The sequence below is a fragment of the Musicola paradisiaca NCPPB 2511 genome (genome assembly GCF_000400505.1).
GTDB lineage: Bacteria > Pseudomonadota > Gammaproteobacteria > Enterobacterales > Enterobacteriaceae > Musicola > Musicola paradisiaca.
Genome location: NZ_CM001857.1, coordinates 4,088,374 through 4,203,716, shown reverse-complemented (window position 1 = coordinate 4,203,716; position 115,343 = coordinate 4,088,374). Strand labels below are relative to the sequence as shown.

Genomic DNA, 115,343 nt, shown 5'->3' with positions numbered 1-115,343 from the left:
GATCGAAAGTAATACGGTGATTTGCCATGGTGTTGAGCATCTGTCTGGCGCCCAGGTGATGGCAACCGATCTGCGGGCGTCCGCCAGTCTGGTTCTGGCTGGTTGTATTGCCGACGGCGTCACGCTGGTTGATCGTATCTACCATATCGATCGCGGTTATGACCGAATTGAAGACAAGTTGAGTGCTCTCGGCGCGAAGATTGAGCGCGTCAAAGAAAACGGCTGACGATGCGCCAGGCCGGGTGACGAGTGCTCCCGGCCTGGCCTGATGAAGGGGGCAACGTTTTCCCCACAGCGGGGGAAATCACAGCCGCTATTCGTTGGTCGGAAATTCCTGAATCGTGACGTTCAGCGTAATTTCTTTGTTGTCCCGATATACCACCACCGGAATGACTGAGCCTGGACGGATTTCCGCAACCTGATCCATGGTTTCAATCACAGATCTGGCGGGTTTCTGGTTAACCTCCATCAGTAGATCGCCTTCCTTGATCCCTGCTTTTGCCGCCGGCCCTCCGGTTTCCACCTTGTTGACGATAATGCCTTGCAGTCGATCAAGACCAGAAACCTGATTACCCAATCGCTCTCTCTGCGCACCGCTGATGCCGATGTATCCGCGAATGACGCGCCCATCCCGGATCAGTTTATTCATGATTTTGCTGGCCAGGGCGACAGGGATGGCAAAACCGATGCCTTCCGGTGTGCCGCCGTCGTTGCTTTTATCGAAAGACAACGTGTTGATGCCGACCAACTCCCCCAACGAATTGACCAGCGCACCGCCGGAGTTGCCGCGGTTGATGGAGGCGTCGGTCTGTAGAAAGTTCTGTCGGCCGGAAGAACTGAGCCCCACTCGTCCGGTGGCGCTGAGAATGCCTTGTGTGACGGTCTGCCCCAGATTGTAGGGGTTGCCGATTGCCAGTACGACATCGCCGACATGCGGGGGGCGTTTGGTGTTAATGGGGATTTCCGGCAGATTGGCGCCTTCGATTTTCAGTACGGCAAGGTCGGTTAATGTATCGGAACCGACCAGCAGTGCTTCAAAAATACGCCCATCCTGCAGTGTGACGACGATTTGCTCCGCGTTACTGATGACATGTTTGTTGGTCAGTATGTACCCTTTGCTGTTCATGATAACGCCGGAGCCAAGGTTGCGGATGTTCAGCTCATTCTGAGAACCTGGGCTGTTCGCTTGGTTATAAACGTTCACTACGGCAGGGGCTGCACGGCGTACCCCCAAATAATAACTGACCGGTGCTTCACTCTGACTGTCGTTCTCCGTCTTGAACGTCCCTTGACCGGAGCGCAATGCCGGAACGGCCAGCAAAAGAACGCCAGCCACGATGATACCGATGAGCATCGAACGTAACAGTTTGGTTAGCATGGGCTCAGGAGGTCAGAAAGAAGAATAAAACGCAGAATATCAGAGAAGGCGGAACGCCGCATCGCGCGACGTTCCCTTTTTCATATATCAACGTAACAACAGATAGATACTTTCTTCACCGCGGACGATATTCAGCGCCAGCACGGAGGGTTTGCTGTCAAGGATCTTGCGCAATTGCGAGATGCTTTCAACACGCTCGCGATTGACGCCCACGATAATATCGCCTTTCTGTAAGCCGACCTTGGCCGCCGCACTGTCCTTGGCGACATTCTCAATCAGTACGCCTTTGCTGCCGTCTTTCAACTGACCGTTGGTGAGTGAAGCGCCTTGCAGCGCAGGCGAAAGATTGTCGGCGTTGGTGGTTGCATTGGCGCTGTTGTCCAGCACGACGGAGACTTCTTGCTGTTTACCGTCACGTAACAGGCCGACACGAACTGTCTTGCCTGGCGCAGTAGTGCCGATTTTCGCTCGGAGTTCGGCAAAACTGTTAATCGGCTTGCCATCCAGCGAAATCAGCACATCCCCTGCTTTGATACCGGCCTTGGCGGCCGCAGATTTCGGAATGACCTCGCTGACGAATGCGCCGCGTTGCGCCTCAACCTTAAACGCTTTGGCGATTTCAGACGTCATCTCGCTGCCCTTGATGCCCAACAGACCGCGTTTGACTTCGCCAAATTCTACCAACTGCTGGGCCAGGTTTTGCGCCATGTTGCTGGGGATAGCGAAACCGATGCCGATGTTGCCGCCGCCCGGTGCGAGAATAGCGGTGTTGATGCCGATCAGCTCGCCTTTCAGGTTAACCAATGCTCCGCCGGAATTGCCCCGGTTGATGGAAGCATCAGTCTGAATAAAGTTTTCCAACCCTTCCAGATTCAGGCCGCTGCGGCCCAGCGCGGAAATAATTCCCGAGGTCGCGGTCTGGCCCAGACCGAATGGGTTGCCCACGGCAACAGCAAAGTCACCTACGCGCAACTGATCAGAGTCAGCCATTTTGATCTCAGTGAGGTTTTTAGCATCCACCAATTGCAAAAGGGCGATATCGGTCTGTTCGTCGCGGCCGATCAGTTTTGCGTCGTATTCCCGACCGTCGTTCAACTGAACACGAATTTTATCCGCGTTGTTGATGACGTGGTTGTTGGTCAGCACATAGGCTTTTTCCGCACTGATGATGACGCCGGAGCCCAGTCCTTCAAATGGGCGGCTGCTCTGCTTTTCCGAGGGGGTATTTGGGCCGAAGAAAAATTTGAATTCTTCGGGGATGCGTTGGCGCTGAATTTGTGTGCCTTCTACATGGACGCTCACGACGGCCGGAAGGACTTTTTCCAGCATTGGTGCCAGGCTGGGCAACGGTTGACCCGACACAACCGAAGGCAGCGCGGCGTTAGCCGTAGGAAGCGAGGACAAGGATAGACCTATGCTGAGTGCCAGCGCGCTATACAACAACGATGCTTTTTTCATTGATTGTTAACTCTCTCTCACGACCTGCGTATGAATAAAACGATGATATATAAACTCAAACTTACGGTGAAGAGTCAGACCTGGGGCAATGTGTAAAGTTCACTGCTATTTCGTCAGCAGAATGTAACCGCCATCTGACCCGAACGGCGATACTGAATAAAAGAAATTGTCCGGAGTGTTTGTTTTTTCTATAAAAACGGGATGCAACTTTGCATCCCGTTCATGTCTGGCATCGAATTACTTGCTGGCAGGCCGCGAACCTTGCAACAGGCCGGACGCACCATCCGAGTAATCACGCGGCGGCATATTCACCGGCGCCTGATCGTTGTCGGATTCTGCTTCAGTCAGCCGATAGCGGAAAGGGTTTTCGTGTACTGGCGTATCAGGCAACAGGTTATTGGAGCTCTTGGCCATATGCTGGTAGAGCTGGCGGTAATCGCGAGCCATGTTGTCGAGCAGCTCTGCACTGTGAGCAAAATGGGTCACTAACTCCTGACGATACTGTTCCAATTCCGTTTTGTTTTTCTCCAGTTCGCTTTGCAATACCTGTTGCTGACGCAGCTTACGATTACCGAAACGCATGGCGACAGCACCAATAATGACACCGATAACTAATCCAATCAGCGCGTACTCCCAGGCCATAATGACTCCTATTTGACTTCGTTGTTCCGTAGGGCTTTTCACTTAATAATAGCCACTATAACCGCTAACCTGACTGGAGTGGAGCCCCGAGGCATGATGTCGTATGGTATGGCGGAATGGCGTGTGGATGTGTGGTGGGGAATTGCCACGATTACCGGTCAAAGCGACGTCAACGAACGATAAATCATAACGAAATTTTTTCTCATGGATTTTGGCGCTATGCAAAGAATTACCCCTTTATCACTGTATCAACAGGCCCTCTCAGCGGAGGAGTATCAGCCGGATGAGGTGCAGCGGCAGACGATTATGCGACTCGATGAAATTCACCAGGCGTTGACGGAACAGGTATGGGTGAACGTTGAGCCTGCTACCGGGATGTGGTCGCGTTGGCGCTCTTTACTGGGAGGAAAACACGAGCCGCATCGGGAACCGGTAACGGGATTGTACATGTGGGGCGGTGTCGGGCGTGGAAAGACCTGGTTAATGGATATGTTTTTCCACAGTTTGCCCTCGGAGAGAAAATTACGGCTACATTTTCATCGCTTCATGCTACGGGTGCATGAGGAGTTGAATCAGTTGCAAGGGCAGGAAAATCCGCTGGAAAAAGTCGCCGATGGCTTTAAGGCGCAAACGGACGTTCTCTGCTTTGATGAGTTTTTTGTTTCTGATATCACCGATGCCATGCTACTGGCCGAGTTATTGAAAGCGCTGTTTGAACGCGGCATCGCCCTGGTAGCGACATCAAATATTCCGCCGGACGAACTGTATCGCAATGGGTTACAACGCTCGCGTTTCCTGCCGGCAATCGAATTGATAAAGCAATATTGCGAGGTGAGGAATGTCGATGCCGGCATTGATTACCGGTTGCGTACGTTGACTCAGGCCCACCTTTACCTGACACCGTTGAATGATGAGACCGATGCAGTCATGAGGACGATGTTCGGCCGATTATCCGGCCATGAATATCGTCACCCTGGACCGGTGTTGGAGATCAATCATCGCGCTATGCCTACGCTAAGTGCTGGCGATGGCGTGTTGTCGATCGATTTTCCGACGCTTTGCCTGGAGGCGCGTAGCCAGAATGACTATATTGCACTATCTCGTCTGTATCACACGGTGTTGTTGCACCATGTCACCGTGATGGGCGCAAAGGAAGAAAACGCCGCCCGGCGTTTTCTGGCGTTGGTTGACGAATTTTATGAACGTCGTGTGAAACTGGTGATTTCAGCGGAAAGTCCGATGTTTGAGATTTATCAGGGGCATCATCTGAAATTTGAGTATCAGCGCTGTTTGTCGCGTCTGCAGGAAATGCAAAGCGAAGAGTATCTGCGCCAACCTCATCTGCCTTGATTCGATGCGTTTGGGCACGGCCTTTTTTCCCTGGCATCCATTTGTATGATGCATAGCAGAAAAAAGGTCGACCTTTCCGATCGACTTCTCTATAATCTTGCGACCCCACGTTACAACAAAGTTTTTTCCCGAAACTTTAATCGCGCTGGCAATAGCTATTCGAAGGGGTAGGTTTGCTGGACTAGATAGCCGTGTGAACCTCAAAACACTATATTTATGAAGCGTTTGGGCGTTCACCAACGTGTAACTTAAATTGGGTAAGCTTTTAATGAAAACTTTTACAGCTAAACCAGAGACCGTAAAACGCGACTGGTACGTTGTTGACGCGAGCGGTAAAACTCTTGGCCGTCTGGCTACTGAATTGGCTCGTCGTCTGCGCGGTAAGCACAAAGCGGAATACACTCCGCACGTTGATACCGGTGATTACATCATCGTTCTGAACGCAGACAAAGTTGCTGTAACCGGCAACAAGCGTTCTGACAAGATGTACTACCACCACACTGGTCATATCGGCGGTATCAAAGAAGCGACCTTTGAAGAGATGATTGCCCGCCGTCCTGAGCGTGTGATTGAAATCGCGGTTAAAGGCATGCTGCCGAAGGGCCCGCTGGGTCGTGCTATGTACCGTAAACTGAAAGTTTACGCGGGTAACGAGCACAATCACGCGGCACAGCAACCGCAGGTTCTGGACATTTAATCGGGATTATAGGCAATGGCTGAAAATCAATATTACGGCACTGGTCGCCGCAAAAGCTCCGCCGCTCGTGTATTTATCAAACCGGGCAGTGGCAACATCGTTATCAACCAGCGTACTCTGGAACAATACTTTGGCCGCGAAACCGCGCGCATGGTAGTTCGTCAGCCGCTGGAACTGGTTGATATGATTGGTAAACTGGATCTTTTCATCACCGTTAAAGGTGGTGGTATCTCCGGTCAGGCCGGCGCGATCCGTCATGGTATCACCCGCGCTCTGATGGAGTACGATGAGTCTCTGCGTTCTGAACTGCGCAAAGCTGGCTTCGTTACTCGTGACGCTCGTCAGGTTGAACGTAAAAAAGTCGGTCTGCGCAAAGCACGTCGTCGTCCGCAGTACTCCAAACGTTGATTTCTTGCTGCTTGGCAGCCGAATCGACGAAAAACCCGGTGTTTCTCACCGGGTTTTTTTTTGTCAAAAATTCGATAGTGTTTAAAAAATATTATTAATTTACATATGGTTATTGATGGGGAAATGCTTATCTCCCCACAAAACAAACAGAATCTGGTACACTGTCGCCCAGTTTTGTGCCTGTTTGCCAGCTAGTAATGTTTACAGAACGACATGTGTCGTCAGGTTTCTTTCTCGTCAGTCAGAAACGCAAACACGGCAAGGTCTGCAGGATAGTATTCGGTCGGTAATTTGCCGTATTTTTTCGATAACTTGGAGGTTTTCATGGCTGTCGCTGCCAACAAACGTTCGGTAATGACGCTGTTTTCCGGTCCGTCCGACATTTTTAGCCATCAGGTTCGTATCGTGCTGGCTGAAAAAGGAGTGAGTGTCGAGATTGAGCAGGTAGACATGGATAATCTGCCGCAGGATCTTATTGACCTCAACCCTTACGGTTCTGTGCCTACGCTGGTTGATCGTGAACTGACTCTGTATGAATCACGCATCATCATGGAATATTTGGATGAGCGTTTCCCGCATCCACCGTTGATGCCGGTTTATCCGGTTGCCCGTGGCAACAGCCGCCTGATGATGCATCGCATCGAGCAGGACTGGTACTCGTTGCTGAAAACCATTCTGAACGGCAACGCCCAGGATGTAGAAGCAGCGCGCAAGCAACTGAGAGAAGAACTGCTGGCGATTGCCCCGGTGTTCAATGAAGCGCCTTATTTCATGAGTGAAGAATTCAGCTTGGTGGATTGCTATCTGGCGCCGTTGTTGTGGCGTTTGCCGCTGCTAGGCATTGAATTGAGCGGTTCTGGTGCGAAGGAACTAAAGGCGTATATGACCCGTGTATTCGAGCGTGACGCTTTCCTGGCTTCTCTGACCGAAGCCGAGCGCGAAATCCGCCTGCAGACCAGAGGCTAAGCAACATGACGTTGTCTCAGCTCTCGCCGCGTCGCCCGTATTTACTGCGCGCTTTTTATGATTGGCTGCTGGACAACCAGTTAACTCCCCATCTGGTTGTTGATGTGGCGGTGCCCGGTGTTCAGGTTCCGATGGAATTTGCCCGCGACGGGCAGATTGTCCTGAATATAGCGCCTCGTGCCGTGGGGAATCTCGAACTGGCTGACGATAGCGTGCGTTTCAATGCGCGTTTCGGCGGTGTTCCGCGTCAGGTCTTTGTGCCCATGGCTGCCGTGATGGCGATCTATGCCCGTGAAAACGGCGCCGGCACCATGTTTGAGCCTGAACCGGCTTATGAAATCGTTGAAGAGTTCGGTGAACAGGATCAGATTGAGAACGAACAGAAGCCAGCGCTAATGTCAGTGGTGGATAATGAGGAGTCGGTAAACGCCGGCGACGATCCCGAGAATGAACCACCACAGCCGCCAAGGGGAGGAAGACCTTCTCTACGGGTGGTCAAGTAGTTGTAAATAATAAAAAAAGGGCATGTGGAATGCCCTTTTTTATTGTCAGCCTTCATCCCCATCCTCCTCCCGAGATCTGGGGGTACTGGTCGAAAGTCGGAAAATCACGGTCATTTGCTGTTTATGTTGCGTTATCCATTGGGTCTTGATCCAAAGGAGGAAATGATGAAAACCAGTAAAGGGCGGTGCCTATGTGGAGCGGTAACAATAACCGCACCTGAACAATACCTTCATGATGTCACTCTGTGTCATTGCGGTACATGTCGTACATGGGGAAGTGGGCCATTAATGGCCGTTGAATGTCCAGACGGTGTGTTCCTCGAAGGCGTTGAGCATATTACCCGTTATCGCTCTTCCGATTGGGCGGAACGGGCATTTTGCCGTGTCTGCGGGACACATCTGTTTTATCGATTACTGGAGCCTGAAACCTACGAATTGTCGGCGGGGTTGTTTCCTGACGGTGAAAAGCGATTGGTTTCCCAGATCTATGTTGATAACAAGCCGAATTACTACGATTTCGCACAGCAGACGCCGATGCTGACTGAGCAGGACATCATCGATCGGTACCTGCCCCGGCAGGACGATCTTCGCTAAAAAAATGGGTGAGGTTTCAGGATGAAACCTCACCCTATCAAGGTGTTGCTGCCGGGAGCCCAGGCTCCTCTAATTACACTTCCAGATAGTTCAGGATGCCTTCGGCGGCTTTGCGGCCCTCGGCAATCGCCGTGACGACCAGATCGGAGCCGCGAACGGCGTCGCCGCCGGCGAAGATTTTTGGATTAGACGTCTGAAACGCATTGTCGCAGCCTTCCGGTGCGACGATCCGTCCCTGAGTATCCAACTCTACACTGTGCTCCGCCAGCCAGGCCATCTTGTGCGGGCGGAAACCAAAGGCCATGATGACGGCATCCGCTTCCAGCACATGTTCAGATCCTTCCACCGCTTCCGGACGACGACGACCGTTGGCATCGGGCATTCCCAATTCGGTGCGTACCATCCGAATACCGCAGACTTTCCCTGAATCGTTAATTTCAATACTGAGCGGCTGCAGATTGAAACGGAAGTCGACCCCTTCTTCACGCGCATTTTTCACTTCGCGTCTGGAGCCCGGCATGTTCTCTTCATCACGACGGTAGGCACAGGTGACGTGAGTCGCGCCGTGTCGGATGGAGGTACGCACACAGTCCATAGCAGTATCACCGCCGCCGAGCACCACGACTCGTTTACCCTGCATGGAAACATAGGGCTCCTGTTCGGATGTCTCGAAACCCATCAGGTGCTTGGTATTGGCGATCAGGAATGGCAGCGCATCATAGACGCCCTGCGCATCTTCATTGTCCAGGCCGCCGCGCATGGACTGATAAGTACCGACCCCAAGGAATACCGCGTCATATTCAGCCAGTAATGCGCTGAGCTGAATATCTTTACCTACTTCGGTGTTGAGGCGGAACTCAATGCCCATGTCGGTAAAAATCTCACGGCGTTTGACCATGACCTCTTTTTCCAGCTTGAAGGCCGGAATACCGAAGGTCAGCAGGCCGCCGATTTCGGGATGACGATCGTAAACTACGGCTTTCACGCCATTTCGGGTTAGCACATCGGCGCAAGCCAGGCCGGCAGGGCCGGCGCCAATAACGGCGACGCGCTTGCCGGAAGGCTGGACGGAAGACACATCCGGACGCCATCCCATCTCGATAGCTTTATCGTTGATATAGCGCTCGATGTTGCCGATGGTGACGGCGCCGAACTCATCGCTCAATGTGCAGGAACCCTCGCATAAACGATCCTGCGGACAGACGCGGCCGCAGACTTCCGGCAAGCTGTTGGTTTGATGCGACAACTCCGCCGCTTCGATGATCCGGCCTTCGTTGGCCAGTTTCAACCAGTTCGGAATGTAGTTATGAACCGGACATTTCCATTCACAGTAAGGGTTGCCGCATGCCAGGCAGCGATCTGCCTGGGCCTTGGACTGACTTTCCGAGAACGGCTCGTAAATTTCAACAAACTCAATTTTACGGATCTTCAGCGGTTTCTTGGGCGGATCAACGCGCTGTAAGTCGATAAATTGATAAACATTCTGACTCATGATGACCTCTTACTGCGCCTGTACCCGCAGCTCCGCTGCGGAACGACTACGATGACCCAACAATGCCTTCACATCGCTTGATTTCGGTTTGACCAGCGAGAACTTCGACGCCCATGCCGGCCAGTTGGCCAGCATCTCTTCGGCACGCTGGGAGCCGGTGTGCTGAGCGTGCTCGGTAATCAGACCGCGCAAGTGTTCTTCGTGGATCGCCAGATTTTCGACCTCCAGGACTTCCACCAGCTCCGCGTTGACGCGCTTGCGGAATTCGCCATCCTCGTCCAGCACATACGCGAAGCCGCCGGTCATCCCCGCACCGAAGTTGACGCCGGTGCGGCCAAGGATGCAGACGATGCCGCCGGTCATGTATTCGCACCCGTTATCGCCGATGCCTTCCACCACGGTAATAGCGCCGGAATTACGTACAGCAAAACGTTCTCCCGCACGTCCTGCGGCGAACAGCTTGCCGCCGGTAGCGCCGTACAGGCAGGTATTGCCAATAATACTGGCTTCGTGGCTGCGGAACGCCGAACCCACCGGAGGACGGATGGAAATGACCCCGCCTGCCATGCCTTTGCCGACATAGTCGTTAGCGTCGCCGGTCAGCGTCAGTTCTACGCCGCCAGCATTCCACACGCCGAAACTCTGGCCTGCGGTACCGGTGAAGTTGGCCTTGATCGGATCGCTCGCCAGCCCCTGGTCGCCATGCTTGGCCGCAATGATGCCGGACAGCGTCGCGCCAACCGAGCGGTCGGTATTGCGGATATCGAAATACAGCGTCTTGCTCTGTTTTGCATCCACATGGGCCTGCGCTTTTTCTAACAGCGCTTTATTGAGCAGACCGTGGTCGAACGGCGGATTGCTCTCGGTGCAGTACAACGCCTTGCCCGGCTGTGGGGCGACGGTATGCAGCAACGGCGACAGATCCAGTTTGTTCTGTTTGGCGGTGATGCCATCCAGCTCAAGTAACAGATCGGTACGGCCGATCAGATCGACCAGGCGATTGACGCCCAACTCCGCCATCAATTCGCGGGTCTCCCGCGCAATGAACGTGAAGTAATTGACCACGCGCTCCGGCAGACCGTGGTAGTGATCGCGCCGCAGTTTATCGTCCTGAGTCGCTACGCCGGTGGCGCAGTTGTTCAGATGGCAGATACGCAGATATTTACATCCGAGCGCCACCATTGGCCCGGTACCGAACCCAAAGCTTTCAGCACCCAGAATGGCGGCTTTGACGATGTCCTGACCGGTTTTCAGCCCGCCGTCCACCTGTAGACGGATTTTATGGCGCAGACCGTTGGCAACCAGTGATTGCTGGGTTTCCACCAGACCAAGCTCCCACGGGCTGCCGGCATATTTCACCGAGGTCAGCGGGCTGGCGCCGGTACCGCCGTCGTAGCCGGCGATGGTGATCAAATCGGCGTAAGCTTTGGCGACGCCGGTGGCGATGGTGCCGACGCCCGGTTCGGAGACCAGCTTGACTGAAATCATCGCTTTCGGGTTGATCTGTTTCAGGTCGAAAATCAACTGAGCCAGGTCTTCGATCGAGTAGATATCATGGTGCGGCGGCGGCGAAATCAGCGTCACGCCCGGCACGGAATAGCGCAGTCTGGCGATGTACGGCGTTACCTTGTCGCCCGGCAACTGGCCGCCTTCACCTGGTTTAGCGCCTTGCGCCACTTTGATCTGGATGACATCGGCGTTGATCAAATAAGCCGGAGTCACCCCGAAGCGACCGGAGGCGACTTGCTTGATACGGGAAACCTTGTTGGTGCCGTAACGCGCCGGATCCTCGCCGCCTTCGCCGGAGTTGGAGAAACCTCCCAGGCTGTTCATCGCTTCCGCCAGCGACTCGTGCGCTTCCGGGCTCAATGCGCCGATGGACATCGCCGCGGTGTCGAAGCGTTTGAACAGTTCGGTTGCCGGCTCTACCTCATCGATAGAAATGGCCGTGCCTTCCTGCGGCTGGATCGCCAGCAGATCACGCAGCGTCGCAACCGGACGCTCATTCACCAGTCGAGCGTATTTTTGGTAGTCGTTGTAGTCGCCGCTATGAACGGCGGTTTGCAGCGTTTTAACGACATCCGGATTGTAGGCGTGATATTCACCGCCGTAGACGAACTTCAACAGGCCGCCCTGTTCGAGCTTCTGACGCTTCAGCCAGGCGCGTTTGGACAGATTGCGCAGATCCTGTTCGAAATCGCTGAAATTGGCGCCGCCGATGCGGCTCACCGCGCCGTGGAAACAACGGGACGAGACGTCTTTATGCAGGCCGACGGCTTCAAACAGCTTAGAGCAGCGGTAAGAAGCGATGGTGGAAATGCCCATTTTGGACATGATCTTATACAGACCTTTGTTGATACCGTTGCGATAGTTCTGCATCACGGCACGGTAAGGTTTGTCGATGGTATTGCTGTCCACCAGACGAGCCAGTGTTTCGTAAGCCAGATAGGGGTAGACGGCGGTAGCGCCGAAACCGAGCAGCACCGCAAAGTGGTGCGGGTCGCGTGCGCTGCCGGTTTCCACGATAATGTTGGCGTCGCAGCGCAGGCTCTTTTCCACCAGACGAGTCTGGATGGCGCCTACCGCCATCGGCGCCGGAACCGGGAGACGATCCTGTGCGATACCGCGATCGGTTAATACCAGCAATACCGCACCGGCACGTACTTTGTATTCCGCTTCGTCACACAGTTTCTCGATGGTTTCCTGCAGTGATTGCTGCTGCGGGTCGAACGTCAGGTCGATCTTTTCCGCGCGATAATGCGCCGGATCCTGATTGATCAACTGGATGAAGTCGGAGTAGAGCAGGATGGGCGACTTGAAACTTAAACGGTGCGCCTGGCCTTCCGCTTCGCAGAATACGTTCATTTCGCGGCCGATACAGGTGGCGAGCGACATGACGTGCGCTTCGCGCAACGGGTCGATCGGTGGGTTCGTGACCTGTGCGAACTGTTGACGGAAATAGTCGTAAATGATGCGCGGGCGGCTGGACAGCACGGCGAATGGCGTATCGTCGCCCATGGAGCCGACGGCTTCCTGCCCGTTTTCCCCCAGCACGCGGATTATCTGATCCAACTCTTCATTCGAGTAGCCGAACTGCTTCTGGTATGTCTCCAGCAGCGCATCGTCGAATTCACGGTTGCCGACCTGATCGTCCGGCAGTTCTTCAAAGGGCACCAGACGTTTAACGTTTCTTTCCATCCATTCTTTGTACGGATGGCGGCTCTTCAGGTCGTCATCGGTTTCCGTGGAATGCAGGATGCGGCCGGTACGGGTGTCGATAACCATCAGCTCGCCCGGCCCAACGCGGCCTTTTTCCACCACTTCATCCGGTTGGTAATCCCAGATACCGACTTCAGAGGCGCAGGTGATCAGTTTGTCTTTGGTAATCACATAACGCGCCGGCCTCAGACCGTTACGGTCAAGGTTACAGGCCGCATAGCGACCGTCGGAGAGCACTAACCCTGCCGGGCCGTCCCATGGTTCCATATGCATGGAGTTGAAATCGAAGAAAGCGCGCAGTTCCGGATCCATATTCGGGTTGTTCTGCCATGCCGGTGGAACCAACAAACGCATGGCGCGCACGATATCCATCCCGCCCGCCAGAAACAGTTCCAGCATATTATCCAGCGACATGGAATCGGAGCCGGTTTCGTCCACAAACGGCGCGGCATCCAACAGATCCGGGATGAGCGGCGTCTTGAATTTATAAGCGCGGGCGCGAGCCCATTGACGGTTGCCGGTAATGGTGTTGATTTCGCCGTTGTGCGCCAGATAGCGGAACGGTTGCGCCAGACGCCAGCGTGGTACGGTATTGGTCGAGAAACGCTGGTGGAACAGACAAATAGCGGATTCCAGGCGCAAGTCTGCCAGATCAAGATAGAAACGTGACAGGTCGGCCGGCATACACAGGCCTTTGTAAATGTTCACCAGGTTGGAAAAGCTGCACACATAAAAATCTTTGTCCTGGATGCGTTTTTCGATACGGCGACGCGCCATGAACAGGCGGCGCTCCATATCTCGCGGACGCCAGCCGGCCGGAGCGTTGACAAAAATTTGCTCTATGCGCGGCAGGGAAGAGAGTGCGATTTCACCCAGAACATCGGGGTTGGTGGGCACTTCGCGCCAGCCAAGCACCGACAGCGTTTCGTTTTGCAGCTCTTCTTCCACAATGCGGCGGGTAGCGCGGGCTTTTTCTTCATCCTGGCTCAGAAACAGCATGCCGACGGCGTAATTGTTGGCCAGACGCCAGCCTCGTTCTTCCGCCACCAGACGGAAAAAACGATCGGGTTTTTGAAGCAGCAACCCGCAACCGTCGCCGGTCTTGCCATCTGCAAGGATTGCACCGCGGTGCTGCATGCGGGCGAGGGCGTGGATCGCCGTCCGTACAACCTTGTGGCTCGGTTCACCTTCTATATGGGCGATCAATCCGAAACCACAGTTGTCTCTTTCATGGGATGCATCGTACAACATATTTAAGTGAACCTCCCCAGGCTCTTATGACTCTCCCCACCGCACAATCTGCGGGCACTGAAACCGCGAGCGGCACCTCACCGAACTGACTTTGCAGCGTCGGTGGGTATTGCCGCTCTCTTTTCCGGCCTCTCGTAAGGTCTCACAAGTGGTATGACTTGCTTGATGAGGGAGTCTTCTTCTTACTGCATAAATATGACGAGACGTTTGCTCGTCGGGAAAGCTTCCAGCGGATTTCCAACTTAACGAGAAACCCTGTGCAGGTCAAATACCCGCACCGGAGTGGTGTTTTAGGGATAAATTTTGCTTATGTATATGAACTAAAAGGAATTTGTCATTAAAAATAAGGCGTTGGGCCAGCAAGGTGATTGGCTGAACTGTGAGCTGTATCACTATGGTAATATCCTGTTTTTACCGCCACATGCTGTATTACAGAAACTTGCTGGCATCTTATTCTGTCTGTGGGTTTTTTTTACGTTATGACACTGTTTTTCATTTCCCTGTCATCTTTTAATGAAATCCGCAGTGCGGATAAGAAAAATTAATCATGAATGACATGATTTTATTTTCAATAAAAGCGAATAAAAATGCACTCTTGTGGTTGTCGGGGGGATTGATCCGGGTCATCGCCGGAAAAAGGTGATAAAGGTAGGCTGTTGCTTCGCTAAATGAAGAATCAGCATATGCAACTGCAAAAATTAATCAATATGTTTGGCGGCGATCTGCAGCGCCGCTATGGAGAAAAGATCCATAAACTGACACTGCACGGCGGATTTAGCTGCCCAAACCGCGATGGAACGCTGGGCCGCGGCGGCTGTACGTTCTGTAATGTCGCGTCGTTCGCCGATGAACAGATGCAGCAGCGCAGCATCGCGGAACAACTCGCTAGCCAAGCGGGAAAAATCAACCGGGCCAACCGCTATCTCGCTTATTTTCAGGCCTACACCAGCACTTATGCCGAGGTTCAGGTACTGTCCTCCATGTACCAGCAGGCGTTGCAGCAGGCGGACATGGTGGGGTTGTGCGTAGGCACCCGTCCCGATTGCGTGCCAGATGCCGTATTGGACTTGCTGGAGAGCTACCGGGAGCAAGGGTATGAAGTCTGGCTGGAACTGGGTCTGCAAAGCGCGCATGACCGTACACTGCATCGCATCAATCGTGGGCATGATTTCGCGTGCTACCAGCAAACGGCCCGGCGGGCCAGAGCGCGGGGGCTTAAAGTCTGCTGCCATCTGATCGTTGGATTGCCCGGCGAAGACAAACGTGCCTGTCTGATGACGCTGGATCGTGTGGCGGATACAGGCGTAGAGGGGATCAAACTCCATCCGCTGCATGTCGTTGAAGGCAGCATCATGGCGAAAGCCTGGCGAGCCGGACGCCTCACTGCGCTGTCGCTGGATGAGTATGTCGGTATCGCCGGTGAGATGATCAGACATACGCCGCCGTCCATCGTCTACCATCGTATTTCCGCCAGCGCGCGTCGCCCCACGCTGTTGGCGCCCGTCTGGTGCGAGAATCGCTGGACGGGAATGGTCGCCATCCACGACTACCTGCTCTTGCATGGCGTGCAGGGTTCCGCTTTAGGGCAACCGTTTCATGCAATCTCACATTCGCCTTCGTAGCTGCTCGCAAATCAACCGCTAAGTTACCGCTCCGCCGATAGTTTTACGGTATGATTTGCGGATTCACAGAGGGGAACTATTCGTGATGAAGCAAATCCGGCTGTTGGCGCAATATTATGTTGATTTGATGGTGAAACTGGGGCTGGTGCGTTTTTCCCTGCTGCTGGCTTCCGCATTGGTGATGCTGGCTCTGGTGGTACAGCTGGCGGTGACTATGCTGTTTACCGGACAGGTGGAGCGAATCGACGTGGTGCGCTCCATTTTCTTCGGATTGTTGATTACGCCCTGGGCCGTCTATTTCCTTTCTGTGGTGGTTGAACAGCTGGAGGAGTCGCGCCAACGTCTATCCCGGCTAGTGGCCAAACTGGAGGAGATGCGTCAGCGCGACCAGGAGCTGAATGAGCAGTTGCAGGGCAATATCGGCCAACTGAATCAGGAAATCAGCGATCGCATCAAAGCGGAGGAAGCCCGCCTACTGATGGTGAGCAAATTGCGCGAGGAGATGGCGCGTCGCGAGCAGGCGCAGATTGAACTGGAACAGCAGTCGGCTCTATTGCGATCCTTCCTGGATGCTTCGCCGGATCTGGTCTATTACCGCAATGAAAACAAAGCCTTTTCCGGATGCAATCGGGCGATGGAGTTGTTGCTTGGTAAAAGCCAGAAACAGTTGATAGGGCTGACGCCGAAGGATGTTTACCCGCCGGAGGTGGCGGATAAGGTGATGGAAACCGACGAAAAAGTGTTTCGTCACAATGTGTCTCTGACCTATGAACAGTGGCTGGAGTACCCGGATGGGCGTAAATCCTGCTTCGAGATTCGCAAGGTGCCTTTCTATGACCGAATGGGCAAACGCCATGGGTTGATGGGGTTTGGGCGCGATATTACCGAGCGTAAGCGTTATCAGGATGCGCTGGAGAACGCCAGCCGCGAGAAGACGACTTTCATTTCAACCATTAGCCATGAATTGCGCACGCCATTGAATGGCATTGTGGGGTTGAGCCGTATTCTGCTGGATACCCACCTGGATGCCGAGCAACAAAAATACCTGAAAACCATTCACGTTAGCGCTATCACGTTAGGCAATATTTTCAATGACGTCATTGAGATGGATAAGCAGGAGCGCCGAAAAGTTCAACTAGACAATCAGCCGGTGGATTTTGTCGGTTTCACTGTCGATTTAGAAAATTTGGGAGGGCTGCTCGCGCAGCCCAAAGGGTTGCAGTTGGATGTGGAATTGCGCCAGCCGTTGCCCAAGACCGTCATGACGGATGGAACCCGCCTGAGGCAAATTCTGTGGAATCTGATCAGCAACGCGGTGAAGTTCACTCAGCAGGGGCGTATTGCTATTCGGGTTTCCCGTGAGCAGGGCGAGCGATTGCGTTTTGAAGTCGAGGATTCCGGAATGGGGATCCCGGCGGACGAGCTGGAAAAGATTTTTTCCATGTATTACCAGGTCAAGGATCAGCATGGCGGCAAACCGGCGACAGGAACCGGCATCGGTCTGGCGGTATCAAAACGTTTGGCGCAATCGATGGGTGGTGATATTCAAGTCACCAGCGAGCTGGGCAAGGGCTCCTGTTTTGTGCTGACGGTAGTGGCTCCCGCTGTGGATGACGAAACGCTTGATGGCGACGAGAGCGACGAACTGCCGCTGCCCGCGCTGCATGTCCTGCTGGTGGAGGATATCGAGCTTAACGTGGTGGTTGCTCGTTCGGTGCTTGAAAAACTCGGCAGCAGCGTTGAAGTCGCCATGACGGGGCAGGAAGCATTGGCGATGTTTGATCCCTATGAGTTCGATCTGGTGTTGCTGGATATTCAGCTTCCCGACATGACCGGCCTTGATGTTGCCCGGCAGATTCGTGAACGTTATGCCGGGCAGCATTTGCCGCCGTTGGTGGCGCTGACCGCTAACGTGCTCAAGGATAAAAAAGCGTATCTGGATGCGGGTATGGACGATGTGCTGAGTAAACCGTTGGCGGTTCCTGCGCTGACGTCAGTCATCAAACAGTATTGGGACGTTCATGTTGATGAACTGCCTCAAGACGACAATCCGGATGACGAATCGCTGTCGAATCGTGTGCTGGATGTCTCCATGCTGGAGCAATATCTGGATCTGGTAGGGCCTAGCTTAATTCATCAAAGCCTGGCTATGTTTGAGCAGATGATGCCCGGCTATCTGGCGGTGCTGGATTCCAATATGACGGCCCGAGATCAGAAGGGCATCGCGGACGAAGGGCATAAGATCAAAGGGGCTGCCGGTTCCGTGGGGCTTACGCATTTACAGCAGGTCGCACAGCAGATTCAGACCACGACATTACCCGCCTGGTGGGACAATGTGCAGGAGTGGATTGATGAACTGAAACACGACTGGCAACAGGATGTGCAGGTATTGAAAGATTGGGTAGCGAGAGCTGAAAAAAAATGACCCCGACCTAGGCCGGGGTGCGCGAATTATGCGCCAACACCAGGGAAACCGGTACACCTGCATGTGATCTCAGGTTAGTTGGTACGCAAGTGTTAAAAATCATTTCGTTGTTCTGGCAACACACACCATAGCAAATATGGCGTCGGTTGTTACAAGAATCATTAAAATGTGTGATGTAGATTAGTGTTTGTCAATCAAAAAATCAATTAGTTGATGTAATGAAATAGGACATAAACGATGAAAAAAGTAGGTGTCGTACTCAGCGGATGTGGAGTTTATGATGGTTCAGAGATTCACGAAGTTGTCTTGACTCTGCTTGCGATTGATCGTGCTGGCGCCGAAGCTGTCTGCTTTGCGCCGGATAAAGAACAGCGACATGTCATTAATCATCTAACCGGGGCTACAACCGGTGAAAAACGTAATGTATTAGAGGAATCCGCACGTATTGCACGGGGGAAAATCCAGCCGCTTTCAGTCGCCAGCGCCGACCAGCTTGATGCGCTTATTGTGCCTGGCGGCTTTGGAGCTGCAAAAAATTTGAGTGATTTTGCTTTCCGTGGAGCTGAGTGTCAGGTGGACGCCGAACTGAAAATGCTTACGAATAACATTCATAAGAAAAACAAACCAATTGGCTTCATTTGCATCGCTCCGGCTATGCTGCCAAAACTGCTGGATATTCCTGTTCACCTTACAATTGGTAATGATAGCGGCACGGCGGCGGCTATTGAGCAAATGGGGGGTATTCATGTCTCCTGCCCCGTCGATGAAGTGGTGGTCGATATGGGGCATAAAGTGGTGACGACGCCTGCGTATATGCTGGCGCAATCGATCAGTGAAGCCGCAGTAGGCATTGAAAAGTTGGTTGCGCGAGTGCTGGAATTGACTGAATGAAATCGACGCCTGTTTTGCGTCGAATGATCGCAGTCCTGAAACGCTTGATTACCTGTATTCTCCTTGCCGCCGGCGCATGCTGGCTGGCAGGGATCTTGTTGTTTGCTTTTCTGCCGGTGCCGTTTTCGGCGGTGATGATCGATCGGCAAATCAGCGCCTGGGCCAGCGGTGATTTCTCCTATGTCGCTCGTTCAAATTGGGTGTCGATGGATGAAATAGCCGCTGTAATGCCGCTGGCGGTTATTGCTGCGGAGGATCAAAAATTTCCGCAGCATTGGGGGTTTGACTTCAACGCCATCCAGGCCGCGCTTAGGCATAACGAGCGTCATGGCGGCAGTATTCGCGGCGCGTCGACGCTGTCTCAGCAAACGGTAAAAAACCTGTTGTTGTGGGATGGACGAAGCTGGGTGCGCAAAGGACTGGAAGCAGGGCTGACTGCGATTGTCGAACTGGTATGGACTAAACGTCGGATCCTGACGGTATATCTCAATATTGCGGAATTTGGGCCTGGTATTTTTGGTGTCGAAGCGGCTTCCCGACATTTTTTTAATAAACCGGCCAGTCGTCTGACGTCCGGCGAAGCGGCGATGTTGGCGTCGGTTTTGCCTAACCCGATTCGCTATCGTGTTGATAAGCCCTCTATCTATGTCGTCAGGCGTCAGCAGTGGATTCTCCGCCAGATGCGTCAGGTAGGTGGAGAGGGTTTTTTGATTGAAAACCATCTGCGTTAGCCGATAACCGATGTTTGTGGGCGTCGGCCATCTGCGATAGTTCCGCATCAATATAGTTCCGCGTCAATATAGGCGAGATACGTGAGGAGGAAGCGTGCGGCACTGTTCATTTCTTCGGGTTGGTATCTGGTTGTGTTTTTTTATGGTTGCGCTAGCGCACGCCAGCGATGGAAACGACAAAAACGACAGTAATGCTTATGTGTTTCTACAGTCAGACCAATTGGCAGTGGTAAAACAGCAACTACGGCAGAAGCGTGCGTTGCCACAGACTCAACTTGCGTATCAACAGCTTCTGCGTACTGCGGATAAGTCGCTGAAAATCCCGGATGCCTCGGTTACTCAAAAACTTTCAATATCGCCTGGGCGGGATCGTCATGATTATTTAAGCTTGGCGATCTATTGGTGGCCGGATCCGAAGAAAAAGGATGGCTTACCCTGGATAAGACGCGATGGTCATGTGAACCCGGGGACGAAAGACGAACATACCGATTTGATACGTCTGGATGGGTTTACCGAACGGTTACAGGTACTGGCGCTAGCGTGGTATTTCTCTGACCGGCAGGAGTACGCCGACAAAGCGATCTCGATGATCCGCACTTGGTTTATTCATCCTGAAACGCGCATGAACCCCAATCTTGACTATGCGCAGGCGATTCCTGGCCTTACTCAAGGGCGTGGTGCCGGTGTACTTGACGGTCGATATTTCTCGACCAGGGTTGTGGATTCCTTGATTCTGCTGAGCAAGTCCCCCGGCTGGAGACCTGACGATGAGCAGCAGGTAAGGACATGGATGTCGGATTACCTTAACTGGCTATTGGCGAGCCGTAACGGCAAACAGGAAGCGATGGCGAAAAACAACCATGGCAGCTGGTATGCCGTTCAGGTAGCCGGCATCGCCTGGTATTTACATATGCCTGAAAAGGTAAAGGCCATGATCGCCCTGCAACGACAAAAATTCGATCACCAGCTTGCAGTAGACGGCTCTCAGCCGGAGGAAATGCAGCGTACCCGCTCTTTCCATTACAGTTGTTTCAATCTGCAGGCTGCCAGTCTAATGGCGCATTTGGCCAGCAAAATGGGGGACAATCTGTGGTTATATCGTACTCCCAACGGCAGCAGCCTGTTGACTGCCCTGGATTTTATGGCCCCTTATCTGGATGAAGCGAAACCCTGGCCGCGGGAAACGTTGGATCGCAGCAGCAGTCGGTTGCTGCCGTTGTTACTGCAAGCGGAGCAAGCCACTGGCTCCAGACGTTATCGACAACGAATGCTCGATACGGGATATGGCGCGTTGTTGGCGGGGGATAACGTATCTGACGCCCGCCAGAACGTCAGTACGGACACTCGCAGGGATATCTGGTTGTTAAACCCACCGACCTTGACAGGCGCGCCGTAGCGCTCTTTTTGTCCATGGTGACGGAGGTGGTCTGTTGCAGATGGATAAGGTGTCTGACGGGGAGATAACAGGGGAGTGGTACTCCCCTGGGATTGCTGTGATGGGGGAGGGTTAGTCCAGATAGCTGAAGGCGGTGGTCACATGTTTGACACCACTGACTTTGCTGGCGATTTCAGCCGCGGACGTCGCTTCCTTACGGGTTAGCAGCCCTAGCAGGAACACCTCGCCGTTTTCAGTAGTCACCTTGACGTTGGACGACTTGACCGTATCGCTGGCCAGCAGTTGCGAGCGAATTTTGGTGGTGATCCAGGTATCCATGGATGCAGTGCCTAACGAGATTGGCGTGCCTTTGCGTATCTCGTTGTACACCTCGTTAGCGCCTTCTACGCCCATGGCTATTTGTTTGGCGCGCGTTGCCAGCTCTGTTGAGGGTGCCTGACCGGTCAGTAACACTTTGCCCTGATAGGCCGTCACGGAAATTCTGGCTTCTTTGTGTAGCTGGGTATCCTTGACCAGAGCATTGGATACCCTCAATTCCAGTGTCCCGTCATCGACTTGGGTACCCACCGATCTCGGGTCGGTGGCTGATTTAGTTGCCACTGCGCTACCGATAGCGACGGCCCCAATGCAACCTTGCAGCATCAGACAGGTGGACAGCACGGCAATGCAAGAAAATATCCTCATGGAGTGCTCCTTAATCGTTCTGGTGTGGGAAAAGCGTGTTATCAATCAGGTCGCACAGGCAATTGACGGTCAGCATGTGCATTTCCTGAATCCTGGCGCTTCGCTGTGAAGGAATCCGGATTTCTACATCCTGTGGCCCTAATAGACCCGCCAATTCACCGCCGTCATAACCCGTAAGCGCGACGATAGTCATGTCGCGGGTCACTGCCGCCTCGACGGCTTTGACAATATCGCGGCTATTGCCGCGGGTTGATATGGCCAGCAGTATGTCGCCGGTATGACCTAACGCGCGAACCTGCTTGGCATAGACCTCTCCATGCAGGCGATCGTTGGCGATAGCTGTTAAGACCACGTTATCGGCGTTAAGTGCCACCGCCGGGAGGCTGGGGCGTTCGGTTTCAAAACGATTAATCATGCTTGCAGCAAAATGCTGTGCGTTGGCGGCAGAGGTTCCGTTGCCACAACACAGGATTTTGTTACCGTTCAGAAGCGACTGCACCATACTTGTGGCCGCGCGCGATATGGCATCAGGTAATGCTTCCGCTGCCGCGATCTGGGTTTGGATGCTCTCGGTAAAACAGACTTTAATTCTATCCAGCACGTTCAATTGACCTATATTTTATTTTTAAATCAGATTGTTATTCCTGGAAGCCAAAGGCATTGGGAAACCATTCCACTTGCTTGCCCGTCATCGCCAGCACGTCAAAGCGGCAGTCGGCGTTTTCAAGGCTGCTTCCCTGACGCGCCAGCCAGACGGCGGCAGCGTGCAGAAGTCGTTGTCGTTTCTGCCGGGTCACGCTGGCAGCCGCTCCGCCGAAGCTGGCGTTGCGGCGATAACGCACCTCTGTAAAAACCCAGGTACTGCCATCCCGCATAATGAGATCCAGCTCGCCGCCACGACACGAAACGTTGGCGGCCACGAAAATCAATCCGGCGCGCTCAAGATAACTGCGCGCCTGTTGTTCGTGCCGGGCTCCCATTTCCCTCTGGTTCAGGATGCTGGCACCAGTTGCCCCTGACGAAATTGCAGCCAGGTTAGTTTGCGATTGATAACGCAGTCTGGCGTCGCGCTCAGTGTGCCGGTAGCGCCAGACAATGTGCTACCCGGCTGCTGACGCAGTTGGGAAAAGTTATTCGCCAGCTTCCAGGCATCCATTCCCATAGCAAACAAGCGCACCAGCGAGTAATCGTTACGGAACTGAGCGCTTGCCTGCTGCATCAGCGCAGGGTTCGCACCGGTAAGGAACGGAATATCGCTGAACTGCAACCCTTCCATTTCAAAGCGGAAATCCGGCCCCAGACCCGCCTGGAAACTGCGCGAACTGGCGTAAAGCGCCGGATGTTGCGCCTTGTTGCGCATATCGATCATGGGTTTTATCAATGCGAGCTCATCTGGTGTGGCGATAATGTAAACCGCGTCTATATTGCCATCGGTTGATACGCTCGGCGGTGGTGGCGCCTGTGTGGGGATGGTCAGCCCTCCAACCGTGGTTGACGGCAACGAGGGCGATTGAGATGCCATAACTACCGGCTGGCCGTTTAGCGCAATGCCCGCTCCGCTGTTGATGGCTTGTTTCAGGTCATACATACCGCCGGTACGCTGTTGCAGAACGATACCGCCGCCATTTTGTTGCCAGGCTTTGGCGAAAGCGTTCACCACGCGATCACCCAGATTGCCGCGTGGCGCCAGAATTAAGGGATGCTGCTTACCTTGCTTGCTGATGAACTGGGCGGCGTCTTGCGCTTCGTCTTCGGGGGAGAGCGCAAAATAGCAAATATTGGTATTTGGCTGGATATGCTCCGGCTGGTTAAGCGCAAGGACATTCAGGCTGGGATTCAAACTGGGAAGCTGCTCCACCTCGTTTTTGAGCAATGGCCCGACGATGGTGGTGGCTCCGTCTTTTTGTGCTTGAGCGATGACATTGGCCAGCGACTGATTGGACGTGTCGTAGACTTTGACCGGAATAGCATTGGCGCCGGAGACTGATGCCGGTGGGGGCGTCAGCGGCGTCGCTGCGGGCATTGCCGTTGCGTTATTGGCGAGAGTGGGCGTCGTGATGGATGGCGTAGCGGCAGGTGCACTGCTGGGTTGCGCTTCCGCAGTCGCCAACGATGGCACCGCTGGCGCGCCGGCGGCGGCGAAACCGCTTCGGGCGGCGCTGAAACCTTGTTGGATAGCGTTGGCGAATACCTGTGCCTGGCCGTTCAGGGGCAGCAACAATGCAATGCTATTACCTCCATCGGCCGCCGCTGTCGTTGACGGTATCGTTGCCGTCATTGATGCGGGCTGCATGACCTGCGTCGGCAGCTGTTTGGCGGCAGGATGGCGAGGATAGCGTTTTTGCCAGTCTTCTACCGCGGCTTTTCGATCATCGGTGGCTTGGGATTTCGATTGCCAAACGTTGAGCAAATCAAGCCAGCCTTGCAGTACATTCTCATTTGCATTGATGACCACGGCGTTGATGTCTTGCACGCTGAGTTTGTTTAACGCCGTCCAGGTCAAATCAATGTTGCGTTGATGTGCGTCGCCCTGCAGCAGCGGTTCCTGTGCGATATAGGCACGAATCAGCGTCAGCGATGGATGATCCTGATTGGCTTTGATCTGGACTTGATAATAGCGTTCCTGCTGTAGCGGCGAGAGGCGGCCGACATCCATTTGCGCCAGCGTAGTATTAGCGACAGTCATGTCGTTTTGGGCTGCGGCCAGTTCCGCAGTAAGCAGACGCTGTTCCTGCAGTTGGCGATCATTCAATTGCTCCGACAAGGCATTCAACTGGGCGTTAGCCTGCGGCAGCCTGCCTTCCTGAATCAGGGCATGAATCGCAAGTAATTGCCAATCAGTCTTGGTAGTATTGTCGCCGCTTTGCTGCAACTGTTGCAGATAGTAATCAGAGGAAGCTCCGGCTTTACCTTCCGCCTGCTGAGAAGCGGATTCTTGCGGCGCTTTGCCCGGACAGCCCGCGAGAAACAACACCGCCAACATGATAGAGATGATGCGGGCTGTATGGGTACGGACAGAATTTTCAGGAAGCATGCTGTATCCAGTGATGTTTTAGATATGCTCAATATTAAATCGCCAACCCGGATGAAACAATGAATCACGACCAACAAGCAGAGATTTCTGCCTCTACGCTTTACATTGTCCCCACGCCTATCGGTAATCTGGGCGATATCACCCGGCGGGCGTTGACGGTGTTGCAACAGGTTGATGTTATTGCGGCAGAAGATACCCGTCATACCGGTTTATTGTTACAACATTTCGCGATTAATGCGCGCCTGTTCGCACTCCATGATCACAATGAACAACAAAAGGCAGAGCAGTTGCTGGCGCGTTTGCAGGAAGGGATGAGTATTGCGTTGGTATCGGATGCGGGAACGCCATTGATCAACGATCCGGGGTATCATCTGGTGCGCCGATGCAGAGAGGCTGGGGTTCGCGTGGTGCCGTTGCCTGGGCCTTGCGCGGCGATTGCCGCGCTCAGTGCTGCCGGCTTACCTTCCGATCGCTTCTGCTATGAAGGATTTCTGCCGGCGAAAACCAAGGGGCGCAAGGATACGTTGCGGATGCTGGCGGAGGAGCCGCGGACGCTGATTTTTTATGAGTCGACTCATCGTCTGCTTGAGAGTCTGCAGGATATGGCCGAGGTATTGGGTCCGGCGCGTTATGTGGTGTTGGCCCGGGAGTTGACCAAAACCTGGGAGTCTATTCATGGTGCGCCGGTTGCCGATTTGCTGGCATGGGTACTGCAGGATGAGAATCGCCGTAAAGGCGAGATGGTATTGATTGTCGAAGGATTCCGTCCGGATGAGGAAAGTTTGCCTGCGGCGGCGTTGCATACTTTATCGCTGTTGCGGGCCGAGTTGCCGCTGAAAAAGGCGGCCCAGCTTGCCGCAGAGATCCATGGCGTGAAAAAAAATGCGCTCTATCGTTATGGTCTGGAGCTGGAAAACGACAGCGATAATCAGGGATGACAAGCCGGGTAATTTGCCCTATTATCCGCGCCGGAGTTAACCAGACAGTCGCCGCTTCACTGCCGTCCCTTTCGAGGGAGACAGGTGGAGGGGAGGAAAGTCCGGGCTCCACAGGGCAGGGTGCCAGGTAACGCCTGGGAGGCTAAAGCCTACGACCAGTGCAACAGAGAGCAAACCGCCGATGGCCCACGCAAGTGGGATCAGGTAAGGGTGAAAGGGTGCGGTAAGAGCGCACCGCGCGGCTGGTAACAGTCCGTGGCACGGTAAACTCCACCCGGAGCAAGGCCAAATAGGGGTTCACATGGTACGGCCCGTACTGAACCCGGGTAGGCTGCTTGAGCCAGTTCGCGAGGCCTGGCCTAGATGAATGACTGTCCACGACAGAACCCGGCTTATCGGTTAACTCCCTCGCATGATCACCGGCTCGCTGTAATCACAGCGAGCCGGTTTTTTTATGGCATCTTCTACTTCTATTCGCCCCTTACTGGCCGGTGTGAACGTTGTTGAAAACAGGCCCGGCGCGTCACCTTGCGGTTTGCAGTAAGCGTTGCTGAAAGCCGTTGTCACGTTTTTATGTCTCCCTGCGGTATCTGGCCGCAAGCCGCACTATTATCAAATTTATTGATGGTCTTCATCATGCTAATCCGACTGTTTCCCACACAGGATGGGCGTAGAGTAACCCCATCAAATTTGCCCCCTTTTTGAATACAGAGGATATCGCTATGAGCACTTCCCGGATGCCAGCACTGTTTCTGGGCCATGGTAGCCCGATGAATGCGTTGGAAAATAATGAATATACCCAGGCGTGGGCGCTGTTGGGGGAAACGCTGCCGCGTCCGAAAGCGATTATCGCAGTATCCGCACATTGGTATACGCGCGGTACAGCGGTGACGGCGATGGATAATCCCCGCACCATTCATGACTTCGGCGGTTTTCCCCAGGCGTTGTTCGATACGCAGTATCCGGCGCCGGGTTCACCGGAATTGGCGGCGCGGATCCAGCAGGCGCTGCCACCTGTCGCGGTTTATGCTGACGACAAAGAATGGGGGCTGGATCACGGTACCTGGGGGGTACTGATCAAGGTCTATCCCGATGCGGATATTCCGGTGGTGCAGCTCAGTATTGATGGCACCAAACCGCCGGCTTACCACTATGCGCTGGGCCGCAAATTGGCTGCGTTACGCGATGAGGGTTACATGATTGTCGCCAGCGGCAACGTGGTGCATAACTTGCGGATGATCAAGTGGAACGGCGATGGCGCCCCCTATGGCTGGGCGACCTCGTTCAACGATTTTGTGCGCAGCAACCTGACCTGGCTTGGCGATGCAGCGGAGCATCCGTTAGTGAACTTCATGCAGCATAACGATGCGGCGCTCTCTAACCCGACGCCAGATCATTTTCTGCCGCTGTTGTACGTGCTCGGTAGTTGGGATGGACAAGAGCCGGTATCCACCCCGACGGATGGTATTGTCATGGGGTCGCTCAGTATGATGTCGGTGCAGGTCGGGTGAGACGATTTCCGATGGTGAAATAAGACGGGTGGTCGGGCTGTGGGCCTGCCACCCGTTTTTTTGTGTATATTCCAGATACGTTTACGCCAGAATGATGTGCGGATAAAAGCGCGATAAATCCTGGGTAATCAATGCCCTATCTTCTCTCACGCCTATGCCGCAGGGCGTATCCCCCACCAGCCAACTGCCGATCAACGTATAGCTGTCGTTGAATTTGGGCAATGGATGGAACTGTTGAATGATGGTGCCTTCTGCGCCGTAAGGGCCGTCGGCCGCCGCGACCTGTTGCCCCTGACGATAGATTTGTATATTGGCGCCCTCGCGGGAAAACAACGGCTTTATCACGTAATCCGTCATCGCCGGCGGGTTGTCTTCCGTGAAGTAGGCCGGGAGCAGATTGGGATGGTTGGGGAACATTTGCCATAGCATGGGCAGTAACGCTTTGTTGGACAAAATGCTTTTCCAACCAGGTTCCAGCCAGCGTACACCGGCGTCGGCAAGCTTGGTGGAGAAGGTTTCCCTCAGCATAAATTCCCACGGATACAGTTTGAACAGGTTGCTGATGGTATTGTCCTGAAGGTCGGTAAACTGGCCGCGATTTCCCAGTCCAATCTCGTCGATGAACAGGAACTGGCTATTGACGCCGGCTTCTTGCGCGCAGTCCTGCAGATATTGCACGGTACCGCGGTCTTCCTCGGTGTCCTGACAGCAGGTGAAGTGCATGCTGCCGATGCCGTGGTGGGTTCGCAACTGACCGAAACGTTCGATCAGTTGTTCCTGAATGCTGTTGAACTGGTCGGCATGCTCCGGCAAGCGTCCGGCATTTATTTGATCTTCCAACCAAACCCATTGAAAGAATGCGGCTTCGTACAGCGACGTAGGCGTATCAGCGTTGTTTTCCAGTAATTTGGCCGGGCTGTTTCCATCGTAAGCCAGATCCAGCCGCGAGTAGAGGGAAGGCTGGCGCGTAATCCATGAGCTGCGTACAAAGTCCCAGGTATGTTTGGGGATGCGGAATTTTGTCAGCCATTCTTCGCTGTTAACCACCCTATCTACGACCTGCAGACACATTTGTTGCACGTCGGCGGTGGCGTCTTCCAATTCATCGATTTGTGCCGGCGTAAATTGGTAATAAGCGTCTTCGCACCAATACGGTTCGCCGTACATGGTGTGAAACCGGAAACCGTATTCAGCCGCCTTTTGCCGCCAGTCTGGGCGCTCTGTTATGACAATTCGTTTCATCTCGGTTCGGCCTTAACCGCCAAAGGAGCGACGAATCGGCGTTGAGCCAGAGCTGCTCCTGCCGCTTTCTGCACCTGAGGCTGAGGTCTTCTGATTGGCGCTGTTATAACCCGAGTTGGTGTTGCCCGCGTCCTGCTTTTGCGCACCGTTGAGTTTGGACACCGTTTCGCCAAAGCCGCCGCGCGTGGTGGTCGTACCGGATGTCACGGTGGATGTGGGTTTGGGCGACAGCGTATCTCTGGGAACGTTGATGGTGCGTCCGGTGGCGGCGCCATAGTTTTTGCCGCTGGCGTCGACGTAACCGCCCCCGTTGCGTTGGCTGAATAACGGCTGCTGCATGTAGCTTCCGCTATTGCCCATCATTCTCCCCAGCATAAAACCGGTCATCAGCGGCATCCAGAAACTGCTTTGCTGCGGCGCCGCAGCGTTGTTGGCAGTTGATGACGGCGTACACTGTGCGTCGCCAAAGGCTGATGCGCACTCTTCTCGGGTAGCGTACTTGGGCGCGGTTCTTTCCGCTTCCTTCAACGCATTGTTATAGGACGTAGCGCACTGCTCCTTCATGGATGGATTGGCTTTTGAGCAATCATCGGCATTTTGATACAGCGATACCGTCTCGTCGGACTGCTCGCAACCGCTGAGAACAAACGATACGCCCACAGCCAACGCGATGGGGGCAATCGAATAGCTCCAGCGTTTACGGAAGCGGGTATGGTTGATGTTTTGTGTTCTTTTCATTGTTTTTCCAGAGAAAAGGGCATCTTGCCCATTATGGTTAAAGCAGGAATAAGAATAGGAAAATGCAGTGCGGATGAAAAGCTGTTAGCTCGTTTTTACAGCAATCGGCGGCGAAAAAAACGGGGAACTGCGTTCCCCGTCATGGTTGTAATTAGCGTTTAGCCTTACTGGTTTTAGCCGCGCCTTGCGTAACTGGCGTCGGCACGCTGTCGTCGGTGATGGCTGGCGTGGTAGAGACTGCGCTGCCCAGCATACCGTTGAGCGATTTCAGATCATCTTCATTCAGCGTACCCAACGCCTGTTTCAGGTTCAGCTGGTTGACCAGGTAGTCATAGCGGGCGCCTGAAAGTTGCTGTTTGGCGTTATACAGGGTCGTCGTTGCGTCCAGAACATCCACGATGGTGCGGGTACCGACCTGATAACCGGCTTCCATCGCATCCAGCGAGCTTTGTGCGGAAATCACCGCCTGCTTGTAGGCGTTGATGCTGCTAATGGAGGCGGAAACGTTGTTGTGGGCGGAACGCAGCGTCTGAATCATGGAACGATGGGCGCTTTCCAGGTTCTCGCTGGCGGCAACATAGTTATATTGTGCTTGTTTCACCTGAGAGCTTGTGCCGCCGCCGCTGTAAAGCGGCAGAGAGAAGCTCAGCCCAACCTGATTTTGGCCGACATCGCTATCGCTGAAACTGCTGCCGACGGCTTTAGAGCCGGAGTAGCGGGTATTGGTGATGCCTGAGGATGCCGTCAGGGACAGCGTCGGCATATGGCCGGTTTCCGCGGAGCGAATCTGCTCGCGGGCCAAATCCTGGCTCAAGCGAGCGGACAACAGGCTGAGGTTACGATTTTCACCTTCTTTCAGCAGGTTATTAACGACATCCGGTTTTTGCGGATTCAGTCGATCAATGTTCAGCCCCGCCAGTTGCGGATAGAAATTGCCCGTCACCTGACGCAGGGTTTCCATCGCGTTATCCAGATTGTTGCGTGCGGTGACTTCGCTCGCCAGTACGCTGTCATATTGCGCCCGGGCGTTCTGAACATCGGTGATGGCAACCAGACCCACGTTAAAACGTTGGGTGGTTTGATCCAGTTCGCGGTAGATGGATTGCTTCTGCGCATTGACGTAAGAAAGATTATCGATGGCGCGCAGTACGTTGAAATAGGCGGTGGCGGTATTGAGCATCAGCGTCTGCTGCGACGTCTGATAAGTCACATCCTGAATACCTGCGGTTTTTTCCTGCAGGGTCAGCGCTTTCCACAATGACATGTTGAAAAGTGACTGAGTGAGTTGCAGTGACGCGCTTTTGACATTGCTGTTGACATTATTGCGGTCACGGTAGCCACTGTTATGCGTATAATCAGCGCCGAGACCCAACTGCGGCAGCAGAGAAGAACGTGCTTCGTTGATTCTTTCGAATGCTGCGTCACGGGTGGCTGCGGAACTGCGCAACTCCGGGTTGGTGGTTTTAGCCTGCTGATAAACCTGTAACAAATCCTCTGCCTGGCTGGCGATGCTGAAACCGCTCAGGCCCAGACCGATAAGAAGAGGGAGCAATTTTTTCATTTGCATTCCTTGTTGTGCAGCAAAGTGACTAGGTTAGCGCCTCTTAAGACGATTAGCCGTTGATTCTAACAGAATCTCTGAATGGGATTCGGTAGCTTAATGTGCCATCCTTCCCTGATTGCTATCCCAAAAGACTATTTTACTTAATGATTTGGGTTTGGGCACAATGCCCGGCAACCTGCCGGACGTCGTATACCCGCGTGTGGCGCTGGGAATGGCGCAAAGGCGATGATGACATCGCCCCTATTTTGTTCTGGCCGGTCTTCCGTTTCCTGGGGTACTGTTCAGAGCCGGTCGCGCAGACGTTGGCGGTTGCCTGTTTACTATCGCACAAAGTCGACCGCACAAAAAACCGTGAACGTCGGCATGGATTTTCGGTCATACAGGCGCTGTGCTGCGTGTCGGTCGTTGCGTTGTTTCGGACGCCCGTCATTGCCGTTTTTCGCGTCTGGTCGCAAGCCTTTTTGTCTACAACGGGAGTTGAGTGATGGCTTCTTCAGATGCGCATCCGGGTACTTTTACCAAAGATGATGTAGAAATTATTGCACGTGAAACGCTCTATAAAGGTTTTTTTTCACTGGAGCGCTACCGTTTTCGCCACCGGCTGTTCGATGGCGGCATGAGTGGGGAAGTCAGTCGTGAAATTCTGGAACGCGGACACGCCGTTGTACTGTTGCCCTATGATCCGGTGCGGGACGAAGTGGTGTTGATTGAGCAGATTCGTATCGCGGCTTACGATACCAGCGCTACGCCCTGGTTGTTTGAAATGGTGGCCGGCATGATCGAACCCGGCGAAAGCCTGGAGGACGTGGCGCGCCGCGAAGCGCTGGAGGAAGCCGGGCTGGCGGTGAAGCGCTGTCGCCCGGCGGTGAGTTATCTGGCGAGCCCTGGCGGTACCAGCGAAAGGCTGGCGATTCTGGTGGGTGAAGTGGATGCCGGCGCCGCAAACGGCATTCATGGCCTGGCGGAGGAGAATGAAGATATCCGCGTGCATGTGGTCAGCCGTGAGCAGAGTTATCGGTGGGTCGAAGAGGGGATTATTGATAACGCAGCCTCTGTCATTGCCTTGCAATGGTTGGCGTTGCACCATGAAGTATTGAAAAAAGCGTGGGTGGACGGATGATGAAGCGCTATACCCCCGATTTCCCGGCAATGATGCGGCTCAACGAGGTCAATTTCGCTCAGTTGCGTCGGTTGTTGCCCCGCAATGAAGAGGTAGGCGCGGCAGCGGCCTATCAGGTGAAAGACGCCTGTTATCGCTTAACGATCATTGAGTCCACGCGATACACCTCGCTGGTGGAAATTCAGCAGACGGCGCCGGCGGTGAGCTATTGGAGCCTGCCCACCATGATGGTGAGGCTGTATCATGATGCGATGGTTGCGGAAGTGTGTTCCAGTCAGCAGATCTTCCGATTTAAGGCACGTTATGATTATCCGAATAAAAAATTACACCAACGTGATGAAAAGCATCAAATTAATCAGTTTCTTGCAGATTGGCTGAGATACTGTTTGGCGTATGGTTCAATGTCGGTTCCCGTTTATTAGGCGGATTGCAGAAACCAAGGACACTATTTGGAAAGCCTGTTGACACTTCCTGTGGCGTGTGGGGCCAGGATCAGGATTTTACAGATAACAGACACCCACCTGTTTGCGGGCGAGCAGGGAACGCTGCTGGGCGTTGACACCTATCGCAGCTACTATGCCGTACTGGACGCCATCGCCGCCCAACGGCTTGATTTTGATTTGATTACTGCGACGGGCGACCTGGCGCAGGATCACACGCACGAGGCGTATCAGCATTTCGCCGGCGGGATTCGGCGCTTTCAGGTACCTTGCGTCTGGCTGCCGGGCAACCACGATTTCCAACCCGCTATGGTCGACGCGCTGGAGAAGGCGGGCATCGCCCCGTCCAAGCACGTATTACTGGGCGACGATTGGCAGGTGATTCTGTTGGACAGCCAGGTATTCGGCGTTCCGCACGGTGAACTGAGCGACTATCAGTTGGAATGGCTGGAGCGTCGGTTGTCGGCGCAACCGGGGCGTCATACGCTGTTGATGCTTCATCATCACCCACAGCCTTCCGGTTGTTCCTGGCTGGATCAACACAGTCTGCGTAATGCCCATAGCCTTGATGCGCTGCTTAGTCGTTTCCCGCAGGTGAAAACCGTGCTGTGTGGTCATATTCATCAGGAAATGGACATTGACTGGAACGGCCGCCGGTTGTTGGCGACGCCGTCGACCTGCGTTCAGTTCAAGCCGCATTGCACCAATTTCACTATCGATAATGTCGCCCCCGGCTGGCGCTATCTGGATCTGTTGCCGGACGGCAGCGTGGAAACCCGGGTTTGTCGTCTTGACGGATGCGAGTTTCTGCCTGACATGGATTCGGACGGTTACTGATGCCCACCTTGCTCTATCTTCACGGTTTCAACAGTTCCCCTCTTTCGGCGAAGGCGACGGCGCTTCGGCAATGGCTGGCTGAGCATCATCCGGCTATCGACATGATTTGTCCCCAGTTGCCGCCGTATCCGGCGCAGGCCGCAGAACTGATGGAGAATCTGGTGATGGAACGCGCCGGCAGGCCGCTCGGCATTGTAGGATCATCGCTGGGAGGGTATTACGCCACTTGGCTTTCCCAGTGTTTTATGCTGCCAGCCGTGGTAGTGAACCCCGCAGTACGGCCGTTTGAACTGTTGCAGGATTTTTTGGGCGCACAGCAGAACCCCTACACCGGCGAACAATATGTGTTAGAGTCACGGCACATTTATGATCTCAAGGTCATGCAGGTCGAACCGCTGGAATCCCCGGATTTGCTGTGGTGCCTGCTCCAGACCGGTGATGAAGTGCTGGATTACCGACAAGCGGTGGCCTATTACACCGCCTGCCGCCAGACAGTGGAGTCTGGCGGAAACCATGCTTTCATCGGATTTGAGCACTATTTCGCCCCAATCATCGATTTCCTCGGACTGGCGACTGACTGATCATCACAGCGTAAACCTCAATCTCGGTACCGGAACGGAAGCTCGGCATCGTCTGTCGTTTGCGCGTCGGTCATAACCTGTATATCAAACAACGACTGAATTCATTCAAACCATGACGCAATCAAGTTATAACGCTGATGCGATAGAAGTCCTCAGCGGGCTGGAGCCGGTTCGCCGCCGTCCAGGTATGTACACTGACACCACCCGTCCTAACCATCTGGGGCAGGAAGTGATCGACAACAGCGTCGACGAGGCGCTGGCGGGGCATGCCCGGCGTGTGGAGGTCATACTGCATCCTGATCAGTCACTGGAAGTGATCGACGACGGGCGCGGTATGCCGGTGGATATTCACCCGGAAGAAGGTGTCCCGGCCGTCGAGTTGATCCTCTGCCGACTGCACGCCGGGGGGAAATTTTCCAACAAAAACTATCAATTTTCCGGCGGTCTGCACGGCGTGGGGATCTCGGTGGTCAATGCATTGTCCCGCCGGGTCGAAGTCACGGTGCGCCGTGATGGTCAAGTTTACGACATCGCCTTCGAGCAAGGGGCGAAAGTGCAGGATTTGACGATAACCGGCACTTGCGGCCGCCGCAATACCGGCACCCGGGTCCGTTTCTGGCCGGAAGAATCCTTCTTCGATAGCCCACGTTTTTCCGTTTCCCGCCTGACTCACCTGCTGAAAGCCAAGGCGGTGTTGTGTCCGGGCGTGGAGATCCTGTTTGTCGACAAGGTGAACGAAACCGAACAACGTTGGTGCTACCAGGATGGTTTGAACGACTATCTGTGCGAAGCGGTGAATGGCCTGCCGACGCTGCCGGAGAAGCCGTTTACCGGCACGATCAGCGGCGATACCGAGGCGGTCGAGTGGGCGCTGTTATGGCTGCCGGAAGGCGGCGAACTGCTGACGGAAAGTTACGTTAACCTGATTCCGACGCCGCAGGGCGGGACGCACGTCAACGGTTTGCGCCAGGGGTTGCTGGATGCCATGCGCGAGTTCTGCGAATTCCGCAATATTTTGCCGCGCGGCGTCAAGCTCAGCGCCGAGGATATCTGGGAACGCTGCGCCTATGTGCTGTCGTTGAAGATGCAGGATCCACAGTTTGCCGGCCAGACTAAAGAGCGTCTCTCTTCCCGACAATCCGCCGCGTTCGTATCGGGGGTGGTGAAGGATGCATTCAGCCTGTGGCTGAATCAGAACGTGCAAGCGGCAGAGCAACTGGCGGAGCTGGCGATTTCCAGTGCCCAGCGACGGATGCGCGCGGCAAAGAAAGTGGTGCGTAAGAAGCTGACCAGCGGCCCGGCGTTGCCCGGCAAGCTGGCTGACTGCACATCGCAGGATCTGGGCAAAACCGAACTGTTCCTGGTGGAAGGGGATTCGGCGGGCGGTTCCGCCAAGCAGGCCCGCGACCGGGAATATCAGGCGATCATGCCGTTGAAGGGGAAAATTCTGAACACCTGGGAGGTCTCTTCCGACGAGGTGCTGGCGTCGCAGGAAGTTCACGACATTTCGGTTGCCATCGGTATCGATCCGGACAGCGACGATTTGACCCAATTGCGTTACGGTAAAATTTGCATTCTGGCGGACGCCGATTCCGACGGGTTGCATATCGCAACACTCTTGTGCGCGCTATTTGTCCGTCACTTCCGCCCGCTGGTGCGAGACGGTCATGTTTATGTGGCAATGCCGCCGTTGTACCGCATTGATCTGGGCAAAGAGGTTTACTACGCGCTGGATGAAGAAGAGAAAGCCGGCATTCTGGAACAGCTCAAACGCAAGAAGGGCAAACCCAACGTCCAACGCTTCAAAGGGTTGGGTGAAATGAACCCGATGCAATTGCGCGAAACCACGCTGGATCCGAATACTCGTCGGCTGGTGCAGTTGACCATCAGCGAAGAGGATGTGGAGCAGACACTGGCGACGATGGATATGTTGCTGGCGAAAAAGCGTTCGGAAGACCGCCGCAACTGGCTGCAGGAGAAAGGCGACCGGGCTGAGCTTGACGTCTGACGCCCAGAGACAATGAAAATCACGCTGGAAGAGATGCAGGCGTTCATTGCGGTGGTGGATTGCGGGTCCGTCACCGCCGCCGCCGGGCAGTTGGGACAGACCGCCTCCGGTATCAGCCGGGCGATCGGGCGTCTGGAAGGCAAGCTCGGCGTGACATTGCTGCATCGCACCACTCGCCGGTTGTCGCTTTCCGAAGAGGGGCAGATTTTTCTGTTGCAAGCCCGCGATGTGATCCAGTCCGTTGAGGCGGCGGAGGAGCAAATGGCGCTGCGCCGCGAACAGCCGAGCGGACGCCTGCGCATCAATGCGGCGTCCTCCTTCATGCAGCACGTCATCGTGCCTCTGATCCCTGAGTTTCGTCGCCGTTATCCGCAAATTATGCTGGAGCTCAATACGGATGATGTGTTCATCGATCTGCTGGAACAGCATACCGATGTGGCTATTCGTATCGGCGCGCTGCGTGACTCCTCCATCCATGCCCGACTATTGGGATGTACCCGGTTGCGCGTGCTGGCCAGCCCGGATTATTTGCGCCGGCGCGGCACGCCGCTGCGGGTAGAGGATTTGGCCAACCATACGCTGATGGGGTTTACCCAATCGGAATCGCTCAACCTTTGGCCGCTGCGCAGTGAAATGGGGGATTATTACCCGATCCAGCCTGCTGTTGCGGCGTCTAACGGTGAGATGCTGCGGTTGCTGGCATTACATGGCGAAGGGATCGCGCGCCTGTCGGATTTTATGACCCGGGAAGATGTAGCGGCCGGCCTGCTGGTGCAAATTCTGCCGGAGGATACGCTGGATGTGCGGTTGCCGGTCAACGCGGTTTACTACCGTAACACCGCGCTGGCCGGGCGCATCGTCAGCTTTCTGGATTTTCTGAGCGAGAAAATCGCGCTGCATCCGCTATAGCTGCTACATCGGAAGTTCAGGCGAAAAGTGTGTCCAGATGAGCGCGATAACGGATGAGATCGTTTTCCACGTCCGGCGCTTTAATGACGTCATTGCAGATGAACGTCGGCAGTGCCGACAGGCCGATAAACTGGTTGGCCTTGTGGAACGGCAGGTATACGCCGTCGACCCCCACGCCGTGGAAGAACTGATCCGGCTCGGTGAAGGCTTCCAGCGGGGCATTCCAGGTCAGGGACAACAGATATTTTTTCCCCTGTAGCAACCCGCCGGAGCCATATTTTTTGCCGGCGTCCTCACGGGAACGCCCATCGCTGGCATACAACGAGCCATGCCCCGCCGTGAACACTTCATCAACGTATTTTTTCAGGATCCAAGGCGCGCCCATCCACCAGCCGGGCATTTGATAGATAACGGCGTCGGCCCACAGGTAATGCTGTACTTCCTGGGCGATGTCATAACCGGCGTCCACATGCGTCACGCGGACATCGCGACTTTTGTCGCGCAGGAAAGAGGCCGCCGCGTCGGTGAGTGTCCGGTTGAGTTCGCCTTTGGAATGGCCGAAAGACTTGCCGGCATTGATAATGAGGATGTTATGCATGATGAGTCGCCTCGGATGGTGTGAGTAGAAAAAAGAGTGAGGGCCAGTCTATCTGGGCAATGCACGGAGAAAAACGTGCGATAACTCACAACACTATTGACTATGACGCAACAATCCACGCCAACACCGAAGTGGCAAACCCTATTGTGACGAGAGGGACAACTTGCGGTACTATCCGGGCTGCATCTGCCACTGCGCGTGTTGGTTGGTTTGGTCTGACATGGCAACGCCACGGTTTAAGGATTATTAATGAGCGATATGACTCATGACGGCGCGGAACGTCTCGCGCTACACACATTTACGGAAAACGCCTATCTCAACTATTCCATGTACGTCATCATGGATAGGGCGCTACCTTTCATCGGCGACGGTCTCAAGCCGGTTCAGCGTCGCATTGTTTATGCAATGTCGGAGCTGGGGCTGAGCGCCAGCGCCAAGTTCAAAAAATCCGCACGCACCGTCGGTGACGTGTTGGGTAAATACCATCCTCATGGCGATAGCGCCTGTTATGAAGCCATGGTGCTGATGGCTCAACCCTTTTCCTACCGTTATCCGCTGGTGGATGGCCAGGGCAACTGGGGGGCGCCGGACGATCCCAAGTCTTTCGCCGCCATGCGTTATACCGAGTCCCGTTTGTCGAAATACGCGGAAGTATTGCTGGGTGAACTGGGTCAGGGAACGGTGGATTACGTGCCGAACTTTGATGGCACCATGCAGGAGCCGAAGATGCTGCCTGCGCGTTTGCCGAACATCCTGTTGAATGGTACTACCGGCATTGCGGTAGGGATGGCTACCGATATACCGCCGCATAACGTGCGTGAAGTGGCCGCCGCCGCCGTGGCGTTGATCGACAACCCAGACGCCACGCTCGATGCGCTGTTACAGCATGTTCAGGCGCCGGATTTCCCCACCGAAGCAGAGATCATCACATCGCGCGACGAACTGCGCAAAATGTATGAAACCGGGCGCGGTTCGGTGCGTATGCGCGCCGTGTGGAAGAAAGAGGACGGCAGCGTGGTCATCACTGCGTTGCCGCACCAGGTTTCCGGCGCACGGGTGCTGGAGCAGATCGCCAGCCAGATGCGTGCCAAAAAGCTGCCGATGATCGACGATCTGCGGGACGAGTCCGACCACGAAAACCCGACCCGTCTGGTACTGGTGCCGCGCTCCAACCGTATCGATCTGGATATGGTGATGAACCATCTGTTCGCCACTACCGATCTGGAAAAAAGCTACCGCATCAATATGAACATGATCGGTCTGGACGGGCGCCCTGGCGTGAAGGGGTTGCAGGAGATCCTGACCGAATGGCTGGCGTTCCGTCGCGACACCGTGCGTCGCCGCCTCAGCTTCCGTCTGGACAAGGTGCTCAAACGCCTGCATGTGCTGGAAGGTTTGCTGGTCGCCTTTCTGAACATCGACGAGGTCATCCACATCATCCGTTCCGAGGATGAGCCCAAGCCGGTGCTGATGGCGCGATTCGGGCTGAGTGATACGCAGGCGGAAGCCATTCTGGAATTGAAGCTGCGTCATTTGGCCAAATTGGAAGAGGTGAAGATTCGCGGCGAACAGGACGAACTGGCCAAAGAACGCGATCAGATCCAGGACATCCTGGCGTCCGAACGCAAGATGAGCAGCCTGCTCAAGAAGGAAATTCAGGCGGACGCTAAAGCTTATGGCGACGATCGTCGCTCGCCGTTGCAGGAACGCGCTGAAGCGAAAGCCATGAGTGAGCATGACCTGTCTCCGTCGGAACCGGTGACTATCGTGTTGTCGGAAATGGGATGGGTGCGCAGCGCCAAGGGGCACGACATCGATCCGAGCGGCCTTAATTACAAAGCGGGTGACAACTATCGTGCGGCGGCTCGCGGCAAGAGCAACCAGCCGGTGGTGTTTATCGATTCCACCGGGCGCAGCTATGCGTTGGATCCGCTGACGTTGCCTTCCGCCCGTGGTCAGGGCGAACCCTTGACCGGCAAGCTGACATTGCCGCCGGGCGCAACGGTAGAGCAGGTGCTGATGACGGCGGATGAGCAGCGTCTGCTGCTGGCGTCCGACGCCGGTTACGGTTTCATCTGTACGTTTAGCGATCTGGTGGCGCGCAACCGTGTCGGCAAAGCGGTACTGGCCCTGCCGGATAACGCGAAAGTGCTGCCGCCGCTGGAGGTGTCGCACGATGACGATCTGCTGCTGACCATCACCGCTGCGGGCCGGATGTTGTTGTTCCCGGTGGCGGATTTGCCGCAGTTGTCGAAAGGCAAAGGCAATAAAATTGTCGCTATTCCGGCGGCGCAAGCGGCCAGCGGCGAAGACCGCATCCTGTGGCTGCAGGTGATTTCGCCGCGCGCCACGGTGACGCTGCACTCCGGTAAACGCAAGTATGCCCTGCGTCCGGAAGAACTGCAGAAATTCACCGCCAGCCGCGGCTGCAAAGGAACAACGTTGCCGCGCGGCCTGCAGCGTGTTGACCGGGTCGAAGTGGACAGCCCGGTAGTGGCGCAGGATGGCGGCAGCGAAGAGTAAATCTGCCGGCGAAGGCGCGCATGCTCGGTTCAGGCGGTACGCCCGATGGGGCGGTATGTCAGCCCCCGCCGGGAGTGGAACTGGCGTTACGGCATGGTGCATCCCACCTTGCTGTTACGCCGGCAGGGAAGCGTAGGTTTTGGGTGTCTTTCCCCGCGGTTATCCTTTCCCCCGCGCCGGCACATAGCGTGTCGGCGTGTGCTCCCGTTCCCGTCGTGATGTTTTCCCACTGTGGTGATTTCAGCCATCCGCGCTGTTGCCGGGCGCGCGTTGGCGCAAGGTTCGCCGTGTGTTTTATGACGAAGTGGTTATACTAGCGGCGGCAATAGGCTAATGAGGTAGCTATGTTATTAATTCTGCGGTTTTTAGTGGTCATTCTCTTTTCCATAGCGGTTTGTGTGCTGGGGTTGGTCTACTGCTCGTTCACCCCGCGCGACCCACGCCACGTATCCCGTTTCGGGCGTTTGTTTGCCAAATTATCGGTGGTTTTCGGCCTGAAAGTGCATCTCCGTCAGCCTGAAGGCGAAACCTATCCGGGATGCTATATCTACATCGCCAATCACCAAAATAACTACGACATGATTACCGCTGCCAACGTGGTGTTGCCGGGTACCGTGACGGTAGGAAAGAAAAGCCTGGTATGGATCCCATTCTTCGGGCCACTGTACTGGCTGACCGGCAACCTGTTGATCGATCGTGAAAACCGCGCCAAGGCGCACGGCACTATTGCGCAGGTGGTGAAGCATATTAAAGAGCGTCATATTTCTGTCTGGATGTTCCCGGAAGGGACTCGTAGCCGGGGGCGCGGTCTGATGCCGTTCAAAACCGGTGCTTTCCATGCCGCGATCTCCGCCGGGGTGCCGATCGTCCCCATCTGTGTTTCCACGACCCACGGTAAGATCAAACTGAATCGCTGGAACAACGGTCACGCCATTGTGGAGATGCTGCCGCCGATCGATACCAGCGCTTACGGCAAGGATCAGGTGCGGGAACTGGCCATTTACTGCCACGAAGTTATGGCGGCCAAAATCGCCGAACTGGATGAGGAAGTTGCACGGCTGAATGCAGCGCAGCACGGTTAATTATCTGAGAAATATCTGGGTTAACAGGTTGTTGGAGTCACTATGTCATTAAGCCGGCGTCAATTCCTGCAGGCAACCGGGGCGGCCGCATGTGCCGGCGCCGTTTCTCTGCCGGCTCGCGCCTCAGGGACGCAGAACCCGTTGCCGGTTCCTCCGCTGATGGAGTCGCGTCGCGGGCAGCCCGTCTTTTTGACGCTACAACGGGCAAACTGGTCATTCACCGGCGATCGCAAAGCATCGGTCTGGGGCTTCAATGGACGCTACCTGGGCCCGACCGTGCGGGTGAACAGCAATGATGACGTCAAAGTGATCTACAGCAATCGTCTGAACGAGCCGGTGTCAATGACGGTTAGCGGCCTGCAGGTACCGGGCTCATTGATGGGCGGCGCCGGGCGTATGATTCAGCCGAATATGGACTGGTCGCCGGTGCTGCCGATACGTCAGGCTGCGGCGACCTGCTGGTATCACGCCAATACGCCGAACCGTATGGCGCAGCACGTTTATAACGGTGTGGCCGGCCTGTGGCTGGTGGAGGACGCCGTCAGCAAAGCCTTGCCGATCCCCAATCATTACGGTGTGGATGACTTTCCGGTGGTGATTCAGGATAAGCGGCTGGATAATTTCGGCACGCCGCAATACAGCCAGCCCGGCAGCGGCGGCTTTATGGGCGATACGCTGGTGGTGAACGGCGTGCAGAACCCCTATGTGGAAGTGTCTCGCGGTTGGGTGCGGTTGCGTTTGCTGAACGCTTCCAACGCTCGCCGCTACGTGATGTACATGAGCGATGGCCGACCGATGTTTCTGATCGCCAGCGATCAGGGGTTCTTGCCGGTGCCGGTGGCGCTCAATCAGATGTCGCTGGCGCCGGGCGAGCGTCGCGAGGTGCTGGTCGATATGTCGCAAGGCAGTGAAGTGACGCTGACCGCCGGAAAATCCGCCACCTTCATGGAGCGAATCCGCGGCCTGTTCGAACCGTCCAATATCCTGATTTCCTCCCAGATCCTGACGCTGCGTCCCACCGGTATGCTGCCGTTGGCCACCGATGCGCTGCCGATGCAGCTGCTGGCGGATACCATGTTGAATGCCGGCGTCAGCCGCACGCGCGAATTCCGTCTGGGGGATAGCCTGCCGGGCATCAACGGCGCGATGTGGGATGCCAACCGCGTCGATGTGCAGACGCAGGTCGGGCGTTGCGAGCGCTGGATCGTCCACGCGGATAAGCCCCAGCCGTTCCATATTCAGGGCGCGTCGTTTCTGGTGCGCGGCGTCAACGGCAGCCCGGCGGCGTCGGAGGATTCTGGCTGGAAGGATACGGTATGGGTGGAAAACGATGTGGAACTGCTGGTCTACTTCGGCCAGTTTTCGACGCCGCAGTTCCCGTTCCTGTATTACAGCCACACGCTGGAGATGGCGGATCGTGGCTCGGACGGCCAACTGGTGGTACAGCCGAATTAGGCTGTCGTTCCGGATAACATGACCGCCGACGGCGGTCGTTTCCCTCTCTTGGCTTTCTTCTCCTGGTTTTCCTCTTCCCGGTTTTTGTCGCTTCGGCGGTGCCGTTTACCGGCACCGCCGTCCTGATGCGGGTTTAAGATGCGCTGTGGGTGACAGGAAAGCGCCGTTGTAGCTGTACCCAATCCGGTGCGCCGGCCGCCCCGGTGTTTTCGACCACAAAAGCCGCCACCCGATTGGCCAAATCTACCGCGCCATCCAACATCCAGCCTGCCGACAGCCCTGCCAGCAAGCCGCCGCAGTGGGCATCGCCCGCGCCGATGGTATCGGCCACTGTCGCGGGATAGGCCGCCAGGTGACGCGGCGCGCCGTCCGGCGGGCAAATCCATGCGCCTTCCTGATCCAGATGGCAAATCAAGGTCAATCCCCATTGTGCGGCATAACGAGCGGCCTGCGCGGCGGGTTCGCCGGCGCCGCACAGGTAGCGGGTTTCGTCCCGATTGAGCGTGAGCAGCGTATCACTGCCCTGCAAGGTGGGGATAAAGTCGGCGGGGATGTCTGCCAAACGGGGCCCAAGATCGATCAGCTTTTGCTGCGGATGCGCCAACAGCCAGCGACGCAGCGGAGCGCCAGCTTCGCCCACCAGCTCATAACCACTGGCATAAATCAGCGCATTGGCGGGAGGAACCACGTTTGCCAGCAGTTCATCGCTCCAGATACCTTCACAGCCGGGAACGGAGATGAACGTGCGCTCGCCGTTTTGTTCCGCCAGCGCCAGACACCAGCCGTTATCCATATGACGGTGCCGCAGCAGTACCGTCATATCCAGCGCCTGCATGGTTTCTTCCACCCGCTGGCCCCATACGCCGTTACCGACCGTCATACCGTTGATCACCGGAACCTCCAGACGGCGCAGCGCTCTGGCGACGTTGAACGCGCAACCGCCGATCTGGCTGCCGCGATCTTCCGCCTCCAGATCTTCGCCGCTATGGGGCAAGCGGGCCAACCCTAACACGATATCGCCGACCGCGGCACCGATGACGACGACGGGCCTTGTTGCGTGAAACGATGTCATGCGCGTTGCTCCTGCGGCGTCAGCCGCAAAAACAGGCCATAGGCGATCAGACTGATGCCGAAAGCGATAAAGATGCCGAGACTGGAGCTTTCAAAAATGCCCTTGGCAAGCGGCCCGTCGATAAAGCCGGTTTTGGTGACCATGAGTCCGCTGATCGCGCCGAGCAACCAGCAGCACAGCGGGATCCAGCGGGTGTGGCGGTTTTTGCCGTTGAGTCCGAACAACAGCTCGGCAGGATAGCCGTGATGCCGACGCAGCCAGAGATAGTCGAGAATAAACATGGCCGCCCAGGCGGAGAGGAACACGCCGCAGAACATCAGGAAGGAGATGAATGGCGTCAGGAAATCGCCGGAAATGTACAGAACATACACCGAAACGCTGAGCATCAGCACGGCGTCGATACTGACCGCAACCGACTGACGCACCCGAATGCCGATGGTCAGCAGGTTCAGGCTGGCGGAATACAGGCTCAGCACGGCGATGGTGACGATGCCCGCTGTCGCCGTCAGCAAGTAAGGAACCGCCATCCAGGTAGGCAGTACGGTGCCGATCAGTGCGATGGGGTTGGCGGATCCCGCCAGATCCTGCAGGCGCGATGAAAGCAGGATCCCCGCCAGCATCAGCAGTACCAGCGGCAGGCAGGCGCCGATGAAGACCGCAGAAAAAATGTGCGTGCGCGGCGTGGTGGGACGTTGGTAGCGGCTGTAGTCGGCGCCGGCGATGGTCCAGCCGATGCCGGTACCTGCCGCGATAACGGACACGGCGGGCAGAAAGCCGGTCAGCCAACTGCCGGAAGGCAGATTCAGCACCTGGCTCCAGGGGGTGTTGAACAGAATATGGATGACCACGATCAGCGTCATGGTGCCGAAAATCTTGCTGAACCAGCTTTGCATCTGAAACAGAATGTTCTGGCCCAACAGGCTGACCACGATGGTGAGCCCGGCAAACAGCAGCAGGCTGACGGTAGTGAGTGAGGTACCACTATGAAAACCAAGCGCTTCGAACATGGCCGCCAGCGTCATGGTGCCGGTGATCACATTGACTGCTTCCCAGCCGATCAGGGTGAACCACCCGAAAGCGGTGGGCACGATATTGCCGTGCAGCCCGAAGATGGCGCGGGACAACGTGAGTGTAGACGTGCGGCCGAGTTGTCCGGCAAACGAGGTGTAACCAACCAGCGCGAAACTGGCGACGCCCACCAGCGCGGCCAGCACGGCTTGGATCAACGATAGCCCGAATGACACGATGATGGCACCGTAGACGATGCCGAGAATACCGATATTGGCGGCGCACCAGATCCAAAACAACTGCAACGGCGTGCCGGTACGTTCTTCATCCGGCACCAGGTCAATGCCGGTTTCTTCCACCTTTATCCAGGACTTGCTTTGCGGTTGCGGTTCGCTGTGCTGCATTTCACCCATGTTGGCGTACTCCTTTTCAGCCTGAGTTCAGAGAGTGATGCGGCAAGGGGGGTAAAGTCAGTCGCGTTGACCTGATTAATGGTAGAGATCCATGCCGCAGGAAAAGCCTTGATGCCGTGCAGCGCACCGCAAATTGCGGTGGCCATGGCGCCAATCGTGTCCGTATCGCCGCCAAGATTGGCGGATAATACGGCGCAACGCTGCGGATGGGTGTCGGCCAGCTCCACCAGGGCCAGCGCCATCGGCACTGACTCCAGTGTGTCCATACCTGCGCCCAACGTATCGTAAAGTTCCGACAGCGCGCGGGAATCAGGCAAGTTGCGAAGGGTCTCGGTAAAATTGAGGGCCTGCGTAATTCGACGGCCCAATTGTGGGCAAAAGGTGGTAATGCGTTGCCGTTGTACGTTCTCAGTCAAGCCGGGAAGCTCGGTTTTGAGCGCCTGCCAGCTTACGCCGTCAATGGCCCGGCTGATGGCCCAGGCAATAGCGAATGCGCCGGCGACGGCAATATCAGACTGATGCGTAGGGCTGCAAGCCAGGCGGACGGCCAGCATGAACGCTTCGCGATCCGACGTATCCGCCGCGCACCCCAACGGTGCGATGCGCATGGCGGCGCCGTTGGTGACGCCGTTAGCCTGGATATCATGGACAGGCGTACCGACGCGGATAGCATTCAGCGCGGCCTTGGAACTGGGGCCGAGGACATTGCGTTCAAAAGCGTTGATGCGTTCGGCCCATGCCAGAATATGCCTGGCGATACGTTCCGGTTCGACCGCGCCGTCGGCCTCCACGATAGCATTCAGGAGCGCGATGGCTTGTTGTGTGTCATCGGTGTATTCGCCGGCTTTCAGTCCCTGTGCTGCGACATTTTCATCAGGGCCGGGTAGGAAGGTGTCGATCCAGCCGAAATGGCGGCGTACCTGTTCTTGCGGCCACAATTCTGATGGCATCCCCATCGCGTCACCTACTGCCTGGCCGTAAAGACAGCCGAGAATGGCGTCGTGAGGATTTTTCGTTACGGTCATTAACGACCCCTGGTGTTGGCTCGGTGTAACCTGATAACTGGTGGTCAATGTACGTAAGATGAACGATAATGGCAAGGCCAATTTAATGCCATTAAAAGGCCAATTAAAGAACTGTGACGCTGATAAATGTGGCATCGTACCGTTTGCGGACGTCACAGCCGATAACAATCAGAAGAACGCTATGCAAAAACTTTTCTCTGATCTGCGTGCGCTGCTGGAACAACCTTCGTCCGCCCCGCGCTACATGCAGCTGGCCCATATGCTGGAACACTGTCTTCACCAACGCAGCGATCTGGCGGGGCAGTTCCTGCCACCCGAACGGCAGCTGGTTCAATTGCTGGGGCTGTCGCGAGTGACGGTTTCCCGATCGCTGGCGCTGCTGGAAGAAAAAGGATTGATTATCCGCCAGCAGGGCGTCGGAACCCGCATTGCGCCGTTGCTGGACTATTCGCTGGACGAGGATGAATCCGGTTTTACCGCGTTAGTGCAGCAACAGGGCGGTTCGGCCGGTAATATCTGGCTGGCGCGCCAGACGGATATCGCTGCGCCGGAAGGCTTGGCGCTACTGCTGCCGACCTTGTCCAGCCTGCGTATGACCAAACTGTATCGCGTGCGTTTGCTGAATGATGAACCCGCATCATTGGAGAGTACCTGGATCCCGCTGCATCTGTTGCCGACCCCTGAAGACGTGGAGACCTCGCTGTATCAGTATTGGGCGGCGCGCGGTATTTTTCCGGGACGGAAACAATTCTGGCTCAAGGCGTTGGGCGCACCGGATGATGTTGCATCCCATCTGAAGATTCCCACTGGCGCGCCGGTGACGTTTCACCGGCAACTGACCTACGGCGATAAAGGGGAATTGCTGGAATACTGCGAAATTTTTTGTCGCAGCGACATGTACGAATTCCACGTCTCCTGTTAGCCGGAAGCGACACGGCGCCCCCGGCTATGTGAGTGCGGATTCAGATTTTTTTATGCGTGTCCGAACGGGGGAGGTCGGGATCCTGGCCCAGCCGTTTACCACTATCCAGTGTGGCGATGGCGTCGATATCCTCCTGTTCCAATTTGAAGTCAAACACATCGATGTTTTCCCGGATACGGGACGGCGTTACTGATTTAGGTATGACGATCAAGCCTCGATCCAGATGCCAGCGGATGACAATCTGGGCCGGCGATTTGGCATATTTTCGCGCCAGCTGCTGGATGACCGGGTGGTCGAACACGCCGTCGCCGCCTTGCGCCAGCGGGCTCCAGGACTCGGTGCGGATATGGCGGGCGGCATTCCATTGGGCCACATCGTGCTGCTGGAACAGCGGGTGCAGTTCGATTTGGTTAACAACCGGCAACACGCCGGTTTCATCCAACAGGCGTTGCAGATGATGAGGTTTGAAATTGCAGACGCCGACGCTTTTGGCGAGCCCCTGCTCCTTCAGCCGCAGCAACCCTTGCCAGGCTTCCACGTAGTGATCCCGCTCCGGCAACGGCCAGTGGATCAGGTAGAGGTCGATATACTCCAGTTGCAGACGATTCAGGCTATCCTGCAGTGCCTGTTCCGGGGCCAGGTGGTCGGCATTCCAGAGCTTGGTGGTGACGAAAATTTCGCTGCGAGGGACTGACGTGGCCTGCAGCGCTTGACCGACGCCAACCTCGTTACGGTAGATAGCGGCGGTGTCTATGGCACGGTAGCCCGCTGCCAGCGCTTCGGCGACCGCATTAGCGGCCTGTTCATTGCTGGCGCGCCAGACGCCAAGCCCGAGCTGCGGCATCACATTGCCGTCGGACAGGGTAATCATTGGGGGGACAGACATGTGGCTCTCCTGTTGTGTTTTCCGTCTGAATGCCGGTGCGAGCCGGGCGACGATAAAGACAAAGACGCCGCCTGACGGCAGCGTCCTGGACGACTGACAAACCTTCTGACTTTACCCCGTTTCCCCGGCGGTAAAGCAACCGCCTAAGCCCGTTTTTGCGGGAGCGCACGGAAGAAACGGTTCCCGAAACGGCGCGGTGGGACGCGCCGATAGTATCGCCGCATTCCGTCAGAGAGCGGCTTCATAGACGCGCTGACTGTGTTCTAGCGTGATGTCGTAGTGCTCGCCGAGTGCGGTCAGGTTCTTCTCGTTGAGCTTGCTCACCAGCGTCGGAATTGAGCTGCCGTCCAGTTTATAGTCGGAGAAGCGGGTCGGAACGCCAAGACTTTCAAAGAAATGGCGGGTGGCGGCGATCGCGCCGTCGATGCGCTCATCATCGCTGCCTGAAGTCAGATTCCAGACGCGCTGCGCGTACTGCAGCAGTTTTTCCCTTTTTTGAACGCGACGCGCATTCAGCATGGCAGGCAGCACGATGGCCAACGTCTGGGCGTGATCCAGGCCGTGCAGCGCGGTGATTTCGTGCCCCAGCATATGGGTCGACCAGTCTTGTGGCACGCCAGCGCCGATCAGACCGTTCAGCGCCTGGGTCGCGCTCCACATCACGTTGGCGCGTACATCGTAGTTAGTCGGCTCTTTCAGTGCGCGTGGGCCTTCTTCAATCAATGTCAGCAGCAGCCCTTCCGCAAAACGATCCTGCACTTTGCCGTTGACCGGGTAGGTCAGGTACTGCTCGACGGTATGTACAAAGGCATCGACAACGCCGTTGGCGATTTGGCGTGGTGGCAGTGAATAGGTGACTTCCGGGTCGAGAACCGCGAATTTCGGGCAAACCAGCGGATTCATGAATGCCTGTTTGTCGCCGCTGGTCTTGCGGGTGATAACCGCGCCGGAATTGGATTCGGAGCCGGTAGCCGGCAGGGTCAGCACCACGCCGATGGGCAGTGCGCTGGTTACTTCCGCGCCCCGGGTCAGCAGGATATGCCAGGGATCCGCCTCCGCGGTGTAGTTGGCGGCAGCCGCGATGAACTTGGTGCCGTCCGCTACGGAGCCGCCGCCGACGGCCAGCAGAAAATCGATTTTTTCACGACGCACGATGTCGACCGCTTTCATCAGCGTTTCATAAGTCGGGTTGGGTTCAATACCGGAGAATTCCAGCACATAGCGGCCTTTGAGCGCGCTCATCACCTGATCGAACACGCCGTTGTGCTTGATGCTGCCGCCGCCGTAGGTCATCAGAATACGGGCGTCAGCCGGAATTTCCGCCGCCAGTCCAGCGATTTGTCCTTTGCCGAACAGGATTTTAGTCGGGGTGTGAAGGGTAAAGTTTTGCATGATTATTGATCCAGTTTGAAGCCTTGCTGCAAGAGCGCAGGGCGTACTTGAGGGTAGTAGATATGTTGGTAATAGCTGGCGGTATTGCTGCCCCAGGGCTCGCCATCACGGCGTCCGGTCTGTTCCCAGTGAGCCACCAGCGTCTGATTGTATTGTTCAATGGCGGTTTTCAGGTGTTCCTGATGGTAAACCTCGTCGTGACGAAAGGTGTTTAGCGGCAGACGCGGTTTTTGGTGCGCGGGTTTATCCACGTAGCCAAGCGCCAGCCCCGCCACCGGGAAAGTCAGCGACGGCAGTTGCAGCAGATCGATAATGGCCTGCGGTTGACGGCGAATGCCGCCGATGGGGACGATGCCAAGGCCAAACGAATGTGCCGCAGCAATTAGCGTTCCCAGGGCAATCCCGACATCCGTGGCGCCGGAAATAATGCTCTCCACGCTTTCGTGGGCGTGTTGAGTATTGCCGCTCATGTCGATGCCGGTGGCGGTTTTGTGCATGTCCAGCACCAATGCCAGGAAAACCGGCGCCTGCGCTATCCAGGGCTGCCCGCCTGCGAGTTCGGCGATGCGAGCGCGCCGCGCCGGGTCACGAATGACAATCACTGAGACTTGCTGCGAGTTGACGGAGGTCGGCGCCAGGTGTGCGGCTTCAATGATGGCGGACAGCACGTCTTCCGGAATGGGTTTGTCCTGATAGCTGCGTTCGCTACGGTGTTGAGTCAGTAATTCGATGGTCTGATTCATGGCTATCCCTGTTATATGGGGCGGGAAGTCGGGTGCGCGAGGCACTGACAGGATGTGCAAATATTCTCGGCCGATGCTAACGCGGCGGCAATGCTCATTTCTCTACATGTATTGCCTATTCCTGCAATCTTAAGAAGAAAAGGGTGATTAGGAACCCCGCATATGTCATTTTATTTCTATTGTCTGTAAGAGATGAATATATGCAAAACCATAGTCAACGTCAGCGATTAGTCAATCTGGCGATGCCTTACATCAGTCGCAACTGTGTAACCCAATCGCCAATATCGCAGGTCAAAATTATTTATGCCGATACGCACAGTGCGCGAACGCCGGTGCTGTATGACCCTTGTATCGTGATTATTTTTCAGGGGCACAAAGTCGGTTATCTGGGGGATAAAGTCTTTCAGTATGATCCGCAAAACTACCTGCTAATGACGGTGCCGTTACCGTTTGAATGCGAAAACTTCGCCAGCCCGGAGAGTCCCATCGTCGGCATTTCCATTCGGGTGGATATCCCGATGCTGCAGGATTTACTGATAGAAATGGGTGATGACGGCAGCATGAAGAAACAGCGGGCGGATACCTCCGGGTTCAGCAGCGTTCCGCTTAACGAGGCGCTGTTGTGCGCGGCCGAACGGTTACTAGAAGCGATGGCGGATGCCAGGGACGCCAGAGTGCTAGGCCCCTGGATTGTGCGCGAGGTTATCTACCATGTGCTGTGCGGGCCCTGCGGCGCGTCGCTGCATGCGCTGATGAACCGTTATAGCCATTTTGGGCAGGTAGCCCGCGCATTACGACATATTGAAAACCATTACGCCGATAGCCTGAGCGTAGAGCAGTTGGCTGGCGAGGTGAATATGAGCGTGTCGGCATTTCACCATAACTTCAAATCGGTGACTGGCACATCGCCGCTGCAATACCTGAAATCATACCGTTTACACAAAGCGCGCCAGTTGATGGTGCATAACGGCCTGCGCGCCAACGCCGCGTCAATGCAGGTTGGCTATGAGAGCCCGTCGCAGTTCAGCCGGGAATTTAAACGCTATTTCGGCACCACGCCGGGGGATGAAGTGGTCAAACTGCGATCCGGCGCGGTGGCGATTGAAGGGAACTAGGGCTGAATTCTCAGGCGGAGGGGGCGGCCACCTGTCAACGCGGCGCCCCGACGTAATGATCTGAATGGTAAAATCCGTGATATCAACCGGCGACGGTGCGTTTTTTGCGCCACAGCACCAGCAGCATGCCAACCAGGCCGCTTGCCAGTAAAATCACCGGCAGGATACAAAGTGCGGTCATCACCAGATCTTCATGACGTTTCACCAGCGGGATATGGCTGATGGAGTAACCCAGCGTGACGATACCGAAGACCCACAGAAAACCGCTCAACCAGTTGAAAAGTTGGAAACGGGAGTTGCTCAACCCGGAGATGCCGGCGATGGTGGGCAGCAGGGTGCGGACGAAAGCCAGAAAACGCCCGACCAGCAGCGCCGAGAGCCCGTGATGATGAAACAGATTATGCGTGCGTTGGTGGTAGTGCGCCGGCAACTGGTGCAGCCATTTCTTTACCAGACGAGTATCCCCCAGCCAACGCCCCTGCAGATAGCTCAGCCAGCAACCGAGGCTGGCCGCCAGCGTCAGCAGCAATACCGTGGGCATAAAATGCATCACGCCCTTGGCTATCATGGCGCCGGTCAATAACAGCAGGCTATCGCCCGGCAGGAAAGATGCGGGCAGCAGGCCATTCTCCAGAAACAGGGTGGTAAAAAGAACGCCGTAAATCACCCACACCACATGGGGATTGGTCAAGGCACTGAAATCCTGTCGCCACAGTGCCTGAATAATTTCATGAACAACACTCATAGTGCTTCCTGTCTGGTTTTGCTGTGACCCCCGAAGCTGCGATGTCTTCGCTTCTCACGTCTTAACAACGCAGGATCAAAAGAATAGGGGAAAAAAGGTAAATTTATAGTCATCATTGTTACGTTTCATCATACACGTATTACCTTTATGCCCGCAGCAGCTTCCAGGGGAAGGAAGAGATAGGGCTATCACATTTCCTGAATTCTCCCGAATCCGGCAGCCAGATCTTCAATCAGATCGCCGACATCTTCCAGACCGATATGCAGCCGGATGAGCGTCCCGCTGAAATCCACGCCGCCGGCCGGGCGGAGCGACGCCAGTTCTTCCGGTTGATTAGCCAGGATCAGCGATTCAAACCCTCCCCAGGAGTAGGCCATACTGAAGTGGCTGAAATGATCCAAATAGTGGGCCAATTGTTCCCGACTGAGTTTCTCTTTAAGTACGAAAGAAAACAGGCCGTTACAGCCGCTGAAATCGCGGACGAAAAATTCGTGGCCCTTGCAGCCGGGCAGCGCTGGGTGATTGACCACCGCCACTTCCGGGCGCTCCGCCAGCCAGCGGGCAACGCGCAGGCTGTTTTCCTGATGCTGTTGCAGACGCACGCCCAGAGTACGCAGGCCACGGCTGGCCAGATAGGCGCTGTCCGCATCCGCCATCTGCCCCATCAGATAGGACTGCTCCCGGAGCTGATCCCAGCAGCGGGCATTGGCCACCGCGGTGCCGATCATGGCGTCGGAATGGCCGACGATATACTTGGTGCCTGACTGGATGGAAATATCCACGCCCAGCTCAAGCGGGCGGAACAAGACACCCGCAGCCCAGGTATTGTCGATCATGATGACGATATCCGGATTGACGCGGCGTACCGCGGCGACGATCGCCGGGACATCCTGTACTTCCATGGTGATGGAACCGGGGGATTCCAGAAAAACCACCCGTGTGTTGGGCTGGATCAGGCTGGCGATATCGCCGCCGATCATCGGGTCAAAAAACGTGGTGGCGATGTTCATTTTCGCCAGCACTTTGTTACAAAAATCCTGAGTAGGTTCATAAGCGGAGCCTGTGACCAGCAGATGGTCGCCGGCGGAGACAAACGCCTGGATCGCGTTGGCGATAGCGGCGGCACCGCATGGGTAGAGTGCACATCCTGCGCCGCCTTCCAGTTCAGACATGGCATCCTGCAGCGCAAAATGGGTCAACGTACCGCGACGGCCGTAAAACAGCGCACCTTTGGTTCGGTTGATGGCGGCGTTCTTTTTGTCCTGAACGGTATCGAAAACCAGAGAAGACGCCCGTTGAATTACCGGGTTGACGGCGCCCTGGGTAACTCTTTTACTGCGTCCGGCGGCCACCAGTCGGGTGGCGATATTTTTACTTGTCATTCGGCATTTACCTGCTGCTAGCGATCCTGGCGACTTACGCGGAGAAATCGGTACGACGTGGGAATCTCTTACGTTATCACGACTGATGGGACAGGGGGACAATGTTTGCGCGGTCGGTGCGTTTGCCGCGGGATTTAGCACAAGACCTTATTAAGCGTGCGGTTTAAATGCGCAAATAATAATGAGAACGACTATCAATTAATCCCAGGTTTGGTATCATTTTCATCCGAATATGGCATGAGTTTGGATGATTGGTGGAGGTACAGCGTGTATACGGCTGACAATAATAGTAACCGGCGGGCGTTATCTGTATTACGGAGCGCCCGTCTTGTATTCCAGGTATGGATTCACCGCCTGCTGACGTTGGTACTGTTTTCTGGCGTGAGCGGCGCGGTGATCGCGGCGCCGGCGCCGCTGGCAGTCAACGGCGTAAGTGTGCCAGGCGCGGGTGAAAACAACCTGATGAGAATGGATCTCTCCGTGATGGGCATGTACCAGCATGCCGACGTGGTAGTAAAAACGGTGATGATCGGTCTGGTGGTGGCCTCGGTGATTACCTGGGCGATTTTCCTGAGTAAAAGCGCCAGCCTGATGAGCGCCAAAAACCGTATTCGCCGTGAACATCTGGCGCTGGAAGATGCCAGTACGCTGGACGACGCTGCAGATATCGCCGCCGTCTTCAAGCCCGGCAGCGTCGCGTTGCAACTGCTGGACGATGCGCGTAACGAACAGATGCTGTCCGCTCGTTCGGATGACAACAACGGTATTAAAGAGCGCACGGCGTTTCGCTTTGAGCGTCGCGTTGCGGCGACGGGGCGCCAGATGGGCCGCGGTACCGGTTATCTGGCGACGGTAGGGGCCATCGCGCCGTTCATCGGCCTGTTCGGAACCGTCTGGGGCATCATGAACAGCTTCATCGGTATCGCACATACCCAAACCACCAATCTGGCGGTAGTGGCTCCCGGTATCGCCGAAGCATTGCTGGCGACGGCTATCGGGTTGATAGCGGCAATCCCTGCCGTGGTGATCTACAACATTTTCGCCCGCTGGACTACCAGCTACAAGGCGATCGTCGGCGATGTGGCGGCACAGGTATTGTTACTGCAAAGCCGCGATCTCGATATCGCTGCCAGCGTGGGGAGCCAGATGGCTTCAGCGGCGCAAAAACTGCGGGTAGGTTGAGTCATGGCCATGCATCTCAATGACGGGCAGAGCGAAAACGGCGAAATGCACGATATTAACGTGACGCCGTTTATCGACGTCATGCTGGTGTTGCTGATCATCTTTATGGTGGCCGCGCCGCTGGCGACGGTAGATGTCCGCGTCAATCTGCCTGCCTCCACCGCTAAACCCCAGCCGCGGCCGGACAAGCCGGTATATCTGACAGTGAAAGCGGATCGGCAGCTGTATCTGGGCGAGGAGCCGGTGGCGGAAACCGCATTGGCGCAGGCATTGGAAGCCAAAACTCAGGGGAACAAGGAAACCACGATTTTCTTTCAAGCTGATAAGAGCGTCGATTACGAAACCCTAATGAGGGTGATGGATTCACTGCGTGATGCGGGGTATCTCAAAGTCGGCCTGATGGGGGCGGAAAAAGCGCGGTAACGCGCTTTTTTTTCGCCTGCAGGTTAAGCTAGTGAGTCGGGGTGCCGCCAGTGGATGCGGGTAGGGACGTAAATGCGGCTATCAGGCAAAGGACGCTCGTCAACCAGTGCGGTGATCATGTCGAAACTGTTGCGCGCCAGCGTTTCGCAGTCCTGCGCGATGGTGTCGATCTTCAGCGGCAGGCAGTCGAACAAATAGTGATCGTCAAAACTGCATAGATGCAGGTTGCTGTTCAGTAGATCGTGCTGATTGAGGTAGCGCAGCACGCCTTCCAGCAAACCGCAGGCGGCGGTGAATAACGCTTTAGGCGGCCGGCCCAGTTGGGCGCAGAGCTGGGCGAACATCTCGTAACCGGCGCTGGGATGATAGCTGCCGTGAATAACCCATTCCGTGCGACATTCGACGCCGGCGCGCTCCAGCCCAAGCTGAAAACCGGCCAGTCGGTCGCGTGTTGGGGATATGCGCGCCTGCCCGCCGATGAAATAAAACTCGTCGCTATGACGACGCGCGATTCTTTCCACCAGCGTAGCGGTGGACTCCACCGATTCGGTGATCACCAGGGGGAGGTCGGAATCGCCGATCACCCGGTCGAACTGCACCACCGGCAACTGTTGATTGATCTTCTGGTATTCCGCATCACTGAGCATGCTGGAGGCGACAATCAACCCATCGACCTGGCGCTGTATCAAACTGTTGACGGCCATCATTTCCTGACTGGCGTTTTCATCGGTACAGGCGATCAGCAACTGGATGCCCGCCTCGCGGCACAGACATTCCAACTCGCGGGAAATGACGGCAAAACCGTAGTTGGTCATTTCCGGCACCACCAACCCCAGCGTATTACTACGGCGGGAGCGCAGGGAACGCGCATGAATGCTGGGTTGATAACGCTGCTGCTGGGCAAGAGCGAGCACCCGGTCGCGGGTGTCGTCCGACACACGAAACTCTTTACTACGGCCATTCAGCACCAGACTGGCCGTGGATTTGGAAACGCCCGCCAGCCTGGCGATATCGCTGATAGTGATGCGTTTGGTCTGTTTCACCGCTTGATCTTTCGCTGCCTAAAGAAGGCCGTCATTCTATCACGCATGGGGACAACAACCAGTGCCGGAGCAGGATACTGCCCGACCCCTGGAAGCGGATCGTGGCGTCGCCGTCGGGGAAATAACGCGACGACATAACGGCCTGACCGTGATTGATAAAGATTTCCACGCTGGAGCGATCGCACAGGATCTGCAAGTGGTAGAGCGTTGTGCCGCGCCAGTAACGGTGCTCCGGTTCGCCCGTCAGCCGATGACGGCGGCTGAGTGAGAGGCGTTCGCCATCCCAGTTCAATGTCATCTGGTCGGCGAAATGCGCCTGGAATTCGCCCTGGATATCGAGCGATAGCTCCGCACTGCCTGCAGGGAGCGCAGGCGCATAACTCGCCGTCCCCTGCCACTGGTATTCGCGCAGGCGCAATCGTTGCAATTCGCGGGCCGGCAATTGGTAAAGCCGACCGTCGCGCAGCGTCAGTTCGCGCGGACAGGTCATGGTATGGATCCAACCGTGTGCGATCGTCGGTTGTTGAAATTCGTTCTGATCCGGCACGCCCATCCAACCGAACAGCAATCGGCGCCCATCATCGCTCAATGTCGTTTGCGGCGCATAAAACTCGAAGCCATGATCCAACTCATTGAATGCTTGATGGGTGAAGCGCCCTTGTTCGCCCTCCAGATGGCCGACGAAATAGCCGGACTGGTAGGTATTCAGATAGCGTTCGTCCTCCGCCGCCAGCCCCTGTGGACAACAGATCAGGACGTCCCACCCGTCGAGCGGGAACAGATCCGGGCACTCCCACATGTAGCCGAAATCGCCCAGGCCATTCAGCCGCGAACCGGCGATTTCACCCAGCAATTGCCACTGGCGCAAATTGTCGGAACGATACAGCAGAATTTTGCCCTGTAACGTCGCATCCTGCGCGCCCAGCACCATATACCAGCAATCTTGATATCGCCAGACTTTCGGGTCGCGGACATGGCCGGTATAGCCTTCCGGCAGCGTCAACACCGGGCCAAGTTTGTCGAACTCGCCGTCGGCATTTTCCGTCGCGAGGCACTGGTACGCGGTACGTGAGCCGTCGTCGTACTTGACGTTACCGGTATAAATCAGCGTCAGTACGCCGTTATCCGCCACGGCGGAACCGGAATAACAGCCATGGCTTTCATAGCGTTCTACTGGCAACAGCGCCACAGGTTCGTGGCGCCAGTGCACCAGGTCGGCGGAGCTCCAGTGGCCCCAACATTTGGCGCCGTGGGCGCAGGCCAAAGGATTCCACTGATAAAACAGATGGTAGCGCCCGTTATGCTGGATGAAACCGTTGGGGTCGTTCATCAGGCCCACCAGTGGTGACAGGTGCCATTGGGGACGCCAGGGATCGTAAGTCTGACGGGACTGCCCCGACATCAGGGTTTGCGCCATCCGTTTTAACAGGTGGATTTCCTTCATTATGCGTTGTCCGTTTTGTATTTCAGCAGGAACGACAGGACGAATGCGGCGCCGAACGCGATCAGCATGCCGATCAGATAGTTCAGGATAGAACCTGCCTGTACGATTGCCAGCCCTGGAATGCCGGTCAGCCCAACTGCCGTCATATTGACGTGGTTGGCGACCACCCAGGCGCCGCCCAGCGCACCGCCCGCCAGCGCCGCCAGAAACGGTTTGATGAAACGCAGGTTGATCCCGAAAATCGCCGCTTCGGTAATGCCGAGCAGGCAAGAGAGCGCGGACGGTACGGCAATGGCTCGGATTTTGGCATCTCGGGTTTTGAAGTAGACCGCCAGACAGGCGCCGCCCTGGGCGACGTTGGCCATGGCCCAGATGGGGAGCAGGAAGTTGACGCCAATCGACGGATTGCCCAGCAGCCCGGCCTCAATGGCATGGAAACTGTGGTGTACGCCGGTAATGACGATTGCCGAGTAAAGACCGCCAAACAACAGGCCTGCCAGCCATCCGGCATGGGTAATCAGGGTGTTGAGTACGAGAGAAATACCGTCGCCCAGCATACGTCCCGCCGGGCCGATCACCAGCATGGCCACGAAGCCTGAAATAATCACGGTCAGGAATGGCGTCACGATAATATCCAGCGCGTTCGGTACCACCCGGCGCAGCCGTTTTTCCACCAAACTCATAAACCAGACGGCCAGCAGCACTGGGAAAACCGTACCCTGATAGCCAATCATGGCGACATCCAGCCCGAACAGGCTCATGGTCTTGAAACCGCCGGCCACGCCCCAGGCGTTCGTCAGCGCCGGGTGAGTCAGGATGCCGCCCAACGTGGCGCCCAGATAGGGGTTGCCGCCAAACTCGCGTGCGGCGGTAAAGCCTATCAGGATTGGCAGGATGATGAATGCCGCCGAGCTGAACATATCCAGCATCACGAACAGTGCGCTGCCGGCATCCACCCAGCCGTAGGTTTTGATCATCCCCAACAGCCCCATTAACAGGCCGGAAGCCACGATGGCGGGGATGATGGGCACGAAAATATTGGAGAGCAGGCGGGCCAGCCGTTGTAGCGGATTGAGCTTCTGCGCCGCCAGCGTAGCGGTTTCCGCGGTGCTGGCCTCGCTGATACCGGCGACGTTGATAAACTCGGCGTAGACTTTGTTCACCAGGCCCGAACCAAAAATAATCTGCATTTGGCCCGCATTCTGGAAGCACCCTTTGACGCCCTCGACGTTTTCAATAGCGGCTTTGTCCGCCATCGCATCGTCTTTCAACACCAGACGTAAACGGGTGGCGCAATGTGCGGCGCTGGCAATGTTCTCTCTTCCGCCCAGCAAGGGAAGCAGAGTCGTCGCGGTGGCATGAATATCCATAGCATTCCTCGTTGTTGAAACATGTTTGCCGTACCGGCGGAATACCCGGCGTCGGTACGGCAGAGTTGACTATCAGAACCAGGTTTCCATCTGGACGCCGAAGGTCCAGGCCCCGCCGGCTTTGAAGCCGGTAGCGCCGAAGGCATCGTCGCTGGCGTATTTATCCAGGCGTTTATCCCAGTTCATGTAGCTGGCGTAAACGCGCAGCTCTGGTCGGCTTAAGAGGTTGGAGATATCCCCCACCTTGAACGTCGGTGCAAAGGTCAGCTTGTAGAAGTTGCCGCTGACCTGATTGCGCGAGTTGTACCCCCGCGGGTTCAGGTCCATATATTGATAGCTACCTTCATACGCGAGTGCGAAATTTTCTGTGATTTCCTGAATCAGGCGCGCATTAAATGTCACCCAACTGTAGTCGTCCCCCTGTACGTAGCGGTCTTTGCTGCTTTGAGCCAGCACGGCGGGTGCAAAACTCCAGGTGCGGTTCAGCGCCGTGGTGCCGTAAGTCGCCAGCCGCCAGGTGTCGGCATCTTTGGTCAGGTTGCCGTCGGCGCCGAGAGACTTCACTTCCGCCCCCAGACCGTGGCCGTACAGCACCGCCACTTTAGCCGTCCCCTCTCGCAGCCCGTAGAAGCTATCGCCGTGCCAGGCCGCCATCGCGTGGTAGCCGTTGTCGCCGGCATTGGTATTGGTGACGTGGTTGGCGCTGTTAACGCCGCTATTGGTTTTGACGTCGTTATTGCGGGCATTCAGGCCGCTCAGCATGAACTGGAATGGGCCGACGAAGTTGTTGCTGGTGACGATATAGTTCTGGATCTCGTTGTCCAGCGAGGTGATTTCACCCAGGCTACGGCCGTACATCGAGACGCTGGTTTTCCAGCCGTCCGTCGGCTTGACGTCATAAATGCCGCCGCCGGTACCCGCCAGAAAGATCACGTCGGAGTCGATCCAGTGAATATCGAAGTTGTCGCGGTCAAAACGTTTGCCCGCCCATAACGTGGTGTCTTTGAACGCGCCGGTAAAGGTAGGCAGCGAACCTAGCTCCACAAAGGCTTCGCGCACGTTCAACTGGCTGGTGGTGGCGGTCCAGTCGTTATAGCTGCGTTGCCCGTCCGCCATCATCACCTTGAAGCGCGTGGTGGCGCCGTTGGCCAGTTTGGTGCGGTGCTCCAGTTTCATTTCAAGGTAGGTGTCGTCCTCGTTGCCGAGACGGCCGACATGGCCGCCGGTTTCCCCAGCGGGCGTCATTCCGGGGCCGATATCAGCGTTTGAGCTGGTGGTCGAGCTGTGTGCCGCCAGCCCGGAACGGGCATAGCCGTGAAATTCAAACCCATCAGCAAAGCTGCTTTTGCTGGATAGCGATTTCGTTTGCTGCGCCACCTGTTGGGTCTGCTGCTCGGTTTGTGCGGCGCGTTGCGCCACTTGCTGTGTCTGCTGGGCGACTTGCTGGGTGGCGAACTCCACCTGCTGGGTCTTCTGCTCTACCTGTGACGTGCGGGTGGCAAGCTGTCTGGCCTGTTTTTCCGCCGCATCGGCGCGGGCTTCGGCCTGCCTGGCGCGTTGTTCGGCTTGCTGAAGACGCTGTTCCAAGGCGTTCAGCCGCGTTTCGATGCTGTCCGACGACGCGGCCATCACGAGCGGGGATGCGCATAACGCAAGCCCAATAGCGGCGGCGAGAGAGGTCTGCTTTATCATAATAGGGGGTCTCTTTTAGGTTTGGCTGTCATTGTTTTGCTAAATTGCTAAACCGGTTATGCAAAATGAAGCTAATGGGGGCGAGCGCAGGTTGGCAAGCAATTTTGCGTTCCTGCTGTGGTAACTGTGATCCTGGCGACAAAACCATGACATCCACCGCCGCAAGACGGCGGCGTCAGGGGGATTTTCCCCCACCGGGAAATCGGAAAAGAGAGGATGGCCGGGTGATGCCCCACCGGCTGTGCCGTCGGTGGGGGAGGTGAGTCATATTGTAATTAAATCAGTTGGATGCGTTTTCAGTGTGGGCGAGCTGTCTGGCGTGCGGCAGCGCAGTCATGGCGCCTTTGGCCGTGGTCGCCAGCGCGCCGCAGCGCTGCGCCTGATCAACCATCGGCCGCCAGTCCATAATGTCAAATGGACTGTCATGCTGCGCCAACGCGGCCAACATACCGGCGACAAACGCATCGCCCGCGCCGGTGGTGTCTATCGGTATGACGCGCTGGGCCGGAAAATGCTGTAAGTATCGGCCATTGTGCAGCCATACGCCGTTACCGCCCAGTGTCAGCAGCAGACGCCGTATCGGGTAGCGCGCCATCAGCGCGGCGGTGCCCTGTGGGATATCGCGGGTGCCGCTGAGCAGGTGGAATTCCTCTTCGGACAATTTCACCACATCCGCTAACTTCAGCGCCTGATCCAGGTTATCTCTCAGCGTTTGGCGGCAAGGCCACAGGTCTTCGCGGATGTTCGGATCGAAACTGACCCAGCCCTGGGTTTCCCGAATACGCTGCATCGCCAGCAATGCGGTACTGCGGGAGGGTTCGCGCGACAGGGCGATGGAGCAGAGGTGCAGCCATTCCCCCGGCTGGAAATCGGGCAAGTCGTCCGGTTGTAGAAACAGGTCGGCGCTGGGCCGCACCATGAAGGTGAAAGTACGTTCGCCTTGCGCATCCAGGCTCACCACCACCGTGGAGGTGCGGTGCTCCGCATCCGGTTGCATATGGCGAACATCCACCTGCTCGCGGGCCAATACATCGCGCAGGAAATGACCAAATACATCCTCGCCGACGCGGCCGATAAAACCGCTGTGCCCACCTAATCGGGCCACACCTACGGCGACATTGGCAGGGGCGCCGCCTGGGCATTTCAGATAGCGATCTTCGCCTTCTGGAATGAGGTCGACCACCGCATCGCCCATAACCCATACTTTATGAGACATAATCACACTCTTCATCGAGGATAGTTAAACTGTTCGCTAACATAGAAGAAACGGTTTAGCTAATCAACTTATTGATGGGCGAGGGGGATGAAAAGCGTCTCACCTGCGGAGAAAAAACGGCAGATTTGGCCCCATTGCGCCGTAGACATGCGTATCGCCACCGGCTTTAAAGGAAATGGGATAAAACAATATTCAGCTAATTCAATCACTGAATTTTATTTTTCAATAATTATTACCGGGGTAAGGATATATCCCTCAAATAATTCGAGTTGCAGAAAGACGGCAAGTGAGTGAATCCCGATGAGCTTATTCAGGTAAGTGATTCAGGTAAGTGATTCGGGTGAGCGACAAATAGACATCTGTTTATTTGAACGCTGCTTGCTGCGGCCGGAAGGGCGAGGCCCATTGATGGGCCGAGTCACGCAGCCAACACATCTGCAACTTGAATATGACGGGTATATTTATTTTTAAATATTATTTATCGACTAACATTTATCGACTAACGAATGCCGCAGCGGTGATAAGTCGCTTTTTTATTTATAAAAATTATCTTGTCACTGCTTATTTGTTTTCCATACTTAATAAATAGTCAGGTGTTTTATTGATGAGGTCAGCCGATGCCCGAGGCAGTCCATGTGGAACTGTTATCCGCACCCTATTTTCATTATTGGGGTAAAGCGCAGTCGTCTTCTGAAAATGAAAACGGCGCGGCTTATCATTTATTGCCTTATCACGGTCTGGATGTGGCGGCCTGCGGTTATTGGCTGGTGAAACATAACCGTTTTCATGCCCGCGACCACCTACAGGCGTTGGGGTTGCATGAAGAACACGCCGCATTATGGTTGGCATGGTTTTTGGCCTGGCACGATATCGGTAAATTTGCCCGCGGGTTCCAACGGCTGTACCAAAACCCGGATGCCCCGTTGGTGCAATCAACGGGGCAGGTGTCTTCGGCGCGCCATGATTCGTTAGGTCTGTGGTTGTGGCGATACCAACTCTATGACCGCTGGCAGCAGGATGCCGACTGGCTGCCGACGGTTTCCCGCGCCGATAAGTTTCATCATGTGATGGATCTGTGGTTGCGGCTGATGTGCGGCCATCATGGCCAACCGCCGGTGGAAGACGATAACGGCGCACTGGCATTTCACCCGGATGACATTCTGGCCGCTCAGGCCTATCTCACCGACCTGCGCACGGTGTTTCCTGAATTAACCGCGTTTCCCGATACATTTAGCGATCGACGCTGGCGGGCATTATTGCAACAGCAAAGCTGGCCGTTAGCCGGTTGTGTGGTACTGGCTGATTGGATCGGCTCGTCACAGGCGGATTTCCCTTATCACGCCGGCCCCCTCGCCCTGGCGGACTACTGGCATCAACATGCGTTACCGCAGGCGGAAAGCGCGGTGTTGCGTCTGCCTGCCGCCTGCCATGTCGCGCCGTTTCAGAGCATGAACGCGCTGTTTCCCTTTATTACTCAGCCAACGCCGTTGCAGCAACAAGCCATGTCGGTGGATATCAACACGCCCGGCCCTCAGTTGTTTTTACTGGAGGACGTTACCGGGGCGGGAAAAACCGAGGCCGCGTTGGTGTTGACGCACCGATTGCTGAGCGCTGGGTTCGGCGATGGGGTGTACGTCGGTCTGCCGACGATGGCGACCGCCAACGCCATGTACCGGCGGCTGGCGACAGCGTACCGCATGCTGTTTAACGAGCCCGGCTCGCCATCGCTGATGTTGGCGCATGGCGCGCGCGACATGGTGACGGATTTTCAATTGTCGCTATGGGCGCCGGAACAGACCGGGCCGATGCGGTATGGCCCGGATGAAAACAGCGCCAGCGCAGCGTGCAACCAGTGGTTTGCCGACTCACGCAAAAAGGCGCTGCTGGCGGATGTCGGCGTCGGCACGCTCGATCAGGCGTTGATGGCGGTGATGCCATTCCGGCATCAGTCGCTGCGTCTGTTGGGGTTTAACGGCAAAATTCTGCTGTTGGATGAAGTCCATGCTTATGACGCCTATACCAGCCGCCTGTTGGAGAACCTGCTGGCTTTCCACGCCAGTCAGGGCGGCAGCGCGATCATTCTTACCGCTACGCTGGCGGCATCGCAGCGGGAGCGGCTGGTGCAGGCGTTCTACCGCGGGGTACAACAGCCGCCCGGCACGTTGGCGAAGCAGGCGGGTTATCCCTGGTTTACTCAAGTGAATGTGCAGGCGTTGCATGAATGGCCGCTGGCAACCCGAGCCGAGGTTTGTCGTACCGTGGCGGTGGACTGGTTATCCCGCAGCGCCGAGGCCATTGCGCTGATTCGTCGGTCGGTGGCGGCCGGGCAATGCGTATGCTGGATCCGCAATACGGTGGACGACGCGATAGCCGCCTGGCGGCAACTGTGTCAGTGCGATGAGATAGCGCCGGATGACGTGCTGCTATTCCACAGCCGGTTTGCGTTTTGCGACCGGCTGGCGATTGAGGATACGGCGGTCGAGCGCTTCGGTAAGCACAGCGACGGCCGTGCCCGGCGCGGCAAGGTATTGATTGCTACGCAGGTGGTGGAACAGTCGCTGGATATTGATGTGGATGTGATGATAAGCGATCTCGCGCCGGTGGATTTGCTCATCCAGCGGGCCGGGCGTTTGCAACGTCACATTCGCCGGGCCGACGGTGGTTGTAAGCGGCCAGACGACGCCGCGCCGCGGCAGGATGACCGCCCCGCGCCGGTGTTGTGGGTGCTGGCGCCGGAATGGCAACCGGACGCCGGGCGCGACTGGTTGGGTGCAGAGCTGCGCGGCACCGGCGCGGTGTATTCGCATCAGGCGGTGTTATGGCGCACTCAGGCGATATTGCGTGAACGCGGTGCGCTACGTATGCCGGAAGAGGCGCGTTTGCTGATAGACAGTGTGTATGAGCAACGTATTGCGGCACCTGCCGCATTAGAAGCGGGGGATTATCAGGCGGAAGGAAAACAGTTAGGCGATCGCACCATCGCGGCGCAATCCTCGTTGACGTTCTCATTGGGATATTGCGCGGCGGCAGCCCAGCGTGGCTGGAGCGATGACGCCGAGCTGTTTACTCGTGCCGGTGAAGACTCTCTGGATGTGTATCTGGCCTGGCGCGCCGACCACGACGACGCGCTACCACGGCCCTATGCCGGCGAGGGGGAATTCGGCTGGGAAAAAAGCCGCCTGTCGGTACGCCGGAACTGGTGGCGGCAGCACGAAAAACAGTGGCCGACGCTACAGGGCGAGGCGCGGGAACGTTTTCGGCAACAACTGCACCGCCCCGGCGCCGAGGTGCTGCTGCTGACGCCGGGCGAAGCGGCGGATTACTACCATGCAGATCGGGGACTCGTTGCGCGGTAGTCAGTGCATGATGAATTTGGTCGCCAAATCATCAGATTGTTGAGAACCCTTCTGGTTGCGCGCCATAGCCTTTTGTGGCGTATCAAAACTGTGCTGAGGTGGGTGACTTCGTCGGGTGAGCCGCATGGATGCGGCGAAAGCCCGTGTCGCGCCGGACAAAAACGCCAGGAGCGTTTTTGAACAGCGTTTACGCTGGCCCGAAGGGCGAGCCCCAGGGATGGGGCGAGTAACCGCGTCACGGGCGGCCCGGACAGCGAAGTTGAACGCCGAAGGTCGCGCGTCGCGCCACAGTTTCGCCGCCAGCCAGAGGTCAAAGAGAGGCGGCGTTTGAGCCTCTCCTTGTTGGGCGTGCGTCGGGGTTGCAAAGGAACAATCCGGTTATCACGCACAAAACGTTTCACTGTTCCAACATAAATTTGTCTGTCATACGACCATGGCGCTGTTTGTCCACAGCCTCAAGGTAATACGACTGTTTTTTCACAGTCTTTTTACTGCGTTAGCAGTTTTGTCCACCGGGAAACATCGGTGCCACTGGCGCGAACTCTGGCCGCGCGGAGGCAGAAAACAATAACAGGAATCATGACGACCTCACGGATGAGGCCTTACTGAAGAGGTAGGTTCATGTTTTCACTGATTGACACACCCTGGTTATCTGTAGTGGGCGCGGATGGACACCGTACTCGCATTTCTCCACGGCAACTGACCGACGACCGGATTATCGATCTGGCGTGTCCACGGCCCGATTTTCAGGGCGCCGCCTGGCAACTGCTGATCGGCCTGTTGCAAACCGCTTATGCCCCATCGGATGAGGAAGCGTGGGAAGATATCTGGCACGACGGGCTGGGCGACGGCTGGATACAGGCACTGGACGGTCTGGCGCCTGCGCTCCAGTTCGGTGCCGACAAGCCGGCGTTTATGCAGGATTTCTCATCGCTGGATGCCGACAACAGCCCGATTGCCGGTTTGCTGATCGACGCGCCGGGCGGCAACACCCTTAAGCTCAACAAAGACCACTTCGTCAAACGCGATGCGGTGAGCGCCATCTGCCCGCACTGCGCCGCGCTGGCGCTTTACACATTGCAAACCAACGCGCCGTCGGGCGGCGTCGGCCACCGGGTCGGCGTGCGCGGCGGCGGCCCGATTACCACACTGCTGATGCCTTACGATGCACATACGCCGGTGCCGCTGTGGCGCAAACTGTGGGCTAACGTCACCTCTGGCGAGCGCGGCCGCTGCGAAGCCGACGTCTTCCCCTGGCTGGCTGCCACCCGCACCAGCGAAGGCGATAAAGACAAGGTGACGCCGGAAAATGCGCACCCGTTGCAGGCGTTCTGGGGCATGCCGCGCCGTATCGAGCTGGATTTCAGTCACACCGAATCCGGGCGTTGCGACCTGTGCGGCGATAAGTCCGACCATCTGCTGACGCACTACCGCACCAAAAACTACGGCGTACAGTACGAACACTGGCGGCACCCGCTGACGCCGTATCGCCAGTCGAACAAAGACGGCATGTTGCTGTCGGTAAAAGGCCAGCCGGGCGGGTTGTCGTACCGCGACTGGCTGGGGCTGGTACTGGGTACGAAGGATACACTCAATGACACGCTCCCCGCCTGCGTGGTGAGCCTCAGTCATCAGCGCGTGCCGCTGCGCCAGAAAGTCGGGCTGTGGTGCTTCGGTTACGACATGGACAACATGAAAGCCCGTTGTTGGTACGAACACCGCGTGCCGGTGTGGAAAGAGATCACCCCAGCGGTGCGCGATTACCTGCCGCTGGGCGTGCAGATGGCGCACGACGCCCAGCAACTGCTGCGCCAGTCGGTGAAAGCCGCCTGGTTCAGCCGACCGAAAGACGTGGGCGGCGATTTTAGCGTTATCGATGTGTCGTTCTGGCAGGAAACCGAACAGTTTTTCCGGCAGCTCTATCGTTCTATTGCCGGGGGTAATTGCCCGATTGCGGCGCTTAACGCCTGGCGCAATCAGCTTTACATGTACCTGATCGGTACTTTCGATCGCCTCACGTTCGGCAACCCGGATCAGCAAGGGGATTTGACGCGCGCGGTAGAAGCGCGCAGCGAGATGGTGAAGCTGTTTTACGGCCAGAAATCGATGAAAAAATTGAAGGCATTGCAACCACAGGAGGTGTCGGCAAATGGGTAATACCGCAGCAATGCTGGTGATAGACCCACGCGCGGCGAGGGAAATCGGTATCTGGTTCAGTGAATTACAGAACCGATATAACGACAACTACAACGGACGGGCGGAGCGGGCGGCGTTGCGGCGCGCCGCCGCCCCTTATGGCGCGCTCACTTGTCAGGGGTTTATGCGGCTGTCGAATAGGCTGGCCGAGGTGATTGGTGATAAGGAACATCGCCTGCTGGCGGTGGCGATATTTGCCGCCGTGGCGGCCCATGCCGACGGGAACGACGACAAGAAAAGTTTCGCCGCGCAACTGGGGGAAAAGGTCAGCGCCGGCAGTGACCGCCGCTACCTGTCCGAACTGCGTTTTGAGCGGCTGTTACGGGCGCAAACGCCGGAAGAGTTATGCCGTCTGTTGATTCGGGCAGTCAGGATCCGCGGCCGTGACGGCGTTAATCTGCCGTCGCTGGCGGATGGCATCTTGCTGTGGATGGAGGAATGGCAGGCCCGGCAGCACAACCTGGCAATACAACCGAATCCGTTAAAACGCAACGCCGTGCGCTGGGCGTGCGAATACAACCAGAAAACTCAGGAACCGGCGCCAGACGCGCTGCCGCCAGAGCCTGAGGCGGTTAGTGGAAACCCATCGAACGATAATAAGGAACCGGCATGACCACCTTTATTCAATTGCATTTTTTGACCGCTTACGCGCCCGCCAACCTCAACCGTGACGACACCGGCCGCCCGAAAACCGCCATCGTCGGCGGGGTAGAGCGGTTACGGGTGTCATCCCAAAGCCTGAAGCGCGCCTGGCGCACGTCCGACGTGTTTGAAAACGCGCTGGGCGAGCACATCGGCAAGCGCACCCGGCGGCTGGGGCGTGAGGTGTATCAGCAACTGATTGATGGTGGCGTAACCACCAAAACCGCAGAAGAAGCGGCGAAAGAGATTGCCGGGCAGTTCGGCAAACTGAAAAAAGAAGAGAAAAACGGCGAGGATCCACTGGCGAAATTCGACATCGAACAACTGGCGCACGTCAGCGTGCCGGAGCGGGCGCGGGTGGATCAACTGGTCGCGACGCTGATTGCCGAACCCCGCAAACCCAACAGCGAAGAGTTGAAACTGCTGCGCAAAGCGGTGGCGAGCGTCGACATCGCGCTGTTCGGCCGTATGTTGGCATCCAGCCCGGAGTTCAATGTGGAAGCGGCTTGCCAGGTAGCGCACGCGCTGGGCGTCAGCGCGGTGACGGTGGAGGACGATTTCTTCACCGCGGTGGATGACCTCAACACCGGCGACGACAACAGCGGCTCCGGCCACATGGGTGAACAGGGTTTTGCCTCGGCGTTGTTTTATCAATACATCTGCATCGACCGGGATCGGTTGCTGGAAAATCTGGGCGGGGACGCGGCGCTGGGGGAAACCGCGCTCACCGTGTCGCCCACCGGCAAGCAGAACAGTTTCGCCTCCCGCGCCTATGCCTCTTACGTGCTGGCGGAGCGAGGGTCAGCGCAGCCGCGTGCGCTGTCGGTGGCATTCTTTAAACCGGTGCGCAGCGCTGAACCGCTGGAGACAGCCATCACCGCGCTGAAAAACCAACAGGAAAAGTTCAATCGCGCGTATGGCGCCGACGGCATGACCGACTGCGTGATGGATATCGAAGCTGGTGTCGGCAGCCTGCCGCAACTGTTGGATTTCATCAGCCAGTGAGGCCGGCATGACAGAATATCTGGTGTTTCAGCTCTATGCGCCGCTGGCCTCTTGGGGGGAGCCGGCGGTAGGCGAAGTGCGTCATACTTCGCCGGTGCCGAGCCGTTCAGCGTTGTTGGGATTGCTGGCGGCAGCGCTGGGTATCCGGCGTGACGAAGAGGAACGGCTGGCGCAGTTTAACGCGCACTACCGTTTCGCCTTAAGGGCATTGTCCCGCCGAGAGGGTTGGCTGCGGGACTACCATACCGTGCAGATGCCGCGTGAAGAGCGCAAACGGGTGCGTTATACCCGGCGTGATGAACTGTGCTCCGACCCGGGGCAAGGGCTGGAAACGCTGCTGACCGCCCGTGAATACCGCTGCGATGCGTATTACCACGTGGCGGTGAGCGCCACCGACGGTGCGCCCGTCACGCTTTCGCGATTGGCTGATGCCCTGCGAACCCCAGTGTTCCCGCTGTATCTCGGCCGTAAAAGTTGCCCGCCGGCGTTGCCGCTGGCGCCGCATCTGTTGCACGGATCATTGGCTGAGGTGTGGCAACAGGTTAACGCTACGCCGTTGCTCAATGAACCGGCGCTGGCGTTCATCAACCAGCCGGACGGCAGTTGCTACTGGGAAGCGGGCGAAGAGGTTGAGGTGGAAGGCGCAGTTCTGGAGGTGGTGCGCGGCGACCAGCCGGCCAGCCGTCGGCGCTGGCAGTTCACCACGCGGATACAGCGCCACGGCGTGCTGAAAGGAGGTCGGTAATGTTTTTTTCCCGGGTCACGCTGCAACCGGCGGCGCTGCCGTCGGTCATGGCGGAGAAATGGCAGACCACGCCGGTCTATGCCAGCCACCAGTGGTTGTGGCAACTGTTCCCGCAAGAAGGATCGCGCGGCTTTCTGTTTCGGCAAGACGACCATGCGACGCTTAGCCGCTATTACCTGCTCTCGGCCTGTGCGCCCCGCCAGGATCACAACCTGTTTGTGGTGGAAACCAAACCCTGGCAACCGCAACTGAACGCCGGGATGCCACTGGCGTTTTCCCTGCGCGCCAATCCGGTGGTGACGCGCCGGCAAAAGCGGTGCGATGTGCTGATGGACGCCAAATATCACGCCAAAGCGCAGGGTGCGGACTCAGCGGAAATTTGGCCGCGCCAACAGCAGGCCGCCGTCGACTGGCTGGTTAGGCAGGGCGAACGCGGCGGGTTTGCGGTACATGCTTGTCACGTTGACGGTTATCAACGCCATCGGTTGTATAAACCGCAGCAGAGCGGGCCGGTCAGTTTCAGTTCGGTGGACTTTGACGGCTTACTGCGTATCACCGACGCGAAGCGTTTTGCCGAGACGGTGAGCCAAGGGCTGGGGAAAAGCCGGGCGCTGGGGTGCGGGCTGTTGTTGCTACGCCGGGCCTGAGCGGGAGGTTGCCATGTCGTTTGTTCCGCTTAGCCCGATCCCGTTAAAAGACCGCACGTCGATGATTTTTCTGCAATACGGGCAGATTGACGTGGTGGACGGCGCTTTTGTGTTGATCGACAAAACCGGTGTGCGTACCCATATTCCGGTCGGTTCGGTGGCTTGCATCATGCTGGAGCCGGGCACGCGCGTCTCCCATGCGGCGGCCAAGCTGGCGGCTACCGTCGGCACGCTGTTGGTGTGGGTGGGCGAGGCCGGGGTGAGGTTATATGCCGCCGGACAACCGGGCGGCGCGCGTTCCGACCGGTTGTTGTATCAGGCGAAGCTGGCGTTGGATGAAGAACTGCGGCTGAAAGTGGTGCGACGCATGTTCGAACTGCGTTTTGGCGAACCGGCGCCGAGCCGCCGCTCCGTGGAGCAACTGCGCGGCATTGAAGGCGCGAGGGTACGCCAAACTTACAGCCTGCTGGCGAAGCAGTTCGGCGTGAAATGGGATGGCCGTCGCTACGATCCGAAAGACTGGGCGCGCGGCGACAAGGCTAACCAGTGCATCAGCGCCGCCACCGCCTGCCTCTACGGTATTACCGAAGCGGCGATACTGGCGGCAGGTTACGCGCCCGCCATCGGTTTTATCCACAGCGGTAAGCCGTTATCGTTTGTTTACGATATTGCCGACATCATCAAGTTTGACGGTGTGGTGCCTAAAGCGTTCGAGATTGCGGCTCGGAACCCGCCGGAGCCGGATCGCGAGGTGCGGGTCGCCTGTCGCGATATTTTCCGTAGCCAGCAAACGTTGGCCAAACTGATCCCCTTGATTGAGGACGTGCTGGCCGCCGGTGAGATAGAGCCGCCGCAGGCGCCGCCGGACGCGCAACCACCGGCCATTCCCGAACCGACGCCGTTTGGCGATGCCGGACACCGGGGGCATGGCGCATGAGCATGCTGGTGGTGGTCACGGAAAATGTACCGCCGCGTTTGCGCGGCCGACTGGCGGTCTGGCTGCTGGAGGTGCGTGCCGGGGTCTATGTGGGCGACACCTCGCGGCGGATTCGCGAAATGATCTGGCAGCAGGTGGTGGAACTGGCGGAACAAGGTAATGTGGTGATGGCCTGGGCCACCAATACTGAGTCCGGTTTCGAGTTCCAAACCTTCGGTGAAAACCGCCGGATGCCGGTGGATCTCGACGGACTGCGATTAGTCTCTTTTCACCCTGTTGAAAATCAGTGAGTTAGCGTTCTTTAACAACCGGGAAAAATCGGTGGAATTTTATTGCCTTTAAAATGCCTTATAAAACAGGTATATATTTTTAGAGTGTTCCCCGCGCCAGCGGGGATAAACCGCGTACCGGCACCGACTCCACCGGCAGACGGAAGTGTTCCCCGCGCCAGCGGGGATAAACCGGATAAATAAGTAAAAACATGTTATTCCACAGGGTGTTCCCCGCGCCAGCGGGGATAAACCGGTAATGTTATGAGCGCCGCCGCCGATGCTGGTGTGTTCCCCGCGCCAGCGGGGATAAACCGTGTGTTTTGCTCATAGTATGATAGAATATCAGGTGTTCCCCGCGCCAGCGGGGATAAACCGTGAGGCGCTAGTCGAGAAGGCCGGGCGTGAAAGTGTTCCCCGCGCCAGCGGGGATAAACCGTGGGCGACTCAGGATAGTTTCTGGTGCGGCAAGTGTTCCCCGCGCCAGCGGGGATAAACCGTGTTCACGCGCATCTTCCACCCACTGACCGCCGTGTTCCCCGCGCCAGCGGGGATAAACCGATTACATCGATCAGAATTTTGGCGGCAGCCGGGTGTTCCCCGCGCCAGCGGGGATAAACCGATACGGAGCGCCCCACACAGGCGTCGTGCCGAGTGTTCCCCGCGCCAGCGGGGATAAACCGAGTGCTTGCACTATAAACAAACAGAATAGGCGGTGTTCCCCGCGCCAGCGGGGATAAACCGCCGTGATGATTGCGACATCACGGCTTTATTTTGTGTTCCCCGCGCCAGCGGGGATAAACCGTGTGACTCGTGGCCGAGATGTCGGATATCTCAGTGTTCCCCGCGCCAGCGGGGATAAACCGTAACGAAAGGGGCGTCAGATGTTAAAGAAACTGTGTTCCCCGCGCCAGCGGGGATAAACCGCCAAATTGATATATCAACAAAAGCCGCTAACGGTGTACCGAACTGCTGTTGCTGGCACAGCGTCAGTTTGGCGCGGCGTAACAACCATGACTGAATTGGCGTCTATTAGTTGCGGGCCCGGTTGGGGCTGTTCGCTTGTAATTCGCGGACAAACCTGTCTTTTGCGTAAGTGAAGTCTTGAACGGTTTTCTCTGTACCCCATCCGACCCGGCGTACCAATGAACCGAAAAAATTGTCGGGAATGCAGAAATCCGATTTATCTATGACCTCTGCATAAGGGCTGTCTATGCGAACCAGTAAGGAGAGAACCTGGGTGCGCTTAAGCGCATAGCCGCGTTGTCGACAAAAATCGGCAAGGGCTGTTTCGGTATAAAAGAAAATATGTTGGCCACAATCCGGGGCGAGATAATCCCAGTCTTTTCCCTGCTGCTCATAAAACTGTGTCGAGAACACAATGAGATCTGCGTTTGTAGCAAAGATTTCTTCAAGGGATTGCTGCGGCTCCACCAGATGTTCGAACACTTCAAAGGCGGAAATAAGCGCGGGGTGTTTGTCGGATAATTGGTCTATTTTAAAGTAATTAGCGTATTTCGCGCCATCGTAGCGATCGAATGTGAAATATTCGAAGCCGCTATCCCGCATTAATCGTGTTAGCAAGCCTGATGAGCCGCCATAATCAATGCAGTCCATTGTTTTATTAAATCCAATAGTTTCTAGTAAAAATACCAACTGTATCCATGTTTGGATAATGCGCGCAGCCTGACCGACGTCGATATGGACACCTGGTATCGAATATGCCTCATCTAGCCAATAAGGTTTTTCGGTTTGTAAGCTGCCGCAACCGGTACATTCGAAATAATTAACGTTATATTGCGTAAGAACGTTAATTTTATACACCAAAGTAGAATCGGCACCACATAGTCGACATTTGTCGATTAGCGTTTTTTCTTTTGAGCGGCGAAAGAGTTTAAACATATTAACCTGTCTTCTTACCGGAGCGTGGAAATAGAGCGATGAATATTACGTAATCATACTATGCGTCCCGATAATTTTGTGTCAAATCACCTTTGTGGAATAAAGCGATCCGGTCATCGTTGTAAAAAACAGTGCGGTCGCACCATTTCTTCGGTTTGTTCCTGATTTTCTGTATTGCGCGCGGGCCCCAACCGTTTTCTGGCTGATGAAGGGGAATGTGCGCGTTCGTTATGCCCGCGTGAAGAAGGGCCCCCTTTGTTTCCTGAGCGACCGCGTCCCTCCTTTTCTCGCCATTCGGGTGATAGCCTAAGGCGGTTTCAGACGATGGTTATGCATTATGTGCCACTCGTAGCTTGTTATGTGGACGACACCGGCATTTTTTCATTAGAGAGTGTGCGCAATGACACGTTTTATCGGTCTGTATTTAGGTCGGGAAGTGGCATTATGTGCAGTCCGAGATAATTGAACTGATGTATCGGTCGGTTATGGGTCTACGACGATCCACTGGGGAAAGAAGCCGTGGAAGCAGATAATGTCCTGGGAATTATTTCCCGCTATCTGAAGAAGTTGCATGTTTTGACGCTGTGTGTCAGCGACAATAGCGCGTTGTGGTGCGCCAACTGTTTTTATGTGTTTGACGAGGCTCAGGTGGCGTTTTTTCTAATGACCGAAATAGAAACGCGCCATGCGAATATTATGCTGCGTCAGCCGCGAGTGGCCGGTACGGTGAATGGCCAGCCCAAAAGTGTTTTGTTGGTCAGAGGGGTGCAGTTTGTCGGGGAAATTTCCCGTTTGACCGGCGAAGAGGAAACCAGCGCACGCAATCGTTACAATGCGCGTTTTCCCGTGGCCCGCAGTATCTCAGCGCCGATCTGGAAGCTGTCGCTTGATGAGATCAAAATGACGGACAATGCGCTGGGGTTCGGCAAAAAAACATGTGTGGCACCGCCGGCATCCGGTAGCGGCGTCGATATAACCGCATTCATTTCCTGCCCTGGATACGGCACAGCAGGGTATCGCTGTGCCGATGATGACGGGCGCTTTAGCGCAGATGGTGAATCACCTGATTGCGGCTGCCGCGCCAGACCAGCGTCAAATCCCGGCGTTCTTGCTCGAACTTGCCGTCCACCAGCACGTTAATCAGATCAACCACTTCCTTCTGCTCCGGCGTCAGTTCGTCCATGCGGTAGCCCGTCCACATCCAGATATCCTTACCGGGGCATTCGGCGCGGATGCGTCGCACCAGTCGCAGCATCTCCGGGATGTTTTGCGGATGCAGCGGATCGCCGCCGGAGAGGGAAATGCCCTGCAAAGGAATGGTGGTGCTTTGCAGATCCGCAATAATGCGGTCTTCCAGCTCCGGAGTGAAGGGATGGCCTGAGTTCAGACGCCAGGTGCTCTGGTTATAGCAACCGGGGCATTGGTGTTCGCAACCGGAAACAAACAGCGTGCAGCGCGTTCCGGGGCCGTTCACCACGTCAACAGGATAGTATTGGTGATAGTTCATACAGGGTACCGTTCATTCAGCCGTCGGCAGGCGACGGCAATAAGCACAATATCACAGGCTGGCTGCTCGCCATCAGGCGCAAAGACCCGGCTGATGCGATGCCGCGTCAGCCGGCTTGCGTTGTCAGGCGCGGCGGTAGCCACGCCTGTCGCGGGTCGTCAGCCCAGTTGGCCGTTGGCGAGGTGTTTCACCCGGCGTTTGACCTCTTCCTGCTTGCCGGCATTGAACGGACGTGCATCCGGGCTGCCCAGATAACCGCATACCCGACGGGTGACGGAGACGCGCGCCGAATCGTGGTTGCCGCATTGCGGGCAGGTGAACCCTTTGCTGGTGCAGTCGAATTCACCGGTAAAACCACACTCGTAGCACTCGTCGATGGGCGTGTTGGTGCCGTAGTAAGGCACTCGGTTATAGCTGTAATCCCACACGTCCTCCAGCGCCTTGAGGTTATGCTGCAGGTTTGGATATTCGCCGTAACAGATAAAACCACCGTTAGCCAGCGGCGGATAAGGGGCTTCGAAATCAATTTTCTCGTAAGGGTTCACCTTCTTCTCCACATCAAGGTGGAAGCTGTTGGTGTAGTAGCCTTTGTCCGTAACGCCGTGCACCACGCCGAACTCGGCGGTATCCAGACGGCAGAAACGGTCGCACAGATTTTCGCTCGGCGTACTGTAAAGGCTGAAACCGTAACCCGTTTCTTCTTTCCAGCTTTCGGTGGCGGCCTTCAGGCGGGCGACAATCGCCACCGCTTTCTGCCGTAGCGTGGCATCGTCGAATACGTGTACCTCGGTGCCGAACAGCGCATTGATGGTTTCGTGAACGCCGATGTAGCCCAGCGAAATGGAGGCGCGACCGTTTTTGAAAATATCGGCGATGTTGTCGTCCGCTTTCAGACGCACGCCACAAGCCCCTTCCATATAAAGTATAGGCGCTACCCGGGCTTTTACATTTTCTAACCGGGCAATACGGGTCATCAGTGCTTTTTTCGCCAGTTCCAGGCGTTGATCCAGCAGCGTCCAGAAGCGGGCTTCGTCGCCCTTCGCTTCCAGCGCGATGCGCGGCAGGTTGAGGCTGATCACGCCCAGGTTATTGCGGCCATCGTGCACCTGCTGGCCGTTTTCTTCATAAACGCCCAGGAAGCTGCGGCAGCCCATCGGGGTTTTGAACGAACCGGTGACGTCCACCACCTGGTCGTAGTTCAGAACATCCGGGTACATGCGTTTGCTGGCGCACTCCAGCGCCAGTTGTTTGACGTCATAATTCGGGTCGCCCGGTTTGTGGTTGACGCCGTCGCGAATGGCGAACACCAGTTTCGGGAAGACGGCGGTTTTGTGGTTCTTGCCCAGCCCGGCGATGCGGTTGCGCAAGATGGACTGCTGGATCAGCCGCGACTGCCAACTGGTGCCGAGCCCGAAACCGAAGGTGACGAACGGGGTCTGGCCGTTGGCGGTGTGTAGCGTGTTGACTTCGTATTCCAGCGACTGGAAAGCGTCGTAACACTCTTTTTCAGTGCGGCTGTGGGCGTAGCCTTCCGCATCCGGAATGTTCCATTCCCGCGCGACCGCCTTATGCTTCTCGTGGCTGGCGGTGACGAACGGCGCCAGAATTTCGTCGATACGGTTGATGGTGGTGCCGCCGTAAATGTGGCTCGCCACCTGTGCGATAATCTGGGCCGTCACCGCCGTCGCGGTGGAGATGGATTTGGGCGGCTCGATCTCCGCGTTGCCCATTTTGAACCCGCCGGTCAGCATGCCGTTGAGGTCGATCAACATACAGTTGAACATGGGAAAGAACGGGGAGTAGTCGAGATCGTGATAGTGGATCTCGCCGCGTTCATGGGCCAATACCACATCGCGCGGCAGAATATGCTGTTTGGCGTAGTGTTTGGCGACGATACCGGCCAGCAGGTCGCGCTGGGTCGGGATGACTTTGCTGTCCTTGTTGGCGTTTTCATTGAGCAACGCCATGTTGCTCTGTTCGACCAAACCTTGGATTTCCTGATTCAATCGGCCCTGACGCTCGCGTGCGACATCGCGATCGTGGCGGTATTCGATATAGGTGCGCGCCAGCTGTTTGTAACGGCCGGACATCAGCAGGTTTTCCACTGCATTCTGGATTTCGCGGATATCAACACGCGCTTTTCCCTGCATTTGCTGAGCGACGGCACAGGCCACGGTTGCACAGTAGTCCGCATCGTCCACGTCTGCGGCCTGCGCTGCTTTGAGCACGGCATCTTTGATGCGATTTTCATCAAAAGGTACCTGGCAACCGTCCCGTTTAATCACTACTGGTTTCATGTTATTCCTCGGTGTTCTTCCTTCGTTGATGTTATCCACAGGCGGAAGCCGCTGTTGGCAAGGGATGCGGGGGCTGTGGATGCTTTTGTGGATAAACACTACATATAGGCATCTAATAAAATGGTAGACACTATATATTGATTTCCGCCAGTGGTGTGTCGACTTTTATTGCTTCAAGATTGATATAGCGCAAAGAAAAATTTATCTCGGAGACAAAACGAGTAGATGAAAAAACAGCCGATTACGCGGGAAGTCAGGCTACATGCCCCGTCCGGCGATAAACGTTGTTTGGGTTATCAAGGCATCCCGATGTCCGGGTTGTTTTGGTACTGAAATACGCTGCGGGAGAGGGCACCCTGCACACTGGCGGCGCTATTTCGGCGTGGTTAGAGGGAGATCCCGGCCCACGTCGGGGTGACGTAAGGCCGGGAGCGCAATAGCGGGGTGGTGTTAGGCGCTCAGCCAGCCCAGTTTGATGACAAACAGGATGGACAGAATCACCAGCGTGATGTTGACTTCGCTTTTGCGGCCGCTCAGCAGTTTGATCACTGTCCAGGAGATGAAGCCCAGAGCGATGCCGTTGGCGATCGAGTAAGTGAACGGCATCGCCAGTGCGGTGATGGTCACTGGTGCGGCGGTGGTAACGTCGCGCCAGTCGATTTCCGCCAGACCGGATGTCATCAGCACGGCAACGAACAACAGCGCCGGTGCGGTGGCGTATACCGGCACGCTACCGGCCAGCGGAGCGAAGAACAGGCTCAGCAGGAACAGCACCGCCACGACCAGCGCGGTCAAACCGGTACGGCCGCCGGCGCTGACGCCCGCCGCCGATTCGACGTAACTGGTGGTGGTGGAGGTGCCCAGCAGCGAACCGAACAGCGCCGCCATGCTATCTGCAACCAATGCTTTCCCCATTTTGGGGCTGTTGCCCTGTGCATCCACCAGCCCGGCGCGGCGGGTTACGCCGATAAGCGTACCGGTGTTGTCAAACACGTCCACGAACAGGAAGGCGAAGATGACGCTGATCAGGCCGACATTAAGCGCGCCCTTGATATCCAGTTGCAGGAAAGTGGGGGAGAGGGACGGCGGCGCGGAGAAGATGCCGCCGAACGGCGTCAGGCCGATGCCCATCGAGATAAACGTGATGCACAGGATGCCGATCAGCACCGCACCGGTCAGGCGGCGCGCTTCCAGCACCACAATCAGGATGAAGCCCAGCAGCGCCAGCAGCGGGCCCGGTTTGGTCAGATCGCCGATGCCGACCAGCGTGGCCGGGTTATCCACCACGATGCCGGCGCCTTCCAGCGCAATCAGCGCCAGAAACAGGCCGATACCGGCGGCGATGGCGGAGCGCATCGGCAGCGGGATGCTGTTGATGATCAATTCGCGGATCTTGAACAGCGACAGCGCGAAGAACAGTACCGCGGAGAGGAATACCGCACCCAGCGCTATCTGCCAGCTATAGCCCATGTGTAACACGACGGTATAGGTGAAGAAGGCGTTGAGGCCCATGCCCGGCGCCAGCGCCACCGGATAGTTGGCGATAAAACCCATCAATGCCGAGCCAATCGCGGCGGCCAGACAGGTGGCGACGAACACCGACCCTTTGTCCATCCCGGTGGCGCCGAGGATGGTGGGGTTCACAAACAGGATGTAGGCCATTGCCAGGAATGTGGTGATCCCTGCGATGACCTCTGTACGCACCGTGGTGTTGTGCGCCTTGAGCTGGAACAGTTTTTCTAACATTTTTTGTCTCTCTAGTAGTGCCTGATGATTCGTGCGTAGTGATGCCGGGGCGCTGGGCGCCGTGTTTGCCTTCAAAATACGTGCCGATTGTTTTTATGGAACAGCATATGCGGGGCATATTATGTCGCGTTGTATGCCTTCCGACCATCATCACAAAGCAATTAATGTGCCGGAAACGAGCATCAACCTGACTTGGCCTCCCGCCTGCCGGAAATTGACGGATATTGCGCTGTCCCTTGGACTCGTTTTTGCGCGAATGGCGGGATTGTCCGTGATGGTGGCGTCAAACAACGCGGGACAATCATACCCAGATTGGGTTGCGACAGTCTGAAATAAGCGTGTCCGGCGGGTGATAATGCTTTGGGGAGGCTGGACACATTATTCTGTCGTTGGGGGATTATGTCCGACAATGATCAGTGGCTGCACCGGAAAGACGTTGCGGGGTAATTAAACGGGTGCGCGGAAATTATAAACGATTTGGGATTTATCTTGGCAGTATGGCAGACCCCGGATTGGGAGCTGGTGTCTGCCATCGATGTATGCAAGGACCTCAAAATTAATTCAGCAATGAATAGGGATAAAACTTTTCCAGAATAGTCTTATAGTGGCAACGTATATATTTGATAACACCGGCAGGTAATGTCCCAATATACTGATTTTCTTTTCCGGATCGGTAATGAGAACTCTCATCGATATTTCCGATGGTACGTCCGGAAAAAGAGGAAAATGTATATTTTTCACTGCGGACGGAATGATTAAACTGCAGTTTTTCTTTCAGATAGGACTCGATAATTCCATTAGGGTTTTTGACCAAATCTTCCATTTTGATGGTAAGAAAACGGTGGTCATCATAATTCCAATGTCTCAGCCCATGAAGCGGGCCCACAGCGCCATTGTAGAAATCGTCCCGCTCAAGGAATGCCAGTGTAAGATAATATCCTTCTTCTTCAGACACTTCGTTAATGATCTCTCTTTGGCGCGCTAATTCAGGCCAGCCATCCACTGAATGGGTTTTTTTGTGAGAGTGGTATGCGGAAACAATGATATCTAATGGATTCCTGATGATGTGAATACCATCGTCCATTTTATCTTTTATAAAGTCATAAGAAGAATTGGTTAAAATATCAATGCCGTTTGGGTTGTCATTAAAAATATGACTAAGATGACTTGCGGATAAAGGTATCGAGTTTATGGAGCAAAACTCTTCAAGGTATACTCTGAGCCATGAGGTTGCGCATTTATGATGCGATAATATATTTACTCTATTCATCGTTTTATGTTTCTCAAGATCCAATATTATATATCCTGATAATTAAAAAGCTGTTGCTGATCAATCCTAATAAATCGATCTTTTACTGCGCTTATAAAGATCTTTTTGAGTTTATCATATGATGAATGTTGCTAACAGTAACGAATCATTGGCGTTATGCCTGACGCTGCGCCGGAAACGGCGGCAACTGGCGGAAGATATTGACCAACCCTTCAGACCAGGCTTTGCGTATGGCGGCGAAGTAGGGATCGTTTTCGGTGATGCGGTGCTGCTCGCTGCTATCAAAACTGCCGGTACGGTAAATCATCACGTCCAGCGGCAGGCCGACAGACAGGTTGCTGCGCAGCGTGGAGTCGATGGAAATCAGCGCGCAACACATGGCCTGTTCCAGCGAGGTATTCATCGTCAGTACGCGGTCGATAATCGGTTTGCCGTACTTGCTTTCGCCGATCTGGAAGTACGGGGTATCCGACGTAGCTTCGATGAAGTTGCCTTCGGGATAAATGTGGAACAGCCGGGGGGACTCACTACCGATCTGGCCGCCTAACAACAGGTTGCAGCCGAAATTGGTGGTACTGCCGTTTTGCTGGGACTGACTGTCGCGGTGGATGACTTCGCGGATAGTATCGCCGAGCAGCGTGGCGGCGTCGTACAGGGTGTCGACCTGCATCAGGTTCGGGCTATGCCCGGCCTGAATGCGGGCGCTCAGCAAACTGATAATGCTCTGGGTGGTGGCCAGGTTGCCGGCGGACTGGATAACCAGAACCCGTTCTCCCTCCTGCTGGAACACATGAAGTTTCCGGAAGGTTGCAATGTGATCGACGCCGGCATTGGTGCGGGAATCGGAAGCAAAAACCAGCCCGTCGGACAGACGCATGGCCACACAGTAGGTCATACAACACCCTTTGATTAACAGTTCGCGCTATTGCTGCTGCTGTATCTGTTGCTGTCGCTCAAACAGATTCACCTCAGCCGCTGAAAACATCTCTTCACACCCGCCGCCCAGACGGCTGCCGCGTACCGGGCAGGCATCGAGATAATCCAGCCCGACCGCCAGCCGCAAATGCTGGCTGAGCTTGCGGGTCTTATTCGTAATGTCGAAGCTGCGCCAGCGTCCTTCCAGCCAGACTTCGGCCCAGGCATGCATCGCGACATGCCGGGTATCCCGGCTATAGACGTAACCGCTGACGTAGCGCGCCGGGATACGCAGGCTGCGACAGCAGGCCAGGAATACGTGGGTATGATCCTGGCAAACGCCTTTTTCGCCGGCAAACGCGATGGCTGCGGAGTCATGCACCTGAGTTGCGCCGGGAGTATACGGCATTTTCAGTAGCAATTCCGCCATCAACTGGTTCAGGCTTTCCTCCGGCGCATCCTCCCGAAAATAGCGTCGGGCGAACTCGCGGATGGCATTGTCCGCGTCGGTCAACGGGGTAATACGTAAAAATACCAACGGCGACAGTAGCTCATGTTCTTCTTCGACCACCTCATCAGGATTATCGGCGATTTCCACCACGCCTTGCGCATGAATGGTGATGTCCTGATGAGGGTGATCCAGCGTCAGTACGTGCATCAGATTTCCGTAGGCATCGGTAGTGGCTACGGCCGAGGCAGGCAATGTCAGTTTCCAGTCTTTGATCTGTTGGCCGGCGGAGCTTTTCGGCGTCAACCGCAGGTACTGGGTGCTGAATTTCACTTCTTCATCGTAGCGATAGTGCGTCAAGTGGTTGATGGTGAGTTTCATAGCGCCTCCAGATAGGTTTGGCGGATGCTGTCAGCCAGTTCATTGATTTTGCTTAAAAAACGATTGAGGTACTGCTGCAACTCCTCTTGCAGTACGTCATCCATTGAGCCGAAGCGCAGTTCGACGTGCAGCAGGTGCGCCAGACGCTGCGGCACCCGAGCCCGCTCGCTGCCGATCATTTCCAACTGCTGTACCAGATCGCCGACGCAGGCGTGCAGCGAGCGGGGCACATCGTTGCGCAGCACCAGCAATTCCGTCACGGTTTCCCGGCTGATGGGCTGACGGTAGATGCTGTGATAGGCCTCGCGGGCGCTGACCGCGCGCAGCAGGGTATCGAGCCGATAGTATTCACGTACCGGATCCGGATCGTTATTGAGCTGTTGATCTTTCACCACCAACAACTGCGCGGTGGCAAAGGCTCGCTCGATCAGGGTGCCGATACGGATAAAACACTGGGCGTCGTTGCGTAACAGCGTACCGAACATGGCGCCGCGGAACAGGTGGGCGCGTTCTTTCACCCAGTCGAAAAATCCATCGATGCCGATCTTGTCGACCCCGGACTGACGCAGGTTGCGGATGTCGATGCGGGTGGTGTTGACGCACTCCCACACTTCGGAGGAGAGGCTGCCCCGCACCGCGTGGGCATTGTTCCACGCCATTTCGATGCAGCTGTAAATACTGCACGGGTTGTGGCTGTCCAGCGCGAAGAAATTCAGCAGGTTGTTCATGGTGAAACGGGCATAGCGCGCCTGAAACAGTTCGTGCGTGAACGTCAGGTTGAGCGGCAGCGCCAAATCGTTCTGCTGTTGATTGTGTCGCGGCATCATCGACAGTTTGTAGGTCACGTCCAGAATACGGGCGAAGCTCTCCGCGCGCTCCAGGTAACGGGCCATCCAGTACAGTTCGCTGGCGGTACGGCTTAGCATGATTCGTCCTCCTCCATCACCCAGGTGTCTTTGGTGCCGCCTCCCTGAGAGGAGTTCACCACCAGCGAGCCTTCTGTTAGCGCGACACGGGTCAGCCCACCGGGCACCAGCCGGATCTCTTCGCCGTAAAGCGCGAAGGGACGCAGGTCGATATGACGCGGCGCCAGCCCTTCTTCAACGAAGGTCGGGCAGGTGGATAACGCCAGCGTTTCCTGTGCGATGTAGTTGCTGGGGTTCGCCAGCAGCCGTTCACGGAAGTCTTCGATTTGTTGCCGGGTGGATTTTGGCCCCACCAGCATGCCGTAGCCGCCCGCGCCATGAACCTCTTTCACCACCATGCTGCCGAGGTTGGCCAGGACATAGCCGAGATCTTTTTCATCGCGGCACTGCCAGGTGGGGATGTTGCCGAGGATCGGCTCTTCCGACAGGTAAAACCGCACCATTTCCGGCACGTAGGGATAGATGGACTTGTCGTCCGCCACGCCGGTGCCGATGGCGTTGGCCAGCACCACGCCGCCGGCACGGTACACCGACAGCAGCCCCGGTACGCCGAGCATGGAGTCGGCGCGAAACGCCAGCGGATCGAGGAAGGCATCGTCGATGCGGCGATAGATGACATCCACCCGGCACGGGCCTTCGGTCGTGCGCATATACACAGCGCCTGCTTTGACAAACAAGTCGGCGCTTTCCACCAGTTCGACCCCCATCTGCTGGGCCAGAAAACTGTGCTCGAAATAGGCGCTGTTGAAACGGCCAGGCGTCATTACGACGACCGTGGGGTCGTCCACTTGTGTACTTTCCCGCAGCGTTTGCAGCAAGTAACCCGGGTAGCGTTCCACCGGCGCGATATGCTGGCTGGCGAACACGTCCGGATACAGGCGCATCATCATTTTGCGGTTTTCCAGCATGTAAGAAACGCCGGATGGAGTACGCAGGTTGTCTTCCAGTACGTAATAGTTACCGTCGCTGTTGCGTACCATATCGATGCCGGTGATATGGGCATAGATGTTGTTATGCAGATCGACGCCCTGCATGCAGGGTTGGTACTGCTCATTGGCCAGAACCTGTTCCCGGGGGACGATACCGGCATTGAGGATGTGCTGATCGTGGTAGATATCATGGAGGAAGGCATTGAGGGCTTTGACCCGTTGACGAATGCCCAGATCCAGCATGCGCCATTCGTGGGCGGGGATGATGCGCGGTACGCTGTCGAACGGTATCAGCCGTTCGGTTCCCCCCTCCTCGCCGTATACGTTAAAGGTGATGCCAACCCGGTGAAACAGCAATTCCGCCTGTTCTTTCTTCTGACGAATGGCGTGCTGGTCGGTTTGTTGCAGCCACTGCCAGTAAGCATCGTAGTGCCGACGTTGCCGGCCTTCTGCGGTGAGCATTTCATCGTAGTAAGGCGCGGTAGGAAGCGTCATTTTTATCATTGTCATCTCCTGCATTCCGCTTGACGAAGATACAACGACAGATGCGAAAACCATGCCATGGTGCTCAATATCGCCATTATTGCAAGGATGGCGGGATATTTGCGCAATGGTGGTGCGAATGGCGGCGTGTTTGCCTTATTAACGGGCGGTGGATCTATTTTATGGTGCGATGATGAATGCGATTGCACCACGTAAGAAAAAGGGTGCCCGAATTTGAGTCAACATTAGCCAGCAATATTGAATAAATCTGATGCGATAAAATGTTGCGCATTGCGATTTAATGTCCAGGTATCTTCATGTGCTGTAGCAAATACCAGCAGCGACAGTTAACACGACTCATTCATATAGGTATCAACAGTATGGCTATCGGCATTCGATTGGATGAAGATTTTGTCACTGAAATCAAGGTGTATGCAGAAGCATCCAGCCGGAGCGTGCCCAAGCAGATAGAACATTGGGCCAGAATCGGCAGGATTGTTGAGGATAATCCTGATCTGACATACGGATTTATTATGGAAACGTTGCTCGCCCGCAGCGAAGCAGAGAATGGTCAGGTTTCTCGTTATGTCCGAAGAACAAAACCGAGCAGAGATTGAGGTTTATCAGACCAACCGGTTTGAGAAAGCATTGGACAATAAGCCTGGGTTCTCATGAGAACTTTTATCAGCAACAGAAAAGGTTGAGAAAGCCAGATTTAGCACTCATCAGGTAAACGAACCCCGGCATCAGCCGGGGTTTTTCGCTTAAAAGTGGCGATGAAATCTTAACCGCGTACCGCAATAGCTTCGATTTCGAGTTTTACGTCTTTCGGCAGACGAGCCACTTCCACGCAGGAACGCGCCGGGAAGGTTGCATTATGCTCTTTGAAGAAGGCTTCATAAGCGGCGTTGACGGTGGCGAAGTCGTTCAGGTCTTTCACGAACACCGTGGTTTTGATGATATTGCCCACGTTCAGACCGGCGGCTTCCACGATGGCTTTCACGTTTTCCAGCGACTGACGCGCCTGCGCCGTCACATCATCCGACACCAAGCCGGTTTTCGGATCCACCGGGATCTGGCCGGAGGTGAAAACCAGGCTACCCAGATCGACACCCTGAACGTAAGGGCCGATAGCGGCCGGCGCCTGTTCCGTACTGATAATGCGTGACATATTTTCTCCTGATTCATGCTGAGTGGACGTGCAAGGGGCACATTATTTCAAAAAGCCGGTGGTGTCGCCATCCATCGCACCGCTTTGGGGTGCTTAGTGGCCGTTCAGCACCGCCTGACGCTCAAATTCTTTTTCGCAGTATTTGCACTTCAGGTGCACATCGTCGTCGCGCTGTTTGACGCTGAAGGAAGAACTCACCGGTTCGATGCGGCTGATGCAGTTGGTGTTCGGGCAGGTGAGAATACCCTCGATATGGGAAGGCAACTGCGGACGCAGTTTGCGCACCACTTCGTAGTTGTCGATCTGGTTGACGGTGGCCTGCGGCGCGTACATCGCCAGCTGGTTGGCCTGTTCTTCCGTCAGGAAAATGTTTTCGATCTTGATCAAATCCTTGCGGCCCAGATGGTTGGAGGGCAGGTTCAGGCCGATGGTGATACGTTGATCGGTGGCGGTGAGTTTGAACAGGGTCAGCAGTTTGAAACCGACCTGGGCCGGGATGTGATCGATAACCGTACCGCGTTTGATGGCTTCTACCTGTAGTTTGTTGTCGTGAGTCATTGTCTGTTCCCCCTTCATCACAGAACCAGTTCGCTGTTCAGCACCAGTGCCAGCAGAGCCTGACGTGCATAAATACCGTTGCCTGCCTGCTGGAAATAGTAGGCGTAGGGCGTGCTGTCCACATCGGTGGTGATTTCGTCGATGCGCGGCAGCGGGTGCAGCACTTTTAGATTGCTGCGCGCGTTAGCCAGATCAGCGGCGCGCAGGATGAATTGCGCCTTGATATTGATGTACTCCGACGGATCCAGACGCTCTTTCTGTACGCGGGTCATGTACAGGATATCCAGCTCCGACACCACTTCTTCAACGCTGGCGTGCAGGCTGTAGGGGATGTTTTTCTCAGCCAGCATATTGAGGATGTAATCCGGCATCGCCAGCGCATCCGGGGAAATGAAGTAAAAGCGGTTGCCGTCGAACTTGGCCAGCGCCTGGGTCAGCGAGTGCACGGTGCGGCCGTATTTCAAGTCGCCGACCATGGCGATGTTGATGTTGTTCAGGCGCCCCTGGGTTTCCTGAATGGTGAACAGATCCAGCAATGTCTGGGAAGGGTGTTGGTTGGCGCCGTCGCCTGCGTTGAATACCGGTACGCCGCCGGAGAATTCGGTCGCTAATCTGGCCGCGCCCTCCTGTGGATGACGCATCACGATGGCGTCGACATAGTTGCTGATGACCGAAATGGTGTCGGCCAGGGTTTCGCCTTTTTTCCCAAGCGAAGTATTGCTGCTGTCGGCAAAGCCCACCACGGAAGCGCCCAGCCGGTGGATGGCGGTTTCAAATGACAGACGGGTTCGGGTGGAGGCTTCAAAGAAGCAACTGGCGATCACTTTGTGCTTCAGCAGTTCCGGCTGCGGGTTGGCCTTTAGACTGGCGGCCACCTTCAACGTCAGCTCCAGATCGTCCCGGCTGAGATCGTTGATTGAGATGATGTGTTTTTTATAGAGCGGATTGACCATTTGGCGATTCTCCCCCACGGTGAGGTCCGATAAACAAAAGAAGCGATGTGTGCCGCCCAGCGTGACAGGCAAAAAAAAGCCCCTCGAATGAGGGGCTTTTTTAAAGAACGGTTGGGCAACGGAAGGAAAAAAACTGTCAGGCTGCCGAACGGCAGTTGCGGTTGATAACCCACGAAGACAGCGGTATTGGACATGTTCCCTCCCGACAAATTGTGCGGCATTATACGCGCCGAAAATGTGAATTCAAGCAAAAAACGCCCGTTTTATGCGCCTGGCAATCGGTTGCGGGCGCTTGTGAGCGGGGAACTTGGCAAGCGGCGGTCTCGGCTGCGCCGAGGGAAAAAATGACGGCTGCCGCCAGATGCCATTCATGCTGCCGTCATTTGTGCGCGGCAATATCGATAAGGGTACGCCGCGTATTTGCCCGGTGCCGTGTCGTAGGAATCAAATGTTTTACCGCATCACTTTTTTGCGATGACATGCTGGCAGGGTGCCGCCGGGAAGCGTATAAGGTGCTGTAAAACGTTGTTTCATTTTTTAAAGGAGTGACCATGATCACCGGTAACGTCAATCATCTTGAGCTGGTGCCTTATTTGCCTGCTCGTCTGCGCGATGCGATTGAGTATGTTAAGCAGCACATTACGGCGCAGACGCCGCTGGGTAAGCACGATATCGACGGTAACTCGCTGTTCGTGCTGGTTTCCAACGACAGTACCGATGCGTTTGAAAATCGTCGGGCCGAGTATCACGCCAAATACCTGGATATCCAGATTGTGCTGGAAGGCACCGAAGGTATGACGTTCAGCAACCTGCCGGCCGGCAAACCAGACGTCGATTGGCTGGCGAACAAGGATATCGCGTTCCTGCCGTCGGGCGAGCAGGAAAAACAGGTGATCCTGCAGCCAGGGGATTTTGTGGTGTTCTTCCCCGGCGAAGTACATAAGCCACTGTGTGCGGTCGGCGCGCCGGCGCCGGTGCGCAAAGCGGTGGTGAAAATCGACGCCTCTCTGGTGTTGTAACTGTCTTATCTAAGGCGCTGCGGCGCCTTTTCTCTCCTTACGGCAAGAACGCTGCCGTCCACATCGTAGCAAAACGCAACCTTCTATTTTTTACCCGCATCTCTGTTTGATGTTGTCGTTGTCGTGCCGATTACTCAGCGCTGTGATCCATCCCGTAAATCATGGCGACAAAAAATGAAACCGGTTGCGGCTATAGGGGGTTTCAGGCAGTCTGAAACCGGTTTCAGTGTGATAAAAACCCATCGTCTTATATACCCGAAATGATTCAGGTCGCAGGAAGCGGCAGCCGAGCGAGCCCCGGTCGATGACTAAAATCAAGTGGTCGGAGGCAACATATCTCTCCGCCGGCAACCGGCTTGCACGCAACGTGTTGCGGCCCCAACGGGGCCAAGCCGGGTCATACAGCCAACACCTCTGCAACGTGAAGCATGACGGGCATGATCGGATAAAAAGGTGACGCTATGGCAGGGATAAGAGATTACGCAAAGCTGGCGCAAAGCATTCTGCAGGAAGTCGGCGGCAAGTCTAACATCGTCGATTTTTCACGTTGCGCCACGCGGCTGCGTTTAGTGCTGGAGACGACGCCCGACGAGGCTAAAAAACGGATTCAGGGCCTGCCGGGCGTGATTGCCGTGGTGGAAAGCGCAGGGCAATTTCAGGTGGTGATCGGGATCCACGTTGCCGAGGTTTACTCGCAGATGGCGGCGCTGCTGGGCGATAGCGCTACCGCAGCGGCCAAACCCCGCGGTCGGATACTGGATCGGGTGATTGCTACCATGTCCGCCGTATTCGCCCCGATAGTCTATATCCTGGCCGCCGCCGGGATTTTGCAAGGATTGTTGATCGTCATCAACCAGTTCTCCGTTGCCTTCAAAACCTCGGGGACTTATGCCGTATTGAATTTTATGTCGTGGACGCCGTTTGTTTTTCTGCCGGTGTTCATCGCCATGACGGCATCCCGCCATTTTCGCTGTAATCCCTACGTGGCGGTGTTGTGCTGCTGTGCGCTGATCAACCCCGAGTGGGGGGCGATCGCCGCAAAAATCGCGGCGGGCGAAAGCGTAACTTTTTTGGGATTGCCATTGGCCAAAACCTTGTATGGCGCATCGGTATTGCCGCCGCTGTTTTTGGTGTGGGCGCTGGCCTGGGTGGAGCGTCGGGTGACGTCATGGCTGCCGGAAGTGGTGAGCGCGCTTTTTGCACCGCTGATCTGTTTCCTGGTCGTCGTGCCACTGACGTTGCTGGCCATCGGGCCGGTGACGACCTGGGCGGCAAACGGCGTAGCCGGCGGCTATAACATGTTGTTCAACGCCTTTCCCGCGCTGGCGGCGGCGATCATCGGCGGCGTCTGGCAGATCATTGTGATCTTCGGCGTGCATTGGGGGATCACGCCGGTCGTTATGGCGAATTTCGACGCCAACGGCTACGACTCCTTTCAGGCTTTTCAGACCATCGCCGTGATCGGCCAAATGTCCGCTGCGTTCGGCGTCTTTCTCAAAACCCGTAATCGCGAGCTGAAAACCCGCTCCCTGTCGGCGGGCGTGACCGCGGTTTTCGGCATTACCGAGCCGGCAATCTACGGGGTGACGCTGCGCTATAAGAAGCCCTTTATCTGTGGCTGTATCGGCGGGGCCACTGGCGCCGTGGTCGCCAGCCTGTTTGGTTCGCTGTATTACGTCTACGCCGGGTTGCCCGGCATTCTGACGGTGATCAACGCCATCAGCCCGACGTCGTCGACGTCGTTTATCGGCGAGCTCATCGGCAGCGGGGTCGCCATCGTGTTGACCATCACGCTGGTGATGGTGGTCGGTTTCGACGATCCGGTCGATGAAGGCGCAGCCAGGGCTACGGCGGCCGAAGGCAGCGAGCGGGCCGCGTCGGTTTGAGACGATGATGAGGCCAATGTGCGTCACTGTTGCCGCCGGTTTTCGGCGGCTTTTGCAAACAAGAGGTGGAAACTGTGAGTAAATTACCTGATGGCTTCTTATGGGGCGGCGCCGTTGCGGCCCATCAACTGGAAGGCGGATGGCAGGAAGGGGGGAAGGGCGTCAGCGTTGTCGATGTACTGACGGCGGGGGCGCACGGCACATTGCGACGCATCACCGAGGGCGTATTGCCCGGCGAGAGCTACCCGAATCACGAGGCGATCGATTTTTACCATCGCTACAAGGATGACATCGCGCTGTTTGCGGAAATGGGGTTTACGTGTTTTCGCACCAGCATCGCCTGGACCCGTATTTTTCCGCGAGGTGATGAGCTGGAGCCCTGTGAGGCCGGCCTGCGGTACTACGATGACCTGATCGACGAATTGTTGAAACACGGGATCGAACCGGTCATGACCCTCAGCCATTTCGAGATGCCGCTGCATCTGGTTCAACAGTATGACGGCTGGATGAGCCGTAAAACGCTGGAGTGTTTTGTTCATTTCGCCACTACGGTGATCGAGCGCTATAAGCACAAAGTGAAATACTGGATGACCTTCAACGAGATCAACAATCAGAAAAACGTCGCGGCGGAGATCTTCGGCTGGATGTGTTCCGGGGTGCGTTTCCCACAGAAGGAGAAACCGGAGGAGGCGATGTACCAGGCGGTGCATCATCAGTTTGTCGCCAGCGCACGGGTAGTGAAACGGGCGCATGATATCAACCCCGCCATCAAAGTGGGCTGCATGTGCTCTTTTGTGCCCTTTTATCCCTATTCGTGTCACCCGGAAGACGTGATGCTGGCCGCCAGATCGATGCACGATCGCTTCTACTTTTCCGACGTTCATGTGCGTGGCCGCTATCCCGGTTATGCCCGGCGGGAGTGGGCGCTCAAAGGATATAACATCCGTATGGAGCCGGAGGACGAGCAGATCCTGCGCGAGGGGAAAGCGGACTACATCGGTTTTAGCTATTACATGTCCAGCGTGGTCAAACATGATGTGCAGAACGCCATTGCCGCCAGCATGGACGGCAGTTCGGAGCATTCAATCCCGAACCCGCACCTGACAGCCAGCGACTGGGGGTGGCAGATTGACCCTGTCGGCCTGCGCTATGCGTTGGTGACGCTGTATGAGCGGTACGACGTGCCGCTGTTCATTGTGGAAAATGGGCTGGGTGCGCTGGATAAACCCGACGAAACGGGGGTTTGTCAGGATGACTACCGCATCGACTATCTGCGTTCTCATATCGAGGCCATGAAGGCTGCGGTCTGGGAGGATGGTGTCGAACTCATGGGGTATACGCCATGGGGTTGTATCGATCTGGTGTCGTTCACGACGGGAGAAATGGCGAAGCGCTACGGCTTTATCCATGTGGACAAACACGACGACGGCACCGGTACGTTGAAACGTACACCGAAGAAATCTTTTTACTGGTATCAGAAGGCGATCGCGTCCAACGGTGAAATGCTGTAGGGCTCGTCCGGCGATGTTTTGCCGGACGGCGCGTTCGGTCTCGTTGGCTGAACGCGCGGCCTCTCGCCTGACTCGGCGGGGTTCTGGATCTCTGCCGTGGCGGGAATGGCGACGCCGTTACGGCAGTTCGGCATTCGGGGCGAGCGTCGCCACCATGACCGCTTTGATGGTATGCATCCGGTTTTCCGCCTGGTCGAACACGATGCTATGCGCCGACTCGAACACGTCATTGGTGACTTCCATGCCATTGTGCAGGTCGTACTGCTCGGCCATTTGCTTGCCGAGAGTGGTTTGATCGTCGTGGAATGCCGGCAAACAGTGCAGGAATTTCACCTGCGGATTCCCGGTGGCGGCGATCATGTCCATATTGACCTGATACGGACGCAGCAGATTGATGCGCTCCGCCCAGGCGTCTTTCGCTTCGCCCATCGACACCCATACGTCGGTGTAAATGAAATCCACGTCCTTCACGCCAGCGGCTACCTCTTCGGTCAGCGTAATCGAACCGCCGGTTTTGGCGGCGGCTGTCTGGCACTCCGCCACCAGCGCCGCATCGGGCCAGCAGGCCTGCGGGGCGATCAACCGCAGATCGAGGCCGGTCAGCGCGGCCGCTTCCAGCATAGAGTTGCCCATGTTATTGCGGGTATCCCCGACGTAGGCCAGTTTCATGGCCGATAGCGGTTTCTCCGGCAGATGTTCCTGCATGGTCATCAGATCGGCCAGTAGCTGCGTCGGGTGAAATTCGTTGGTCAGGCCGTTCCAGACCGGAACGCCGGAAAATTCCGCCAGCGTTTCCACCAGTACCTGGCCGTAACCGCGGTATTGGATGCCGTCATACATGCGGCCCAGCACACGCGCTGTGTCTTTCATGGATTCTTTATGACCGATCTGGCTGCCGCTGGGCCCGAGATAGGTCACTTGTGCGCCCTGATCGTATGCAGCAACTTCGAAAGAGCAACGAGTGCGAGTCGAATCTTTTTCGAAGATGAGTGCGATGTTTTTGCCTTGCAGATGGCGGGTTTCAGTACCGTTTTTCTTATTGATTTTGAGGGTGGCGGCGAGTGACAACAGCGTTTCTATTTCCGCAGGGGTAAAATCCATCAGTCTTAAAAAGTGACGCTTATAAAACGGGTTCATCTTTTTGTCTCCATGTGGCTCAACGCGCGTGGTTGAATTAAAATTCACTTTATATGTGTAAATATTCAATTTCAAGTGTCGGGTTAAAACTTTCTGGTGGAGACGAACGCAGGGCTGTGGGAAAATGAAGCCATCTTTGCCGTTTTTATGAGGACTGGGACATGGCAAACCGTGAATTGCTGGAAGAACAACGTGAAGAGACACGCCTGATTATCGAAGAGTTGCTGGAGGATGGCAGCGATCCTGACGCGCTCTATACCATCGAACACCATTTTTCCGCCGAGAAGTTCGAGGATCTGGAAAAGGTGGCGGTGGATGCCTTCAAGCTGGGCTACGAAGTTACGGACGCCGAAGAGCTGGATACGGAAGAAGGTATCACGCTGATGTGTTGCGATGCGATTTGCGAGGTGTCGTTGAATGCCGAACTTATCGATCAGCAAGTGGAGCAGTTGCTGGAACTGGCGGAGCGTCATCAGGTCAACTATGACGGCTGGGGCACCTACTTCGAAGATCCGAACGGCGACGATGACGATTTCGACGAGGAAGACGAAGATTTCTACGATGAGGACGATGACGGCAAGCGTCATTGATTCCTGGGGTTGTTCTGATACCCGCCGCCCGGCGGGTATTTTGTTTCCGGCTTAAAGCGTTTTCAGCATTCTGACTTCACAATCCACATGACCGGTACAACCCATGGCATGGTTGATGTGCTGGAAACCCAGTTTCTCATAAAGACGGATGGCGCTGGTCAGGTGCCCGGTCGTTTCCAGATAGCAGCGTTGAAACCCTTGCTGACGGCCGAACTCCAGCGCGCGTTCGGCCAGTTGCCGGGCGATGCCCTGTCCACGGGCGATGGGCAGGAAATACATCTTTTGCAATTCACATATGTCGGTATCTCCGCCTGCCAGCGGTGCTAAACCGCCTCCGCCAACCACTTCGCCACGATATTCGACAACCCAGTAGACGCAGTAGGGACGGCTGTACACCTCGAACAGTCTATCCAGGTCGGGGTCGGAGACAGTGTATCCCTTATCGGCGGTTAGACCGAATTCGGCGGAAACACGCCGGATTACGCTAGCTATCGCGCCATTGTCGGCGGCGGTAATCGGGCGTGTCAGCAATGGGACGGAAGCTGGGATCGTCATGGATGCTCACTCTGGTCTGAAGACGGAGGAATCATGCTGACGTGTAATGGACAGCATGCTATATCGCCCGGCGATTATACGTGGTGAATGTGTCGAGCCAAACGTCTGTTATCGGGATCACCCCGAAATGGTTGTCATCAACTGGCGATCGGGCCGCATGACAATATTTCTGACGGTGTATTGCACCGATTTCTCTTTTATGAGATTTTTTCTCTTATTAAAGAAATAAAGGCGCATCTAACGATGGAAAATCGATTGTCGGATATCGATTTACGGCTGTCTGAACGGTTGTCCGCGTTGCGTCGTGAACGCGGTTGGTCGTTGGATGAACTGGCGCTGAACAGCGATATCAGCCGTGCTACGTTGTCGCGTATGGAACGGGGGGAAACCAGCCCGACGGCGGCGTTGCTGGGCCGGCTGTGTGTTGTGTATGGCTGCACGATGTCCCGTCTGCTGGCCGAAGTGGAAACACCGTCGCCGCAAAAGCTGGAACCGGGGCAGCAGACGGTTTGGGTGGATCCTGAAACGGGTTTTGTCCGGCGCAGTGTTTCTCCGCCGGTAAATGGATTCAATGCGGAGATGATTCTCGGCCAGTTGCCAGCCAGCGCCCGGATTGAATACAACGCACCGCCGATTTATGGCCTTGAGCACCATCTTTATGTTTTGGACGGGCGTCTGGAGGTCGCGCTGGAAGAGCAGGTGTACGCCCTGTCGCCTGGCGACAGCCTGCGTTACCGGCTGCATGGTACGTCTGCTTTTCATAACCCTGGCGCGGGTGATGTCCGTTACCTGATCGCCATTTGTAAACCCTGACCGGCCGTGATAGGAGCGGAATATGACTCATTCTGTCAGTATGGCGGCAGCGCCGCTGGTGATTCGCAAAGATGATTTGTCCGGCGATGAGACCCGGGCGTTGGTGGCGCTGCATCTGGCGGGTATGCATGAAAGCTCGCCGCCGGAGCATGTTTTTGCTCTGGACGTGTCCGGATTACAGGCGCCGAACGTGACATTCTGGAGCGTTTGGCAGGGGGACGACGTGGTAGGGATCGGCGCGTTGAAAGTGCTGGATGCCGGGAGCGCCGAAATCAAGTCGATGCGCACCCATCCCCGGCATTTACGGAAGGGCGTGGCGGCATATTTGTTGGATTACGTTATCATGCAGGCTCGTCAGAGCGGGCTGCGTCGCCTGAGCCTGGAAACCGGCAGAGGCGATGCGTTTGAGCCTGCATTGGCGCTGTATCGTAGTAGAGGGTTTGTTAATGGCGAGGCATTCTCAGATTATCTGGCAACAAAATTCAATCAATTCATGCATTTAATGTTGTAGAATTCAGTGGGTGAACAGAACTCGCTGTGTGAGTGTCGTCGGTATGAGCGTTTGATATTGAAGATGTCGCGACCGATAGCAAGGATTATTTTATAATGATGATTATTAATCAGATAATATTTTAATCTAAGTAAAATCACTGGAAGATAATATTTTTTTCCATGGTTAGTTCGCTATCGTTATTGGGATATTTTAGTGAAAACATTAATATCAACGTTCCCATTTCTTCAGTGACGAATAAAGTGCTGTTTATGGTAAACCGTATAGCATCATGGATGGCGGGGTTGATGTTCCTGCTTGTTTTTTCTTCTTTTTCCGTCAGTGCACATGCCGAAGGTCTTATTCCTCAGGAAGGTGACTGGATTGCACCTGAATTTACTTTTCATACCGGCGAAACGCTGAAAGCCTTTCGTATGCATTATTACACGCTCGGCGATAGCAAAAAGCCGGCAGTATTATTGCTGCATGGCACCAATCAACCGGTAAAAGCCTTGTTGGACAACGGGTTCGCCGGTGAATTATTTGGGCCGGGGCAGCCGCTGGACATTAATAAATATTTCATCGTTATTCCTGAAAGCATTGGTTCGGGTAAAACCGCTAAGCCGTCAGATGGATTACGTATGACGTTTCCGCAGTACAATTATGCGGACATGGTGTTGGCGCAATATCGTTTGTTGACCGAAGGTCTGGGAATTACGCATTTGCGTCTGGTTATGGGATATTCCATGGGCGGAATGCAAACCTGGCTATGGGGCGAAAAATATCCTCAGATGATGGATGCGTTGGTGCCGATGGCCTCTCTGCCGACAGAGTTGTCCGGTCGAAACTGGATGCTGCGCCGGATGCTGATTGAATCCATCAAACGCGATCCAGCCTGGAACAACGGTGATTACACCGCGCAACCGCCGGCGCTGCAGACTGCCAATATTATGTTCAGCATCGCCACTACCGGCGGTACGCTGGCTTACCAGAGCAAAGCGCCGACGCGCGCCCTGGCGGACAAACGGGTAGAGGAGCGGCTGGCTGCGCCTGTGACGGCGGACGCCAACGACTTTATTTATATCTGGAGTTCATCGGCGGATTATAATGCGGCGCCGGAATTGAACCGTATTCAGGCCCCCATGTTGGTGATTAATTCCGCCGATGATGAACGTAATCCAATTGAAACAGGCATTCTGGATAATGAGCTCAAAAAAATAAAACATGCCGAGCTGTTCCTTATTCCTGCAAGTAAGGAAACTAGCGGGCACGGTACCATGATGTCAGCGAAGTTCTATAAAGCCAGACTGGGTGAGTTTATGGAGAAAACCCAGAAACATCATAAATAATCAGTGTTCGGCGGTATTTCGTTTTTTGGGGCAATGACTCCGGATGGCAACGAAGTCCGCCTACCTGTTAATGGCTGGCAAAAAAGGCAATTACCGTCAGCCTTATTTCTTCTGTGATATTTCCTTTTCGTTTTCGTTTTTATTTCGGTTTATATCCGTTCAATTCAGGTTGCAGATAGCCGTGCCATTTACCGACCGAATTGCAGCGGATATAGCGTTTTCCTGTGCGGCAATGACGTTGTTATTGCCGCGCTGTTCGTCGTCTATTCCATATATCAGGTTTGTATTCGCCGTTGGGATACAGCATAAACAGCAGGGACAAATTATGTTTCGCAAAATCAAGATTCGCACCACATTAACCATCATGATTTTTTTACTGGCGGCGCTGTTGCTGTTTGTCGGTGTTATCGGGCTGGTCGCTGTGCAGTCGGGTAATCAGTCGTTTTCCAAAGTCGATAAAGAAGTGCTGCCGGGGCTGGTGGCGTTGAATGAAAGTTCCGAGTGGCTGCTGCGCGGCCGTCTGGATTTGCGTTTGTATGAATCGTTGGTCGGAAAAGGCGATATGGAAGCGGCTAAAGTCGCGCTGACCAGAGCCCGTACCAAAGTGGAGGATTCCGGGAAAAAGTGGCAGGAGTACCTGACTTATCCGCAGTCCGAGCAGGAAAAAGCCATCTCTGCGGAAATGTCCGCCCGGCGTGACGCGCTGATGAATGATTTTATTAATCCGGCCTTCCGTGCATTGGACGCGGGAAATCTTGACGAATACCGGCAGCGGGCAGGGAAATCCACCGTGCTGTATGCCAGCTTTGATAAGGCGGCTAAAAATCTGGTGGCATTTAAACGCCAGAGTATTGATGACGCCTATGACGATTCCAACCAGCGAGTGTCGCGCGTGCGTATCGTGTTGGGCGTAGTAGTGGTGGTGACATTGCTGCTGGCTGTCTTGGCGTGGAATATCCTGACCAACCTGGTGGTGAAACCGCTGAATCAGGCGATTACGGTTTTCGACCGCATCGCGGAGGGCGATCTGCGGGCCCAGATCGATATCAACGGTAAAAACGAGATCGCCCATCTGTTTGCCGCGGTGCAGCGTATGCGCGACGGGTTGGAAAACATGGTACGAGTGGTGCGCAGCGGTACCGATTCTATCAGCGTCGGCGTGGAAGAAATCGCTTCCGGTAACATCGATTTGTCCAGCCGAACCGAACAACAGGCCGCTTCGCTGGATGAAACCGCCGCCAGTATGGAACAGATTATGGCGATGGTGAAAAACAACGAGAGCAATACCCGCAAAGCGAACGATCTGGCGAAGAAAGCGTCCGATACCGCATCACGCGGCGGCGAGGTGGTGACGGAAGTGGTGGATACCATGCAATCCATCCGGGAAAGTTCGTCGAAGATCTCCGATATTGTCGGCGTGATTGACAGCATTGCGTTCCAGACCAACCTGCTGGCGTTGAACGCCGCCGTCGAAGCGGCGCGAGCCGGCGAGCAGGGCAAAGGCTTTGCGGTGGTGGCGTCCGAAGTACGGATGCTGGCGCAGCGTAGCGCAACGGCCGCGCGTGAGATTGGCACCATGATTGATAATTCACTGGGGCGCATCGAGAAAGGCGCCGGATTGGTGGAGGTGGCCGGTAAAACCATGAATGAAGTGCTGTTGGATGTCAGCAAGGTGGTTACGGTGATGGATGAAATCATGCTGGCTTCCGGCGAGCAGAGCCGGGGTATTTCACAGATTAATATCGCCATCAACCAGATGGACGGCGTGACGCAGCAGAACGCCTCGTTGGTAGCAGAGGTTGCGACCGCAGCCGGTTCGCTGAAAGAACAGTTGGGTAGCCTGCAGCAATCCGTGGCCAGTTTCCGGCTCGATAATGCACCCCATGATGCTCAAAGGCAGCCATCCTCCGATCCGCGCTTTGCGCTGGTCGATGGACGCTGACGGGTAGCATTATTCCCGGCGTCGGCATAAGGCGCCGGTGGGATGTCCCCTGTAGCGGCGACGATAACGTAAAAAGCCCCGGTTCCCCGGGGCTTTTTTATGCGGGCGATATCATTACAGCGCGGCAATGACGGCCTGTTGTTCCAACAACTTGGCTTTGGCAACCGCATAACCGTCACGTTTTTCACGCTCTTTGGCAACGACGGCTTCCGGTGCGCGCGCCACGAATCCTTCGTTGGACAGCTTGCTGTCGATACGGCCGATTTCCACTTCGAGCTTCGCCACTTCTTTCGCCAGCCTGTCCAACTCGGCGGCTTTATCGATCAAACCAGCCATCGGGATTAACAGCTCGGTACCCTCGATGAGTTTAGTAACGGAAACCGGGCCTTTGTCGCCGGCAGGCAGCAATGTGATGCTTTCCAGCCGCGCCAGCGTCTGAATAAAGCCGAGGTTGTCCTGCACCCGGCGGGCGGCATTGGCGGACGCATCGCGCAGCAGCAATACCAGCGGCTTGCTGGGGGCGATGTTCATTTCGGCGCGGATATTACGCACGGCAACGATCGCCTGCTTGATCCACTCCAGATCGTTGAACGCCTGCTCATCTTCCAACGCGACGTCAAACGCCGGGAACGGCTGCAACATGATGGTGTCGGCATTCACGCCTTTCAGCACTTTGACGCGCTGCCAGATGGTTTCGGTAATGAATGGGATAATCGGATGCGCCAGGCGCAGCAACGCTTCCAGCACCGTCACCAGCGTGTGGCGGGTACCGCGCAGTTCTGCTTCGCTGCCGCCGTTCATCACCGGTTTGGTCAGCTCCAGATACCAGTCGCAGAACTGGTTCCAGGTGAATTCGTACAGCACATTGGCGGCCAGATCGAAACGATAACCGTCCAGCGCCTCACGGTAAGCTTTCACCGTGCGGTTAAATTCCGCCAGAATCCACCGATCCGCTAACGACAGCACGTTTTCACCGCTGTTGAAGCCGCAGTCTTGCCCTTCGGTGTTCATCAGCACGAAGCGGCTGGCGTTCCACAGCTTGTTGCAGAAGTTACGGTAGCCTTCCAGGCGTTTCATGTCCCAGTTGATATCGCGACCGGTGGAGGCCAGCGCCGCCAGCGTAAAGCGCAGCGCATCAGTACCATGGGGTTCGATGCCGTTCGGGAACTGTTTCTCCGTGCGTTTGCGGATTTTCTCCGCCAACTGCGGCTGCATCATGTTACCGGTGCGTTTTTCCAGCAGCGCTTCCAGTGAAATGCCGTCTACCATATCCAGCGGGTCAATCACGTTGCCCTTGGATTTGGACATTTTCTGGCCTTCTTCGTCACGGATCAGGCCGGTCATGTACACGGTATGGAACGGTACCTGCGGTTTGCCGTCTTCATCTTTGATGAAATGCATGGTCATCATGATCATGCGGGCGATCCAGAAGAAAATGATGTCGAAACCACTCACCATCACGCTGCTGGGATGGAACGCTTTCAGCTCCGGCGTCTGTTCCGGCCAGCCGAGTGTGGAGAACGTCCACAAGGCGGAAGAGAACCAGGTGTCCAGCACGTCGTCGTCCTGACGCAACGCGATACCCGCTTCCAGATTATTGTCGCGGCGAACCTCCGCTTCGTCGCGGCCGACGTAGACGTTGCCGTTATCGTCATACCAGGCTGGGATGCGGTGGCCCCACCACAGTTGGCGGGAGATGCACCAGTCCTGAATGTCGCGCATCCAGCTGAAATACATGTTTTCGTACTGTTTCGGCACGAACTGGATACGCCCGTCTTCCACGGCTTCCACCGCTGGCTTGGCCAGCACGGCGGCGCGCACGTACCACTGATCGGTCAGCATCGGTTCAATGACGACGCCGCCGCGGTCGCCGTAGGGCACTGTCAGGTCGTGTGGTTTGATTTCGTCAAGCAGGCCCAGTTCGTCAAAGGCGGCTACGACCGCTTTACGGGCGGCAAAACGCTCCAGCCCGCGGAAGGCGTCCGGTATTTCGCTGCTATAGGCGGTGCTGGCTTCACCGTTGGTGCTGAATATTTCCGCTTCCTGACGGATATCACCGTCGAAGGTCAACACATTGATCATCGGTAACTGATGACGTTTACCGACTTCATAGTCGTTGAAATCGTGCGCCGGGGTGATTTTCACGCAACCGGTGCCTTTTTCCATATCGGCATGTTCGTCGCCGACGATCGGGATGCGGCGGCCGACCAGCGGCAGGATCAGGTATTTGCCGATCAGATCCTGATAACGCGGATCTTCCGGGTTGACCGCGACGCCGGTATCGCCCAGCACGGTTTCCGGACGGGTGGTGGCGACGACCAGATAATCTTTACCGTCGGCGGTTTTTACGCCATCAGCCAGCGGATAGCGCAGGTGCCACATAGAACCTTTGACGTCGCGGTTTTCCACTTCCAAATCGGAGATGGCGGTGCGCAGTTTCGGATCCCAGTTCACCAGGCGTTTACCGCGATAAATCAGGTCTTCTTTATACAGGCGAACGAACACTTCTTTCACCGCATTGGAAAGCCCCTCATCCATGGTGAATCGCTCGCGTTCCCAGTCCACGGAGTTGCCCAGACGGCGCATCTGCCGGGTAATGGTGCCGCCGGATTCTGCCTTCCACTGCCAGATTTTTTCGATAAAGGCGTCACGGCCGTAATCGTGGCGATTTTTGCCCTCTTCGGCGGCGATTTTGCGCTCCACCACCATCTGGGTGGCGATGCCGGCGTGGTCGGTTCCTGCCTGCCACAGGGTGTTTTTGCCCTGCATACGCTGGTAGCGAATCAGGGTATCCATAATGGTTTGCTGAAAGGCATGACCCATATGCAAGCTGCCGGTGACGTTGGGCGGCGGGATCATAATGCTGAAACTGTCTTTGCTGGTATCGCCGTTGGGCTTGAAATAGCCCTGTTTTTCCCAGTGTTCGTAGAGCGGCTGCTCAATATCGTGTGGGTTATATGTCTTTTCCATTATGCTCAAAATTCAGTGAGTTGGCGGCGTCGCCGTGGTCAATTGGAAGCCGACGCTGCGGTAGGCTTTATAGCGTTCGCGCGCCAACTGTTTCAGGGATTCTTCGTAAGGGACGAAGTCTATCACTTCATGGAAAGCGGTGGCAAAATCTGCGAACTGGGGCATTAGGCTTATCAACAGGTCGCGCGGCCCGTTGCCGCGTTTGTGCGGCCAGGCCAGTTCCACCGGAGCACCCTGGCGAGGGCCTTCACCCGCCAGATTGTGGGGGACAAAGGTGTGGGGCTCTCGCTGCCACAGTGCTTCGTCCAGTCGCAGAGCCTGTTGTTCGTCTTCGCAGGCGATAAGAACGCGCTTTCCTGCCCGCCAGGCGGCCGCAGCCAAATCGCAGGACAGCGCCTCGCAGGCGTTTAGCTCTCCGCTGGGGGTGTCATGGTCGAGCAGATAAAAGATGGCGTTTTTCATAACGTTAAGGCCGATATCCATAGAACGTGGCTGACGGGGTTCATCCCCGCCCGGGCGGGGATGGCGTGTCGACGCTATGTTAACAGCGTTCGGCGACGGGCGGACATTATTCCGTATCGTTCAGGCCGGCGCGGTTGAGCAGAAACTGGGACAGTAACGCCACCGGGCGCCCAGTGGCGCCTTTGGCTTTGCCGGAACGCCAAGCAGTGCCCGCGATATCCAGGTGCGCCCAATTGTACTTGCGGGTGAAACGAGACAGGAAGCAGGCGGCGGTGATGGCACCGCCAGGACGACCGCCGATGTTGGCCATATCCGCGAAGTTGGATTCCAACTGTTCCTGATATTCATCGCCTAACGGCAGGCGCCAGGCGCGATCGCCGGACTGCTCGGCGGCGCCCAGCAGTTCGTGCGCCAGCGGATTGTGGTTCGACATCAGCCCGGTGAGATGATGACCCAGCGCGATCACGCAGGCGCCGGTTAGCGTAGCGACGTCGATCACCACTTCCGGATCGAAACGTTCGACGTAAGTCAGCGCATCGCACAGCACCAGACGGCCTTCGGCGTCGGTGTTCAGCACTTCAACGGTTTGGCCGGACATGGTGGTCAGGATATCGCCGGGACGATAGGCGCGGCCATCGACCATATTTTCGCAGCCAGCCAATATGCCGATAATATTGAGCGGCAACGCCAGCTCGGCCGCCATGCGCATCACGCCGTAGACGGACGCGGCGCCGCACATGTCGTATTTCATTTCATCCATGCTGTCGGCGGGCTTGATGGAGATACCGCCTGCATCGAACGTCAGGCCTTTGCCCACCAGAACGATCGGTTTGACGTCGTTACTGGGCTCGCCCTTGTATTCAATCACTGACATCAGCGATTCGTTCTGAGACCCCTGTCCGACGGCCAGATAGGCGTTCATACCCAGTTCTTTCATCTGCTGTTCGCCGATCACGCGGGTGGTGATCTGGTCATAGTTGTCTGCCAACTGGCGTGCCTGTGAGGCCAGATACGCCGCGTTGCAAATATTCGGCGGCATGTTCCCTAGATCCTTGGCGGCTTTGATGCCGGAAGCGATCGCCAGGCCATGCTGAATAGCCCGTTCGCCGGAGGTCAGTTCGCGGCGGGTCGGTACGTTGAACACCATCTTGCGTAATGGGCGGCGTGGTTCGACACGGTTGGTTTTCAACTGATCAAAGGTATAGAGCGTTTCTTTGGCGGTTTCGACGGCCTGCCGTACTTTCCAGTAGGTATTGCGGCCTTTGACGTGCAGTTCGGTCAGGAAACAGACGGCTTCCATGGAGCCGGTATCGTTAAGCGCATTGATGGTTTTCTGGATCACCTGTTTGTATTGGCGTTCGTCCAGTTCGCGCTCTTTTCCGCAACCAATCAGCAGGATACGTTCGGAAAGAATGTTCGGTACATGATGCAGGAGCAGTGATTGCCCAACTTTGCCTTCCAGTTCGCCGCGGCGCAGCAGTGCGCTGATATAGCCATCGCTGATTTTATCGAGTTGCTCCGCGATCGGGGACAGTCGACGGGGTTCAAATACGCCGACCACAATGCAGGCGCTCCGCTGTTTCTCCGGGCTACCGCTTTTTACGCTGAACTCCATGTACTCTCCTGAATCTCTAAAGACAACGGCGGGATCTACGGTTAGAATGTGACACTCCGTAATACTTTCCCGCCGTTGCGTTAACATAACCTGTGTTAAGCTAAACGACGTAGCGAATTTGTTGCTGATGATACTCAGCAGGTTCTGATAAACATCCCGAAACAGGGATGTTGTAATAATGCTTTAGCTACGAAGGTTGCCACAAATGAGTATAAATGGCGAGTTAGCGAAAAAACTATCGACTTTCCTGCAAAAAGACAAGTTTTCACAGGCGTAATTGAGCGTGATCATCATTCGATATCTGGTTCGGGAAACCTTCAAAAGCCAAGTGGCTATCCTGTTCATCCTACTGCTGATTTTTTTCTGTCAGAAACTGGTGAGAATTCTGGGCGCCGCGGTCGACGGCGAGATACCTACGAATCTGGTGCTATCGCTATTGGGGCTGGGCGTGCCTCAAATGGCGCAGCTCATCCTGCCGCTGAGCTTGTTTCTGGGGTTGCTGATGACCTACGGAAAACTGTATGCGGAAAGTGAAATCACCGTCATGCACGCTTGCGGACTCGGCAAGAGCGTATTACTTAAGGCATCCCTGTTGTTGGCGGTATTGACGGTGCTGTTGGCTATGGTGAATGTACTGTGGCTGAGCCCCTGGTCTTCCCGGCATCAGGACGAGGTTTTGGCGGAAGCGCGGGCCAACCCCGGCGTGGCATCCATGGTGGAAGGGCAGTTTCAGCAAACGCAGGATGGCAATTCGGTATTGTTTGTCGGCAATGTGAGCGGACAGGATTTCGAGCGTATCTTCATGGCGCAATTGCATCCACGCGAGAATACGCGCCCGTCCGTGGTTGTCGCTGATCGCGGACATATCGTGGCGCGTAATGACGGTGCCCAGATTGTCACCTTGAACAAGGGGGTGCGGTATGAGGGCACTGCGATGTTGCGGGATTTCCGCATTACCGATTTTGTGAACTATCAGGCGGTAATGGGGCACCAGGACGTGGCGATTGATCCGACGAATGTCGAACAGATGGATATGAAAACGCTATGGAGCTCGCCCGATATCGCTGCCAGAGCCGAGTTCCACTGGCGCCTGACGTTGGTTTTGTCTGTGCTGATTATGGCGGTGATGGTGGTGCCGCTTAGCGTGATCAACCCACGTCAGGGGCGCGTATTGAGCATGCTTCCCGCGATGTTGCTCTATCTGGTGTTTTTCCTGCTGCAAAGTTCGCTGCGTTCTAATGCAAGTAAAGGAAAGTTGGATCCTCTGATGTGGATGTGGTTGACGAATCTGGTCTATTTCGGGATTGCGGTCGCGCTGAATCTATGGGATGGCGTACCGATGCGGAAAGTGCGAGCTCGTCTGCGAGTGAGAGGAGCCGTCTGATGTTTCGTGTGTTGGATCGCTATATCGGTAAAACTATTTTCAATACCATCATGATGACGCTGTTCATGCTGGTATCGCTCTCCGGCATCATTAAATTCGTCGATCAACTGCGTAAAGTCGGCCAGGGCAGTTATTCGGTTCTGGGCGCGGGTCTTTATACGCTGCTCAGCGTACCCAAAGATATTGAGATTTTCTTCCCGATGGCCGCATTGCTGGGTGCCTTGCTTGGGCTGGGCAACCTGGCGACGCGCAGCGAACTGGTGGTGATGCAGGCCTCCGGTTTTACCCGCCTGCAAATCGCCGGTTCGGTAATGAAAACCGCCATTCCGCTGGTGCTGCTGACGATGGCGATTGGGGAGTGGCTGGCGCCGCCGGGGGAACAAATGGCGCGTAACTATCGTTCCCAGATGATGTACGGCGGCTCCATGCTGTCCACCCAGAGTGGGTTATGGGCGAAAGACGGTAACGACTTTGTCTATATCCAACGAGTGCAGGGTGAGAATGAACTCGTCGGTGTGAACATTTATCACTTTGACAATCAGAGCAAGCTGCTGTCGGTGCGTTATGCGGCGTCTGCGGTGTATGAAAACGGCGTTTGGCAGTTGTCCCAGGTGGAAGAATCCGATCTGCGCAGCAACAAGCAAATCAGCGGAAGCCAGACAATCAGCGGCGAATGGAAAACCGGGTTGACGCCAGACAAATTGGGTGTGGTGGCGCTTGATCCAGATGCGCTCTCCATCCGTGGCCTGTATGACTATATTAATTACCTGAAACAGAGTGATCAGGAGGCCAGCCGTTATCAGCTGAACATGTGGAGCAAGCTGTTTGCGCCACTGTCGGTGGCGGTCATGATGCTGATGGCGCTATCGTTTATCTTTGGCCCACTGCGTAGCGTGCCCGCGGGGGTACGTATTGTGATTGGCATCAGCTTTGGTTTTCTGTTCTATGTGCTCGATCAGATCTTCGGGCCGCTCAGCCTGGTATATCGCATACCGCCGGTACTTGGCGCTCTGCTGCCCAGCGCGTTGTTCCTGTTCATCAGTATTATGTTGTTGCTGAAACGCCGTTAAGCCTGACGGCTGGTGGATAATGCCGTCAGTCGTTGGCGACTTCTTCATGGGATTTTCCTGTTTTTGCCGTCGATGGAAGTGATAAAGATGATTTTTTCAGCACTCGGTATGCCAATGAAAGGATTAAGGTTGCGCTGTATCGATGTAACGGTATAATCCACCACGTTTTCCGCAAGGACTACTTCGTGCCGAAGTGGCGAAATCGGTAGACGCAGTTGATTCAAAATCAACCGTAGAAATACGTGCCGGTTCGAGTCCGGCCTTCGGCACCAAAATTCAAAAATCAAGCCACCTTTGGGTGGCTTTTTTTGTGTCCGTCATCGTCCGCTGACTTACATATATAATTGTTAAATAAAGATTTAATTTGGTTTTTCTACCTGTGTGGATTGTGCGTTTTTTCCACAGCGGTCTTTTTGCATCCGTTGTAATCCAGAGGTTGTTGGGGGCATAATCGGGGGCATCTCCACTTCGATAAGATATGTGCCCCCAAAATGAAGCTCAATGCCCGTCAGGTCGAGACTGCCAAGCCCAAAGAGAAAACCTACAAGATGGCGGATGGGGGCGGCTTATACCTTGAGATTACCCCACGCGGTTCAAAATACTGGCGCATGAAGTATCGGCGTCCAGATGACAAGAAAGAAGACCGGCTGGCTTTTGGTGTTTGGCCGACAGTCACCCTGGCTGAGGCTCGTGCTAAACGTGATGAAGCTAAAAAGCTGCTGGTGCAAGGTATTGACCCAAAGGCTGAACAAAAAGAGGCACAGGCTGAAACTGCGGGGGCGTATACCTTTGAGACTATCGCCCGGCAGTGGCACGCCAGCAACAAGCGCTGGGGCGATTATCACCGTGCACGGGTGATGCGTTATCTTGAACTGTACATTTTTCCGCATATTGGCACGGCAGATATCCGTAAACTCAAAACCAGCCATCTGTTAGCACCGATAAAAGCGGTGGATGCCAGCGGCAAGCACGATGTAGCACAACGCCTGCAACAGCGTGTTACGGCGATTATGCGCTATGCCGTGCAGAACGATTATATTGACTCTAACCCGGCCAGTGACATGAGCGGGGCATTAACGACGACGAAAGCACGGCACTATCCCGCCTTGCCGCCGGAACGTCTCCATGAGTTCCTGTCACGGCTTGCGGCTTATCGTGGCCGCCAGATGACACGTATTGCAGTCGAACTCACGTTGCTGACGTTTGTACGTTCCAGCGAGCTTCGTTTTGCCCAATGGCGAGAGTTTGATTTTGATAAGGCTTACTGGCGGGTTCCAGCACAGCGGGAAGCGATCAAAGGCGTGCGTTACTCCTATCGTGGCATGAAGATGAAGGAAGAACACATCGTGCCGCTCAGTCGTCAGGCTGTAGCGCTGCTGGAGCAGTTAAAGGCAATTAGCGGTGACAACAAATGCCTTTTCCCGGGTGATCATGACCCGGAAAAAGTGATGAGCGAAAACACGGTCAATAACGCGCTACGAGCGATGGGTTATGACACGCAAACCGAAGTTTGCGGACACGGTTTCAGAACGATGGCGCGAGGCGCGTTAGGGGAATCTGGCCTGTGGAGTGACGACGCGATAGAGCGTCAGTTAAGTCATTCTGAGCGGAACAATGTCCGGGCGGCTTACACCCACACTTCTGAGTATCTGGATGAACGTCGGTTGATGGTGCAGTGGTGGGCGGATTATTTGGATGCTAATAGAAAAGAAACAACAGCACCCTATGATTATGCTAATAGATTTAGATAAGAAAATAAGACCGGTGTGAACCGGCCTTACTCGTATTTTCTAAATCAGGCTACTTAATAGGAAGTTAAAAGAAGGCGATGTGTTATTCGAAAAATTCATATGAGGCGTGATTCTCTTCGACCACTCTATTTTTTTATTCAAAGATTTCCAATAAGGTGTTTTGGGCTTTAATAATGAAGGATCATCTGCCCGCATTAATAGCTCCCATGTGCCGCATATACTATCTTGAACGTAGGTATCTAAAATAGCGATGTTAATATTCGGGTTGTATTGCACTAAAGCATTTCTATCACCCATATACCATGCTTCGAGTTCTTCACAAGCAAGAACGAATCTAACATCAGTATTTGGAGCTTGTGTGTTTTTTAAGTTATTTAATTTTTCTAAAAATGTAGATTTTACATTATTATCAATATCAATTAAAACAATAATACGATTTAATGGATTTGCGATTTTTTCATATGCTCGTAACTTTGCGGGGAGATTGTGAAGTAGTGAGTTATTAGCCTTATTAGGTGCCGCATTTAAATTAGCAGGTAGAGAGCCAATCCCTTGATGTTTATGTATATTCCATGAGTGTGCAACGCCTTGGTTTCCATGTAAAAAAGGCATTAACTTTTTAAGGAATTTTACTTCCGATTCACCTTCAACTAGTATATTGAAGTGCATATTTAAATCCTTTCATCAATATGGTCACTATACCAAAGGCTTCCTAAAGGAATTCCCTCTTGGAACATTGCTACAACTTCGGGATATTCTGTAGCTCGTTTTAAGTCAGAAAAGCCATCTGCATTTTTTTCTAAAACCCATACTTCCTCAGGGTCTAATGCATCTACAAAATATGGCTGATGTGTGGTTATGAAAACCTGAGATGAATTTTTCTTACCAGATGCATGGCTACGTATTTCATATGCAAGAGATTGCAGTAGCTTATGATATAAACCATTTTCAGGCTCTTCAATACAAATGAATGGTGCAGGCTCTGGGTCTTGCAATAATAGTAAGTAAGCAAATAGCTTTAATGTGCCATCTGAAACTTGTTGAGCATAAAATGGTTCGGAGAAACCTTCATTCCAAAACTTAACCAATAATCTCCCATCTGGAGATGCTTCTGTTTCTATTTTGCTTATGCCAGGGATTTTACTGGAGGTTTCCCTCAGTACTTGTGCAAATGCTTTTGGATGGGATCTTTCCATATACTGGACATAGTTACCAAGATTATCTCCAATTCTATTTAAATGTTTTTGCGGCCCAGAACGCGGGAGATCCCTTGCTCTATCAGGAGTAAAATATGATAAATACCAGCCTTCAATAAAACGGCGGAATTTAATAATTCGCGGGTGCTCTTTTAGATTGCCCAACGTGGCAATTCCCAATTGTTGGGGGTTATCTAACTCCACATTAATTGTTTGATTGCTCTCTTCTTTTAAAGAATCTTCCACATCTGTAGTAGATGCAAGGGCATCACCAGACCAAACGCGACCAGCACCATTGCTTAGTTCAAGAAAGGAAAAAGGCCAGCCATGAGATTGTTTCCTTCTTCTTTGTCTTAATCTTTCACGCTTAACGATTGGTCGCATAAACTCATCCAAACCAATGCATAATTCGTATGTTATAGGTCTCTCTGATGCTGATTCTCTGTAATAAACTTCAAATTCCATGTCGCCTTCTGAGCCGAAAGACTTGAGTTTAGTAAACCCTCCTCTTCCATTACGGTGACAAGCATCTTCAACTCCGTATGTTAAGCAATCCGCCAAGAAACCGAAAGCATCAAACAAGGAGCTTTTACCACTCCCATTGCGACCTATAACCGTGGTTAAAGGCGAAAGAGGTTTTTGTTTTTTATTACTTAATGTTTTTCCTAATGTTACGTCTCTCAAAGTCCTAAAGTTTTTAATTCTCATACCTTCGATTAGTGCCATTTCGCTCTCCTTGTTAATTTTTTTCTAATTTATCTTATCCTCAAGTTTTTTAAAGTCTGATTTGCACATTCGGCGCGCAGTGCTTTCCCCGACTCGCCTGCCTGCTTAAGAGGGCGGTTTTAATACAGTGCATGAACAGGCTCAGGCCGCACCGGTACAAGGGCAGGACGGGTTAAAGAGGGTAGCAAAACCATGTCCCCTGTGGATGCATGGCTTAACTCAGGAAAAATAGCGGGATTTTCGGTGATTTTCAGGCAGGGTGTCTCGCATAAATCCGGTGATGGACGGATGTGTATTTTTCTGATTATCACCCCAGTGGAGCCTCGTCAGGTCTGGATCCGGTAACTGTAATTATCTACCCTACATTGAGTATTTAATTGTACCAATGGCTGAGAAGTTCAGGTTTCACCCCCTTGAAATCCCACCAAAACTGTCGTAATTTTATCCACGCAACACCGCTGTCGATGACAGCCACCAATGTTTCCAGTATCAGGATGATACGAGTGACCCGTGAGAAACGCCTTCGGGTGGTCACAACGCCAAAGTCATAGGGAATGGAGCGTGGTCTGAGACTGACGCCTTCGGGCGACCACACCGGTACTGTTACTCTTCCATCACCTGCAAGGAAGAGAGCGTGATGAAGAAGCGCGGTAAATCTGCCAGCCTTTGGGAGCAGATGTCGTCAGGTAGTTTGAGCGCCGTTACGAGCGTGACGATGAAGGTCAGTTAAACTAAACCATAGCCCATTGGGCCCTAAGTTTTACCCATAACCCGGCTTGCCGGGCGGCGTAAAATGCTTCACTTATACTATACCCAGCCAGAGCGCGGTTTTCCCGTACCGTAGGACACTGGCTTGTAGCTGCAACGTTTATCGTTGTAGTGATTTCACATACTAAGCGACTTAACTGGCGCTTACCCTCGTAGGTTCACGTTAGCGTGCAACTTCGATTTTACTCGTCCCAACGATTGCCGTCTGTACGTGTGAACGTGCGGGTTGTACCGCATGATGCCGTAATGCATCAGGCTGTATCCGCCTGTTACGCTTTCACCCGGCGTCACTTTTACCGCGCAAGCAGGTGAAAGTGACGCCGCGCACTGACGTCTTTCTCGACTTTACTCATGGCCGTTTGCGCTGCGTGTCAACATTCTGACACCACCGTTTTCGCGCCTCATTGTGTTTAAAAGCATTCTGGATCGATACCGAGGCAGGCGATTTGCCTGGGGGTATGACTGTGTGAACAGCGGTTGCACTGTGTGCATCACCGAACCCCCGATACCTCAACAAAACCCAAGCCCTCCGGCGCACAGGTATCGTTCAGGCAGAGCACCGACTCTGCATAGCAGCCATGCGCCGAAGGGCTGAAGTCGAGATAAGAGCATGACAAAACTCAGTCGTGAAATGAAAACATGGGCGAAACAGGCGGGTGGCAGCCATAAAACGGTTCATGATCGCCTCCGTATTGTTGAGCGTTTGTGCCGTCATCTGCTGGCACTCAACATTCAGGTGCGCAGCGTACAGCACGTTAAAGCCCGGCATATCGAAAGCTATGTGGCGGCCCGCCGCTCTCAGGGCATGGCTTTGCGCACGCTGCATAACGAGATGTCCGCCTTGCGCAGCGTGCTGCGTCTGGCAGGCCGGGGCAAACTGGTGGATGATCCCCGCCTGAGCAATCAGGCGCTGGGGCTGGGTGGTGCCAGCCGGGCAGGCACTAAATATGCCATCTCGGATGCGCTCTATCAGTCCGTGCTGGAGTCCGCCCGTCGGGAAGATGTCGGTCTGGCCTGTGCGCTCCAGCTTGCCCGGTTGCTGGGGTTGCGTTCTCAGGAAGCGGTGCAGTGTTGCGCCTCGCTAAAGCGCTGGGAGCAGCAACTGACCCGGCAGGTTGACCGGCTCACCGTCGTGTTTGGCACCAAAGGCGGGCGACCGCGTGAAACCCGCGTGCTGGACAGCGCAGCGGTGCTTGCTGCTGTGCGTGAGGCACTTGTCATCGCCGACAACCGCAACGGCAAACTCATCAATAAACCGGATTTGAAAACCGCCATGAATTTCTGGCGTGCTCGTACTACCCGCCTCGGCCTGACCGGCCATTACTCCCCCCACAGTCTGCGCTATGCATGGGCGCAGGATGCCATGCGTTTCTACCTTGCCGACGGGTTTAGCCGTCAGGAGGCACGGGCGCTGGTGTCGATGGATTTGGGTCATGGCGATGGCCGTGGCCGTTATGTTGAACGTGTCTACACCCGTCAGGAGGAGGCGTAATGATGTCCAATCTCACTCTGTTGCGTTTGCCCGATGTGATGAAAAAAACCAGCCTCAAAAAATCCTGGATCTATTACCTGATCGATCGTGGCGAGTTCCCCCAGCCGGTGAAGCTGGGCGCACGTTCTGTCGCCTGGGTGGAGAGTGAAATCAACGACTGGATTGCCGAGCGTATCCGTCAGCGGGCGAAGGGGCGCAAATGAGTCATTCAGCTTTTCTTCTGGCGGGCAAATTGGGCTATACTGCGCGGGCTACGGCAAAATCCGTAGCCGGAATTGGCGTTCCGACGATTACCACGGTGTCTAAAAAACACGTACATCATGTTGCGTGTTTTTTTATAGACAGTGCTTGCGCACACCTGTCAATGGTGGCTCAGGCGGGGGCTCCGAAAGGAGCGCCGGAGCCCGTGGTAGCCGGTTACGCCAACCCCGTCTGGGCTACCACCCACGGGATTGGCGTCTCAGGTGGTGGCTGTTTTCTGCTTACCACGGAGGCTGCCTTATGGCTACGACCCTTAGCTATTCCTGCCTGCAATCTTTCACCTCTCCTGCGGAGGTGCGCTATGTATAACCCCACACCGCTGTTACTGGAAGAGATCGCCGATCACTGCCGGGTGCTGGCCTACGCCATCATTGAGTTGGAAAACCCCGTTGCCAAAGAGCTGCTGATGTTCATCTTATGGGAGCGGCTTAACCTGCTGAATGACACGCTGGATGCGGAGGGGCCGGACAATGAGTAAGTTTGTCTCGGAAAGTGTTGCACAATCCCGCCACCGCTGGCCGTCGATTCTGGCGGCATTAGATATCTACTTTCCTGCCGGGGGCCAGCATGGCCCTTGCCCTGTCTGCGGTGGAAAAGATCGCTTCCGCTTTGATGACAAACGGGGGCGTGGCACCTGGTTCTGCAATCATTGCGGCCACGGTGATGGTCTGGATCTGGTCGCCCGCGTCAGGCGGTGTGATATCGCGGAAGCGGCCAGAGTGGTGACGGCACTGGCGTCATCAGCCAGTGAAACACCGCCCGCCAGAGAAAAGGCGGTTGATCCCCGCCCGCTGGCAGAGCGCATCAAGGCGCTGATGACAGCCACGAGCACCGGGGAAAGCCCGTATCTGAAAGCCAGAGAGCTGATGACACCGGCTATGCTGCTGACGGCCGCACAGGCGATGATCATCGGGCGTGTCCGGTTTGGCGAAGGATCGCTACTGTTGCCAATGTTCCGCACCTCCGGTGAACTGGCAGGGGCGCAACTGATCACGCCCGGCGGTGAAAAGCGGTTGTACCCCGGCACGCAGTTGAAAGGGGCGTTTATTCCGGTCAACCACGGCCCGGAGCCGTCGAAGCTGATTATCACCGAAGGGTATGCCACAGCGCTCACCCTGCAACAATGCTCGTCATGCCATGTGGTGGCGGCGGTATCGGCTAATAACCTGCTGAACGTCGCGCAGGCATTCAGGGCGCGTTATCCCCATTGCTGCCTGATTCTGGCCGGGGATAACGATATTCACCCGGATGGCGCGGCCAACACCGGCAAACTGATGGCGGAGAAAGCGGCGCAGGCCGTTGACGGCTGGGTATCCCTGCCGCCGACCGATACCGCCTGTGACTGGGATGATTTTCGCCAGCGGCACGGCATGGAAGCTACCAAAGCCGCGTTTCGGCGTCAGCTTACCCGGCCTGCCGTTATCAGCCCGGCCCCATTGCCTGACGCCGGGCTGTCTCCTGTAACGGCATTTTCCTCCGCCCTGCCACTGCGTAAAGGCTCGGAAGGGTTTGATACCCGACAGGATTACCTGATCAAGGGCTACCTGCCGAGCGGTGCGGTTGCCAGTGCTTACGGTGCCAGCGGGTCGTATAAATCCTTTCTGGCTGTTTCCTGGGCGTGCCATATCGCCACCGGAAAGCCGTGGGCCAACCGACCGGTCACGCAGGGCGCAGTGATTTATGTGGTGGGTGAAGGTGGGATCGGCGTACCACGCCGGATTCGGGCGTGGGAGGAAACGCTGAACGACCGTAGCCCGATTGATGCGCTCTACCGCGTTGACTGCCCGGTATTCCCGGCCAGTCCCGACAGCGTGGAGCAGGTGATCAAGGCCGCCCATGACGTGCAGGCCGCCACCGGGATGGCGGTACGGCTGATCATTCTGGATACACTGGCCCGCTGCTTTGGCGGTTCGGATGAAAACGCCGCTAAAGACATGGGGGCGTTTATTCAGGGTTGTGACTACATCAAGGCGGCCACGCAGGCCACGGTACTGATTATTCATCACTCCGGCAAAGATCAGGACAAAGGCGCCCGCGGCTCCAGCGCCTTCCGGGCTGCGCTGGACGTGGAGTTTAATGTGCGCCGCGAGGCCGACGGGCAGGCGCTGATCCTGACCTGCACCAAAATGAAGGACGCCGAAGAGCCGCCTCGCCGGGCCTACGACCTGACGGCGGTGAATCTGTACGTGGACGATGACGGCGAGCCGGTCACGTCGCTGGTTCTGCGGGATGAAGGCCGGGAAGTCCGCGATGACCCGACCGGCGCTGACCCGGCGCTCAGTGGGATCACCCGGCTGACGGATAACCATGTGGCGCTGTGGGAAGCGATCCGCTCGCGTACGGCAAGTGGTGACGGCTGCACCCGCGCACTGGTGCGCGACGATATGCGGGCGATGGGGTTTGATGTCTCCAAAAAGTTTACCCGCTGGCTGGATAAACTCGTCAGGGATGACCTGATCGCGCTGGATGGTGAAAACATCGTGCCATTATCAAAACGCGGTAACGTGGGGGAATAAACGGGGGAAATGTGGGGGATGCCGGGTATCAGGTTATGGTATCTGGCGACTTCCCCCACTTCCCGGATGCCTATATACCCTAAGTGGGGGAGAATAGTTAACTTACTGTATATCAATGATTTGTTGTTTTCCTGCCGTTATCCAGTGGGGGAAATGCATTACGCGGTAAAGTGGGGGAAAGATGGGGCATCAGCACAGAAAACCGCTTTACCAGCATGAACGCTATTTACCCCTTTCCTGCCTGATGCGACGTTTTCTGTCAATCAATGTACCCGTTTCATCAAAATAGCGGCTGGGCCAGATTTCAGCGGGATGTTTGTCCAGCGCGGTGGCAACCAGCCATTCCCCCTTCGGCCAGGGACGTACCAGCACATTCGCCAGTGTGGAAGAACTAAGTCCCGCAGAACGGGATAGCGCGGCCAGCGTGGTACCTTTCTTGCGTAAGCCAGCGATGATATCCGCCTGATGCCAGTCGTTATACGTAGTCATACCTTCTTCCTTATTTATTAAGATGTCAGGTAACCATACGTACTAATTCTTCCGCATTTACTAAGAGTTACTTAGTGGTATGAAAGCCGGTTTTTATCGAGAGCTTAGGCATTCTTGCCGGGATAGACGAAGCGATGGCCAGCGCTCGCATGAATCAATATGAGCGTGGGATTCACACGCCAGATTTTGAGCTGGCGTGCCGACTGGCTGCTGTACTGCATGTTCCGGCCTGTTATTTTTATACGGTAGAAGATGATTTGGCAGAAATGATCCTGTCGTTTTACGACACGAAGGAAAATCCATCTTCATAGTGCCACGGAGCGCCCGTCCCCTCCCAAAAAAGGGGGCGGGCGCGGTGCCAGACGCTATCATGATTGGCAGACCATAAGATCTAAATAGCTTCTCATATTACCGCTCCACTTTAGCCAGGCCAGGTTGGTTGCCGGGAAATGGTGAAGCTGCATTCATAAATTGCGTTACCTGTTTCAGTAACTGCCACAGGTACCGGCACTGATGGTTTCGCGTTATTGTTTCGTGTAACGATAGCCACAGTCGCTCTATCGGATTCAGCCACGGCGAATAGGTCGGCAGAAACAGCAGCCGGAACTTCCTGTTCTCCTCCAGCCAGCGCTCCACTTTGCGGCTTTTATGGATGATGTAGTTATCAACCACCAACGTAATGGTTTTGGCTCGCCGGTATGTGCGTCG

At 55.5% G+C, this 115,343-nt stretch carries 101 protein-coding genes, 1 tRNA gene, 1 other RNA gene, 1 pseudogene and 1 CRISPR repeat array (1 of these 105 running past the window's edge); of the genes and pseudogenes, 57 read left to right on the top strand and 47 right to left on the bottom strand.

Annotated features, from left to right (window positions below; translation table 11 throughout):
• Positions 1-226 carry the 3' end of a UDP-N-acetylglucosamine 1-carboxyvinyltransferase gene (murA, locus tag DPA2511_RS18725; RefSeq protein ID WP_015855298.1) on the top strand. Its footprint begins 1,037 nt before the window's first position, so only the last 226 of its 1,263 coding nucleotides appear in the window; the start codon falls outside the window, past its left edge; it ends in the stop codon at positions 224-226.
• An 87-nt stretch (positions 227-313) separates the two neighbouring features.
• On the opposite strand, the gene degS is transcribed toward murA, so the two are convergent.
• The 3 genes from degS to zapG form a co-directional block, all read right to left on the bottom strand.
• Positions 314-1,378, bottom strand: a complete 1,065-nt coding sequence (gene degS / locus DPA2511_RS18720) for an outer membrane-stress sensor serine endopeptidase DegS (RefSeq protein WP_015855297.1) — start codon at positions 1,376-1,378, stop codon at positions 314-316.
• A gap of 87 nt (positions 1,379-1,465) precedes the next feature.
• The gene (gene degQ, locus DPA2511_RS18715; protein WP_015855296.1) at positions 1,466-2,836 is read right to left on the bottom strand and encodes a serine endoprotease DegQ; all 1,371 of its coding nucleotides are present in this window, start codon (positions 2,834-2,836) and stop codon (positions 1,466-1,468) included.
• A gap of 237 nt (positions 2,837-3,073) precedes the next feature.
• Entirely contained in the window at positions 3,074-3,478 is a 405-nt protein-coding gene (gene zapG / locus DPA2511_RS18710; RefSeq protein ID WP_015855295.1) for a Z-ring associated protein ZapG, read from the bottom strand.
• A 219-nt stretch (positions 3,479-3,697) separates the two neighbouring features.
• Here zapG and zapE point away from each other — a divergent pair, with 219 nt between their 5' ends.
• The 6 genes from zapE to DPA2511_RS18680 all read left to right on the top strand — a co-directional run bounded on the left by zapE (position 3,698) and on the right by DPA2511_RS18680 (position 7,996).
• Positions 3,698-4,828 (top strand): cell division protein ZapE, encoded by a 1,131-nt coding sequence (zapE, locus tag DPA2511_RS18705; protein WP_015855294.1) that lies wholly within the window; start codon positions 3,698-3,700, stop codon positions 4,826-4,828.
• A gap of 268 nt (positions 4,829-5,096) precedes the next feature.
• Entirely contained in the window at positions 5,097-5,525 is a 429-nt protein-coding gene (rplM, locus tag DPA2511_RS18700; RefSeq protein WP_015855293.1) for a 50S ribosomal protein L13, read from the top strand.
• Between the two features lie 15 nt (positions 5,526-5,540).
• Positions 5,541-5,933 carry a 30S ribosomal protein S9 gene (gene rpsI, locus DPA2511_RS18695; RefSeq protein ID WP_015855292.1) on the top strand — a complete coding sequence of 131 codons (393 nt, stop codon included), beginning with the start codon at positions 5,541-5,543 and terminating at the stop codon, positions 5,931-5,933.
• Between the two features lie 324 nt (positions 5,934-6,257).
• A complete protein-coding gene (gene sspA, locus DPA2511_RS18690; RefSeq protein WP_015855291.1) occupies positions 6,258-6,899 on the top strand; it encodes a stringent starvation protein SspA in 642 nt (213 codons plus the stop codon).
• Between the two features lie 5 nt (positions 6,900-6,904).
• Positions 6,905-7,402 (top strand): ClpXP protease specificity-enhancing factor, encoded by a 498-nt coding sequence (gene sspB, locus DPA2511_RS18685; RefSeq protein WP_015855290.1) that lies wholly within the window; start codon positions 6,905-6,907, stop codon positions 7,400-7,402.
• Between the two features lie 123 nt (positions 7,403-7,525).
• Complete coding sequence (locus DPA2511_RS18680; RefSeq protein WP_071597690.1) at positions 7,526-7,996, top strand: GFA family protein; 471 nt, start codon at positions 7,526-7,528, stop codon at positions 7,994-7,996.
• Between the two features lie 73 nt (positions 7,997-8,069).
• On the opposite strand, the gene DPA2511_RS18675 is transcribed toward DPA2511_RS18680, so the two are convergent.
• Positions 8,070-9,488 (bottom strand): glutamate synthase small subunit, encoded by a 1,419-nt coding sequence (locus tag DPA2511_RS18675; protein ID WP_015855289.1) that lies wholly within the window; start codon positions 9,486-9,488, stop codon positions 8,070-8,072.
• Between the two features lie 9 nt (positions 9,489-9,497).
• The gene (gltB, locus tag DPA2511_RS18670; RefSeq protein WP_015855288.1) at positions 9,498-13,958 is read right to left on the bottom strand and encodes a glutamate synthase large subunit; all 4,461 of its coding nucleotides are present in this window, start codon (positions 13,956-13,958) and stop codon (positions 9,498-9,500) included.
• 683 nt (positions 13,959-14,641) lie between these two features.
• On the opposite strand from gltB, the gene DPA2511_RS18665 reads away from it, so the two are divergent.
• The 5 genes from DPA2511_RS18665 to DPA2511_RS18645 all read left to right on the top strand — a co-directional run bounded on the left by DPA2511_RS18665 (position 14,642) and on the right by DPA2511_RS18645 (position 21,023).
• A complete protein-coding gene (locus DPA2511_RS18665) occupies positions 14,642-15,580 on the top strand; it encodes a TIGR01212 family radical SAM protein (RefSeq protein WP_023638506.1) in 939 nt (312 codons plus the stop codon).
• 85 nt (positions 15,581-15,665) lie between these two features.
• Positions 15,666-18,005 (top strand): aerobic respiration two-component sensor histidine kinase ArcB, encoded by a 2,340-nt coding sequence (gene arcB, locus DPA2511_RS18660; protein WP_015855286.1) that lies wholly within the window; start codon positions 15,666-15,668, stop codon positions 18,003-18,005.
• Positions 18,006-18,242: 237 nt separating this feature from the next.
• Positions 18,243-18,896 carry an isoprenoid biosynthesis glyoxalase ElbB gene (elbB, locus tag DPA2511_RS18655; protein WP_015855285.1) on the top strand — a complete coding sequence of 218 codons (654 nt, stop codon included), beginning with the start codon at positions 18,243-18,245 and terminating at the stop codon, positions 18,894-18,896.
• Positions 18,893-19,627, top strand: coding sequence for a monofunctional biosynthetic peptidoglycan transglycosylase (gene mtgA / locus DPA2511_RS18650; RefSeq protein WP_015855284.1), 735 nt, complete (start codon positions 18,893-18,895; stop codon positions 19,625-19,627). Before elbB ends, mtgA begins: the two co-directional genes overlap by 4 nt.
• 94 nt (positions 19,628-19,721) lie before the next feature.
• The gene (locus tag DPA2511_RS18645; RefSeq protein ID WP_015855283.1) at positions 19,722-21,023 is read left to right on the top strand and encodes an alginate lyase family protein; all 1,302 of its coding nucleotides are present in this window, start codon (positions 19,722-19,724) and stop codon (positions 21,021-21,023) included.
• Positions 21,024-21,134: 111 nt separating this feature from the next.
• Here the strand turns inward: DPA2511_RS18645 and dolP are convergent, their stop codons facing one another.
• The 4 genes from dolP to DPA2511_RS18625 are packed head-to-tail and all read right to left on the bottom strand — an operon-like array spanning position 21,135 to position 24,741.
• On the bottom strand, positions 21,135-21,707 hold the full coding sequence (gene dolP / locus DPA2511_RS18640; protein ID WP_015855282.1) for a division/outer membrane stress-associated lipid-binding lipoprotein: 573 nt from the start codon (positions 21,705-21,707) through the stop codon (positions 21,135-21,137).
• Between the two features lie 10 nt (positions 21,708-21,717).
• Complete coding sequence (gene diaA / locus DPA2511_RS18635) at positions 21,718-22,308, bottom strand: DnaA initiator-associating protein DiaA (protein WP_015855281.1); 591 nt, start codon at positions 22,306-22,308, stop codon at positions 21,718-21,720.
• A gap of 37 nt (positions 22,309-22,345) precedes the next feature.
• On the bottom strand, positions 22,346-22,702 hold the full coding sequence (locus DPA2511_RS18630) for a YraN family protein (RefSeq protein WP_023638505.1): 357 nt from the start codon (positions 22,700-22,702) through the stop codon (positions 22,346-22,348).
• A complete protein-coding gene (locus DPA2511_RS18625) occupies positions 22,699-24,741 on the bottom strand; it encodes a penicillin-binding protein activator (protein WP_015855279.1) in 2,043 nt (680 codons plus the stop codon). Before DPA2511_RS18625 ends, DPA2511_RS18630 begins: the two co-directional genes overlap by 4 nt.
• A 59-nt stretch (positions 24,742-24,800) precedes the next feature.
• Between DPA2511_RS18625 and rsmI the strand changes: the two genes are divergently transcribed.
• From rsmI to ygiD, 3 genes are all read left to right on the top strand, one after another.
• Positions 24,801-25,679, top strand: coding sequence for a 16S rRNA (cytidine(1402)-2'-O)-methyltransferase (gene rsmI, locus DPA2511_RS18620; RefSeq protein ID WP_015855278.1), 879 nt, complete (start codon positions 24,801-24,803; stop codon positions 25,677-25,679).
• 32 nt (positions 25,680-25,711) lie between these two features.
• Positions 25,712-26,090, top strand: an RNA gene (rnpB, locus tag DPA2511_RS22490) — RNase P RNA component class A.
• A gap of 311 nt (positions 26,091-26,401) precedes the next feature.
• Positions 26,402-27,190, top strand: a complete 789-nt coding sequence (gene ygiD, locus DPA2511_RS18615) for a 4,5-DOPA-extradiol-dioxygenase (RefSeq protein WP_015855277.1) — start codon at positions 26,402-26,404, stop codon at positions 27,188-27,190.
• Positions 27,191-27,271: 81 nt separating this feature from the next.
• Here the strand turns inward: ygiD and DPA2511_RS18610 are convergent, their stop codons facing one another.
• From DPA2511_RS18610 to tolC, 3 genes are all read right to left on the bottom strand, one after another.
• The gene (locus DPA2511_RS18610) at positions 27,272-28,432 is read right to left on the bottom strand and encodes a glutathionylspermidine synthase family protein (RefSeq protein ID WP_015855276.1); all 1,161 of its coding nucleotides are present in this window, start codon (positions 28,430-28,432) and stop codon (positions 27,272-27,274) included.
• A 12-nt stretch (positions 28,433-28,444) separates the two neighbouring features.
• On the bottom strand, positions 28,445-29,170 hold the full coding sequence (locus tag DPA2511_RS18605; protein WP_015855275.1) for a DUF1190 family protein: 726 nt from the start codon (positions 29,168-29,170) through the stop codon (positions 28,445-28,447).
• Positions 29,171-29,321: 151 nt separating this feature from the next.
• Complete coding sequence (tolC, locus tag DPA2511_RS18600) at positions 29,322-30,731, bottom strand: outer membrane channel protein TolC (protein WP_015855274.1); 1,410 nt, start codon at positions 30,729-30,731, stop codon at positions 29,322-29,324.
• Between the two features lie 487 nt (positions 30,732-31,218).
• Here tolC and nudF point away from each other — a divergent pair, with 487 nt between their 5' ends.
• From nudF to DPA2511_RS18565, 6 genes are all read left to right on the top strand, one after another.
• Entirely contained in the window at positions 31,219-31,854 is a 636-nt protein-coding gene (gene nudF, locus DPA2511_RS18590; protein ID WP_015855273.1) for an ADP-ribose diphosphatase, read from the top strand.
• Positions 31,851-32,276 carry a DUF1249 family protein gene (locus DPA2511_RS18585; RefSeq protein ID WP_026595252.1) on the top strand — a complete coding sequence of 142 codons (426 nt, stop codon included), beginning with the start codon at positions 31,851-31,853 and terminating at the stop codon, positions 32,274-32,276. Before nudF ends, DPA2511_RS18585 begins: the two co-directional genes overlap by 4 nt.
• Positions 32,277-32,303: 27 nt before the next feature.
• On the top strand, positions 32,304-33,131 hold the full coding sequence (gene cpdA / locus DPA2511_RS18580) for a 3',5'-cyclic-AMP phosphodiesterase (protein WP_015855271.1): 828 nt from the start codon (positions 32,304-32,306) through the stop codon (positions 33,129-33,131).
• Complete coding sequence (yqiA, locus tag DPA2511_RS18575; protein WP_015855270.1) at positions 33,131-33,712, top strand: esterase YqiA; 582 nt, start codon at positions 33,131-33,133, stop codon at positions 33,710-33,712. Before cpdA ends, yqiA begins: the two co-directional genes overlap by 1 nt.
• Before the next feature lie 112 nt (positions 33,713-33,824).
• A complete protein-coding gene (parE, locus tag DPA2511_RS18570) occupies positions 33,825-35,720 on the top strand; it encodes a DNA topoisomerase IV subunit B (RefSeq protein ID WP_015855269.1) in 1,896 nt (631 codons plus the stop codon).
• A gap of 12 nt (positions 35,721-35,732) precedes the next feature.
• Entirely contained in the window at positions 35,733-36,629 is an 897-nt protein-coding gene (locus DPA2511_RS18565; protein ID WP_015855268.1) for a LysR family transcriptional regulator, read from the top strand.
• Positions 36,630-36,645: 16 nt separating this feature from the next.
• Here the strand turns inward: DPA2511_RS18565 and DPA2511_RS18560 are convergent, their stop codons facing one another.
• Positions 36,646-37,227, bottom strand: a complete 582-nt coding sequence (locus DPA2511_RS18560) for an NAD(P)H-dependent oxidoreductase (RefSeq protein ID WP_015855267.1) — start codon at positions 37,225-37,227, stop codon at positions 36,646-36,648.
• Between the two features lie 249 nt (positions 37,228-37,476).
• Between DPA2511_RS18560 and parC the strand changes: the two genes are divergently transcribed.
• The 3 genes from parC (at position 37,477) to ftsP (ending at position 42,287) form a co-directional block, all read left to right on the top strand.
• The gene (gene parC / locus DPA2511_RS18555; RefSeq protein ID WP_015855266.1) at positions 37,477-39,750 is read left to right on the top strand and encodes a DNA topoisomerase IV subunit A; all 2,274 of its coding nucleotides are present in this window, start codon (positions 37,477-37,479) and stop codon (positions 39,748-39,750) included.
• A gap of 344 nt (positions 39,751-40,094) precedes the next feature.
• Entirely contained in the window at positions 40,095-40,832 is a 738-nt protein-coding gene (locus DPA2511_RS18550) for a 1-acylglycerol-3-phosphate O-acyltransferase (protein ID WP_015855265.1), read from the top strand.
• A 42-nt stretch (positions 40,833-40,874) separates the two neighbouring features.
• Positions 40,875-42,287 (top strand): cell division protein FtsP, encoded by a 1,413-nt coding sequence (ftsP, locus tag DPA2511_RS18545; RefSeq protein WP_015855264.1) that lies wholly within the window; start codon positions 40,875-40,877, stop codon positions 42,285-42,287.
• Positions 42,288-42,420: 133 nt separating this feature from the next.
• Here the strand turns inward: ftsP and DPA2511_RS18540 are convergent, their stop codons facing one another.
• Genes DPA2511_RS18540 through DPA2511_RS22125 form a run of 3 tightly spaced genes read right to left on the bottom strand, consistent with a single transcriptional unit; the run spans position 42,421 to position 45,805 of the window.
• A complete protein-coding gene (locus DPA2511_RS18540; RefSeq protein WP_015855263.1) occupies positions 42,421-43,359 on the bottom strand; it encodes a PfkB family carbohydrate kinase in 939 nt (312 codons plus the stop codon).
• Entirely contained in the window at positions 43,356-44,780 is a 1,425-nt protein-coding gene (locus tag DPA2511_RS18535; RefSeq protein WP_015855262.1) for a purine-cytosine permease family protein, read from the bottom strand. Before DPA2511_RS18535 ends, DPA2511_RS18540 begins: the two co-directional genes overlap by 4 nt.
• Positions 44,729-45,805 (bottom strand): ADP-ribosylglycohydrolase family protein, encoded by a 1,077-nt coding sequence (locus DPA2511_RS22125; protein WP_015855261.1) that lies wholly within the window; start codon positions 45,803-45,805, stop codon positions 44,729-44,731. The genes DPA2511_RS18535 and DPA2511_RS22125 overlap by 52 nt, the downstream gene beginning before the upstream one ends.
• Positions 45,806-45,986: 181 nt before the next feature.
• On the opposite strand from DPA2511_RS22125, the gene DPA2511_RS18525 reads away from it, so the two are divergent.
• Positions 45,987-46,727 (top strand): GntR family transcriptional regulator, encoded by a 741-nt coding sequence (locus tag DPA2511_RS18525; protein ID WP_023638503.1) that lies wholly within the window; start codon positions 45,987-45,989, stop codon positions 46,725-46,727.
• A 40-nt stretch (positions 46,728-46,767) separates the two neighbouring features.
• On the opposite strand, the gene dkgA is transcribed toward DPA2511_RS18525, so the two are convergent.
• From dkgA to DPA2511_RS18510, 3 genes are all read right to left on the bottom strand, one after another.
• Entirely contained in the window at positions 46,768-47,613 is an 846-nt protein-coding gene (gene dkgA / locus DPA2511_RS18520) for a 2,5-didehydrogluconate reductase DkgA (protein ID WP_015855259.1), read from the bottom strand.
• Positions 47,614-47,841: 228 nt separating this feature from the next.
• Positions 47,842-49,005, bottom strand: coding sequence for an alcohol dehydrogenase (yqhD, locus tag DPA2511_RS18515; protein ID WP_015855258.1), 1,164 nt, complete (start codon positions 49,003-49,005; stop codon positions 47,842-47,844).
• A gap of 2 nt (positions 49,006-49,007) precedes the next feature.
• A complete protein-coding gene (locus tag DPA2511_RS18510) occupies positions 49,008-49,748 on the bottom strand; it encodes an NADPH-dependent oxidoreductase (protein ID WP_015855257.1) in 741 nt (246 codons plus the stop codon).
• A 200-nt stretch (positions 49,749-49,948) separates the two neighbouring features.
• On the opposite strand from DPA2511_RS18510, the gene DPA2511_RS18505 reads away from it, so the two are divergent.
• Entirely contained in the window at positions 49,949-50,863 is a 915-nt protein-coding gene (locus DPA2511_RS18505; RefSeq protein WP_015855256.1) for an AraC family transcriptional regulator, read from the top strand.
• Between the two features lie 82 nt (positions 50,864-50,945).
• Here DPA2511_RS18505 and DPA2511_RS18500 read toward each other — a convergent pair whose 3' ends face one another.
• Together DPA2511_RS18500 and metC are read right to left on the bottom strand one after the other, a co-directional pair.
• Positions 50,946-51,608 (bottom strand): DedA family protein, encoded by a 663-nt coding sequence (locus tag DPA2511_RS18500; RefSeq protein ID WP_015855255.1) that lies wholly within the window; start codon positions 51,606-51,608, stop codon positions 50,946-50,948.
• Between the two features lie 188 nt (positions 51,609-51,796).
• On the bottom strand, positions 51,797-52,990 hold the full coding sequence (metC, locus tag DPA2511_RS18495) for a cystathionine beta-lyase (protein WP_015855254.1): 1,194 nt from the start codon (positions 52,988-52,990) through the stop codon (positions 51,797-51,799).
• Positions 52,991-53,257: 267 nt separating this feature from the next.
• Between metC and exbB the strand changes: the two genes are divergently transcribed.
• The gene (gene exbB / locus DPA2511_RS18490) at positions 53,258-54,172 is read left to right on the top strand and encodes a tol-pal system-associated acyl-CoA thioesterase (RefSeq protein ID WP_015855253.1); all 915 of its coding nucleotides are present in this window, start codon (positions 53,258-53,260) and stop codon (positions 54,170-54,172) included.
• Positions 54,173-54,175: 3 nt separating this feature from the next.
• On the top strand, positions 54,176-54,595 hold the full coding sequence (exbD, locus tag DPA2511_RS18485; RefSeq protein ID WP_015855252.1) for a TonB system transport protein ExbD: 420 nt from the start codon (positions 54,176-54,178) through the stop codon (positions 54,593-54,595).
• 23 nt (positions 54,596-54,618) lie between these two features.
• Here exbD and DPA2511_RS18480 read toward each other — a convergent pair whose 3' ends face one another.
• The 5 genes from DPA2511_RS18480 to DPA2511_RS18460 form a co-directional block, all read right to left on the bottom strand.
• Positions 54,619-55,638: a substrate-binding domain-containing protein gene (locus tag DPA2511_RS18480; protein WP_015855251.1), complete on the bottom strand. Its 1,020-nt coding sequence runs from the start codon at positions 55,636-55,638 to the stop codon at positions 54,619-54,621.
• Positions 55,639-55,669: 31 nt separating this feature from the next.
• Positions 55,670-57,082 carry a sucrose-6-phosphate hydrolase gene (locus DPA2511_RS18475; RefSeq protein ID WP_015855250.1) on the bottom strand — a complete coding sequence of 471 codons (1,413 nt, stop codon included), beginning with the start codon at positions 57,080-57,082 and terminating at the stop codon, positions 55,670-55,672.
• Complete coding sequence (locus DPA2511_RS18470) at positions 57,082-58,452, bottom strand: sucrose-specific PTS transporter subunit IIBC (protein ID WP_015855249.1); 1,371 nt, start codon at positions 58,450-58,452, stop codon at positions 57,082-57,084. The genes DPA2511_RS18475 and DPA2511_RS18470 overlap by 1 nt, the downstream gene beginning before the upstream one ends.
• Positions 58,453-58,524: 72 nt before the next feature.
• Positions 58,525-60,144, bottom strand: a complete 1,620-nt coding sequence (locus DPA2511_RS18465; RefSeq protein ID WP_015855248.1) for a carbohydrate porin — start codon at positions 60,142-60,144, stop codon at positions 58,525-58,527.
• Between the two features lie 280 nt (positions 60,145-60,424).
• Positions 60,425-61,360: an aminoimidazole riboside kinase gene (locus DPA2511_RS18460; RefSeq protein ID WP_015855247.1), complete on the bottom strand. Its 936-nt coding sequence runs from the start codon at positions 61,358-61,360 to the stop codon at positions 60,425-60,427.
• Between the two features lie 617 nt (positions 61,361-61,977).
• Between DPA2511_RS18460 and DPA2511_RS18455 the strand changes: the two genes are divergently transcribed.
• The 8 genes from DPA2511_RS18455 (at position 61,978) to cas2e (ending at position 71,178) form a co-directional block, all read left to right on the top strand.
• A complete protein-coding gene (locus DPA2511_RS18455) occupies positions 61,978-64,716 on the top strand; it encodes a CRISPR-associated helicase/endonuclease Cas3 (protein WP_015855246.1) in 2,739 nt (912 codons plus the stop codon).
• Between the two features lie 621 nt (positions 64,717-65,337).
• Positions 65,338-66,873 carry a type I-E CRISPR-associated protein Cse1/CasA gene (gene casA / locus DPA2511_RS18450; RefSeq protein ID WP_015855245.1) on the top strand — a complete coding sequence of 512 codons (1,536 nt, stop codon included), beginning with the start codon at positions 65,338-65,340 and terminating at the stop codon, positions 66,871-66,873.
• Positions 66,866-67,525, top strand: coding sequence for a type I-E CRISPR-associated protein Cse2/CasB (gene casB, locus DPA2511_RS18445; protein ID WP_015855244.1), 660 nt, complete (start codon positions 66,866-66,868; stop codon positions 67,523-67,525). Before casA ends, casB begins: the two co-directional genes overlap by 8 nt.
• Positions 67,522-68,559: a type I-E CRISPR-associated protein Cas7/Cse4/CasC gene (gene cas7e, locus DPA2511_RS18440; RefSeq protein ID WP_015855243.1), complete on the top strand. Its 1,038-nt coding sequence runs from the start codon at positions 67,522-67,524 to the stop codon at positions 68,557-68,559. The genes casB and cas7e overlap by 4 nt, the downstream gene beginning before the upstream one ends.
• Positions 68,560-68,566: 7 nt before the next feature.
• Positions 68,567-69,304, top strand: a complete 738-nt coding sequence (gene cas5e / locus DPA2511_RS18435; protein ID WP_015855242.1) for a type I-E CRISPR-associated protein Cas5/CasD — start codon at positions 68,567-68,569, stop codon at positions 69,302-69,304.
• Positions 69,304-69,951, top strand: a complete 648-nt coding sequence (gene cas6e, locus DPA2511_RS18430; protein WP_015855241.1) for a type I-E CRISPR-associated protein Cas6/Cse3/CasE — start codon at positions 69,304-69,306, stop codon at positions 69,949-69,951. The genes cas5e and cas6e overlap by 1 nt, the downstream gene beginning before the upstream one ends.
• Positions 69,952-69,964: 13 nt before the next feature.
• Positions 69,965-70,888: a type I-E CRISPR-associated endonuclease Cas1e gene (cas1e, locus tag DPA2511_RS18425; protein ID WP_015855240.1), complete on the top strand. Its 924-nt coding sequence runs from the start codon at positions 69,965-69,967 to the stop codon at positions 70,886-70,888.
• Entirely contained in the window at positions 70,885-71,178 is a 294-nt protein-coding gene (cas2e, locus tag DPA2511_RS18420; RefSeq protein WP_015855239.1) for a type I-E CRISPR-associated endoribonuclease Cas2e, read from the top strand. Before cas1e ends, cas2e begins: the two co-directional genes overlap by 4 nt.
• Before the next feature lie 84 nt (positions 71,179-71,262).
• A CRISPR array of direct repeats spans positions 71,263-72,084; the repeat unit is 29 nt; unit sequence GTGTTCCCCGCGCCAGCGGGGATAAACCG.
• Between the two features lie 105 nt (positions 72,085-72,189).
• Here the strand turns inward: cas2e and DPA2511_RS18415 are convergent.
• Positions 72,190-73,059 carry a class I SAM-dependent methyltransferase gene (locus DPA2511_RS18415; RefSeq protein WP_015855238.1) on the bottom strand — a complete coding sequence of 290 codons (870 nt, stop codon included), beginning with the start codon at positions 73,057-73,059 and terminating at the stop codon, positions 72,190-72,192.
• Between the two features lie 519 nt (positions 73,060-73,578).
• Between DPA2511_RS18415 and DPA2511_RS23075 the strand changes: the two genes are divergently transcribed.
• Positions 73,579-74,199 carry a YhbP family protein gene (locus DPA2511_RS23075; RefSeq protein ID WP_155961689.1) on the top strand — a complete coding sequence of 207 codons (621 nt, stop codon included), beginning with the start codon at positions 73,579-73,581 and terminating at the stop codon, positions 74,197-74,199.
• Here DPA2511_RS23075 and nrdG read toward each other — a convergent pair.
• From nrdG to DPA2511_RS18365, 8 genes are all read right to left on the bottom strand, one after another.
• Positions 74,102-74,566: an anaerobic ribonucleoside-triphosphate reductase-activating protein gene (gene nrdG, locus DPA2511_RS18405; RefSeq protein WP_015855236.1), complete on the bottom strand. Its 465-nt coding sequence runs from the start codon at positions 74,564-74,566 to the stop codon at positions 74,102-74,104. The genes DPA2511_RS23075 and nrdG overlap by 98 nt on opposite strands.
• Positions 74,567-74,724: 158 nt before the next feature.
• Positions 74,725-76,863 (bottom strand): anaerobic ribonucleoside-triphosphate reductase, encoded by a 2,139-nt coding sequence (nrdD, locus tag DPA2511_RS18400; RefSeq protein WP_015855235.1) that lies wholly within the window; start codon positions 76,861-76,863, stop codon positions 74,725-74,727.
• A gap of 450 nt (positions 76,864-77,313) precedes the next feature.
• A complete protein-coding gene (locus DPA2511_RS18395) occupies positions 77,314-78,609 on the bottom strand; it encodes an NCS2 family permease (protein ID WP_015855234.1) in 1,296 nt (431 codons plus the stop codon).
• 556 nt (positions 78,610-79,165) lie between these two features.
• Complete coding sequence (locus DPA2511_RS18390; protein ID WP_153247115.1) at positions 79,166-79,903, bottom strand: sulfotransferase domain-containing protein; 738 nt, start codon at positions 79,901-79,903, stop codon at positions 79,166-79,168.
• 130 nt (positions 79,904-80,033) lie between these two features.
• On the bottom strand, positions 80,034-80,774 hold the full coding sequence (locus tag DPA2511_RS18380; RefSeq protein ID WP_015855232.1) for a proteasome-type protease: 741 nt from the start codon (positions 80,772-80,774) through the stop codon (positions 80,034-80,036).
• Between the two features lie 27 nt (positions 80,775-80,801).
• On the bottom strand, positions 80,802-81,623 hold the full coding sequence (locus DPA2511_RS18375; protein ID WP_015855231.1) for a transglutaminase family protein: 822 nt from the start codon (positions 81,621-81,623) through the stop codon (positions 80,802-80,804).
• On the bottom strand, positions 81,620-82,549 hold the full coding sequence (locus DPA2511_RS18370; RefSeq protein WP_015855230.1) for an alpha-E domain-containing protein: 930 nt from the start codon (positions 82,547-82,549) through the stop codon (positions 81,620-81,622). Before DPA2511_RS18370 ends, DPA2511_RS18375 begins: the two co-directional genes overlap by 4 nt.
• Complete coding sequence (locus tag DPA2511_RS18365; RefSeq protein ID WP_015855229.1) at positions 82,543-83,982, bottom strand: circularly permuted type 2 ATP-grasp protein; 1,440 nt, start codon at positions 83,980-83,982, stop codon at positions 82,543-82,545. Before DPA2511_RS18365 ends, DPA2511_RS18370 begins: the two co-directional genes overlap by 7 nt.
• A 57-nt stretch (positions 83,983-84,039) precedes the next feature.
• Between DPA2511_RS18365 and DPA2511_RS23585 the strand changes: the two genes are divergently transcribed.
• Positions 84,040-84,177, top strand: coding sequence for a hypothetical protein (locus DPA2511_RS23585; protein WP_153247114.1), 138 nt, complete (start codon positions 84,040-84,042; stop codon positions 84,175-84,177).
• Positions 84,178-84,341: 164 nt separating this feature from the next.
• Complete coding sequence (locus tag DPA2511_RS18360; RefSeq protein ID WP_015855228.1) at positions 84,342-84,578, top strand: TA system antitoxin ParD family protein; 237 nt, start codon at positions 84,342-84,344, stop codon at positions 84,576-84,578.
• Between the two features lie 167 nt (positions 84,579-84,745).
• On the opposite strand, the gene ridA is transcribed toward DPA2511_RS18360, so the two are convergent.
• From ridA to pyrB, 3 genes are all read right to left on the bottom strand, one after another.
• Positions 84,746-85,132 carry a 2-iminobutanoate/2-iminopropanoate deaminase gene (gene ridA / locus DPA2511_RS18355; RefSeq protein WP_015855227.1) on the bottom strand — a complete coding sequence of 129 codons (387 nt, stop codon included), beginning with the start codon at positions 85,130-85,132 and terminating at the stop codon, positions 84,746-84,748.
• 93 nt (positions 85,133-85,225) lie between these two features.
• On the bottom strand, positions 85,226-85,690 hold the full coding sequence (gene pyrI, locus DPA2511_RS18350; protein ID WP_015855226.1) for an aspartate carbamoyltransferase regulatory subunit: 465 nt from the start codon (positions 85,688-85,690) through the stop codon (positions 85,226-85,228).
• A 17-nt stretch (positions 85,691-85,707) separates the two neighbouring features.
• Positions 85,708-86,643 (bottom strand): aspartate carbamoyltransferase, encoded by a 936-nt coding sequence (gene pyrB, locus DPA2511_RS18345; protein ID WP_015855225.1) that lies wholly within the window; start codon positions 86,641-86,643, stop codon positions 85,708-85,710.
• A gap of 551 nt (positions 86,644-87,194) precedes the next feature.
• Here pyrB and DPA2511_RS18340 point away from each other — a divergent pair.
• From DPA2511_RS18340 to DPA2511_RS18330, 3 genes are all read left to right on the top strand, one after another.
• The gene (locus DPA2511_RS18340) at positions 87,195-87,662 is read left to right on the top strand and encodes a YhcH/YjgK/YiaL family protein (RefSeq protein ID WP_015855224.1); all 468 of its coding nucleotides are present in this window, start codon (positions 87,195-87,197) and stop codon (positions 87,660-87,662) included.
• 461 nt (positions 87,663-88,123) lie between these two features.
• A complete protein-coding gene (locus DPA2511_RS18335; RefSeq protein ID WP_015855223.1) occupies positions 88,124-89,548 on the top strand; it encodes a PTS transporter subunit EIIC in 1,425 nt (474 codons plus the stop codon).
• 74 nt (positions 89,549-89,622) lie between these two features.
• Positions 89,623-91,059, top strand: coding sequence for a 6-phospho-beta-glucosidase (locus DPA2511_RS18330; RefSeq protein WP_015855222.1), 1,437 nt, complete (start codon positions 89,623-89,625; stop codon positions 91,057-91,059).
• A gap of 117 nt (positions 91,060-91,176) precedes the next feature.
• On the opposite strand, the gene argF is transcribed toward DPA2511_RS18330, so the two are convergent.
• Entirely contained in the window at positions 91,177-92,196 is a 1,020-nt protein-coding gene (gene argF / locus DPA2511_RS18325) for an ornithine carbamoyltransferase (protein ID WP_015855221.1), read from the bottom strand.
• Between the two features lie 161 nt (positions 92,197-92,357).
• Between argF and rraB the strand changes: the two genes are divergently transcribed.
• On the top strand, positions 92,358-92,786 hold the full coding sequence (rraB, locus tag DPA2511_RS18320) for a ribonuclease E inhibitor RraB (RefSeq protein ID WP_015855220.1): 429 nt from the start codon (positions 92,358-92,360) through the stop codon (positions 92,784-92,786).
• A gap of 51 nt (positions 92,787-92,837) precedes the next feature.
• On the opposite strand, the gene DPA2511_RS18315 is transcribed toward rraB, so the two are convergent.
• A complete protein-coding gene (locus DPA2511_RS18315) occupies positions 92,838-93,341 on the bottom strand; it encodes a GNAT family N-acetyltransferase (RefSeq protein ID WP_015855219.1) in 504 nt (167 codons plus the stop codon).
• Positions 93,342-93,584: 243 nt separating this feature from the next.
• Here DPA2511_RS18315 and DPA2511_RS18310 point away from each other — a divergent pair, with 243 nt between their 5' ends.
• From DPA2511_RS18310 to DPA2511_RS18295, 4 genes are all read left to right on the top strand, one after another.
• A complete protein-coding gene (locus DPA2511_RS18310; RefSeq protein WP_015855218.1) occupies positions 93,585-94,154 on the top strand; it encodes a helix-turn-helix domain-containing protein in 570 nt (189 codons plus the stop codon).
• A gap of 22 nt (positions 94,155-94,176) precedes the next feature.
• Complete coding sequence (locus DPA2511_RS18305) at positions 94,177-94,665, top strand: GNAT family N-acetyltransferase (RefSeq protein WP_015855217.1); 489 nt, start codon at positions 94,177-94,179, stop codon at positions 94,663-94,665.
• 251 nt (positions 94,666-94,916) lie between these two features.
• Entirely contained in the window at positions 94,917-95,993 is a 1,077-nt protein-coding gene (locus tag DPA2511_RS18300; protein WP_023638498.1) for an alpha/beta fold hydrolase, read from the top strand.
• A gap of 325 nt (positions 95,994-96,318) precedes the next feature.
• Positions 96,319-97,935, top strand: coding sequence for a methyl-accepting chemotaxis protein (locus tag DPA2511_RS18295; protein WP_015855215.1), 1,617 nt, complete (start codon positions 96,319-96,321; stop codon positions 97,933-97,935).
• A gap of 114 nt (positions 97,936-98,049) precedes the next feature.
• Here the strand turns inward: DPA2511_RS18295 and DPA2511_RS18290 are convergent, their stop codons facing one another.
• From DPA2511_RS18290 to pepA, 3 genes are all read right to left on the bottom strand, one after another.
• Complete coding sequence (locus DPA2511_RS18290; RefSeq protein ID WP_015855214.1) at positions 98,050-100,905, bottom strand: valine--tRNA ligase; 2,856 nt, start codon at positions 100,903-100,905, stop codon at positions 98,050-98,052.
• 12 nt (positions 100,906-100,917) lie between these two features.
• Positions 100,918-101,367, bottom strand: coding sequence for a DNA polymerase III subunit chi (locus DPA2511_RS18285; RefSeq protein ID WP_023638497.1), 450 nt, complete (start codon positions 101,365-101,367; stop codon positions 100,918-100,920).
• Positions 101,368-101,473: 106 nt separating this feature from the next.
• Complete coding sequence (pepA, locus tag DPA2511_RS18280; RefSeq protein ID WP_015855212.1) at positions 101,474-102,982, bottom strand: leucyl aminopeptidase; 1,509 nt, start codon at positions 102,980-102,982, stop codon at positions 101,474-101,476.
• A 283-nt stretch (positions 102,983-103,265) separates the two neighbouring features.
• Here pepA and lptF point away from each other — a divergent pair, with 283 nt between their 5' ends.
• From lptF to DPA2511_RS18260, 4 genes are all read left to right on the top strand, one after another.
• Positions 103,266-104,366: an LPS export ABC transporter permease LptF gene (gene lptF / locus DPA2511_RS18275; protein WP_015855211.1), complete on the top strand. Its 1,101-nt coding sequence runs from the start codon at positions 103,266-103,268 to the stop codon at positions 104,364-104,366.
• Complete coding sequence (gene lptG, locus DPA2511_RS18270) at positions 104,366-105,436, top strand: LPS export ABC transporter permease LptG (protein ID WP_015855210.1); 1,071 nt, start codon at positions 104,366-104,368, stop codon at positions 105,434-105,436. The genes lptF and lptG overlap by 1 nt, the downstream gene beginning before the upstream one ends.
• A gap of 187 nt (positions 105,437-105,623) precedes the next feature.
• Positions 105,624-105,708, top strand: a tRNA-Leu gene (locus tag DPA2511_RS18265).
• Between the two features lie 219 nt (positions 105,709-105,927).
• Positions 105,928-107,187, top strand: a complete 1,260-nt coding sequence (locus DPA2511_RS18260) for a tyrosine-type recombinase/integrase (RefSeq protein ID WP_015855209.1) — start codon at positions 105,928-105,930, stop codon at positions 107,185-107,187.
• Positions 107,188-107,226: 39 nt separating this feature from the next.
• Here the strand turns inward: DPA2511_RS18260 and DPA2511_RS18255 are convergent, their stop codons facing one another.
• Both DPA2511_RS18255 and DPA2511_RS18250 read right to left on the bottom strand, forming a co-directional pair.
• A complete protein-coding gene (locus tag DPA2511_RS18255) occupies positions 107,227-107,856 on the bottom strand; it encodes a DUF4276 family protein (RefSeq protein ID WP_015855208.1) in 630 nt (209 codons plus the stop codon).
• Between the two features lie 2 nt (positions 107,857-107,858).
• Entirely contained in the window at positions 107,859-109,109 is a 1,251-nt protein-coding gene (locus DPA2511_RS18250; protein WP_015855207.1) for an AAA family ATPase, read from the bottom strand.
• Positions 109,110-110,487: 1,378 nt separating this feature from the next.
• On the opposite strand from DPA2511_RS18250, the gene DPA2511_RS18240 reads away from it, so the two are divergent.
• From DPA2511_RS18240 to DPA2511_RS24030, 5 genes and pseudogenes are all read left to right on the top strand, one after another.
• Entirely contained in the window at positions 110,488-111,369 is an 882-nt protein-coding gene (locus DPA2511_RS18240) for an integrase domain-containing protein (protein WP_015855206.1), read from the top strand.
• A gap of 2 nt (positions 111,370-111,371) precedes the next feature.
• Complete coding sequence (locus tag DPA2511_RS18235) at positions 111,372-111,572, top strand: helix-turn-helix transcriptional regulator (RefSeq protein WP_023638495.1); 201 nt, start codon at positions 111,372-111,374, stop codon at positions 111,570-111,572.
• Positions 111,569-112,108 (top strand): ash family protein, encoded by a 540-nt coding sequence (locus DPA2511_RS24190; RefSeq protein WP_015855204.1) that lies wholly within the window; start codon positions 111,569-111,571, stop codon positions 112,106-112,108. The genes DPA2511_RS18235 and DPA2511_RS24190 overlap by 4 nt, the downstream gene beginning before the upstream one ends.
• Positions 112,071-112,991 (top strand): annotated as a pseudogene (locus DPA2511_RS24035) (primase-helicase zinc-binding domain-containing protein); the annotation flags it as partial. The gene DPA2511_RS24190 and the pseudogene DPA2511_RS24035, both read left to right, overlap by 38 nt.
• Before the next feature lie 75 nt (positions 112,992-113,066).
• A complete protein-coding gene (locus DPA2511_RS24030; protein ID WP_226376672.1) occupies positions 113,067-114,146 on the top strand; it encodes a helicase RepA family protein in 1,080 nt (359 codons plus the stop codon).
• Positions 114,147-114,368: 222 nt separating this feature from the next.
• On the opposite strand, the gene DPA2511_RS18220 is transcribed toward DPA2511_RS24030, so the two are convergent.
• Complete coding sequence (locus tag DPA2511_RS18220; RefSeq protein ID WP_013316114.1) at positions 114,369-114,635, bottom strand: helix-turn-helix domain-containing protein; 267 nt, start codon at positions 114,633-114,635, stop codon at positions 114,369-114,371.
• Positions 114,636-114,730: 95 nt separating this feature from the next.
• On the opposite strand from DPA2511_RS18220, the gene DPA2511_RS22110 reads away from it, so the two are divergent.
• Positions 114,731-114,946, top strand: a complete 216-nt coding sequence (locus DPA2511_RS22110; RefSeq protein ID WP_051122262.1) for a helix-turn-helix domain-containing protein — start codon at positions 114,731-114,733, stop codon at positions 114,944-114,946.
• Positions 114,947-115,043: 97 nt separating this feature from the next.
• Here the strand turns inward: DPA2511_RS22110 and DPA2511_RS18210 are convergent.
• Positions 115,044-115,343 (bottom strand): IS630 family transposase (locus DPA2511_RS18210; protein WP_026595248.1); only part of this gene is annotated, 300 nt, incomplete at its 5' end.

Excerpts from the sequence above, each read along its gene's own strand:
- degS (WP_015855297.1), bottom strand. The coding sequence starts at position 1,378 with ATGCTAACCAAACTGTTACGTTCGATGCTCATCGGTATCATCGTGGCT.
- degQ (WP_015855296.1), bottom strand. The coding sequence starts at position 2,836 with ATGAAAAAAGCATCGTTGTTGTATAGCGCGCTGGCACTCAGCATAGGT.
- zapG (WP_015855295.1), bottom strand. The coding sequence starts at position 3,478 with ATGGCCTGGGAGTACGCGCTGATTGGATTAGTTATCGGTGTCATTATT.
- zapE (WP_015855294.1), top strand. The coding sequence starts at position 3,698 with ATGCAAAGAATTACCCCTTTATCACTGTATCAACAGGCCCTCTCAGCG.
- rplM (WP_015855293.1), top strand. The coding sequence starts at position 5,097 with ATGAAAACTTTTACAGCTAAACCAGAGACCGTAAAACGCGACTGGTAC.
- rpsI (WP_015855292.1), top strand. The coding sequence starts at position 5,541 with ATGGCTGAAAATCAATATTACGGCACTGGTCGCCGCAAAAGCTCCGCC.
- sspA (WP_015855291.1), top strand. The coding sequence starts at position 6,258 with ATGGCTGTCGCTGCCAACAAACGTTCGGTAATGACGCTGTTTTCCGGT.
- sspB (WP_015855290.1), top strand. The coding sequence starts at position 6,905 with ATGACGTTGTCTCAGCTCTCGCCGCGTCGCCCGTATTTACTGCGCGCT.
- DPA2511_RS18680 (WP_071597690.1), top strand. The coding sequence starts at position 7,526 with ATGTTGCGTTATCCATTGGGTCTTGATCCAAAGGAGGAAATGATGAAA.
- DPA2511_RS18675 (WP_015855289.1), bottom strand. The coding sequence starts at position 9,488 with ATGAGTCAGAATGTTTATCAATTTATCGACTTACAGCGCGTTGATCCG.
- gltB (WP_015855288.1), bottom strand. The coding sequence starts at position 13,958 with ATGTTGTACGATGCATCCCATGAAAGAGACAACTGTGGTTTCGGATTG.
- DPA2511_RS18665 (WP_023638506.1), top strand. The coding sequence starts at position 14,642 with ATGCAACTGCAAAAATTAATCAATATGTTTGGCGGCGATCTGCAGCGC.
- arcB (WP_015855286.1), top strand. The coding sequence starts at position 15,666 with ATGAAGCAAATCCGGCTGTTGGCGCAATATTATGTTGATTTGATGGTG.
- elbB (WP_015855285.1), top strand. The coding sequence starts at position 18,243 with ATGAAAAAAGTAGGTGTCGTACTCAGCGGATGTGGAGTTTATGATGGT.
- mtgA (WP_015855284.1), top strand. The coding sequence starts at position 18,893 with ATGAAATCGACGCCTGTTTTGCGTCGAATGATCGCAGTCCTGAAACGC.
- dolP (WP_015855282.1), bottom strand. The coding sequence starts at position 21,707 with ATGAGGATATTTTCTTGCATTGCCGTGCTGTCCACCTGTCTGATGCTG.
- DPA2511_RS18625 (WP_015855279.1), bottom strand. The coding sequence starts at position 24,741 with ATGCTTCCTGAAAATTCTGTCCGTACCCATACAGCCCGCATCATCTCT.
- rsmI (WP_015855278.1), top strand. The coding sequence starts at position 24,801 with ATGAATCACGACCAACAAGCAGAGATTTCTGCCTCTACGCTTTACATT.
- ygiD (WP_015855277.1), top strand. The coding sequence starts at position 26,402 with ATGAGCACTTCCCGGATGCCAGCACTGTTTCTGGGCCATGGTAGCCCG.
- DPA2511_RS18610 (WP_015855276.1), bottom strand. The coding sequence starts at position 28,432 with ATGAAACGAATTGTCATAACAGAGCGCCCAGACTGGCGGCAAAAGGCG.
- DPA2511_RS18605 (WP_015855275.1), bottom strand. The coding sequence starts at position 29,170 with ATGAAAAGAACACAAAACATCAACCATACCCGCTTCCGTAAACGCTGG.
- tolC (WP_015855274.1), bottom strand. The coding sequence starts at position 30,731 with ATGAAAAAATTGCTCCCTCTTCTTATCGGTCTGGGCCTGAGCGGTTTC.
- nudF (WP_015855273.1), top strand. The coding sequence starts at position 31,219 with ATGGCTTCTTCAGATGCGCATCCGGGTACTTTTACCAAAGATGATGTA.
- DPA2511_RS18585 (WP_026595252.1), top strand. The coding sequence starts at position 31,851 with ATGATGAAGCGCTATACCCCCGATTTCCCGGCAATGATGCGGCTCAAC.
- yqiA (WP_015855270.1), top strand. The coding sequence starts at position 33,131 with ATGCCCACCTTGCTCTATCTTCACGGTTTCAACAGTTCCCCTCTTTCG.
- parE (WP_015855269.1), top strand. The coding sequence starts at position 33,825 with ATGACGCAATCAAGTTATAACGCTGATGCGATAGAAGTCCTCAGCGGG.
- DPA2511_RS18565 (WP_015855268.1), top strand. The coding sequence starts at position 35,733 with ATGAAAATCACGCTGGAAGAGATGCAGGCGTTCATTGCGGTGGTGGAT.
- DPA2511_RS18560 (WP_015855267.1), bottom strand. The coding sequence starts at position 37,227 with ATGCATAACATCCTCATTATCAATGCCGGCAAGTCTTTCGGCCATTCC.
- parC (WP_015855266.1), top strand. The coding sequence starts at position 37,477 with ATGAGCGATATGACTCATGACGGCGCGGAACGTCTCGCGCTACACACA.
- DPA2511_RS18550 (WP_015855265.1), top strand. The coding sequence starts at position 40,095 with ATGTTATTAATTCTGCGGTTTTTAGTGGTCATTCTCTTTTCCATAGCG.
- ftsP (WP_015855264.1), top strand. The coding sequence starts at position 40,875 with ATGTCATTAAGCCGGCGTCAATTCCTGCAGGCAACCGGGGCGGCCGCA.
- DPA2511_RS18540 (WP_015855263.1), bottom strand. The coding sequence starts at position 43,359 with ATGACATCGTTTCACGCAACAAGGCCCGTCGTCGTCATCGGTGCCGCG.
- DPA2511_RS18535 (WP_015855262.1), bottom strand. The coding sequence starts at position 44,780 with ATGGGTGAAATGCAGCACAGCGAACCGCAACCGCAAAGCAAGTCCTGG.
- DPA2511_RS22125 (WP_015855261.1), bottom strand. The coding sequence starts at position 45,805 with ATGACCGTAACGAAAAATCCTCACGACGCCATTCTCGGCTGTCTTTAC.
- DPA2511_RS18525 (WP_023638503.1), top strand. The coding sequence starts at position 45,987 with ATGCAAAAACTTTTCTCTGATCTGCGTGCGCTGCTGGAACAACCTTCG.
- dkgA (WP_015855259.1), bottom strand. The coding sequence starts at position 47,613 with ATGTCTGTCCCCCCAATGATTACCCTGTCCGACGGCAATGTGATGCCG.
- yqhD (WP_015855258.1), bottom strand. The coding sequence starts at position 49,005 with ATGCAAAACTTTACCCTTCACACCCCGACTAAAATCCTGTTCGGCAAA.
- DPA2511_RS18510 (WP_015855257.1), bottom strand. The coding sequence starts at position 49,748 with ATGAATCAGACCATCGAATTACTGACTCAACACCGTAGCGAACGCAGC.
- DPA2511_RS18505 (WP_015855256.1), top strand. The coding sequence starts at position 49,949 with ATGCAAAACCATAGTCAACGTCAGCGATTAGTCAATCTGGCGATGCCT.
- DPA2511_RS18500 (WP_015855255.1), bottom strand. The coding sequence starts at position 51,608 with ATGAGTGTTGTTCATGAAATTATTCAGGCACTGTGGCGACAGGATTTC.
- metC (WP_015855254.1), bottom strand. The coding sequence starts at position 52,990 with ATGACAAGTAAAAATATCGCCACCCGACTGGTGGCCGCCGGACGCAGT.
- exbD (WP_015855252.1), top strand. The coding sequence starts at position 54,176 with ATGGCCATGCATCTCAATGACGGGCAGAGCGAAAACGGCGAAATGCAC.
- DPA2511_RS18475 (WP_015855250.1), bottom strand. The coding sequence starts at position 57,082 with ATGAAGGAAATCCACCTGTTAAAACGGATGGCGCAAACCCTGATGTCG.
- DPA2511_RS18470 (WP_015855249.1), bottom strand. The coding sequence starts at position 58,452 with ATGGATATTCATGCCACCGCGACGACTCTGCTTCCCTTGCTGGGCGGA.
- DPA2511_RS18465 (WP_015855248.1), bottom strand. The coding sequence starts at position 60,144 with ATGATAAAGCAGACCTCTCTCGCCGCCGCTATTGGGCTTGCGTTATGC.
- DPA2511_RS18460 (WP_015855247.1), bottom strand. The coding sequence starts at position 61,360 with ATGTCTCATAAAGTATGGGTTATGGGCGATGCGGTGGTCGACCTCATT.
- DPA2511_RS18455 (WP_015855246.1), top strand. The coding sequence starts at position 61,978 with ATGCCCGAGGCAGTCCATGTGGAACTGTTATCCGCACCCTATTTTCAT.
- casA (WP_015855245.1), top strand. The coding sequence starts at position 65,338 with ATGTTTTCACTGATTGACACACCCTGGTTATCTGTAGTGGGCGCGGAT.
- casB (WP_015855244.1), top strand. The coding sequence starts at position 66,866 with ATGGGTAATACCGCAGCAATGCTGGTGATAGACCCACGCGCGGCGAGG.
- cas7e (WP_015855243.1), top strand. The coding sequence starts at position 67,522 with ATGACCACCTTTATTCAATTGCATTTTTTGACCGCTTACGCGCCCGCC.
- cas5e (WP_015855242.1), top strand. The coding sequence starts at position 68,567 with ATGACAGAATATCTGGTGTTTCAGCTCTATGCGCCGCTGGCCTCTTGG.
- cas6e (WP_015855241.1), top strand. The coding sequence starts at position 69,304 with ATGTTTTTTTCCCGGGTCACGCTGCAACCGGCGGCGCTGCCGTCGGTC.
- cas1e (WP_015855240.1), top strand. The coding sequence starts at position 69,965 with ATGTCGTTTGTTCCGCTTAGCCCGATCCCGTTAAAAGACCGCACGTCG.
- cas2e (WP_015855239.1), top strand. The coding sequence starts at position 70,885 with ATGAGCATGCTGGTGGTGGTCACGGAAAATGTACCGCCGCGTTTGCGC.
- DPA2511_RS18415 (WP_015855238.1), bottom strand. The coding sequence starts at position 73,059 with ATGTTTAAACTCTTTCGCCGCTCAAAAGAAAAAACGCTAATCGACAAA.
- nrdG (WP_015855236.1), bottom strand. The coding sequence starts at position 74,566 with ATGAACTATCACCAATACTATCCTGTTGACGTGGTGAACGGCCCCGGA.
- nrdD (WP_015855235.1), bottom strand. The coding sequence starts at position 76,863 with ATGAAACCAGTAGTGATTAAACGGGACGGTTGCCAGGTACCTTTTGAT.
- DPA2511_RS18395 (WP_015855234.1), bottom strand. The coding sequence starts at position 78,609 with ATGTTAGAAAAACTGTTCCAGCTCAAGGCGCACAACACCACGGTGCGT.
- DPA2511_RS18380 (WP_015855232.1), bottom strand. The coding sequence starts at position 80,774 with ATGACCTACTGTGTGGCCATGCGTCTGTCCGACGGGCTGGTTTTTGCT.
- DPA2511_RS18375 (WP_015855231.1), bottom strand. The coding sequence starts at position 81,623 with ATGAAACTCACCATCAACCACTTGACGCACTATCGCTACGATGAAGAA.
- DPA2511_RS18370 (WP_015855230.1), bottom strand. The coding sequence starts at position 82,549 with ATGCTAAGCCGTACCGCCAGCGAACTGTACTGGATGGCCCGTTACCTG.
- DPA2511_RS18365 (WP_015855229.1), bottom strand. The coding sequence starts at position 83,982 with ATGATAAAAATGACGCTTCCTACCGCGCCTTACTACGATGAAATGCTC.
- DPA2511_RS23585 (WP_153247114.1), top strand. The coding sequence starts at position 84,040 with ATGGTGCTCAATATCGCCATTATTGCAAGGATGGCGGGATATTTGCGC.
- DPA2511_RS18360 (WP_015855228.1), top strand. The coding sequence starts at position 84,342 with ATGGCTATCGGCATTCGATTGGATGAAGATTTTGTCACTGAAATCAAG.
- ridA (WP_015855227.1), bottom strand. The coding sequence starts at position 85,132 with ATGTCACGCATTATCAGTACGGAACAGGCGCCGGCCGCTATCGGCCCT.
- pyrI (WP_015855226.1), bottom strand. The coding sequence starts at position 85,690 with ATGACTCACGACAACAAACTACAGGTAGAAGCCATCAAACGCGGTACG.
- pyrB (WP_015855225.1), bottom strand. The coding sequence starts at position 86,643 with ATGGTCAATCCGCTCTATAAAAAACACATCATCTCAATCAACGATCTC.
- DPA2511_RS18340 (WP_015855224.1), top strand. The coding sequence starts at position 87,195 with ATGATCACCGGTAACGTCAATCATCTTGAGCTGGTGCCTTATTTGCCT.
- DPA2511_RS18335 (WP_015855223.1), top strand. The coding sequence starts at position 88,124 with ATGGCAGGGATAAGAGATTACGCAAAGCTGGCGCAAAGCATTCTGCAG.
- argF (WP_015855221.1), bottom strand. The coding sequence starts at position 92,196 with ATGAACCCGTTTTATAAGCGTCACTTTTTAAGACTGATGGATTTTACC.
- rraB (WP_015855220.1), top strand. The coding sequence starts at position 92,358 with ATGGCAAACCGTGAATTGCTGGAAGAACAACGTGAAGAGACACGCCTG.
- DPA2511_RS18315 (WP_015855219.1), bottom strand. The coding sequence starts at position 93,341 with ATGACGATCCCAGCTTCCGTCCCATTGCTGACACGCCCGATTACCGCC.
- DPA2511_RS18310 (WP_015855218.1), top strand. The coding sequence starts at position 93,585 with ATGGAAAATCGATTGTCGGATATCGATTTACGGCTGTCTGAACGGTTG.
- DPA2511_RS18305 (WP_015855217.1), top strand. The coding sequence starts at position 94,177 with ATGACTCATTCTGTCAGTATGGCGGCAGCGCCGCTGGTGATTCGCAAA.
- DPA2511_RS18300 (WP_023638498.1), top strand. The coding sequence starts at position 94,917 with ATGGTAAACCGTATAGCATCATGGATGGCGGGGTTGATGTTCCTGCTT.
- DPA2511_RS18295 (WP_015855215.1), top strand. The coding sequence starts at position 96,319 with ATGTTTCGCAAAATCAAGATTCGCACCACATTAACCATCATGATTTTT.
- DPA2511_RS18290 (WP_015855214.1), bottom strand. The coding sequence starts at position 100,905 with ATGGAAAAGACATATAACCCACACGATATTGAGCAGCCGCTCTACGAA.
- DPA2511_RS18285 (WP_023638497.1), bottom strand. The coding sequence starts at position 101,367 with ATGAAAAACGCCATCTTTTATCTGCTCGACCATGACACCCCCAGCGGA.
- pepA (WP_015855212.1), bottom strand. The coding sequence starts at position 102,982 with ATGGAGTTCAGCGTAAAAAGCGGTAGCCCGGAGAAACAGCGGAGCGCC.
- lptG (WP_015855210.1), top strand. The coding sequence starts at position 104,366 with ATGTTTCGTGTGTTGGATCGCTATATCGGTAAAACTATTTTCAATACC.
- DPA2511_RS18260 (WP_015855209.1), top strand. The coding sequence starts at position 105,928 with ATGAAGCTCAATGCCCGTCAGGTCGAGACTGCCAAGCCCAAAGAGAAA.
- DPA2511_RS18255 (WP_015855208.1), bottom strand. The coding sequence starts at position 107,856 with ATGCACTTCAATATACTAGTTGAAGGTGAATCGGAAGTAAAATTCCTT.
- DPA2511_RS18250 (WP_015855207.1), bottom strand. The coding sequence starts at position 109,109 with ATGGCACTAATCGAAGGTATGAGAATTAAAAACTTTAGGACTTTGAGA.
- DPA2511_RS18240 (WP_015855206.1), top strand. The coding sequence starts at position 110,488 with ATGACAAAACTCAGTCGTGAAATGAAAACATGGGCGAAACAGGCGGGT.
- DPA2511_RS18235 (WP_023638495.1), top strand. The coding sequence starts at position 111,372 with ATGTCCAATCTCACTCTGTTGCGTTTGCCCGATGTGATGAAAAAAACC.
- DPA2511_RS24190 (WP_015855204.1), top strand. The coding sequence starts at position 111,569 with ATGAGTCATTCAGCTTTTCTTCTGGCGGGCAAATTGGGCTATACTGCG.
- DPA2511_RS18220 (WP_013316114.1), bottom strand. The coding sequence starts at position 114,635 with ATGACTACGTATAACGACTGGCATCAGGCGGATATCATCGCTGGCTTA.